Origin of the sequence: Polynucleobacter sp. UB-Piko-W3 (assembly GCF_018881635.1) — a bacterium.
GTDB lineage: Bacteria > Pseudomonadota > Gammaproteobacteria > Burkholderiales > Burkholderiaceae > Polynucleobacter.
Genome location: NZ_JACVPY010000002.1, coordinates 689,953 through 805,295 on the forward strand (window position 1 = coordinate 689,953; position 115,343 = coordinate 805,295).

At 44.3% G+C, this 115,343-nt stretch carries 116 protein-coding genes and 3 tRNA genes (2 of these 119 only partly in view); 30 read left to right on the plus strand and 89 right to left on the minus strand.

The genetic code is table 11. The annotated features are described in order from the left end of the window. From ICN31_RS03815 to ICN31_RS03845, 7 genes are all read right to left on the minus strand, one after another. Positions 1-194 carry the beginning of an SDR family NAD(P)-dependent oxidoreductase gene (locus tag ICN31_RS03815; RefSeq protein WP_216258739.1) on the minus strand. The gene continues 538 nt to the left of window position 1, outside the view, so 194 of the gene's 732 nt are visible here — the first part of the coding sequence; it begins with the start codon at positions 192-194; the stop codon falls past the left edge of the window. A 23-nt stretch (positions 195-217) separates the two neighbouring features. Continuing rightward, complete coding sequence (locus ICN31_RS03820; RefSeq protein ID WP_216258741.1) at positions 218-1,186, minus strand: tripartite tricarboxylate transporter substrate binding protein; 969 nt, start codon at positions 1,184-1,186, stop codon at positions 218-220. 58 nt (positions 1,187-1,244) lie between these two features. Further along, on the minus strand, positions 1,245-2,669 hold the full coding sequence (locus ICN31_RS03825; RefSeq protein WP_216258744.1) for an amidase: 1,425 nt from the start codon (positions 2,667-2,669) through the stop codon (positions 1,245-1,247). A 98-nt stretch (positions 2,670-2,767) separates the two neighbouring features. After that, complete coding sequence (locus ICN31_RS03830) at positions 2,768-3,451, minus strand: haloacid dehalogenase type II (protein WP_216258753.1); 684 nt, start codon at positions 3,449-3,451, stop codon at positions 2,768-2,770. A 53-nt stretch (positions 3,452-3,504) separates the two neighbouring features. After that, positions 3,505-4,857, minus strand: coding sequence for an APC family permease (locus tag ICN31_RS03835; RefSeq protein WP_216258755.1), 1,353 nt, complete (start codon positions 4,855-4,857; stop codon positions 3,505-3,507). Between the two features lie 11 nt (positions 4,858-4,868). Beyond that, positions 4,869-5,711: a methyltransferase domain-containing protein gene (locus ICN31_RS03840; protein WP_216258756.1), complete on the minus strand. Its 843-nt coding sequence runs from the start codon at positions 5,709-5,711 to the stop codon at positions 4,869-4,871. Between the two features lie 214 nt (positions 5,712-5,925). After that, entirely contained in the window at positions 5,926-6,294 is a 369-nt protein-coding gene (locus ICN31_RS03845) for a phosphate-starvation-inducible protein PsiE (protein ID WP_216258757.1), read from the minus strand. Positions 6,295-6,439: 145 nt separating this feature from the next. Between ICN31_RS03845 and ICN31_RS03850 the strand changes: the two genes are divergently transcribed. Beyond that, positions 6,440-6,589, plus strand: a complete 150-nt coding sequence (locus tag ICN31_RS03850; RefSeq protein WP_216258759.1) for a hypothetical protein — start codon at positions 6,440-6,442, stop codon at positions 6,587-6,589. 94 nt (positions 6,590-6,683) lie between these two features. On the opposite strand, the gene ICN31_RS03855 is transcribed toward ICN31_RS03850, so the two are convergent. The 5 genes from ICN31_RS03855 to ICN31_RS03875 form a co-directional block, all read right to left on the minus strand. After that, positions 6,684-7,109, minus strand: a complete 426-nt coding sequence (locus tag ICN31_RS03855; RefSeq protein WP_216258762.1) for a BLUF domain-containing protein — start codon at positions 7,107-7,109, stop codon at positions 6,684-6,686. 223 nt (positions 7,110-7,332) lie between these two features. Then, positions 7,333-7,986, minus strand: coding sequence for a cupin domain-containing protein (locus tag ICN31_RS03860; protein ID WP_216258765.1), 654 nt, complete (start codon positions 7,984-7,986; stop codon positions 7,333-7,335). Positions 7,987-8,002: 16 nt separating this feature from the next. Continuing rightward, complete coding sequence (locus ICN31_RS03865; RefSeq protein ID WP_216258767.1) at positions 8,003-8,497, minus strand: TlpA disulfide reductase family protein; 495 nt, start codon at positions 8,495-8,497, stop codon at positions 8,003-8,005. 101 nt (positions 8,498-8,598) lie between these two features. Further along, positions 8,599-9,222, minus strand: a complete 624-nt coding sequence (locus ICN31_RS03870; RefSeq protein WP_216258768.1) for an SCO family protein — start codon at positions 9,220-9,222, stop codon at positions 8,599-8,601. Then, positions 9,222-10,331 carry an MBL fold metallo-hydrolase gene (locus tag ICN31_RS03875; protein ID WP_216258769.1) on the minus strand — a complete coding sequence of 370 codons (1,110 nt, stop codon included), beginning with the start codon at positions 10,329-10,331 and terminating at the stop codon, positions 9,222-9,224. The genes ICN31_RS03870 and ICN31_RS03875 overlap by 1 nt, the downstream gene beginning before the upstream one ends. A 443-nt stretch (positions 10,332-10,774) precedes the next feature. Here ICN31_RS03875 and ICN31_RS03880 point away from each other — a divergent pair, with 443 nt between their 5' ends. Then, positions 10,775-11,218, plus strand: a complete 444-nt coding sequence (locus ICN31_RS03880; RefSeq protein WP_216258770.1) for a hypothetical protein — start codon at positions 10,775-10,777, stop codon at positions 11,216-11,218. Positions 11,219-11,235: 17 nt separating this feature from the next. Continuing rightward, the gene (locus ICN31_RS03885; RefSeq protein ID WP_216258772.1) at positions 11,236-12,096 is read left to right on the plus strand and encodes a hypothetical protein; all 861 of its coding nucleotides are present in this window, start codon (positions 11,236-11,238) and stop codon (positions 12,094-12,096) included. 3 nt (positions 12,097-12,099) lie between these two features. Here the strand turns inward: ICN31_RS03885 and ICN31_RS03890 are convergent, their stop codons facing one another. After that, positions 12,100-12,519, minus strand: coding sequence for an SET domain-containing protein-lysine N-methyltransferase (locus tag ICN31_RS03890; RefSeq protein WP_216258773.1), 420 nt, complete (start codon positions 12,517-12,519; stop codon positions 12,100-12,102). Positions 12,520-12,964: 445 nt separating this feature from the next. On the opposite strand from ICN31_RS03890, the gene ICN31_RS03895 reads away from it, so the two are divergent. After that, positions 12,965-13,354: a hypothetical protein gene (locus ICN31_RS03895; RefSeq protein WP_216258775.1), complete on the plus strand. Its 390-nt coding sequence runs from the start codon at positions 12,965-12,967 to the stop codon at positions 13,352-13,354. 190 nt (positions 13,355-13,544) lie between these two features. On the opposite strand, the gene ICN31_RS03900 is transcribed toward ICN31_RS03895, so the two are convergent. From ICN31_RS03900 to ICN31_RS03920, 5 genes are all read right to left on the minus strand, one after another. Next, complete coding sequence (locus tag ICN31_RS03900) at positions 13,545-14,843, minus strand: alpha/beta fold hydrolase (protein WP_216258777.1); 1,299 nt, start codon at positions 14,841-14,843, stop codon at positions 13,545-13,547. A gap of 85 nt (positions 14,844-14,928) precedes the next feature. Beyond that, complete coding sequence (locus ICN31_RS03905; protein WP_216258779.1) at positions 14,929-15,249, minus strand: hypothetical protein; 321 nt, start codon at positions 15,247-15,249, stop codon at positions 14,929-14,931. A gap of 38 nt (positions 15,250-15,287) precedes the next feature. Continuing rightward, a complete protein-coding gene (locus ICN31_RS03910; RefSeq protein WP_216258781.1) occupies positions 15,288-15,572 on the minus strand; it encodes a hypothetical protein in 285 nt (94 codons plus the stop codon). A 90-nt stretch (positions 15,573-15,662) separates the two neighbouring features. After that, positions 15,663-16,049 (minus strand): hypothetical protein, encoded by a 387-nt coding sequence (locus tag ICN31_RS03915; RefSeq protein WP_216258783.1) that lies wholly within the window; start codon positions 16,047-16,049, stop codon positions 15,663-15,665. Between the two features lie 114 nt (positions 16,050-16,163). After that, complete coding sequence (locus tag ICN31_RS03920) at positions 16,164-16,697, minus strand: hypothetical protein (protein ID WP_216258784.1); 534 nt, start codon at positions 16,695-16,697, stop codon at positions 16,164-16,166. A gap of 320 nt (positions 16,698-17,017) precedes the next feature. Between ICN31_RS03920 and ICN31_RS03925 the strand changes: the two genes are divergently transcribed. Genes ICN31_RS03925 through ICN31_RS03940 form a run of 4 tightly spaced genes read left to right on the plus strand, consistent with a single transcriptional unit; the run spans position 17,018 to position 21,146 of the window. Then, complete coding sequence (locus ICN31_RS03925) at positions 17,018-18,430, plus strand: circularly permuted type 2 ATP-grasp protein (RefSeq protein ID WP_216258792.1); 1,413 nt, start codon at positions 17,018-17,020, stop codon at positions 18,428-18,430. Positions 18,431-18,443: 13 nt separating this feature from the next. Next, the gene (locus ICN31_RS03930; RefSeq protein ID WP_216258794.1) at positions 18,444-19,403 is read left to right on the plus strand and encodes an alpha-E domain-containing protein; all 960 of its coding nucleotides are present in this window, start codon (positions 18,444-18,446) and stop codon (positions 19,401-19,403) included. Positions 19,404-19,420: 17 nt separating this feature from the next. Continuing rightward, positions 19,421-20,218 carry a transglutaminase family protein gene (locus ICN31_RS03935; RefSeq protein WP_216258796.1) on the plus strand — a complete coding sequence of 266 codons (798 nt, stop codon included), beginning with the start codon at positions 19,421-19,423 and terminating at the stop codon, positions 20,216-20,218. Positions 20,219-20,273: 55 nt separating this feature from the next. Beyond that, complete coding sequence (locus ICN31_RS03940; RefSeq protein WP_216258797.1) at positions 20,274-21,146, plus strand: peptidase; 873 nt, start codon at positions 20,274-20,276, stop codon at positions 21,144-21,146. 69 nt (positions 21,147-21,215) lie between these two features. On the opposite strand, the gene cynS is transcribed toward ICN31_RS03940, so the two are convergent. The 5 genes from cynS to ICN31_RS03965 all read right to left on the minus strand — a co-directional run bounded on the left by cynS (position 21,216) and on the right by ICN31_RS03965 (position 25,472). Further along, complete coding sequence (cynS, locus tag ICN31_RS03945) at positions 21,216-21,659, minus strand: cyanase (RefSeq protein ID WP_215305056.1); 444 nt, start codon at positions 21,657-21,659, stop codon at positions 21,216-21,218. Positions 21,660-21,684: 25 nt separating this feature from the next. Further along, positions 21,685-22,551 carry an ABC transporter ATP-binding protein gene (locus ICN31_RS03950; protein WP_216258798.1) on the minus strand — a complete coding sequence of 289 codons (867 nt, stop codon included), beginning with the start codon at positions 22,549-22,551 and terminating at the stop codon, positions 21,685-21,687. Next, entirely contained in the window at positions 22,541-23,401 is an 861-nt protein-coding gene (gene ntrB, locus ICN31_RS03955; RefSeq protein WP_216258800.1) for a nitrate ABC transporter permease, read from the minus strand. Before ntrB ends, ICN31_RS03950 begins: the two co-directional genes overlap by 11 nt. A gap of 15 nt (positions 23,402-23,416) precedes the next feature. Continuing rightward, the gene (locus ICN31_RS03960; RefSeq protein ID WP_216258802.1) at positions 23,417-24,790 is read right to left on the minus strand and encodes a CmpA/NrtA family ABC transporter substrate-binding protein; all 1,374 of its coding nucleotides are present in this window, start codon (positions 24,788-24,790) and stop codon (positions 23,417-23,419) included. Positions 24,791-24,977: 187 nt separating this feature from the next. Then, the gene (locus ICN31_RS03965) at positions 24,978-25,472 is read right to left on the minus strand and encodes an HPP family protein (RefSeq protein WP_216258804.1); all 495 of its coding nucleotides are present in this window, start codon (positions 25,470-25,472) and stop codon (positions 24,978-24,980) included. A gap of 104 nt (positions 25,473-25,576) precedes the next feature. Here ICN31_RS03965 and ICN31_RS03970 point away from each other — a divergent pair, with 104 nt between their 5' ends. Next, positions 25,577-26,044, plus strand: a complete 468-nt coding sequence (locus ICN31_RS03970; RefSeq protein WP_370624261.1) for a DUF1348 family protein — start codon at positions 25,577-25,579, stop codon at positions 26,042-26,044. Between the two features lie 24 nt (positions 26,045-26,068). Here the strand turns inward: ICN31_RS03970 and ICN31_RS03975 are convergent, their stop codons facing one another. Further along, complete coding sequence (locus tag ICN31_RS03975; RefSeq protein ID WP_370624262.1) at positions 26,069-26,599, minus strand: HPP family protein; 531 nt, start codon at positions 26,597-26,599, stop codon at positions 26,069-26,071. Positions 26,600-27,057: 458 nt separating this feature from the next. On the opposite strand from ICN31_RS03975, the gene ICN31_RS03980 reads away from it, so the two are divergent. Next, the gene (locus ICN31_RS03980) at positions 27,058-28,092 is read left to right on the plus strand and encodes a TRAP transporter substrate-binding protein (protein ID WP_216258808.1); all 1,035 of its coding nucleotides are present in this window, start codon (positions 27,058-27,060) and stop codon (positions 28,090-28,092) included. Positions 28,093-28,350: 258 nt separating this feature from the next. After that, positions 28,351-28,590: a hypothetical protein gene (locus tag ICN31_RS03985; protein WP_216258810.1), complete on the plus strand. Its 240-nt coding sequence runs from the start codon at positions 28,351-28,353 to the stop codon at positions 28,588-28,590. Positions 28,591-28,629: 39 nt separating this feature from the next. Here the strand turns inward: ICN31_RS03985 and ICN31_RS03990 are convergent, their stop codons facing one another. The 5 genes from ICN31_RS03990 to ICN31_RS04010 all read right to left on the minus strand — a co-directional run bounded on the left by ICN31_RS03990 (position 28,630) and on the right by ICN31_RS04010 (position 35,362). Then, positions 28,630-29,685 carry a malate/lactate/ureidoglycolate dehydrogenase gene (locus ICN31_RS03990; protein WP_216258812.1) on the minus strand — a complete coding sequence of 352 codons (1,056 nt, stop codon included), beginning with the start codon at positions 29,683-29,685 and terminating at the stop codon, positions 28,630-28,632. A gap of 354 nt (positions 29,686-30,039) precedes the next feature. Continuing rightward, positions 30,040-31,158: a formylglycine-generating enzyme family protein gene (locus tag ICN31_RS03995; protein WP_216258814.1), complete on the minus strand. Its 1,119-nt coding sequence runs from the start codon at positions 31,156-31,158 to the stop codon at positions 30,040-30,042. Between the two features lie 4 nt (positions 31,159-31,162). Further along, entirely contained in the window at positions 31,163-32,080 is a 918-nt protein-coding gene (locus tag ICN31_RS04000) for a transporter (protein ID WP_216258815.1), read from the minus strand. A gap of 64 nt (positions 32,081-32,144) precedes the next feature. Further along, positions 32,145-33,671 (minus strand): arylsulfatase, encoded by a 1,527-nt coding sequence (locus ICN31_RS04005; protein ID WP_216258817.1) that lies wholly within the window; start codon positions 33,669-33,671, stop codon positions 32,145-32,147. Positions 33,672-34,024: 353 nt separating this feature from the next. Then, on the minus strand, positions 34,025-35,362 hold the full coding sequence (locus ICN31_RS04010) for an NAD(P)/FAD-dependent oxidoreductase (RefSeq protein ID WP_370624263.1): 1,338 nt from the start codon (positions 35,360-35,362) through the stop codon (positions 34,025-34,027). Positions 35,363-36,199: 837 nt separating this feature from the next. Here ICN31_RS04010 and ICN31_RS04015 point away from each other — a divergent pair. Together ICN31_RS04015 and ICN31_RS04020 are read left to right on the plus strand one after the other, a co-directional pair. After that, positions 36,200-36,388: a hypothetical protein gene (locus ICN31_RS04015; RefSeq protein ID WP_216258821.1), complete on the plus strand. Its 189-nt coding sequence runs from the start codon at positions 36,200-36,202 to the stop codon at positions 36,386-36,388. 8 nt (positions 36,389-36,396) lie between these two features. After that, positions 36,397-36,657, plus strand: coding sequence for a hypothetical protein (locus tag ICN31_RS04020; RefSeq protein ID WP_216258823.1), 261 nt, complete (start codon positions 36,397-36,399; stop codon positions 36,655-36,657). 13 nt (positions 36,658-36,670) lie between these two features. On the opposite strand, the gene ICN31_RS04025 is transcribed toward ICN31_RS04020, so the two are convergent. Then, the gene (locus ICN31_RS04025; RefSeq protein ID WP_216258824.1) at positions 36,671-36,952 is read right to left on the minus strand and encodes a hypothetical protein; all 282 of its coding nucleotides are present in this window, start codon (positions 36,950-36,952) and stop codon (positions 36,671-36,673) included. 60 nt (positions 36,953-37,012) lie between these two features. Here ICN31_RS04025 and ICN31_RS04030 point away from each other — a divergent pair, with 60 nt between their 5' ends. Then, positions 37,013-37,516, plus strand: a complete 504-nt coding sequence (locus tag ICN31_RS04030) for a hypothetical protein (protein ID WP_216258826.1) — start codon at positions 37,013-37,015, stop codon at positions 37,514-37,516. Positions 37,517-37,812: 296 nt separating this feature from the next. Here the strand turns inward: ICN31_RS04030 and ICN31_RS04035 are convergent. Both ICN31_RS04035 and ICN31_RS04040 read right to left on the minus strand, forming a co-directional pair. Then, positions 37,813-37,889, minus strand: a tRNA-Arg gene (locus ICN31_RS04035). A gap of 36 nt (positions 37,890-37,925) precedes the next feature. Beyond that, positions 37,926-38,002: transfer RNA gene (locus ICN31_RS04040), tRNA-Pro, on the minus strand. A gap of 60 nt (positions 38,003-38,062) precedes the next feature. On the opposite strand from ICN31_RS04040, the gene ICN31_RS04045 reads away from it, so the two are divergent. Both ICN31_RS04045 and ICN31_RS04050 read left to right on the plus strand, forming a co-directional pair. Then, the gene (locus ICN31_RS04045; protein WP_216258828.1) at positions 38,063-38,431 is read left to right on the plus strand and encodes a hypothetical protein; all 369 of its coding nucleotides are present in this window, start codon (positions 38,063-38,065) and stop codon (positions 38,429-38,431) included. Positions 38,432-38,514: 83 nt separating this feature from the next. Then, positions 38,515-40,611: a TonB-dependent receptor gene (locus ICN31_RS04050; RefSeq protein WP_216258830.1), complete on the plus strand. Its 2,097-nt coding sequence runs from the start codon at positions 38,515-38,517 to the stop codon at positions 40,609-40,611. Here ICN31_RS04050 and ppk2 read toward each other — a convergent pair. Together ppk2 and ICN31_RS04060 are read right to left on the minus strand one after the other, a co-directional pair. Continuing rightward, a complete protein-coding gene (gene ppk2, locus ICN31_RS04055; protein ID WP_216258832.1) occupies positions 40,608-41,513 on the minus strand; it encodes a polyphosphate kinase 2 in 906 nt (301 codons plus the stop codon). The genes ICN31_RS04050 and ppk2 overlap by 4 nt on opposite strands. A gap of 65 nt (positions 41,514-41,578) precedes the next feature. After that, a complete protein-coding gene (locus tag ICN31_RS04060) occupies positions 41,579-42,367 on the minus strand; it encodes a 1-acyl-sn-glycerol-3-phosphate acyltransferase (RefSeq protein ID WP_216258834.1) in 789 nt (262 codons plus the stop codon). Between the two features lie 103 nt (positions 42,368-42,470). Here ICN31_RS04060 and ICN31_RS04065 point away from each other — a divergent pair, with 103 nt between their 5' ends. Genes ICN31_RS04065 through ICN31_RS04080 form a run of 4 tightly spaced genes read left to right on the plus strand, consistent with a single transcriptional unit; the run spans position 42,471 to position 45,704 of the window. Beyond that, positions 42,471-43,280 (plus strand): UDP-2,3-diacylglucosamine diphosphatase, encoded by an 810-nt coding sequence (locus tag ICN31_RS04065; protein WP_370624264.1) that lies wholly within the window; start codon positions 42,471-42,473, stop codon positions 43,278-43,280. After that, positions 43,277-44,305 carry a glycosyltransferase family 1 protein gene (locus ICN31_RS04070; RefSeq protein WP_216258837.1) on the plus strand — a complete coding sequence of 343 codons (1,029 nt, stop codon included), beginning with the start codon at positions 43,277-43,279 and terminating at the stop codon, positions 44,303-44,305. The genes ICN31_RS04065 and ICN31_RS04070 overlap by 4 nt, the downstream gene beginning before the upstream one ends. A gap of 11 nt (positions 44,306-44,316) precedes the next feature. Beyond that, positions 44,317-44,721 carry a diacylglycerol kinase gene (locus ICN31_RS04075; protein ID WP_216258841.1) on the plus strand — a complete coding sequence of 135 codons (405 nt, stop codon included), beginning with the start codon at positions 44,317-44,319 and terminating at the stop codon, positions 44,719-44,721. Between the two features lie 56 nt (positions 44,722-44,777). After that, entirely contained in the window at positions 44,778-45,704 is a 927-nt protein-coding gene (locus ICN31_RS04080; RefSeq protein WP_370624265.1) for a GNAT family N-acetyltransferase, read from the plus strand. 13 nt (positions 45,705-45,717) lie between these two features. On the opposite strand, the gene ICN31_RS04085 is transcribed toward ICN31_RS04080, so the two are convergent. The 4 genes from ICN31_RS04085 to ICN31_RS04095 form a co-directional block, all read right to left on the minus strand. Beyond that, positions 45,718-47,199, minus strand: a complete 1,482-nt coding sequence (locus ICN31_RS04085) for a Ppx/GppA phosphatase family protein (protein WP_216260758.1) — start codon at positions 47,197-47,199, stop codon at positions 45,718-45,720. 179 nt (positions 47,200-47,378) lie between these two features. Beyond that, a complete protein-coding gene (locus ICN31_RS10665; protein ID WP_370624266.1) occupies positions 47,379-47,591 on the minus strand; it encodes a GDCCVxC domain-containing (seleno)protein in 213 nt (70 codons plus the stop codon). A gap of 58 nt (positions 47,592-47,649) precedes the next feature. Beyond that, complete coding sequence (locus tag ICN31_RS04090; RefSeq protein WP_370624267.1) at positions 47,650-49,425, minus strand: alkaline phosphatase; 1,776 nt, start codon at positions 49,423-49,425, stop codon at positions 47,650-47,652. Between the two features lie 105 nt (positions 49,426-49,530). Further along, on the minus strand, positions 49,531-49,707 hold the full coding sequence (locus ICN31_RS04095; protein ID WP_216258843.1) for a hypothetical protein: 177 nt from the start codon (positions 49,705-49,707) through the stop codon (positions 49,531-49,533). Between the two features lie 468 nt (positions 49,708-50,175). On the opposite strand from ICN31_RS04095, the gene ICN31_RS04100 reads away from it, so the two are divergent. Then, the gene (locus tag ICN31_RS04100; protein ID WP_216258845.1) at positions 50,176-50,586 is read left to right on the plus strand and encodes an MgtC/SapB family protein; all 411 of its coding nucleotides are present in this window, start codon (positions 50,176-50,178) and stop codon (positions 50,584-50,586) included. Positions 50,587-50,734: 148 nt separating this feature from the next. Next, positions 50,735-50,932, plus strand: a complete 198-nt coding sequence (locus ICN31_RS04105) for a hypothetical protein (protein WP_216258847.1) — start codon at positions 50,735-50,737, stop codon at positions 50,930-50,932. A gap of 18 nt (positions 50,933-50,950) precedes the next feature. On the opposite strand, the gene phoR is transcribed toward ICN31_RS04105, so the two are convergent. From phoR to ICN31_RS04160, 11 genes are all read right to left on the minus strand, one after another. Then, the gene (gene phoR, locus ICN31_RS04110) at positions 50,951-52,249 is read right to left on the minus strand and encodes a phosphate regulon sensor histidine kinase PhoR (RefSeq protein WP_216258849.1); all 1,299 of its coding nucleotides are present in this window, start codon (positions 52,247-52,249) and stop codon (positions 50,951-50,953) included. Positions 52,250-52,313: 64 nt separating this feature from the next. Further along, on the minus strand, positions 52,314-53,027 hold the full coding sequence (phoB, locus tag ICN31_RS04115; protein WP_216258851.1) for a phosphate regulon transcriptional regulator PhoB: 714 nt from the start codon (positions 53,025-53,027) through the stop codon (positions 52,314-52,316). A 15-nt stretch (positions 53,028-53,042) separates the two neighbouring features. Continuing rightward, on the minus strand, positions 53,043-53,750 hold the full coding sequence (gene phoU / locus ICN31_RS04120) for a phosphate signaling complex protein PhoU (protein ID WP_216258853.1): 708 nt from the start codon (positions 53,748-53,750) through the stop codon (positions 53,043-53,045). Between the two features lie 13 nt (positions 53,751-53,763). After that, entirely contained in the window at positions 53,764-54,612 is an 849-nt protein-coding gene (pstB, locus tag ICN31_RS04125) for a phosphate ABC transporter ATP-binding protein PstB (RefSeq protein WP_370624268.1), read from the minus strand. Beyond that, positions 54,609-55,475 carry a phosphate ABC transporter permease PstA gene (gene pstA / locus ICN31_RS04130; RefSeq protein ID WP_216258854.1) on the minus strand — a complete coding sequence of 289 codons (867 nt, stop codon included), beginning with the start codon at positions 55,473-55,475 and terminating at the stop codon, positions 54,609-54,611. The genes pstB and pstA overlap by 4 nt, the downstream gene beginning before the upstream one ends. After that, positions 55,472-56,458: a phosphate ABC transporter permease subunit PstC gene (pstC, locus tag ICN31_RS04135; RefSeq protein ID WP_216258855.1), complete on the minus strand. Its 987-nt coding sequence runs from the start codon at positions 56,456-56,458 to the stop codon at positions 55,472-55,474. Before pstC ends, pstA begins: the two co-directional genes overlap by 4 nt. Positions 56,459-56,538: 80 nt before the next feature. Further along, the gene (pstS, locus tag ICN31_RS04140; protein ID WP_216258857.1) at positions 56,539-57,561 is read right to left on the minus strand and encodes a phosphate ABC transporter substrate-binding protein PstS; all 1,023 of its coding nucleotides are present in this window, start codon (positions 57,559-57,561) and stop codon (positions 56,539-56,541) included. A gap of 165 nt (positions 57,562-57,726) precedes the next feature. Next, complete coding sequence (gene glmM, locus ICN31_RS04145; protein ID WP_216258859.1) at positions 57,727-59,070, minus strand: phosphoglucosamine mutase; 1,344 nt, start codon at positions 59,068-59,070, stop codon at positions 57,727-57,729. Between the two features lie 43 nt (positions 59,071-59,113). Continuing rightward, entirely contained in the window at positions 59,114-59,953 is an 840-nt protein-coding gene (folP, locus tag ICN31_RS04150) for a dihydropteroate synthase (RefSeq protein WP_216258861.1), read from the minus strand. 40 nt (positions 59,954-59,993) lie between these two features. Beyond that, the gene (ftsH, locus tag ICN31_RS04155) at positions 59,994-61,871 is read right to left on the minus strand and encodes an ATP-dependent zinc metalloprotease FtsH (protein ID WP_216260766.1); all 1,878 of its coding nucleotides are present in this window, start codon (positions 61,869-61,871) and stop codon (positions 59,994-59,996) included. Between the two features lie 180 nt (positions 61,872-62,051). Beyond that, positions 62,052-62,726 (minus strand): RlmE family RNA methyltransferase, encoded by a 675-nt coding sequence (locus ICN31_RS04160; protein ID WP_216258863.1) that lies wholly within the window; start codon positions 62,724-62,726, stop codon positions 62,052-62,054. A 125-nt stretch (positions 62,727-62,851) separates the two neighbouring features. Between ICN31_RS04160 and ICN31_RS04165 the strand changes: the two genes are divergently transcribed. After that, positions 62,852-63,478, plus strand: a complete 627-nt coding sequence (locus ICN31_RS04165; RefSeq protein ID WP_216258865.1) for a YhbY family RNA-binding protein — start codon at positions 62,852-62,854, stop codon at positions 63,476-63,478. A 62-nt stretch (positions 63,479-63,540) separates the two neighbouring features. Here the strand turns inward: ICN31_RS04165 and ICN31_RS04170 are convergent, their stop codons facing one another. From ICN31_RS04170 to gloB, 7 genes are all read right to left on the minus strand, one after another. Next, positions 63,541-64,035 (minus strand): DUF4149 domain-containing protein, encoded by a 495-nt coding sequence (locus tag ICN31_RS04170; RefSeq protein WP_216258868.1) that lies wholly within the window; start codon positions 64,033-64,035, stop codon positions 63,541-63,543. A gap of 21 nt (positions 64,036-64,056) precedes the next feature. Beyond that, on the minus strand, positions 64,057-64,533 hold the full coding sequence (gene greA, locus ICN31_RS04175; protein ID WP_216258870.1) for a transcription elongation factor GreA: 477 nt from the start codon (positions 64,531-64,533) through the stop codon (positions 64,057-64,059). A gap of 58 nt (positions 64,534-64,591) precedes the next feature. After that, positions 64,592-67,855 (minus strand): carbamoyl-phosphate synthase large subunit, encoded by a 3,264-nt coding sequence (gene carB / locus ICN31_RS04180; protein WP_216258872.1) that lies wholly within the window; start codon positions 67,853-67,855, stop codon positions 64,592-64,594. Next, complete coding sequence (gene carA / locus ICN31_RS04185; RefSeq protein ID WP_216260768.1) at positions 67,855-69,039, minus strand: glutamine-hydrolyzing carbamoyl-phosphate synthase small subunit; 1,185 nt, start codon at positions 69,037-69,039, stop codon at positions 67,855-67,857. Before carA ends, carB begins: the two co-directional genes overlap by 1 nt. Before the next feature lie 193 nt (positions 69,040-69,232). Continuing rightward, positions 69,233-71,116, minus strand: coding sequence for a propionate--CoA ligase (locus ICN31_RS04190; protein ID WP_216258874.1), 1,884 nt, complete (start codon positions 71,114-71,116; stop codon positions 69,233-69,235). A 28-nt stretch (positions 71,117-71,144) separates the two neighbouring features. Next, complete coding sequence (locus ICN31_RS04195; protein WP_255530907.1) at positions 71,145-72,557, minus strand: transglycosylase SLT domain-containing protein; 1,413 nt, start codon at positions 72,555-72,557, stop codon at positions 71,145-71,147. Beyond that, complete coding sequence (gloB, locus tag ICN31_RS04200; protein ID WP_216258876.1) at positions 72,539-73,348, minus strand: hydroxyacylglutathione hydrolase; 810 nt, start codon at positions 73,346-73,348, stop codon at positions 72,539-72,541. Before gloB ends, ICN31_RS04195 begins: the two co-directional genes overlap by 19 nt. 36 nt (positions 73,349-73,384) lie before the next feature. Between gloB and ICN31_RS04205 the strand changes: the two genes are divergently transcribed. The 5 genes from ICN31_RS04205 (at position 73,385) to dnaQ (ending at position 79,859) form a co-directional block, all read left to right on the plus strand. Then, positions 73,385-74,167, plus strand: a complete 783-nt coding sequence (locus ICN31_RS04205; protein WP_255530908.1) for a class I SAM-dependent methyltransferase — start codon at positions 73,385-73,387, stop codon at positions 74,165-74,167. Between the two features lie 4 nt (positions 74,168-74,171). Then, complete coding sequence (gene rnhA / locus ICN31_RS04210; RefSeq protein ID WP_216861393.1) at positions 74,172-74,636, plus strand: ribonuclease HI; 465 nt, start codon at positions 74,172-74,174, stop codon at positions 74,634-74,636. A gap of 113 nt (positions 74,637-74,749) precedes the next feature. Further along, a complete protein-coding gene (locus ICN31_RS04215) occupies positions 74,750-76,057 on the plus strand; it encodes an efflux RND transporter periplasmic adaptor subunit (RefSeq protein WP_216258880.1) in 1,308 nt (435 codons plus the stop codon). Beyond that, the gene (locus ICN31_RS04220; protein WP_216258882.1) at positions 76,054-79,152 is read left to right on the plus strand and encodes an efflux RND transporter permease subunit; all 3,099 of its coding nucleotides are present in this window, start codon (positions 76,054-76,056) and stop codon (positions 79,150-79,152) included. Before ICN31_RS04215 ends, ICN31_RS04220 begins: the two co-directional genes overlap by 4 nt. After that, positions 79,152-79,859 carry a DNA polymerase III subunit epsilon gene (gene dnaQ / locus ICN31_RS04225; RefSeq protein WP_216258884.1) on the plus strand — a complete coding sequence of 236 codons (708 nt, stop codon included), beginning with the start codon at positions 79,152-79,154 and terminating at the stop codon, positions 79,857-79,859. Before ICN31_RS04220 ends, dnaQ begins: the two co-directional genes overlap by 1 nt. A 7-nt stretch (positions 79,860-79,866) precedes the next feature. Here the strand turns inward: dnaQ and ICN31_RS04230 are convergent, their stop codons facing one another. The 3 genes from ICN31_RS04230 to ICN31_RS04240 are packed head-to-tail and all read right to left on the minus strand — an operon-like array spanning position 79,867 to position 83,762. Next, positions 79,867-81,927 (minus strand): tetratricopeptide repeat protein, encoded by a 2,061-nt coding sequence (locus ICN31_RS04230; RefSeq protein WP_216258886.1) that lies wholly within the window; start codon positions 81,925-81,927, stop codon positions 79,867-79,869. Positions 81,928-81,951: 24 nt separating this feature from the next. Continuing rightward, a complete protein-coding gene (locus tag ICN31_RS04235) occupies positions 81,952-83,043 on the minus strand; it encodes a tartrate dehydrogenase (RefSeq protein WP_216861394.1) in 1,092 nt (363 codons plus the stop codon). Between the two features lie 56 nt (positions 83,044-83,099). Next, positions 83,100-83,762 carry a SprT family zinc-dependent metalloprotease gene (locus tag ICN31_RS04240; protein WP_216258888.1) on the minus strand — a complete coding sequence of 221 codons (663 nt, stop codon included), beginning with the start codon at positions 83,760-83,762 and terminating at the stop codon, positions 83,100-83,102. A gap of 83 nt (positions 83,763-83,845) precedes the next feature. Between ICN31_RS04240 and ICN31_RS04245 the strand changes: the two genes are divergently transcribed. Then, on the plus strand, positions 83,846-85,156 hold the full coding sequence (locus ICN31_RS04245; RefSeq protein ID WP_216258890.1) for an amidase: 1,311 nt from the start codon (positions 83,846-83,848) through the stop codon (positions 85,154-85,156). Positions 85,157-85,163: 7 nt separating this feature from the next. Here the strand turns inward: ICN31_RS04245 and ICN31_RS04250 are convergent, their stop codons facing one another. Both ICN31_RS04250 and ICN31_RS04255 read right to left on the minus strand, forming a co-directional pair. Continuing rightward, positions 85,164-86,141 (minus strand): tripartite tricarboxylate transporter substrate binding protein, encoded by a 978-nt coding sequence (locus ICN31_RS04250; RefSeq protein ID WP_216260776.1) that lies wholly within the window; start codon positions 86,139-86,141, stop codon positions 85,164-85,166. A 45-nt stretch (positions 86,142-86,186) separates the two neighbouring features. Next, entirely contained in the window at positions 86,187-87,308 is a 1,122-nt protein-coding gene (locus ICN31_RS04255; RefSeq protein WP_216258892.1) for an NADH:flavin oxidoreductase/NADH oxidase, read from the minus strand. Between the two features lie 154 nt (positions 87,309-87,462). Here ICN31_RS04255 and ICN31_RS04260 point away from each other — a divergent pair, with 154 nt between their 5' ends. Beyond that, positions 87,463-88,983: a CoA-acylating methylmalonate-semialdehyde dehydrogenase gene (locus ICN31_RS04260; RefSeq protein WP_216258894.1), complete on the plus strand. Its 1,521-nt coding sequence runs from the start codon at positions 87,463-87,465 to the stop codon at positions 88,981-88,983. A gap of 79 nt (positions 88,984-89,062) precedes the next feature. Here the strand turns inward: ICN31_RS04260 and ICN31_RS04265 are convergent, their stop codons facing one another. From ICN31_RS04265 to ICN31_RS04400, 28 genes are all read right to left on the minus strand, one after another. Further along, on the minus strand, positions 89,063-89,557 hold the full coding sequence (locus tag ICN31_RS04265) for a DUF1178 family protein (protein WP_216258896.1): 495 nt from the start codon (positions 89,555-89,557) through the stop codon (positions 89,063-89,065). 65 nt (positions 89,558-89,622) lie between these two features. After that, the gene (locus ICN31_RS04270; RefSeq protein WP_216258899.1) at positions 89,623-90,222 is read right to left on the minus strand and encodes an NUDIX domain-containing protein; all 600 of its coding nucleotides are present in this window, start codon (positions 90,220-90,222) and stop codon (positions 89,623-89,625) included. 14 nt (positions 90,223-90,236) lie between these two features. Then, positions 90,237-91,736, minus strand: coding sequence for an NADH-quinone oxidoreductase subunit NuoN (nuoN, locus tag ICN31_RS04275; RefSeq protein WP_216258901.1), 1,500 nt, complete (start codon positions 91,734-91,736; stop codon positions 90,237-90,239). 10 nt (positions 91,737-91,746) lie between these two features. Next, positions 91,747-93,213, minus strand: coding sequence for an NADH-quinone oxidoreductase subunit M (locus ICN31_RS04280; RefSeq protein ID WP_216258902.1), 1,467 nt, complete (start codon positions 93,211-93,213; stop codon positions 91,747-91,749). A gap of 9 nt (positions 93,214-93,222) precedes the next feature. Further along, entirely contained in the window at positions 93,223-95,274 is a 2,052-nt protein-coding gene (gene nuoL, locus ICN31_RS04285; protein WP_216258904.1) for an NADH-quinone oxidoreductase subunit L, read from the minus strand. 2 nt (positions 95,275-95,276) lie between these two features. Beyond that, the gene (gene nuoK / locus ICN31_RS04290) at positions 95,277-95,585 is read right to left on the minus strand and encodes an NADH-quinone oxidoreductase subunit NuoK (RefSeq protein ID WP_216258906.1); all 309 of its coding nucleotides are present in this window, start codon (positions 95,583-95,585) and stop codon (positions 95,277-95,279) included. Beyond that, a complete protein-coding gene (locus tag ICN31_RS04295; RefSeq protein ID WP_216258908.1) occupies positions 95,582-96,229 on the minus strand; it encodes an NADH-quinone oxidoreductase subunit J in 648 nt (215 codons plus the stop codon). The genes nuoK and ICN31_RS04295 overlap by 4 nt, the downstream gene beginning before the upstream one ends. 21 nt (positions 96,230-96,250) lie before the next feature. Further along, positions 96,251-96,742, minus strand: coding sequence for an NADH-quinone oxidoreductase subunit NuoI (nuoI, locus tag ICN31_RS04300; protein WP_216258910.1), 492 nt, complete (start codon positions 96,740-96,742; stop codon positions 96,251-96,253). A gap of 11 nt (positions 96,743-96,753) precedes the next feature. Continuing rightward, positions 96,754-97,827, minus strand: coding sequence for an NADH-quinone oxidoreductase subunit NuoH (gene nuoH, locus ICN31_RS04305; RefSeq protein ID WP_216258912.1), 1,074 nt, complete (start codon positions 97,825-97,827; stop codon positions 96,754-96,756). Between the two features lie 8 nt (positions 97,828-97,835). Beyond that, the gene (gene nuoG / locus ICN31_RS04310; RefSeq protein ID WP_216260778.1) at positions 97,836-100,151 is read right to left on the minus strand and encodes an NADH-quinone oxidoreductase subunit NuoG; all 2,316 of its coding nucleotides are present in this window, start codon (positions 100,149-100,151) and stop codon (positions 97,836-97,838) included. Between the two features lie 30 nt (positions 100,152-100,181). Then, on the minus strand, positions 100,182-101,480 hold the full coding sequence (gene nuoF / locus ICN31_RS04315) for an NADH-quinone oxidoreductase subunit NuoF (RefSeq protein ID WP_216258914.1): 1,299 nt from the start codon (positions 101,478-101,480) through the stop codon (positions 100,182-100,184). Next, positions 101,477-101,983: an NADH-quinone oxidoreductase subunit NuoE gene (nuoE, locus tag ICN31_RS04320; protein ID WP_216258917.1), complete on the minus strand. Its 507-nt coding sequence runs from the start codon at positions 101,981-101,983 to the stop codon at positions 101,477-101,479. The genes nuoF and nuoE overlap by 4 nt, the downstream gene beginning before the upstream one ends. A 22-nt stretch (positions 101,984-102,005) precedes the next feature. Continuing rightward, a complete protein-coding gene (locus tag ICN31_RS04325; RefSeq protein ID WP_216258918.1) occupies positions 102,006-103,259 on the minus strand; it encodes an NADH-quinone oxidoreductase subunit D in 1,254 nt (417 codons plus the stop codon). A gap of 3 nt (positions 103,260-103,262) precedes the next feature. After that, entirely contained in the window at positions 103,263-103,862 is a 600-nt protein-coding gene (locus ICN31_RS04330) for an NADH-quinone oxidoreductase subunit C (RefSeq protein ID WP_216258920.1), read from the minus strand. Positions 103,863-103,865: 3 nt separating this feature from the next. Then, positions 103,866-104,348, minus strand: coding sequence for an NADH-quinone oxidoreductase subunit B family protein (locus tag ICN31_RS04335; protein WP_011902891.1), 483 nt, complete (start codon positions 104,346-104,348; stop codon positions 103,866-103,868). Positions 104,349-104,353: 5 nt separating this feature from the next. Further along, the gene (locus ICN31_RS04340) at positions 104,354-104,713 is read right to left on the minus strand and encodes an NADH-quinone oxidoreductase subunit A (RefSeq protein WP_011902892.1); all 360 of its coding nucleotides are present in this window, start codon (positions 104,711-104,713) and stop codon (positions 104,354-104,356) included. A gap of 106 nt (positions 104,714-104,819) precedes the next feature. Then, positions 104,820-104,904: transfer RNA gene (locus ICN31_RS04345), tRNA-Leu, on the minus strand. An 86-nt stretch (positions 104,905-104,990) separates the two neighbouring features. Beyond that, entirely contained in the window at positions 104,991-105,335 is a 345-nt protein-coding gene (gene secG / locus ICN31_RS04350) for a preprotein translocase subunit SecG (RefSeq protein WP_088525104.1), read from the minus strand. A gap of 21 nt (positions 105,336-105,356) precedes the next feature. Beyond that, positions 105,357-106,115, minus strand: a complete 759-nt coding sequence (gene tpiA / locus ICN31_RS04355; protein WP_216258922.1) for a triose-phosphate isomerase — start codon at positions 106,113-106,115, stop codon at positions 105,357-105,359. A 16-nt stretch (positions 106,116-106,131) separates the two neighbouring features. Next, positions 106,132-107,130 (minus strand): NAD(P)H-quinone oxidoreductase, encoded by a 999-nt coding sequence (locus tag ICN31_RS04360; RefSeq protein ID WP_216258924.1) that lies wholly within the window; start codon positions 107,128-107,130, stop codon positions 106,132-106,134. Between the two features lie 32 nt (positions 107,131-107,162). Next, the gene (gene pnp, locus ICN31_RS04365) at positions 107,163-109,319 is read right to left on the minus strand and encodes a polyribonucleotide nucleotidyltransferase (RefSeq protein WP_216258926.1); all 2,157 of its coding nucleotides are present in this window, start codon (positions 109,317-109,319) and stop codon (positions 107,163-107,165) included. A 266-nt stretch (positions 109,320-109,585) separates the two neighbouring features. Next, positions 109,586-109,855 (minus strand): 30S ribosomal protein S15, encoded by a 270-nt coding sequence (gene rpsO, locus ICN31_RS04370; protein WP_068948469.1) that lies wholly within the window; start codon positions 109,853-109,855, stop codon positions 109,586-109,588. Positions 109,856-110,056: 201 nt separating this feature from the next. Then, positions 110,057-111,604 carry a 2-isopropylmalate synthase gene (locus ICN31_RS04375; protein WP_216258928.1) on the minus strand — a complete coding sequence of 516 codons (1,548 nt, stop codon included), beginning with the start codon at positions 111,602-111,604 and terminating at the stop codon, positions 110,057-110,059. A 229-nt stretch (positions 111,605-111,833) separates the two neighbouring features. Beyond that, positions 111,834-112,697, minus strand: a complete 864-nt coding sequence (pssA, locus tag ICN31_RS04380) for a CDP-diacylglycerol--serine O-phosphatidyltransferase (protein ID WP_216258930.1) — start codon at positions 112,695-112,697, stop codon at positions 111,834-111,836. Between the two features lie 26 nt (positions 112,698-112,723). Next, positions 112,724-113,371: a phosphatidylserine decarboxylase gene (locus tag ICN31_RS04385; protein ID WP_216258932.1), complete on the minus strand. Its 648-nt coding sequence runs from the start codon at positions 113,369-113,371 to the stop codon at positions 112,724-112,726. Between the two features lie 42 nt (positions 113,372-113,413). Beyond that, positions 113,414-114,430 carry a ketol-acid reductoisomerase gene (gene ilvC, locus ICN31_RS04390; protein WP_216258933.1) on the minus strand — a complete coding sequence of 339 codons (1,017 nt, stop codon included), beginning with the start codon at positions 114,428-114,430 and terminating at the stop codon, positions 113,414-113,416. A 56-nt stretch (positions 114,431-114,486) separates the two neighbouring features. Continuing rightward, positions 114,487-114,978 (minus strand): acetolactate synthase small subunit, encoded by a 492-nt coding sequence (gene ilvN / locus ICN31_RS04395; RefSeq protein WP_088525914.1) that lies wholly within the window; start codon positions 114,976-114,978, stop codon positions 114,487-114,489. Continuing rightward, positions 114,978-115,343: the 3' end of an acetolactate synthase 3 catalytic subunit gene (locus tag ICN31_RS04400; RefSeq protein WP_216258936.1), read on the minus strand. Its footprint extends 1,422 nt past the window's final position; the window shows 366 of its 1,788 coding nt (coding positions 1,423-1,788); its start codon lies off the right edge, out of view; its stop codon occupies positions 114,978-114,980. The genes ilvN and ICN31_RS04400 overlap by 1 nt, the downstream gene beginning before the upstream one ends.

The following is a 115,343-nucleotide window of genomic DNA, read 5'->3' on the forward strand; positions in this document are numbered from 1 at the left end:
TCTTGGAGGAGAGATTTCACAGCATCGCTGTCAGTGATATCTACCTGATGAAATTCTTCGTCTTTTAACAAGCTGGGTGGCTCTAACTTATCCAAGTTAATCACTCGATAACCATCGTGAGTTAATCGCGTAGCAATGGCCCTGCCAATTCCGCGACTAGCACCAGTAATCAGAACATTCTTTGGGGTACTCATGAGCTAGCCTTCTATCAATACTATTAATCTACTGTAGCGCCAGAAGCCTTCACCACTTTTTCCCATTTCTGGGTTTCATTGGATATCGTTCTTCCAAAATCTTCTGGCGTTCCCGGGATCGGCACGCCACCCAAGTCCGCTAATCGCCTTTGCATTTTAGGATCTGCTAGTAATTGATTCATAGCAGTATTAACCTTTTCAACTGCCTCGCGGGGAGATCCTTTGGGCATCGAAAGACCAAACCAAGCAGTTGCCTCGTATCCAGGTACTGTTTCAGCAATCGTTGGTACATTGGGCAATGAAGGTTCAATCGCAACTGACGTAACTCCCAGCGCCCGAATTCTGCCGTCTTTAATAAAACCAGCAGATGAAGGCAAGTTGTCAAAAATAACCTGCACCTGTCCACCCAGGAGGTCATTTAAGGCAGGGCCCGCTCCCTTATAAGGGATATGGGTCATCTTGCAGCCCGTCATCGATTTAAATAGTTCGCCCGACAAATGGACTGAGGTTCCACTACCAGAAGAAGCCATATTCACTTTAGAAGGATTGCTCTTGCAATACTCAATAAACTCTGCAACGGTCTTCACTGGCATGCCATTGGTAACGACCATCACATTGGGTGTGCGCACAATACCCGCTACCGGAGCTACATCGTTGACAAAGGTAAACGATAAGTTTTTATACAGGGAAGCGTTAATGCCATTGGCCGGATTTGTTAATAACATGGTGTAGCCATCGGGCGGTGATTTAATCACAAACTCTGTACCAATATTATTTCCGCCGCCTGGCTTGTTTTCAACAATGACAGCAACGCCTAATTTTTCGGTTAAGCCTTGCGAAATAATTCTGGCTAGCACATCGGTAGTCCCGCCTGGAGGGTAAGGAACAACCAAACGAATAGGTTTTTCCGGATAAGGTCCTGCGCTAGCAAAACTAGAGAAAAAAGTGAGGCAACCGAACAATAATGCAGCGTATGGTGAAATATGGTGCATGCTTACTCTCCTGTAATTAATGAGCAACTAGTGTAGTTAGAGACTATTTTTAATGGACTTACAAGGGCTTGCATATAGGGGGTTTCCTCTGTGCAAACAGCGTTTTTTGCTCAAAAGCATGGGCTAACTGCAAAATCCCGAAATCATCCCGATGCCGACCCACAATCTGTATCCCTACAGGTAGCCCATTATCAGTAAATCCTGCCGGCACTGAAATCGCAGGGTTTCCAAGAGCGCTAATCAGGTAACACGTCTTTTGCCAGTCAATATAGGTATTCATTTTGACGCCGTTCACTTGCGCTGGGTACTCTTCCTCAATGGAAAAAGGCACCACTTGGGATACTGGCAAGACTAAAAAATCATACTTCTGAAAGAACTCTCGCATGCGGTGATAGAGCTCGGTGCGCTTAGCTTCTGCTCGTGCTAATTGGGGGCCAGTGATGGGTAAGCCCTGCTCGGCATTCCAAATTACCGTATCTTTAATTTGATCACGATGCTCTTTTAATAAAGGTGTAATACGCAACTCTGTTCTCCAGGCACGCCAAAGCATGAAAATTTCATCTGCCTCGGCAATATTGGGCTCATCATTAGTGAGATCACAACCGATCTCCTGAAACACCGCCCGCGATGACTCCACTACTCTAGCTACTTCTGGCTCAACGGGTAAGCCGCCAAGATTTGCACTAAAAGCGACCTTACATCCTTTAAAAGATCTGGCTAGAGGATTTAAAAAGATCTCTCCAGGGGCTTCTAAAGAAATCGGCGAACGATCATCAGGCCCCGACATGGCAGCCATCGCTAAAGCTAAATCTTGAACCGAGCGTGCCATAGGGCCTGAAACACTCATGGTTTGCCAACCTAATGATTCGGGCCATGAAGGAACCCTGCCAACCGAAGGGCGTATTCCAACCAAATTACAAAAGCTCGCTGGATTGCGTAATGAACCACCTAAATCGGTTCCATCAGCCAACGCAATCATGCCGCTGGCTAAAGCGACTGCGCCACCACCTGAAGATCCTCCACAGGTCTTAGTTAAGTCATATGGATTGGGCGTAGAGCCAAAGACGGCATTAAATGTTTGGCTGCCAGCCCCAAACTCGGGTGTATTCGTTTTACCCAGGCTAATGGCGCCTGCTTTCTTTAAGCGTTCAACAGGTAAGGAATCCACATCGGGCACAAAATCTTGATATGCGAGAGATCCAAAAGTAGTTCTCACGCCACGGGTCAAAAATAAATCCTTATGGGCAACTGGAAGTCCATGCAAGATGCCAAGAGATTCATTTGCCGCAATTTTTTGATCTGCAATGACAGCTTCCTCCATTGCAGAATCAGCCGTTAAAGTAACAATCGCATTTAAGGTGGGATTAAGGCGCTCTATTTGGTCTAAATGCGCACGAATGGCCTGGACAACTGAAATCTTTTTTAATCGAATGAGTTTAGCCAACTCAGTAGCAGATGCAAAACACAAATCATCATGTGACATTTGAAGCAATCTCCCTAATTCTTTTTCTTGTTAATGAAGTATATGCGACACCCATTTTGGGGTGTTCAGGGCTGATTTGAAGATGCACCCTATTGCATCTAGATCACTTCCAATACTTTACCAAGCGAAGTGCCTTCATAGTTTGGTTTTTCACCAATCTCTTCAAACGGATGACCAAGGCGATTGACCCAAAACACATCAAATCCATACCATTTGGCCGCCAAAGCATCCCAAGCATTGCTAGATACGAACAGGATCTCTTCTTTTCTAACGGGGAATGCTTTCAATAGCAGCTCATAGGCTTGAGGAGCAGTTTTAAATAAACGTACATCTTCAACCGTAACGACTTTATCAAGATAAGGCTTTAAACCATTGGCCTGCACTACGGTAGCCAGCATCTCTCTGCTACCGTTAGACAAAATTGCCGTAGAGATCCCTTTTTCTTTGATTGTTTTGACAACGATGAGGCTATCTTCGAAACCTGTGAGCTTGGCATATTGATCCATCAATCGCTTCTCATACTCAAGGGTGAGATTTAACCCCATCCGCTTACAAACATAATGCAATGAGCGAATGGTTATTTCCCAAAATGGCAGATAATATTTACTGCCGGCAGGATTGGGGTCGCTCATGGTGACAAGGCGGGTGTATTCAATTTGGCGATCACGCCACATCAAAGAAAATGCTTGGCCGTGACCAGGAAAGAGCTCTTCAGCCAGCTGCCCTATGGAATATACATCGAACAATGTGCCATAGGCATCAAATGCGATTAATTTATACATGCTGACGTCCAGCAAGCATAGAGATATATGGCATTGGGTGTGATAGGTTCAGTTTAATCTTCAAAAGATTTTTTTAGGCGCAAGATCAAAAGTGCTACAAGACCTACTAACATGACATATAGCGAGATCAACACCGCTCCTTTACTATGGGCATAGCTAAAGCTAGAGTAGGCTAAATAAGCAGATGCCATGCAGAAGATCAATGGAGTAATGGGATATAGCGGTACAGAAAATACTCGAGCTCTCTGGTCCCTCGCTCGTAAAATAAACAGGCTAACACCCACCAAGAATAAGAAACTCCAAAATACGGGCGCAGTAAACTCAACCATTGTTTCAAAGCCATCGCTCTGTAAGGCGCCAAAACCAATTAAGGCAAGGCATATAACACCTTGCACCAGAAAAGCAAAACGAGGGGTGCCACGAGAGGACTCCCAATGCGCCATTTTACGAAGGCCATGCCAATCTTCACCCATAGCAAAATTGGTGCGAGCGCCAACAATCATCGTGGCATTAATGCTGGTAAGTGCAGCAACTGCTACAAAAATACCGAGTAACTTTTCTCCGATTGGACCAAAAGCAATGCCAAGTAAATCAGCAGACGCTGCCTTACTATTTGCTAACTGTTTTAAGCCTAGGCCATTAATGAGTGCCATGTTCACTAAAAGATAAATAATCGAGATGATCAGTAGACTGAAGACGATCACTCGTACAATGGTATGTAGGCTTCCTTTTAGTTCTGCTGAAATATAGGCAGACTCGTTCCAACCACCAAAGGTGAGTAGGACAAAAACCATGGCTAGGCCCATCATGCCAAATTCTGGTGTACTAGAAAATATTGGTGGGTTGATGGCGGATGGAATTGGGGCAGTAAAAAGACCAAAGCCCGCAAAAATGATGGCTATCAGACCAGAAACTTCTAAAACCGTTAATGCAGTTTGGATATTGGCTGAGGCCTCAATGCCAACTAAATTAATAATGGTCAAAACAACCACGATGGCAACTGCCCAATAGATATCTGAGTACGGCCCCAAAGAGATCACCTTGCTCATGTAATCACCAAAGACAAAGGCAAGTAATGCAATCGATCCCGTATTAATGACCATCGCTTTAGCCCAGCCGTACAAGAAAGAAATATTCTTGCCATAGGCCCGAGTTAAAAAATGATAGTCACCTCCAGCATGAGGGTAAAGGGTTGCCAATTCAGCATAACAAAGAGCGCCAGCAAGAGAGATGATGGCTCCACCTACCCAAATTGTCAGAGCCCAGCCGACATCACCAGTAATCCCTGCCACTATGGATGGAGTTTTAAAGATGCCAGCACCAATGACGATGCCAACAATAATGGCAATAGCTCCTAGGGGGCTGAGTAAGCGCTGAGGCGAAGCCCCTGAATCATTGACTGACATCCTGTGAAATCTTAAAGACGCTTACCAGTAATCACGTTATCGTTATAAGACCTACTTTTATAAAGACCTTTGAGCTCATTATTATTGACAGACATCATCACAAAATGCGATGTCTTATCACGATCAAGGTAAGTAAAGCTAAGGGTTGCCCCATCTAATTTAGGATTCAAAAGGGGTTGCAATTCATTGCCAACTTGAAGCGTGCCGCCTATTTTTTGATAATGTTGTGACAGTTTTAAAATCGTCTTGCCTGACTCCATTCCTGAAATCACCCATTCTCCAGCTACTTGAGCGGGAACAACCCAATAAAAAGCTTTAGCAGGACTATCAATTTCAACATCTGCCTCCCAATCGCCCATATTAAATGCGTGCGATGTTACACGCGTTCCAGGCTTCATTTTTAATATAGTAGGACGTAAGGCAATATTGAGCTCAGGCAATAAATACATAGTGACCACAGTTGCGTTACTAAAATTTTCTACGAAGATGTCACCGTTAATAATCTTCACGCGATCACCAACACCAGAACGATCGACATTACGCTGAGCTAATTGCGCCATCTCAGGATTAAACTCAATACCAATAGCGCGTGCACCAAAATCTTTCGCAGCTGCAATCGCAATTCTGCCATCGCCAGAGCCAAGGTCGTAGACTAAATCGGTGGAATTGACTTTGGCCGTTTTTAACATGATGGCGAGTAATTCATTATTGGTGGGCACCCAAACCACATCCTTACCCTCTTGACCAACTCGAGGCTGATATTTATCGTCACCACCCTCTAAGATGCTCTGGGCAAATGCATTGAGAGCAAAAAGGGTGCTAAAAATAATGAAACAAAATTTAAAATACTTCATATGATTTCCATAAAAAAGAAATATTAGAATTTTCAATGCCCTACTTAAGGCTTTGAATATTGTTATATTAGCTTAAATACCACCTCATTCGACTCTTGCATGACAAAGGGCTAATTAGTTAGCAGGGGTCAAATCATCTAGCGTGGAAATTTACCAGGTAAAACTACAAAAAAGCCACCCAGAGGTGGCTTTAATGTTTTTTAATTATCCGTACTCACTCATTCTCTTTGATTGAATTCACGCGACTAATAATCCAACAAGCTCCTGCAATCAAGATAATGGCACCACTCTCATAGAGCAACATTGCAGGATTTCCGTCCTTACCCTGAAGGATAATTAATCGACTTAATGCAGTCATTGCAATAAATAAAGGTATGGTTATTGGAATGCGATGGCTAGAATAAAAGGCTGCCAGCATCCCAAGGACCTCTGCATAAATAAACATCAGCAAAAGGTCCTGTAATTCAACACGACGATTGCTAATGAGAGAAAAAACTTCCTGGCCCATTGCTGCAACAGTAAATATCGCAATAATGATTAGAAATAGTTTTTCAACTAAGCCAATGGTATTTTTTACGTTCATATGCTGACCTTTTTTACAATGAGTAGATATCTAGTTATATTAGCTTATATACCCCTTAAATTACACAGGGCCAATTAATCCCTTTATATAAAACCATGCTTTAAAGGACAACTCATGATTAAGATATCCTCTAACAGGAGCATTTATGGATAACTTTGGTCCCATTATCTTGTTTGAAGGGGTGCTGGTCTTCGGAGGAGTTTTGCTATTTGCGTGGTGGCAATTACGCGACCTTCAAGAGGAGCGAGAAAAAGACCAGAAAAAGAAAGAGCAAGACTCACAACAAGATTCTTGAAGCTCAACCCGCGCCTTAGAAGCTTCAATCAGGAATTGGTGGTTATCCAGATTATCGGGTTAACCGAGGCGCCATCCCGATGGAAGTTAGATGCTTAATCCTCATTACCATTAGCTACCGACCGCATGATTCTCAATAATTCAACATCATGGCTTGGAAGACCATCTAGCAATCCTGCCAAGTGGGGTACATCTTTAGCAATTTGATCTCCACCATAAAAACGCAATGCCCAATTGGGGAATAGTCTTTGATCAATTACACCTAATTCAATTCGATGAAGAATCTCATGGCGATAGTCTTTTTGAATATTTTCCCAAAGAAACAGAACATCTTCTCTCCTGCCTTCAAGAATCTGTGAGAAATGGCCGTTCTCATAAAATAAGACGCCTGTAAGCTCGTGATCTTGATTCCACTTATAAGAAACATCAAATAGATGAACTAGACTTGATAGACCCATAGCATGCGTTGCCTTGCTGACATAGCTAAGCTCAACTAATTGATTCGGATCATCTGAACTCACTTTGTCCCCTTGGGTCTTCCAGATGTATATAAGGCACTAAATCCAGTGTGTTCTTTTAGTTGCCAGGCTTATATGGGCAATAACCCTAGCTACACCAGTAAAAACTGCCCGAAGATGGTGTAAATAGCATCTGCAGGCGGTCGAGCGGTATAGATTGGAAATTTATCGGGTAAACCAATATCTCAGCATTACAAATGAGCAATTATCTGTTGCTCCAAATCATTTAATCTAACAAGTGCCCGGTCTTCACAAAAATAGTGCAGCCCTCTTTGCTAAAGGGTTGGTGCTGACTCATATGGGGACTTCTAATCCATGACCCGGCTGGATAGCGGCCATGCTCATCTTCAAATACACCTTCAACCACAAAGATCTCTTCACCACCGTAATGCTTGTGTGGATTGAAATAGGTCTGAGGTGCCCAGCGAACTAGAGTTGAACCACTTCCTTGCTGCATCAGTGGCATTACCGTAAGACCGGGAACCATTCCTTGATGCCAAGGGGCAGCCTTAGTATCAATAATCTCTCGCTCAACTTGATCTGGGCCAAGGTGTCTGAGTTTTACAAATAGAGTGCAGCCAGACTCACTAAATGGCGCATGCGATGAGCCTGGTGGATTCATGATGTAAGTTCCAGCGGGATAGTCGCCAGTCTCATCACTAAAAACCCCATCTAGAACCAAGATCTCCTCACCGAATTCATGTGTATGAGTCTGAAATTGAGATCCAGCTTGATAGCGAACAATTGAGGTTGCTTTTGCTAGCTCATCACCAATACGATCAAGCATGCGTCTTTCTATACCTGGCTCCGGGCTTGGTACCCAAGGTAAGTCATGATGATTCATCACAACCTTCTGACTGTAATCAGCATTGATATTCATTTAATGTCTCTAAACGTCATTTGGCGTATTTGATTAATTCCATATAGTCCTCTTCAAAAACTTCGCCAATCTCTTTATAAATCAACTTGTTTTTAGCATCGAGAATCAATATGACAGGAACCCCACGAATTTTACCGATAGCTTGATTCAGCTCTGGCGTCATCATGGCGGCTGGAAAACTATAGTGATTTTGCCGCATATATTCTTTGGCAATAGCTGGTGTTTTATCAATGGAAATAGTCACAATATTCATTGATCCAGGTGGAATACGCTTAGAGAAGTTTTCTAGATAATTATTTTGGCGCTTACAAAATGGACACCAAGATGCCCATAATTGAATCAGTGTATTTTTTGTATTGTTTTTAGGGATTTCAAAATAGGCGCCATCTAAAGTTTGGACTCTCTCAAATGGCAATGTTTGGCCAATTTCAAGTGCCATTGCTATGCTTGGCATGGTGATGCTATATATAAAAATAAATACAGCAATAAGGGATTTGATTGGCTTTAGCATTTAGGGCACTTAAATAAAAGAGCTTAAAGAGAGAATGGTTCACAACATCATAGTGAAGATTACTTTCATTACACTTTTTTTCTTCATTAGCTGTTTAATTCTTAGCTAGGATTTGCTATGGCCTCTCTGACCATGACCTCCATCCGCTCTGGCGAAGTGCCAGGTGGAAAAAAGGCCAGATACTTGCCAGCGCGATTCATAATATAGATAAAGGCCGTATGATCAATCACATATTGATTACCATTCAGACTAACCTTTTCATAAAAAGTTTTGTATTGGGTTGCAACCTGCTTGGTTTCTTGTTCAGTGCCTCGCAAACCTAAGATCCGTTTATCAAAATGCTGGACATACTTGCCGATTAATTCTGGGGTATCTCGTGCGGGGTCTAAGGTAATAAAAATGGCTTGTACTTGCTCGCTATCTTTACCTAAGCGCTTTAACAAGCTCGCTAGATTACTTAAGTCGGTTGGACAAATATCTGGGCAAAACATATAGCCAAAATAAATGAGTACTATCTTGCCTTTAAATTCGGCTAGGCTGCGTTTTTTGCCAGCTTGGTCGAGCAAGGTAAAAGGTCCGCCCACCTGACCTTTACCAGACATCAACTCACTCATCAGCCGCACAGACTCCGCTCTAGATTGAGCAGTTTGGGCGTAGCCAGCTGGGGTCACCCCCAATAATAATCCACCAGCTAGGGCAAGGCTAGCTGACCAACGCCACTGCATTAACTACCAAATTGAAATTCGGTTCCAGTGGTCGATGTCACTAGGCGATCACTTAAGATGCTGCGCATAGTTGTGACAAAGGCAGGCCCAGAGCAATGCAAAGGAATCACCACATCTGGATTAAATTGTTTCAATGCCTCAACGGTGCTGATGAGGTAATCGTTTGGCGCTGGGAATAAATGAAAGCCACCTAATATCGCATGCACCTTATTAACACCCGAGACATTAATAGCTTGTTGCACCGTATTAACAATCCCCGCATGACCACATGAAGAGATCACGATTAAACCGCGGTCTTTTAAATTAAACGCCGTGCCATGTTCATGGATATGATCATCTTTAACGAACTTACCTTCTGCCTTGGCATTGAGCTCAGGCATATCGCAACCAATACCGTTCTTTTTACTAAACTCCACTAAGGTATTTGGCAGCACTTTTTCAAAGCTATTGCGGCTAATAACCCCGGTAGTGAAAGCCTGACCCTGAATAATTGTCGGTTTTTCGCAATAAACAATCTTCACTTTTAAGGCATCTAACTCACGCCGATCTAGCACACCCCAGTCCGCAAAATGTCCTGGTGCACCGCTAGCGGTTTTACGATTACAAAAATTATCTTCGCCGCCAACGTACAAGGTGAGGTCTGATGGTAACTTACTGCGATTGGCTTTTAAGAATGCAATCAAGCCACCAAAGTGATCAAAGTGGCCATGACTTAAAATCATCGCATCTTGTCGTTCAGGCTTCACATCCATGATTTCCATATTGCCCATCAGAGCTGCTGGGGTATAGCCGTAATCTAGCAGCATGCTCTTTTTATCTTGCCCGATGCGGGACTCTAGTGCCAAAGCTAAGCCCCACTCATTATGTAAGGCCTTGCGATAATCTTTAGTAGAGATAAACGGGGTGCGCTTGATCTTGACCCACTGATTCGTGTCTGGTCTAGGCGAATCATAGCTACTGTCTACTAAGACCTTTATATCTAAAGAATCAATGGTGGGAACTTTTGTAACGGCCTGTGACTCAATTCCAAAACTAGCTAAACCAGAACCCGCCACCAAGGCGGTTGTTCCTAAGATAAATTGACGACGATCTAATTTATGAATATTCATCTGATGCTCCCAAAAAATTGAACTGTGCTCGAAATCATGGGCTCAGTCTAGCTGAGGCTGGTCAAGATATGCAAGATCTAAATAGGACTGATTATGAATAGCCAATATGGTCAAAAGAGCCTAATAAACGAGGTATTTTTATGCAATCTAAAGGCCCAGCTGCGCATTTGGCCTACCCAGCACGATTCGAGTATCCGACTGATGCCTTAGGAGCTTAAGAGTTGTGCGGATAAGCATTGTCAGTCTATCGAAATGACCCTGCTCATTTACTCTCATCTAGTCATTTGCTGGTCCCATGACATGATATTTGGGAGATACACAGCCTATCAATAGAAAATATTGAATCACTCACAAGCTAAAAGCAAATAGATGGTTTTTAGTGATATTGACATATAGTCAGTTTTTCATAAAATACCCTTACCCCCTACTCTTTACTGCAACTAATGCCATTTGATTACTGTTCTGAATGCAAACGTTGCTGCAATGTTGACGCAGGTTACGAGCCTCTTGAAATTACCCTCACTGCTAAAGAAACCAAAGCCTTCAATTCCATTTGTATTCAAACGAGCTGTGAATATTTAGGTAATAAAGGCTGCACTTTGGGCGATAAAAAACCATATAGTTGCAAGATGTACCCTTTAGTTTACAACCCTTCAAGCCAAGAGCTTTTATACGATACTGATTGTCCAATCATGCCGAAATATATCGCTCAACTCAGATCAAAGGACTCCGAAGCTTCCAATCATCTATTGTCCATCCAAAATAGCATTGCATTGCTAACGAAAGTGGATATCGATTTTCTAGATCGTAATTTTGCGGTGGATCAAGAATATTTTGAGATTAAAAAGTTACCTATTCCATCCACTAAATTACGTCATCGTTCATAGCGTTACTGAAAATCATTATGGATGCACTTACTCTCCCTGTTTCTCCTGACACAAGCCAAACAGTCGTCCATGAAGTGGGCTATCAAAGTTGGACCAAAGACAATTTATGGGTTTTAAGTGAGCATGAGAATATTGAGTACTTCACTACGCGCTGGGACGCCCTATGCCCATACATTGAGGTCACAAATGAGATGATCGAAATGGCGCCAAAGCCTTTTGTGGTTTACGCCGTTCCCCCAAAAAGCCAATTTGGCGCACCGATTAAAGACCGCTATGGCTTGGTGAATGCCTTATCGCCAGAATTTTGGGTCGATGAACGGCGCATTAGAAAATTTCGTGAGTTAGATAAGCAATTTAGAAGCTTCAAGGTTACAGAGCGTGTAGTTGATGGCAAAGAAATTACGGCAGAGTATTTATATGAGATTGGCGGCATCCACTTTGAAAACTATTGGATCGCGGAGCAAGAGGTTGAAGGTTTTGTAGACTATGTACGCAATCTACAGGTACTTATTATTCAAGTGATTGCTGATAACGGTGACATAGTGCTGTCTGATGTTTCTATTATTTTACCTAATGAAAATCAACTCTATGGTAGCTTTTGCCAATGGGATCGCAAGTATAAAAACAGATCGCCAGGTATTTATGCTTGTCTACTAGCGACTAGATGGGCCCAAAAAAATGGTCTACAGTTTTATAATTTAGGGCCCGTTGACGAATATGGCTATAAGGATTTATTTATTACTGACTATGAGCCAATATATGCATTGATTGTCTCTGATCTTGATCACCCCATTGTTACTGATCAGACTTCACCAATTAATATTGATTTTGAAAAAGAGCAGATTAATCAGATTTACCGCAACAAATCTGCATTGTAATTTTTAGAAGTAATGCTTTTCGCCGAAAGTATCATCATAGTCAATTAAAAGCTCTTCATCTTTTTTAATCACTCGCAGGGCTTGAAACTGTCCATCTTTATTGAGTCGTAAATTGGGTTTTTTGGAATGATTCAGGTATATGGCCATACTCATGGCGTTCATACCAATTCTAGGGATCATCGTTTTCTTCAGATCATAAAAGCAAAATCTTTGAATTTGCTTTCGCACCGCCAATGGAAGGTGTTTTAGCTCACTTTTAGTAAATTTAATCTCTTTATCATCTAAGCTGCACATTAGGGGATTGATATCCTTTTTAATTACTCTAATGGCAAATACTCCTACCCCATGAGTTTTAGAGCAGCCGAGCCTGCAGAAGACCTCATTTTGTAGATGATCTAATAATTTTTTCTTATTGCTTGTCATTACTCAAATAATAACGCTAATACAAGTAGGTAGATTCTTCAAGGTCTAAATATTTGCCTATTCTCTTGGCAGCTTGAGCCTGTAATTTTGATCTGAAGAAGCAGTAATGGCCGTCACTAGGCTCAATCTGGAACATAGGTCTTTTATCCAGGAAAATGACAGATGATAGGAATTCTGCGTTGACGGCCTTCTCTTCTGAGATGCTTGAGCACGATGCCCCCAATCCTTGGCAAATCATCTTCTAGGGTATTCACCATCACCCAAGACAGCCCTATATTCTTCAAAATAGTAGGACGGATAAATCTGCTTGTTTAGCCTCAAATTACTCAAATAAGCCCTAAATGGTGCCATATCTTCTTCAAATCATTAAAAATCCTATATATACTATTTATGCAGTAATTCCTTGAAACTTGGTTTAGTAGTTTTATTGATAAAAAGGATCAATATGACTTTCAAAATATCTCCCAAGAGTGAATTTCACATTACAGAGCGAATGACCTATCGCAAAGAGAATAAAGAGATCAATTGTGGATTTCTGTGGAAAAGTGGTTCTTTTCTAATTGAAAGTCCTCCTGATTTTCTAGCTGATTATCAGCAGGAAATAGGAATCAGTGTTGGTAACGAAGACTATTCTGAAGTGAGGCTCTCGGATGAGGGGCAAAAGTTAATTTACTTTTCAGAAACAATTCCAGCTGAAGAGCAAAAAATACTGTCCGCAATATTTAATAACAGCAAAACAACGGATGACTTTGATATCGCCTATCACCACAAAGGTTGGCAATTAGCGGATGTAGACATTGTCATGTGGGGAGAGCTAGATATTAGAAGCGAGTAGCCTTACTAAAGCTTAACCGCAGGTAGTCACTAATATAGTCCCCCTTACTTTAAGGAGCGGTAGGGTTTTGAAGATCTGGCCAGTCCAACATGATTCCAACGTGCAACCTATGTCCTAGAAACGCTAGCGACCTAAAGAGGATGCATAAATAAAAACCACCCGAAGGTGGTTTTTCAACTGCTTGCTTCCTTTAATTTTTTGGACAACTATTTGTAGCTGGTTTTCCAGCTACGCGATCCTTAACCCACGTCAGATACATCGGGGCTGATAACCCAGGGGTTGAGAAATGCGTTTGCTCTCCCGGCAACTGAATACGCTCAATGTTGCCACCCATGGCACACATTTGTTTTTGATAAAGTTCGTGCATGATCGGGGGTACCGCAGTATCTTTAGTGCCCCAATAGATCACCACTGGTGCGATCGGCTTAACGGGCATTACACTGCCATCAATTAAAGCTTTTGCCCAGGCCATAGTATTAGCAGGCTTGTCACGCAGGAGTGTTTTGAACTGATTGCCATAGGTGTAATTGAAGGTATCAGCAATCACATGCATGCATTTGTTTAAGAGCACTTGATCGACCACCTTAGAGCCTTGATCCGTGAATAGATCGCTGAGTTTTAGATTGGGATAGGCTGCTTGAGTCCCCCATATCGTCATTGCAAAATGGGAGAAGTTAAATACATTGTCGGAAAATAACTGAATGAGTCCGTTGATAGCTTTATCAGCAGACGCCTGATCTTTAGTGGCAGTTTGGATCATTACCGCAGCATCATCAGGAGCCATAGCAACAAATCCCAGCACCTGTAAATCATCGATTACGGCACCCTTCTTGTTGAGGTAATCTCCTAAGCTAGCAGCAGCAATCGTTGCCCCGCCACCCTGTGACCAACCATAGAAAATGGTGCGTTTGCCGGCCCCAGTATCTTTCATAGAAATTGCCGCGCGCGCTGAATTAATTAAATCGCGACCATTGCTCCCTGCCACTGCATATTGATGCTTGCCACCACCACCTAAGCCTTGATAGTCAGTCGCTACAACAACATAACCTTCTTTAACAAACTCTTCAAGATTTGGAATGCCATAATCCGTCCACGAATTACCACCCACCAAGAAATACTGATTTAGCGGAACTGCTGGATTGGTTACCTGCGAAGGCCCACAATTTTGTGCGGTTCCTGTCGTGCCATGCGCCCATGCAAGAACCGGTCTACCCTCCTTAGGGGCTGTGCCAACCGGAGCAACAACCAAACCCGTTGAAATCGTTGGGCGCTCAGCGATATCTGAAGAGATATATGCAATGCGCCACGCTTGCGCACCTTTGATTGGAGTGCTGATCTTTTCTTGTTTGATGATCTGACCCAATTTGCCTTCAGATGCCATTTTCATGACATCGGCATAAAAAGGCGGCATAGATGGGTTGGCATTAACTGCAGCAAAAGAAAGGCTCAAGGTAGAGCCAACGATTAATGTGGAAAGTAGTTTTATCATATTTAAATCCAAAGAATAGGAAGCATTGAAATGGTTGGGGTAAACCACGCTAAAGTGTCAGGGCCTAATGCTTTCAAAGACTATTTTATGAAGCATTGAGCTTTAATGACCGAATAGACTGAATAAGCTTGTTAAATTGAGCTTTGTCTTGCTCATTAATGGGCAGAGCATTATTGGTTTGAGAGTTGAGTAAATCTTCAGCGTTTTCCAACTCACGAATGAAGTCAATCGCGGCTTGAGCCTTTTGCTTTTCAGTTCCAGGTACTAGCTCATAGATATTGAAATAGAGCGACGCCAAACTCCTATTTTGTAATTCAGGGGTTAACGGAAACTTACTCTTAAATAATCTGTTGAGTGCATCTTTAGCATCGCCCACCGTTTGAGCGCGACGCAAAGCAAATTCCATGTTATCGAGACGATTTTCAATCTCAAACTTATAAACAACTAGTTGCTCACGGTTTTTTGCTGATTATCGTGATTGTGCTGGATTTGCTGAATTAATCCTGCGCCACCAGTAACCACCACAGAAGACAGTAATAAGGTCCCGACCGAGCTATTGAGAAATGCCATCACTTGAGTTCCTAGCTTGGCTTTTTCTTCTTTTACTTCTGCAACAACATCATTTGCTTTTTTAGAAACGGCTGTACTGGCTTCTTCTAGGGTTTTTCTAAACTCATGCCGATGAATCTCTTGGGCTTCAATAAGTTTTTTCTGATCATCTGACAACATCTCTGGATTCCTGTTAAAAAATTGAATACGGGATTAGTTTATCTTGTTGGCGCAGAGTGAAATCTCTAGGGCTTAGGGATGCTCCATTTCCTATTGGCTCTTAGTTACCCTAGCTCTTCCATACTTAAAAAACTTCTTACCAATAAAGTTTACCGCTAAAGAAATAATAGCGGTAACAACCCCAGTCATCATTGCTTCCGTTGTGTAGCTACCAAAGTGCGTTGGATGTATTAATAAGTCTGCAATGAAACACATTCCGCCAGTAATACCTGCAACTACATATTTATTACCAAACCAGCGATAAGTAAACAGCGAAAGGATAAGAACACCAACACCAGTGATAAATCCTGTCTCCACTGCCTTGTGAAGGTGGCCCAAAGTTGCCAACCAAATATTACCCTGCACCATAACTAAAAGGCAGGCAGGCGTTGCTTCGCAAAATGGAGTTAAAAATATCTTAATTTTTTGTCTTAGCATTATTAACTTTCGTCAATAAAATGATCAACGGTATCACGCCCAAGCAATCTGCACAAATAAAACTGCTCGAAAGTGGTTTTAGCGTGTCTTAGTGGTCCGTGGTCTAAATCTGAGTTATCCGTTTGAATACTCCGGATTAAAAGTTTGAAATAAGGCAATTCCAATACAAGCCATGAATAATGCTAATGAAGTGTAATTCATTGTCTTAGCTCGACGAACTAAACAATCATATTTTAGAAAACCTACGATAGCTAATAAAGTCGCAAGAACCGCCAAAAGTGATAGATTAATCAGCAACAAGGTTACAACATTCCAAAATCCTGTTGCTCCTGGCACTAAATCTTGATGAACAATATATTGCTCCTTGCCCGCGCCAAAAACACCTACAAAAAAAGTACCTAGCCAATTAGCCCATAGTGAAATGTATAGAGAGATAGTCGCAATCTTTTTTGAAAAAACCGGCAAAGTTAATTGCGGCCACATCCAAGCAAATGCGAAAAAGACGAGCGCCTGAACAGCGCCAATTAAGTGGGCTTGTAATAAGCCAATTTGGGCAATTGCATAAGGCGAGTAAATGGGGGCCAATAAACCACACATCAACATCAATAAGCCCGATATTAAGAAATATCTATTGAAGTGAAAATTCATTTTTTGCCCCAATTACTAAAGTTGAGTGCTTCAATATTAGTCTAAAGGGTTATTCTTACAAATGAAAAAACCACTCGACGCTGGTTTTAGTGAGCCTTGGCGGTCAGAGGCGGAACAGGCTAGATCTAAAAAATTTTTGAGAGACCTCACGGGTCAGCCGGGCTTTTGGCCTGCCCAGCAAGATTCAAATGTGCGACCTACGCCTTAGAAGCTTTAAAAATGAGGCTTCAACTAATTATTGCACTTAAATAGTGCATTAGAGCACCAAGCTGTTCCCAGCAACTGGGCCCATTGTTTCTAGAGGCGTTAGTTTAGTAACTATGAACTTGCCTTATGACGAAATGCTCGATGCCAATGGTAAAGCACGTCCACACTACCAAATTTTTCATCAATGGTTAATGCAACAAAGCGAAACCTTGATGGGTTTAAAGCGTGCAGAAGCAGATCTTATTTTTAGGCGTGTTGGCATTACCTTTGCTGTTTATGGAGACAACCTGGGTGCAGAAAGAACTATTCCATTTGATCAAGTACCCCGTATCTTTAATGCCAAGGAATGGGAACTTCTAGAAACAGGTTTACGGCAACGCGTTAAAGCACTCAATCGCTTTATCTACGATGTGTACCACGATGAAGACATCATCAGAGCCGGCATTGTTCCTGCAGAGCAAATATTTAACAATGCTCAATATCGCCCAGAGATGCGAAATGTGAGTGTGCCTCGTGATATCTACGCACAAATTGCAGGCATTGATATTGTTAGAGCAGGCGAAGGTGAATTTTATGTTCTAGAAGATAACCTACGCGTTCCTTCTGGTGTGTCTTATATGGTTGAAGACCGCAAGATGATGATGCGCCTTTTTCCGGATCTATTTCAAAAATATCGTGTTGCCCCCGTAGGTCACTACCCAGATCTTCTATTAGAGTGCTTGAAATCGGTCAAACCAGATGATGTTAAAAAGCCGAACGTAGTAGTCCTAACACCAGGCATGTATAACTCTGCATATTTTGAACATAGCTATCTTTCACAGCAGATGGGTGTTGAGTTAGTTGAGGGTAAAGATTTATTTGTAAAGAATGAACAAGTCTTTATGCGCACTACTCAGGGGCCAGAGCGTGTCGATGTGATCTATCGCCGGGTAGATGATGACTTTTTAGATCCACTTTCCTTCCGCTCAGATACTACGCTTGGAGTGGCCGGACTACTCTCCGCCTATCGCGCTGGCAACGTCACCCTAGCCAATGCTATTGGTACTGGTGTGGCCGATGATAAATCGATCTACCCTTATGTTCCAGAGATGATTGAGTTCTATCTGGGCGAGAAACCAATTCTCAATAATGTGCCTACTTATCAATGTCGAAAGACAGATGACTTAGCATATACGCTAGCGAACCTCGATAAACTTGTAGTCAAGCTGACTCATGGTGCTGGTGGCTATGGCATGTTAGTAGGACCAGCATCAACAAAGGCTGAAATTCAAGAATTTAGAGCCCATTTGATTGCTAATCCAGATAGATATATTGCACAACCTACCTTAGCGTTATCTACCTGCCCAACTTTTGTGGAGTCAGGCATTGCACCTCGGCATATTGATCTAAGACCTTTCGTCCTCTCAGGAAAAACCATCAAAATGGTCCCTGGCGGATTAACTAGGGTTGCTCTGAAAGAAGGTTCTTTAGTTGTGAACTCCTCCCAAGGCGGTGGCACCAAAGATACCTGGGTGCTAGAGGAATGAAGGAGGAGCAAGCATGTTAAGTCGCACTGCTGATTGCCTTTATTGGATGGCCCGATACACTGAGCGAGCAGAAAATACTGCTCGTATGCTTGATGTCAATCATCAAACATCACTATTACCTCAACCTGCTCAGTTTCTAGAGCAGAGCTGGAAAAAATTACTGACGATCTCAAAATTAGAAGAAAGTTTTCTTAGTCAATATGATTTGATCAATCGTGAAAATGTATTGGACTTCATGATTTATGAAACTGGCAATCCATCTAGCATTGTTTCTTGTTTATTTGCAGCTCGTGAAAATGCTCGCGTCATCAGAGGCCGAATTACATCTGAGGTATGGGAAACCCAAAATACTACTTGGCTGGAATTACAGCAAATTCTAGAATCAAGGCATCAAGCTGACCCCAGTAGATTACTAGAATGGGTAAAACACCGCTGCCATCTTTTCAGAGGAGTCTTACATGGCACAATGCTAAAAAATGAAGCCTTCTACTTTATTAGAGTAGGCACGCTACTAGAACGTGCCGATAACACGGCCCGTATTCTAGAAAATAAATATGAAGAGCAAGAGACCATTCAAGCATTAGAAGATAGCGCTGATCATAACTTTTTTGATTTTTACCATTGGGCAGCACTACTTCGATCTGTGTCTGCTTTTGAAATTTATCGTCAAATCTATTCAGATCAAGTGACCCCAAAGCAAGTAGCTCAGTTACTGATTTTTAATAAGCAGATGCCACGCTCATTGGTATGCTGTATTAATGAGTTAATCCCATTAATATCTGAGGTCAAGAATCAACAATCCAAAGACATTGAACGTCTATTAGGAAAACTCAAGGCAAGTCTTGATTACTCCGATATTGATGAAGTCTTTGAGCAAGGATTAGAGGAATTTATTGAAACCTTCTTGGAGCGCATTAATCATATTGCTAATGAATTTAGTAGCGCCTACCTTATCCCACTAGCAGCTATCTAAAGCCTTTTAATGAATATATGTATCTGAAGATCCGCCATCAAACCGAATACCGCTATGAAACACCAGTACGGTATTCCATTCAAGAACTTCGCCTAACGCCAAGCACCAATGCAGGCCAGGAGGTCAGTAAATGGAAAATCAATACTCCGATTCAAGCCTCAAATTCAATTGATGCCTTTGGAAATGCTTGCAGCGTCTTTGTTCAAGAAAGCCCTTATACCTCTATGATGATTGAGGCTGAAGGTGAAGTACGGACCCAAGACGCCTATGAGTTCATCGACAACCCAAAGGCTGTATCGCCCTACTATCTTCTGCAGCAAACCAACCTAACCGAGCCAAGCGAAGAAATGCTGGCCTATTTTGCTAGCAAACTTCCCAAGAAGAACTCTATTGATGATGTTCTCAAATTAGCAACTGCCATACAAGAGACCATTCAATACGTGCCAGGGCAAACCAATTTTGCGACTACTGCAGTACAGTCCTTTGTCATGAAATCCGGTGTTTGCCAAGATCATGCCCATGTCATGCTGGGCTTATGTCGGGCATCCCATATTCCGGCTCGTTATGTCAGTGGATATTTCTTTGCCGAAGAGTCACCAAACCTAGCTAGCCATGCTTGGATTGATTTTTGTAGTGATATCGATAAAGGAATCTGGACTAGCATTGATATCACTCACGCATGCCTAGTAGATGCCCGCCATATTCGCTTGGCTATTGGCAAAGATTATTACTCTGCTGCCCCCGTTAAGGGAGTGCGCACAGGTGGCGGTGGTGAAGAGCTCAGCGCTACCATTTCTATACAAAAGTTAGCCTGAACAATCCTCAAATATTTGCGGGATAATTCAAGGGATTAAATCAAAGGATTAAGGTATGACGTATTGTGTTGGGATTTGCTTAAAAGATGGGCTTGTATTTTTATCGGATACCCGCACAAATGCTGGTGTAGATCAAATCGGGACCTTTAGAAAAATGACTTTGTTCCAAAAAGACAAAGATCGTTTTTTTTCACTGATGAGCGCCGGTAACTTGGCTATTACCCAAGCTGTCAAAGAAATACTTCTCCAAGGCCAAATGCTCAACGGTAAAAATCTATGGAATGTGGATAACGCCCATGATGCAGCTGCAGTGGTCGGAGATGCGATTAAGCAAGTTTATGATCGCGACCATAAGGCCTTAGAAAAAGCAGGGATTGATTTTAACTGCAATCTGATCTTTGGCGGACAGGTAAAAGGTGAGCGGCCACGCCTATTCAATATCTACTCTGCTGGAAACTTTATTGAGGCGACGCCAGAGAATTGCTACTTCCAGATTGGTGAAGCCAAATACGGTAAACCGATTCTGGATCGTGTGCTGAATTTTTCAACACCGCTCAATCTGGCTACTAAATGCGCATTGATTTCGATGGACTCAACCTTAAATAGCAACATCTCTGTTGGCTTACCTCTTGATTTATTGGTTTACGAAAAGAACTCACTTAAGGCAAGTAAGCTGGTGACTTTAGATGAATCTAATCCCTATTACAAAATGATCCATCAGGTATGGGGAGAGAAGCTACGGGCAGCATTTAATTCTATTTCCGAACCAAGCTGGAGTGGTGCCAATAAATCTAGCGCAATTTCTGCACCTGCAAAAAAGATGGGCCCAGTAGCAATTCACGGGCAACCATCCAAACTCAGGAAGAAAAAAACTGCTGCACCAACTTTGGCAGCCACCAAGAAAACTACAGTAAAGAAAAAAGTCTAGCCTGTTTGGGTCAATGGAAATAAAAAACCCTTGAGTAAAACAAGGGTTTTTTGTCATTACGATTAGAGATTAGTAAGTCTTATAGGATAAATACTTACCAGAAAGGACTACCTGCACCCGATCTCCCTTAGGATCTGGCTCGCGCTGTATATCCATAGAAAAATCAATTGCACTCATAATTCCATCACCAAACTCTTCATGGATGAGCTCTTTAATGGTGGTGCCATACACACTCACAATCTCATACCAGCGATAGATCAGTGGATCTGTTGGTACAGCAGTTGGCAAAGAACCCTTATACGGAACAATTTGTAACCAAGCCATTTCTTCATCAGTTAGCTCAAACAACTTACCGGCAGCCTCGGCTTGCGCCTTAGTAAAGGTCATTTGTCCAAGGCAACCAGCTGTTACCCACTCCTTTGATTCGCCAATTGCTTTCGCAATATCACTCCACTTCATTCCTTTTCGCACTTTTGCTTCGATGATCTTTTGCGTAACTACAGAACGGTCCATCATTTTTTTCTCCTTGATATTCAATTTATTGAGTAATCGGTGTGTGCAAACCAGGACATACTAATACTGGCTGGTAACCATCTAGCTCTCCAGCAGATCCCTTGATTTGCAAGTCTTTTGAGCGATTTACTAAGAAATCAACTAAGTGATTTCTCATGGGGTAGTACATTGGGTCATGATGCAAATTTGCCCTCTTTCGATTTTTAGGCAAGGTATTGATGACAATTTCTGCAATCCGAGCATTCGGTCCATTACTCATCAACATAATCTTGTCTGATAACAAAATAGCCTCGTCAACATCATGCGTAATCATGAATACCGTTTGTTTGGTCTCGCTACAAATCTTGAGTAATTCATCTTGAATCACCCCGCGAGTCAATGCATCTAAAGCCCCAAACGGCTCATCCAGTAATAGCATTTTTGGCTCAATTGCAAAGGCTCTTGCAATACCAACCCTTTGCTTCATACCGCCAGATAATTCTGATGGCTTTTTATTCTCTGCATTTATTAAGCCAACCATTGCTAAATATTTTTTAGAATGCTCAGTAATTTGAGATTTATTCCAGTCGGGATACTTAGACTTGACGGCAAAAGCAACATTTTGTAGCACTGTCATCCATGGCATTAATGCATGACCTTGGAAAACAACGCCACGATCCAAGCTAGGGCCCTTAATTTCTCGACTGAGCATATAGGCATAGCCATCTGTAGCCTCCTCTAGACCAGCAAGGACATTTAGAATCGTTGTCTTGCCACATCCTGAATGCCCAATGATGCAAACAAACTCGCCGCGTTCGATTTCGAAATTGATGCCTTCAAATACTGGTGGTGAGCCTGCCTTAAATGACTTACTTAAGTTCTCAACTTTCAAAAATGAATTTTCAGTCTGCATAAGAAACAACCTTCTGTAATTTTGCAAAAGCAATGTCGAGCAACATGCCAACCAATCCAATCATGATGATTGCAAAAATAACGCTAGATAAAGATAGGTTATTCCATTCATTCCATAGGAAGTAGCCTATACCAGTACCCCCCACTAACATTTCTGCAGCCACAATCACTAGCCAAGCAATACCCATTGAGATACGCATACCGGTCAAAATAGTAGGTGCTGCTGCTGGCAGAATAACGAGGAAAGCTTTCCGCATTGGTGATACTTCCAAGGTTTTTGTAACATTCAATAATTCTTTGCGAACATTAGCGACCCCAAAGGCGGTATTCAACAACATTGGCCATACAGAGCAAATAAAGATTACAAAGATTCCAGAGATAGAAGAATCCTTAATCGTATACAGCGCTATTGGCATCCAAGCTAACGGTGATATTGGCTTGAGGATTTGTATAAAGGGATTAAATGCTTCATATGCTAAGGGAGACATGCCTATTAGAAATCCGAAAGGAATAGCGACTAACATTGCCAACAAGAAACCGAGACCTACACGAGCCAAAGAATAAGCCAGCTGAATACCTATCCCTTTATCATTTGGCCCATTGTCATAAAAAGGATGTGAGAGTTGCTGATAAAAGGTTTCCCCCATTTTTGCGAGAGTTGGAAAGCCCGACTTTTCAACCGTAGTCCCCGCCCCCTGACCCATGAGCGCCTGATATTCACTCGAGCCTGTTAGTGCTGCAGGGGTCGAAACTACTTTGGGGGCAGTCACAATATGCCAAATACATAAGGCCATCAGCAAAATAACAACTGACAGGATCATTCCTCGGGTTTTAACGGATAACTTATTCATTGATTACCTTCTGATCTAGGCCTTAGTAGTCGGAAAAGATTTCAGATAAGCAGCAGGCTGACTTGGGTCAAATTCCTTACCCATGATCTTGTCTTTTTTGTAACCTGCTTTGGCTAATGGAGGAACGGCAATACCTGTCTCGCCCATATACTTCTTAGCATCAGTGAGTAGGAATACTTTCTCTGAAATATCCTTGTAATTGACATCCCCTTTTACATAGCCCCAGCGTTGCATTTGGGTCAGCATCCAGGTTGCCATGGAGTACCAAGGAATTGGGTTGAAATCAATTCGATCTGGTACATTTTGAATATTTCCAAGTCCATCAGCAAATTTACCGGTCAATACTTGCATCACTACTGTTTCAGGTTGATTTAAATAATTTGCAGGAGAAATCACCTTGGCAATCAATGGCCTGTTTTCAGGATTACGCGCCATGGTTGAGGCATTTAATACCGCACGGTATAGGGCTGCAAAGGTATTAGGATTTTTCTTAATAAAATCTTCGGAGGTTCCAAAAGCGCAGCATGGATGGCCATCCCAAATCTCTTTAGTCAGAATATGAATGAATCCAACCTCGTCATATACAGCACGCTGGTTAAATGGGTCAGGTCCAAGGAAACCGTCAATATTTCCGGCGCGTAAATTCGCGACCATCTCTGGAGGCGGGGTTACTCGGATTTGAATGTCCTTATCTGGATCCAAGCCTGCCTGTGCTACGTAATAGCGTAGCAAGAAATTATGCATAGAATATTCAAATGGAACGGCGAATTTCATACCCTTCCATTTTGATGGATCGCGATTATCTTTATGTTTATTTGCCAGAGTAATCGCTTGACCATTCACGTTTTGAATCGTTGCAACACGCATTTGTGAAGGATCTGATCCCAATCCCATCGACATCGAAATTGGCATTGGTGAGAGGAAATGGGAAGCGTCATGCTCTTTATTGAGCATCTTGTCTCGAATCAAAGCCCAGCCAGCTGTTTTATTTAGGGTTACATTGAGGCCTTGTTTCTTATAAAAGCCTAATGGATCGGCCATGATCAGAGGCGTTGCACAGGTAATAGCAATAAAGCCAATCTTTAAATCTGGTTTTTCAAGGGGGGCTTTATCTTGGGCCATTGCTTGTAAAGCACCAACTGGAAGGAAACCAGACAAGGCACTCATCGCGCCACCAGCACCTACTGCCTTTAAGAATGCACGACGACGACTTTCTTGAGGAAACAAGGCCTTAACAAGACTCGCCTCAACAAAATCAGCACTCATTTGCTCTTCATCAATCTTTGCAGATAAATCAAGCCCATGTTCAGCATCAGATGCATGTCGTCCACAGCTACAGCGACTGCTAAATAAGGGTCTGTCAGGATCAAAGGGGCGATATGAATTCATTGAAATCTCCTAGGCGTTGTTTACTTCAATAAAAAATCTATGCCTCATTTTGAATAGACCCTTAAGAGCTCATCATGATGAAATGCACCAATAAAGCAGTAAAAAATAGCCATTGCACCAAAATAGTGAATGGCTAGTTGAGCAAATCTCTAGGGCGAGCCTAAAAGTAAATATTGAAAGATTTGGACTACGCTTTGAGAAAGCTTCGATTTAAATAGCTTGCTAAGGCTAATATCGAAGAATCAACCAGAACTGGATAAAAAAGAAAATCAACGTTATTGACCCTGGCCATCACAATTACCACAGCAAGAAACAGCGCTGGAGGATGTATGCGGCCTAAGAGATAAAGCCCCAAAATGGTGCTAAGTATTGCAATTGTTAAGCCTAAGAGCGACGCAGAAAATAAATAAACGCAAGCAAATGCGATACAAGAGGCAAACAAATTAGCCTCCAAAATCATCAATGGTGCGTAGAGCTTACTTTTTGGATATAGAAAAATGAGTAATGCACTTACCCCAAAGACCGCGACCACCATGGACTCGTCAGAACTCAAAGTGCCATAGGCCTGATTGAGAAAAACGATTACAAATAAAGTGAGTCCAACACCAAAAGAAATAGACAACACTTTTCTCAAGGGCACGCTTGGTTGCCCAGGAGCCACCCGATCTAAAAAAGAGATCATTTTATGAAGAAGTTTACGTAACATGCGCAAACAGTCTAACTGTTAATGTCATATGAGATACATCATATATTCTTATTTAAAAACTAAATGCTATGGAGATAAAAATGGAGCAAAAATTACCGCTACCTCCCTTCACTATGGAGACAGCTATTCAAAAAATTAGAATGGCCGAAGATGCATGGAATACTCGTGATCCTGAAAAAGTATCTCTGGTTTACACCGAAGATACTATTTGGCGGAATCGCTCTGAATTTCCAAATGGCCGGGAGCAAGTAAAAGAATTTCTACGGCGCAAATGGGCTAAAGAATTAGATTACCGTTTAATTAAAGAACTTTGGGCCTTTACTGATAATAGAATTGCTGTAAGGTTTGCTTATGAATGCCATGATGACTCAGGCAACTGGACGCGAAGCTTTGGAAACGAAAACTGGGAATTTAACGAGAATGGTTTTATGATGCGTCGCTTTGCTAGCATCAATGATTTACCAATTAAAGAGACAGAAAGAAAATTTTTCTGGCCGCTTGGCAGAAGACCAGATGATCATCCAGCTCTGAATAGTTTTGGCTTCTAACTAATGATCCATTGAATACTAAAGTCAATGGTCCCAAATACTCCAGTTGAGAGATGGTGGCGACGGTTGAGTCCAGGATATTGGATATTTTCTTACTCCAAATCCAAGTCGGCTCCATATGAAGGCTACTGCAAAAATAACGCTAACACCTACCATTACAGTTACTCCAAGATGGATAAAGCTTGCATGGGCTTGGATCATAATTAATGGATTTGCTCCAGCAGGAGGGTGCACACATCTCATTATTAGTAAGAGCCCTATTGTGACTACTAGAGCAATGATGTAGACCCAAAAAGCATCTCCAAATAACTGATAAGCCAATATACCCACCAAGCTACTAATCAGATGCGCACCAAACACCGCTCTTGGCTGTGCTGCAGGAGCAGTAGTAAGAGCAAACAAAAAAAGTGTTGTTCCCCCTAAGGAGGCTAGTAGCAGTGGAGAATTAGCTTGTGTAATCCACAAAGCCAAAATAATCGCCACAGAAGATCCAATCAAAACCCAGAGCAAACGCAATATCAAAGTTTTCATCATTTGATGATAGTCATAAAACACCGAGACTCCTAAATAAACAGCGGCTTTATAGTCGTATACATCTTTGAGAGGCCTTAATAAGATGTTTAGATCTGGTATGGCATACACACCGAAATCTGTGTTTCCGAGTGAAATGCGATGGGTCAGCGATGGTGTTGGCAGATGCGGAGTCCGTTAAACCGACATTCCAAGCGTCCTTTCATACAACGGCTGGCATCTAACGGCATTTAAACACCCTTCTGTGATAGGCTAAACATTCCAAAACTTAACATTTTTTAAAGTCAAATAATAGCTGACAGAGTCTCCAGGGAAATTGAAAGAATTTCAGTAGGCGCATCTTTTGTGACCTGAAAAGAAGCTGCAGCTGCAAGTATTCATAATCAACTTGAACATATTCGGTACCACCGAGAGAAGTTTAATTAAATCTCAGTATTACTGGTAGCAACACTAAAAATATCCGAAAGGGTTGGGGCGACATCATGAAAGTAATGAACAATAGAAAACGTCAATTTTTACAATACGGAGCCAGTCTTATAGGAGCCTCAACTATTAGCAGCATTAGTCAACCTGCTTACTCTCAAGGGGCAAAATGGATTGGCTCGCAATACCATAATCAACCTGCAATCAGTCACCAACATTCCTTTTTAGTGGATATGTGGTCTGCTGTCGGTCGAGAAACCAATGGGCAATTACAAATTACAGTTTATGCCCAGAACAATCAAGTTCCTGGTTCGGACCCTCAGGCATTAGATATGCTGCAACGTGGAGATCTCGAGTTCTTCACTCTGATGGGGGGAATTTTAGGAAAGGTAGTACCCATTGCAGAGATCCAAGGCATTCCATTCGCTTTCCAAAATAATGCTCAAGTCTACGCTGCTAATGACGGGTCTCTGGGTGAATATATAGCAAAAGAATGTGCAGCAAAAGGAATCTATCGATTTCAATACGGGCTATTAGAAAATGGATTTAGGCAAATTGGTATGATTGATAAAGCAATCTATACGCCAGCCGACCTATCTGGAATGCGCATTAGAGTTCCTGACGGCGAAATGTTTCGTGATCTATTTAGCTCTCTTGGAGCAACACCTGTCACAGTGAATATTCGCGAGCTCTATGAGTCGATGAAGACTCGCAAGGTCGATGGACAGGAAAATCCTCTCGTAATCACAGAAGTCAATAAGCTGTATGAAGTTAGTAATAATCAATCTATTACAAATCACATGTGGTCTGGATTTAATCTCCTAGCTAATCAGAAATTCTGGAAATCGCTGCCAGGTGATATTCAAGAAATAGTTCTCAAGAATGTCAAAAAATATGTATCTCTACAAAGAACCTATACGAATAATTTAAACAAGCAACTTGAAGTTACCCTTGCTGAGCGCGGTCAAAAATTCAATCAAGCTAATATCCAAAGCTTTAAAAATAAACTAGGCGATGGCTTCTATGGAAGATGGCGAGAGCATTTTGGAAAAACTGGCTGGAACCTACTAGAACAATCCGTTGGAAAGTTATGAGCAAGCTCCAAACTCTAAATAGTGTATCAGCAGCTTTCATCATGCTTTAGCGGATGACTACTCCTTCATCGCGGTCTTGACCGACTCCGGTGCAAATGGAATTGTTCCCACCCTTGGCCAACTGACTACCATAAAATCGGGGATTTTAATGCGATCTCATCGATCGATCGGGCCTTTGGCCTGCCCAGCACGATTCGAACGTGCGAGCAGAGTCTGGATCAGTTGGCGTGAGACTTTCGGTAGATTCGTTAACCTTGAATGGCTACAGATCCTATTCCAATCGCTGGACTTAAAGTGATAACAATAGAACATAACTCGAAAACGTATGAATTTAAGACGCTTAATGAGGCCATGGCATGGGCCAAAGAATTGGGTGAGTTTGTTACTATTAAATTTAACGACTTAGAGATTGCTGGCAAGTTTGGAGCAGATGGCATCACTAGCGGTAAATTCCCAAATGACGAACCCTACACGTGGAAAAAACGTAGAAGACAGTAAACACTTTTATCGGTTTACTCGACAAAATGAAAATTGATCCTAGTCTAAGTTGACCCCAACTTTTTTCCCTGCCTCACAAATATCTTTCCAAGTTTTATCATCAATTTCAAAGCCATCTGCCATACGTATTGCCATCATTTTTCGTTCGGGTTCACCAGCTAGCATAACCGGAATACCAGCCTCGTTAGCTGGGCTTTGATATACCCAATCAATAAATGAGTTTGTCTCCAATTCAAATTGCTCTTTTGAGCTCATGCTAACGGGGTTGATCAAAATCGATAACATCCCATTCCAGATAGCACGTTTTTTTATTTTCGGTGGCTTCCAAGTGCCGCTCCCAGTTAATGCACCCCCCAGCAATTCACAGGCTATAGCCAAACCTGAGCCTTTATGCTCTCCAAAAGGCATTAAAGCTCCAAAATTACCAGCAGCATCTGGCTTTACAACAACGCTTGGATCGGTGGTGGGCAAGCCCTGTTGATCAATTAAAAAACCAGGGCTAACTTGTTTGCCTGCATTAGAGGCAACCCGCATCTTGCCCTGCGCAGAGCGGCTAGTAGCAAAATCCAAAATAAATGGTTCACGATTAGTAATCGGCACGCCAATACAAAATGGATTGGTGCCATGTCTACCTATACCGCCACCCCAAACTGCTACAACTGGAGCAGAAATAACATTCACTAGATGAATTGAAACTAAGCCCTCCGCTGCAGCCATTTCAGCGAAATGCCCAATGCGACCCAAGTGGTGAGCACGCGATAAGGACACAATACAACTACCTAATTTTTTTGCCCTAGAAATCCCTAACTGGATTGCTTCTTCGCCGACAATTTGCCCAAAGCCTTTCTGCCCATCAAGTACTAACATGCTACCTAGATCGCTTGTTACCTTGATGCTTTGATTGGGCTGCAAAGATCCCTCTTGAAATGATTCGATGTAACGCGGGATCATTCCAGCACCATGGGAATCATGACCCTTTAAATTTGACTCAACCAAGTTTGTGCAAACCCGCAAGGCCTCGACCTCAGAGCTACCAGTGGCTCTAATTATTTGAGCAATTTTAGTTTTTAGATCTTCAGCATGAAAGATTGGCATAGTAAGCTGATTTATTGTTTCTCATCCTAGATTATGAATTATTAACGCCCTACCCAAGGTCATCTAAACTCTAGACGAGCTAACCCATAATCAACCTCAATCGAGCCAATGCTCAGCCTAGATTTATATGAACTAATGGTGGTTTGGCCTGCCCAGCACGATTCGAACGTGCGACCTACGCCTTAGAAGCTGTAAAAATGAGGTTAAACAACAGCAGAAACAATGCGTTTAAGGTGTTGGCTTTTGGTGCCCTGTAGGCACAGAGATCTTTGGTTCGGAGTGGAATGCCATGGATCCGACATTGCATCTGCAGGCGGTCGGATGTCTATTTTGTCGGGTAAACCGACAAAAATACTACTTTGAGTCTTTTGCCAATCTAAATCCAAGGTGTGACATTGGGCTATATGGATCTGCGCCACGTCTTGCACTTGGACGATAAGACTGGCAATAATCTTCATTGCATAAAAATGATCCGCCTCGGATCACCCTCTTGGGTGCATTTGCAGGCACACCATAATCATCTGGATCATATGAGCTGCTTGGACCTTGAGGATTATTAGCTACAGCATTACCAAACTCCTTAGCTTGCATCGCAAAATAATCTGAGCGATACCAATCGGCAACCCATTGCCAAGCATTGCCAGTCATATCAAATAGGCCAAAGCCATTTTGTGGAAAGGTTCCTACTGAACTGGTACCGATTGCACCTCCCGCCTTAGGACTTAGGACTGGATTAACTACCGGAAATGCCTGCTTCTTTACATCCCAAATGTTTGCTGGTAACTTTCCTTCTTGCTCTAGTTGATCACCCCATACATAGGTTGCTTGATTCAAACCGCCGCGAGCTGCAAACTCCCACTCTGCTTCAGTAGGTAATCTTTTGCCGGCCCACTTGGCGTATGCCAAAGCATCCTCGTAACTCACTTGAACTACTGGATGATTTCCCTTGCCATCAATATTACTTTTTGGTCCAGATGGATGTCGCCAATTTGCACCAGGCATATAGGCCCACCACTGTGAGTAATCGTTCAGATTCACTTTTTCTTTCGTACCAACAAAAACCATGGCGCCAGCTACAAATACTGAAGCAGGCGGCTTAGGTGTTCCTGGTGGAAGTTGTACACGAATGGTTTCCCAATCTGGGATTTTCTCTGCAGTTGTTTTGTAATTGGTTTCTTTAACGAATTGTGCGAATTGATCATTAGTGACATGAGTGATATCCATCCAAAATCCAGACACCTTCACTTTATGCGTAGGCTTCTCATTGGCCTGTGCTTTTTTATGGTCACTCCCCATTAAGAATTCACCGCCAGGAATCCAGGCCATCCCTTTTGGGCTATTAACGCCATCACCTAGACGAATTTCTGGGATGGATTTCTGAGATTTTGAAAAGTAATTACTCCAGATGAAATAGGAGCCCAAGCCTAAAGCAGCAACGGCAACCACAATCAATACTCGACGCTGTAGATTCATTCTGCTACTTTCCTAACGGGATGCTAATGGTCGAAATCATGGCATACCCTTCAACTCGGTTCTGTGCCCAGAACTCTTTATAAGCACGCAAATTTATATAGGCTTGTTTTTTACCAATATTAAATAGATATCCAATTTGTGGACCAATGGCTGCAACTTGGGATTTGAAGGCCCCCACCCTATTTCCGCTACCAGAGTCCGCAGTGAGTTGATAGTAGCCATATCCCGCAATACCCACCTGCCAATTTTGCGATAGAAATTGTGAAACAGACCAATCCAAGTGAGAATCAATGCCGTTCTTATAGTTGGTTTGATTGTTCATCCAGTTATATGTTGCACCCACTACGCTAGAGAATTCAAGGCCAGTTGTATTGTTTAAATAGGTATAGCCACCACCTGCATCCATTGCAGCATGACCAATACCAATACTAGAAAGACTGGTTGCACTATAGGTACCCACTGGTATATCTCCAGTCACATAGGTCATAAAATTATTATTACCTTTATTCCAAGCCAAACTGGCTAGGGGATATATATCAGTACTTCCTGTCACCGAATTTTCTTTATTAAATTCAGTATTGATATTAGAGACACTTGCAAATGCAGTAGTGGTATTCGATCCGGGACCCCAGCCTACTCCAACATAGGGCTGCCCGCCTAAGATCTTTTCCTCTGCCGAGTATCCCAACTGAAATAAGAAAATAGACTCTCTAGCACTTAACCCAGCATTAACGCTTTGGCCATGTTGAAAGTTTTTTGATTTATCTGCACTACCACTATAGACATAGGGCATCAATACCAATGACCATCCAGGGTTAGAAGGGACTGCTGCCATACTGGCGTATTGACCAGACATCCAAAATGGAACTCCGCCTTCATCTGCCAATACCGATTGTGACGAAAAGAAGCCGAATGAAATCAAAAGAAGTTTAGAAAAAATTCCTAAACTTCTTTTGCAAAGCTGGCTATGCACTCAACATTCCTTCTTAACGCGCATTAAAGTTGGTTAAGTTAGCAGGTGGTGGGTTGGGGAACTTCTTAACCGAGGCAAGATACTCTTGAATTGCTTTGAATGCGTTAACTGAAATTGATTCGTAATTTACTAATTGTAAATCTTCATGCGGATCCATTTCGATGTTGTAAACCTTTGGGTAGTACATTGGAACTGAATTAGCAGCTATGCCGCCAAGCATTTGCTGACCAGTACCCGTTCGATTCATATCCCTAAAATACATTCTCCACTGCTTCCAGCGAACTGCCACTAAATCCGCGCCAATAAAGGACATTAAATGTTCGCGATTACCTATTTTGTTTTTACCAGTGAGCGTATCTAATTGATTGACTCCGTCAATGGCTCGATCTGTTGGTAGCTTAGTGCCTAAGACAGCGGCAAAGGTCGGCATAAAGTCCATGATCGAAAACATGGCATATGAAGAGGTATTTGGGGCGATGCGACCAGGCCAGCGAATAAAGCAAAAAGTACGAACAGCTCCTTCCGTGGCCTCGCCTAGATCCCCTCGAAACGGGCCATTTGATCCCATGTCAGGAGCACCAAGACCCAATCGATCATAAGTCATCATGTACTGTCCGGTACTACCATTATCAGAGGCAAAAACCAAAATAGTATTGTCCTCAATATTCATTTCTTTGAGGGCATCCATGATTTGGCCAACGTGATAATCCCCCTCCATCAATTTGTCACCGTACTGACCAATGCGGGATTTTCCAGCGAACTGCTTTGAAGAAAGATTGGGTGAATGACCCATTGAGAATGGCAGATACAGAAAGAATGGTTTGCCAGCGGCATTCTGCTGCTTCATGAATGCAATAGATTTATCAGTCAATTCATTATCAATCTCTGCTCTGACCTCCATCGTAAATGGCTTTATGCGCTCAAGCGGTCCATTTCCCTTTTGCTGAGTAACCCAAGGCCCCTTTTCATATAAAACCTTATCGGGTACATTTGGATAGGAATGTGTTTGTAAAGCTTGTGCAACGTAGGTGGCAGAATCCCAAGAGACATCCGGCGGTAGACCGTAATACTGATCGAATCCGTGAGCACCGGGCAAACTCTGAGGTGATGCACCTAAATGCCATTTTCCAAAAATTGCGGTGGCGTAACCTGCATCTTTAAACAATTTACCCATTGTGTAGGCTTTGCCCGGTAAAGTACTAGGAGTGCCTGCCTCTGCAACAAGTGACAAACCATTCCGAATGGAGTATTGCCCGGTCATTAATGCAGCACGAGATGGTGTGCATGCTGGCTCTACCAAATACTGGGTCAGCTTCAGCCCACTCTTGGCTAATTCATCAGTGCGTGGCGTAGGAGCACCTCGTAATTCACCGCCACCGTAAGGCCCCATATCACCATAGCCAACGTTATCTGCAAGAATAAAAACAACGTTAGGTTTCTTTTGAGTAGGTGCAGTTTGTGCAATAGATGCAGTTGGAGAGACTAGAGATATTGCTAAACATAAGCTAACAATTGACTGCTTCAATTTACTCAGCTTCATTTAATGCCCCTAAGAATTGATAAATCTTGAGAACTAAGGCGGTAGATTCAGCAAAACGCTAATTCAGCTCAGAGGACTAATGATGAAATTTAACATGAATGGAAGTGGTTTAAACAGCATTTTCTAGTCAAAATTAATAACTCAATTAATATGGTTTACCCTATAAATCCGACTACTTCCAAAGATCAACCTACGCCCTACCTGGCGTTACAAAAGATGGGTGAACTTGGTCAGGATCGGGTCAACTGACCACTATAAAGTTGGGTTTTTTGAGTAGATCCGATCGGCCAGTCGGGCCTTTGGCCTGCCCAGCACGATTCGAACGTGCCATCTACGCCTTAGATGAATTGGCTTTAATGAAGCTTCACAATCGAATCAGTTCTGCGATGAATTAAGCGACTGATTGTGTCGAGTATGACTTTGACCCATCCATGCAAGGCCAGTTGATGTAGTTTGTACAAGCTCAGATACATGATCTTTGCAAAAAAGCCATCGATCATGAGGCTGCCACCAATCAATCCTCCCATCATGCTGCCGACGCTACTAAATTTACCTAATGAAACCAACGAGCCAAAATCGCGGTATCGGTAGGCTTTTAAAGGCTTACCTTGAACAATGTTTTCAATTTGAGCAAATAAATGGGAGGCTTGTTGATGTGCTGCTTGAGCACGTGGAGGAACAATTCCTCCTTTTCCCCCGTTTGCTTCTGGCCAAGGGCAGGCAGCGCAATCGCCCATTGCAAAGATATGGGAATCACGCGTGGTTTGTAGCGTTGGCAACACTACCAATTGATTTGCACGGTTACTTTCTAAGCCCCCAATTTCATGTAAAAAATCAGGCGCCTTCACACCAGCAGCCCAAACAATTAATTCTGCAGGAATCTCGATTCCATCAGCCAGTCGTAACTTATCTAAAAAGACCTCTTCCACCTTTGCGCCAGTAATCACCTCTACCCCAAGATCCGCTAGCAGCGTTTGCGCCGCCGACGATACTCTTTCTGGTAGGGCTGGCAATATTCGTGGCGCAGCCTCGATGAGAATCACCTTCAGATCCTTGTCAGGATTCACGCGATCCATGCCGTATGAAATCACCTGACGCGTTGTGCGATGTAATTCTGCAGCAAGCTCTACACCCGTTGCGCCAGCGCCAATAATGGCCACCTTCAATTGATTTAATGCCAAAGGAGCATGCTGGGACTCAGCTCTAAGGCAGGCATTAATCATGCGCAAATGAAAACGCTTTGCATCGGCTAGCGACTCTAAGCGCTGAGCATACTTTTCTACACCTGGCGTACCAAAATCATTGGTTAAGCTACCAATCGCAATAATCAAGGTGTCATAAGGAATCAATCGTTCTGGCGTTACCGATTGACCCATGTCATCTAAAAATGGTCCAATCCGAATTTCTTTCTTCTCTCGATCAATATCGATCAGCTCACCAATCCGAAAGGCAAAGTGATGCCAATGGGCTTGAGCAATGTAGTCTAATTCTTGATCGGCAAGATCCATAATGCCTGCAGCGACTTCATGGAGTTTAGGCTTCCAGATATGGGTACGATTCTTGTCCACCAAAGTGATACTGATTTTTTGTGACCCAGGGTTTGCAGAACCATAGCGGTTGCCCAACTTAGTGGCAAGCTCCAAGCCCCCAGCACCACCCCCTACTATGACGATCTTGTGAACCTGACTCACGCGCATACCTCAAAACTTTCGAACCTCTATTTAAACACTATCTTTATATCTAAATGGTATGTCCAATATTTTTAAGTTTTTGGCCTGCCCAGCACGATTCGAACGTGCGTCCTACGCCTTAGAAGCTTTAAAAATGAGGCTAAACAACAATAAAAAACAATGGCATTAAGGCGTTGGCTTCTGGTGTGGCATAGGCACGGAGAACCCTGGGGTTGGTTGGAATGGGTTGGATGTCGGGTGGCATTAGCAGGCGGTCGAATGGTCTAGTGTGAAAATAGTTGGTACGCTAGTCGTAATTACTCTTAGTTATTTTCTCTTTATGTGGGTAAAGCAGGGATTTAAATTGCCGAAATGATGAATTCATTGTCTAATCAAACCAAAGGTACTGTTTCTTAGTGGTTTGGTAGACCCTGTTACAGAAGTCTTCTTTAGACTTACCTATTTGTGATACTCGCCTTGAAAGCAATGTCGAACCTCATGGCCAACGGTATCGTTATTTGTCTTTTTAGTAGTGTAAATTTGACAAGTTCTTTTAGTTTTCCCAGACGAGTCCTTTTTGTCATCCCAGAATGAGCATGCATCTATAGGGTATCCAAAACCATTGTTACCCCTCTTTCTGCTTTCAGCTTCGCACGACTTCTGAATATCTTTAACCGTTATCCATTTAATGGTTACCTCATTAACTTGGTTTTTATTGGTGCTATAGAAGCTGTAAGCATCATCCTCAAGAATTGCATGAGCCTTATGGCTAATAAAGCTAAAAAACAGGAGGGTAGCAACACATTTATTCATATGAAAAATATAATAAACTGTATTAAATTTGTATAGGAGAGCCTAATGTGGTTTTGGTCAATGCTGGGTGGTGCTGCAGTTAGTATATTTGGATTGATTGGATGGATATTAGGAATTATTTTTATAGTTTTTATAATTCGTATGGAATTCAAAGAGAATCCTATTATCGCTACGATTGAAGCACTTATTGGCGTTTTTATACTCTTTGTCCTGTGGATAGCAATTTGGGGTTAATGCTTAAGATGAAAAAATTACTACTGGCGGTTACTCTTTTATTTACTTCCAATTTAATACAAGCTCAGACGGACAAAGAAATACTTATGGCTCGTATACAGATGGCCCTAGACGCAACAAAAGCAAAGGATAACGCAACAGCTTGTAAGATTTTGTGGCTCTCCCAGAACAACCCTTATGCACTAAGTAACCCCAAAATTCTTGCCGACATAAAGGAAGCAGGAAGACGAGCCTGTAAAGATGCTGGTATTGATGGGCTACTTTTTTGAGTCTTTCTAAGACTTACTGCCCAAAGATTTTTGTTAAAAGCATGCCAATTCCAATCATTTTGAAAATACCAAACATGGCTGGTAGAAACCAAAAGAAGAATATACAGCCTGCAACAACGCACCAAATTATTGTCATGAGATTTGATGATGAGTCTTCTTCTTTTTTTGTAGATTTTCTTACTCGTTTGGCAGAACTTACTTTTTTATCTGAACTTGCCATTCTTTCGCATGCAGGGCATATGCGCCTCGCATCGCTAATTCGCCTTCCACAGTCTTCACATTTTGCTACGGCCATGATAGTCTCCAATGCGAGTTAAAATTTCTTAAACAGATTAATTCTAATATAAATAATTTTATGAACAAAAATATTATAGGTAGGTGGATGGTTGATGCCTCAATAAATAAAAAGGAGGTATCAGATGGCGATACAACCTTCATCTTTATACGAGGAGTGTCTGTGGATGAATATTTTGCAGATGGAAGTTTCAACTCAGAAGGCAAGCTACGCATGGTAATCAAAAATGATTTTAATTATATAGATGCATTGGTTAATATATTTGAAGCTTCCGAATGGAAAATTATTGACAACACTTGCTTTTCCAAGAGGTTGACCATCAAGACTAATATAGAAAGTCTTTTTGTCGATGAAGAGAAGGTAGATGATAATGATGCAAAGGATGAAATTATCGGCAATCCACTTAAAGACATTTTTAAAATTGGTGAAACTAAAAAAAGTGAAGTTGTGGAGGCATCCGACAGCAGGTTAATTCTTGTAGAAGAATTATCTGATGGCTCTGAATTGGTCGTTCATGGTGTAAAAACAAAAAAACAATTCGCAGGTCTAAAAATAGATATTTAATTTTTGCCCAGCTACAGATTGAATTTGCATCAAGGTATTGCCGTTAATCAAACCACAGGTACTGTTTGCTTTCAGTTTGATAGCTCTACCCAAAACTCTAAATTTCAAAACTTAAGCTAGCGTCAGAAGCACCCTTATAAAGATATTGAAATCTGTAGGTTTTCCCCCTCCCCCATCTGGACAAGAAACTGGACAAGTTTGTGGCCTTTTGGACAAGTTTTCGCTATATTGGACAACAGGTGAGGTTTGTCGTGAACACCTAAATAGTTGAATTGGATAGTTCTAAGGGGGATAGTTGGCCTGCCCAGCACGATTCGAACGTGCGACCTACGCCTTAGAAGGGCGTTGCTCTATCCAGCTGAGCTATGGGCAGTTATATGCTGGGTAAATCTAGAACATTTGGGGAAAGTGGTCGGAGTACAAGGATTCGAACCTTGGACCCCCTGCTCCCAAAGCAGGTGCGCTACCAGGCTGCGCTACACTCCGACGGAACCCGTATTCTACACTGACAGGGCTATTTGGGGCAAATCGGGTAAGATTCGGGGCATGGTTGCCTATTTTCCTAGCAAATATCCGAAACGCTTCTTAGCTGCTTTTTCAGTAGCCTTGCTCGTCTTTTGCCTTCTAGGAACCCACTGGCTTGGCTTTGCCCATAGTATTTCGCATGCCGGTCTATCTGCACAGAGTATTGATCAATGTTCTGCTACCGATTCAGGTGCGGGTATTACTCATAGTTCTGATGCCTGTCATTTATATGATGCTCTGACCCTTGCTGGATTTGTTCCGGCGGGTGTTTCTGATGTTGTTCATCTTCCCGCTTCTGTTTCTGCTCTGATTTCTTCGGTAGATCTGGTTCTTCCTGAATCTTCTACTGCTTCATACCAGTCGCGCGCTCCCCCTACTTTCATTCTGTAATGACTTTAGCGGCCCGGGTACTGCCTGGGCTTTAGATTAAAGCAGCATCTTCTATAGATGCTGATCAGAATGAAAGTTCATCAATGTATTGCAAGCGTAATCTGTTGATTTATAAATCACTGCTGTGTATTCCATTTTCTGGATTGTTGTTTAGTCTATCCAGTGCACAAACACCTAGTCTGGAAATTACTGCCACTGGCTCACAAGAGGCTGCCCAAAGCATCTTGACACCAACCAAGGTGTTACAAGGTGATGAGTTGTTAAATAAACTTGGGTCGACACTGGGTGCAACTCTTGCCAATGAATTAGGTGTATCTGCTACCGGCTATGGAGCCGGATCATCTCGTCCAGTCATTCGTGGTCTTGAGGGATCTCGTGTACAAATTTTGCAAAATGGTCTCTCTGTTGGCGATGTTTCCAATATCTCCCAAGATCATGCCGTTGGTAACAATATGCAAAACGCACACCAAGTAGAAATACTGCGTGGTGCAGCTGCCCTGCTCTATGGATCAGGCTCTAGCGGCGGCCTAGTCAATGTAGTGAATGATCGTATTTTGACTAATCTTCCAGATAGGCCTACTGGTGCAATCAATACCAGTTATGAAACTGTGAATAATGGCCGTGCTGGATCACTTGAGATAGATGGAGGCTTTGGCTCAGTAGCTGTTCATATTGATACTGCAATCAATAATGCTAATAATTACCGTATCCCTGGCAGCTCAACACAATCACAAGGCGAACCCATTGGTGGTTGGACTGTTCCGCCCGAGGGTAATGGCGGCAATAACTACACAGGAAAACTTCCCAATAGCTTTAGCAATCAAAACAATTTGGGCGTTGGCGTTTCTTATATAGGACAAAATGGTTACACCGGTGTATCTGTTGAGCGCTTAAATAATAACTACGGTATTCCGACGCCTGAAGGTGGCTCAATTAATCAGTCACAGAATCGCTATGACTTTCAGCATCAAACCCGTGATCCTTTTGCTGGCTTCTCATCATTTAAATTTAGCGCTGCTAATAGTAATTACAACCATACAGAATTTAATAATGTGGGTGAAGCAGCTGCCCTTTGGAAAAATATTGCTAATGAGGCCCGCTTTGAATTAGCCCATAATCCCCTTCTAGGTTGGAGGGGCACCTTTGGCGCTCAAGTTTCTGCCGCCTCTCTCAATGCAACAGAAGTAGGCACTGGAAGTTATGCAATCGTTCCACCAACTAAGACTAATTCCAATGCGTTATTTTGGATTGAAGAAGGACAATGGAATTCACTTCAGGGTAATTTAGGATTGCGCTATAACAATGTCGCCCAAAATCCCAATACATCGACAGTTTTAGAATCTCAGCCCACTGCTCAAGGAACGCCTACCCCAGGCATTACTTTGCAAAATCGAAGTTTTAATTTGATGTCCTATTCTGCGGGTGGCTTGTGGAGCTTTGTACCAGGCCACGGTATTGGTGTTGCTTATACCGTTTCACAGCGCGCTCCTAGTGCACAAGAGCTCTACTCCTATGGTGCTCATGAATCAACTGCTACTTTTGATATTGGTAACCCTAATCTCACCAAAGAAACCTCTCATAACTTAGAGTTCAACTTACAAAGAAATATTGGTTTGTTGCGCGGCAAAGCAAGTGTTTATGCAAACCGATTCAACAACTATATTTATGGCTTTTACACAGGCAACTCAATTAACAATCCAGGGGTTGATGGCAACGGCTTTAATGTGGTGACCGCACAGCAAGCTGCTGCAACCATCAAAGGCATTGAGGGTGAATTAACCTATAACTGGCGTGAGCAAGGCTTAGGTGGAAGAGTTTTTGGCGATGCTTCACAAGGAAGCTTTGATGCTGGCGGCAATCTACCCTTACAACCTGCACCCAGACTTGGCGCTGAGCTAGCCCATCAACGCAATGGTTGGTTAACGAGCGCTACCTATATCTATAGCTATCAACAAAACCGACTTGCCAGTTGGGAACAAGGTCCAGCCCCAAGTTATAACTTATTAAATGCTGGAATATCTTTTACAGAAAAGATTCGGCAGGTGAATTGGACTGTGTACCTGAATATGAAGAACTTGCTCAATGAGCAGATTCGTTATGCCACTACTCCAATGGCAGTCAGACTGTACGCACCGCAGCCTGGCAGAAGTGTAATGCTGGGACTACGGGGAACGTTTTAATACAGATCTGGGACGTACATCTCTGGCGGTACAGGACCACGTAAGTAATCTGGGTTATGAACTCGTGCAGGCAGTTTAATGGCCGGATGATCTATTTCTTTATAAGGAATTTGGGCCAATAAGTGGCTAATGCAATTTAAGCGAGCTTTTTTCTTATCATTTGCTGCCACAACCCACCAAGGTGCCTCTGGAATGGAGGTACGCTCAAGCATAGTCTCTTTAGCTTTGGTATAGGCCTCCCAAAGACGGCGAGCCTCTAAGTCTATTGGGCTGAGCTTCCACTGTTTTAGGGGATCATGAATACGCATCATAAAGCGGCTGTACTGCTCATCATCTGAAATCGAGAACCAATACTTAATCAGAATAATTCCAGAGCTGATCATCATGCGCTCTAAATCTGGAACGGTTCTGAGAAACTCTTCGTACTCTTTCTTGGTACAAAATCCCATGACCTTTTCAACACCGGCACGGTTATACCAACTGCGATCAAATAAGGCGATCTCGCCACCAGCAGGTAGTTGTGAAATATAGCGCTGAAAATACCACTGTGTTCTTTCACGCTCATTTGGTGCTGGTAAGGCAACGACCTTACAGACTCGCGGATTTAAACGCTGAGTAATACGCTTAATGGCGCCGCCCTTACCTGCCGAATCTCGACCCTCAAATAAGATGGCCACTTTCATTTTATTAGTGACAACCCAATCTTGGAGCTTCACAAGCTCGCCTTGTAGTCTGAATAATTCTTTAAAGTAGACATTGCGTGGTATGGAGGAGCCCTCTTCACCGTCAGCAGTAAGACGACCATCATCAAGCTCCATCTCAAGCTCTTCATCCATGCTATCGAGAATTTCTTCTCGGGCACGTCTGTACCACTCGTCCATCTCTTTATGCTTTGACGTCATTGCTTTATACCCATATATGAACTACCTTTTTAGAGTATATATGTGACATATTTATTACATCCAGACTAATTGCATCGTTTTTCAAGGTGGAGAGCAATTTGCTCTTGGGTGTGGGATGCAAGGGCCTTTCGATCAATTGGTATGCTAGGTGGGTTCTTTGCGGGTGCAAAAAACGTCAATTCCACCCTCAGTCTACGGTTTTTTAATATGCTGGCCATAGACCCGATCAAACCCATATCCCCGATAAACGCAGGAACCTCAGAATGCTCACCTGTATATCGATCAAAATAAGCCAGTGCCAGAGCACATGCCGGGACTTCTGATATCGCTGCAGCCTCAAATAAATTGGGCTTAAAAAACTGCACGCTTTTACCTATGGTCGAAGTGCCTTCAGGAAAAATACAAATGGATTGCGTTTTGAGTATTGATGCCATGTCATCAACAACCTGCCTAGCATGCCTTGTACTATCTCTTTTGATAAATACAGTACCCAATTGCTTTGCCATCCACCCAAAGATTGGCCAGCTCGCCACTTCAGACTTTGCCACAAATCGAATGGGCTTAAACGCATTAATGGCATGAATGTCCATCCAAGATACATGATTTGCGGCAAGCAAATAAGATGATTGTGGGAGTAAATTAGCATGGTTCACAAGCAACTCAACTCCGAAAATTTTCAAGAGACGTTTTGACCATCTTTGAATATGATTATTTTTTGAGTTTGTACTTAAAAAGGGGAATAACAGAAGCAGAGTGATGACACCCCTGCACACATGTAGCCAGACCAGCAGCCAAAGTGCTATGTAAATAAAAAAGGGGGTATTTCTCAGTGAGGCTTGTTTTTTGGTCTTCATAAATACTATCTTGATAGGCCTCATTAAATCATAATGACATAGTCATAAAAGTGTCTTGAAACTGTCATGAAGCTTTCACAGTGTATTGGCTTAATACGGATTCATGATGCACTACAGAGCCATTTGGATTTCTGACGTACACCTGGGAACATCGGGGTGTCAGGCAAACTACCTTCTGGATTTCTTAAAGCATAATGAAGCCGATAAGTTTTATTTAGTCGGCGACATTATCGATGGCTGGAGACTTAAGAAATCATTCTACTGGCCTCAATCTCATAACGATGTAGTTCAAAAACTCCTGCGTAAAGCGCGTAAGGGTTCTGAAGTCATCTATGTGCCTGGTAATCATGATGAAAGTGCCCGGCAATTTTTTGGCCTCTCCTTTGGTGATGTCAAAGTAGTTGAGGAATGTATTCATACCACTTTAGATGGCAGGAAACTTTGGGTTACTCATGGTGACTTATTTGACGGCGTTATGCAATATGCCAAATGGCTTGCCTATGTAGGCGATACGCTCTACTCGTTCATTTTGTATGTCAATCGCTACTTCAATATGTTGCGAGTCAAGATGGGCTTGCAATATTGGTCACTCTCTCAGTATCTAAAGCACCAAGTCAAAAATGCAGTGAGCTATATCGCCGACTTTGAGCACATTATGGCCAGAGAAGCACGTCTGCGCGGTTGCGATGGTGTCGTCTGTGGTCATATTCATAAAGCCGAGATCCGTGAAATTGATGGCCTCCTTTACTGCAATGATGGAGATTGGGTAGAAAGCCTAAGCGCTCTCGTTGAAACCCAAACTGGCGAACTCAAACTGATTTATTGGACTCACATCAAGGGCGAACCAGTAGAAACCCCAGAAATTTCTTTCCAACCTGTTGTTGAATCTTTTCTCAAAGAGGCTGCACTATGAAAATTATGATCATTACAGACGCATGGGACCCACAAGTCAATGGGGTTGTGCGCACCTTAAAACAAACCAGCGCTGAATTAACTAGCATGGGTCATGAAGTTGAAATGATTACACCCAAGGGCTTTAAATCAATTCCTTGCCCCACCTATCCAGATATCGCCCTCTCACTATTCCCAGGCAAAGAAGTAGCGCGTCGCATTAAAGCATTTGCTCCTGATGCCATGCATATTGCTACTGAAGGGCCTTTAGGCTTATCTGCACGCTCCTATGCAGTCAAAAATAATCTCCCCTTCTCTACTGCCTATCACACGCGCTTTCCGGAGTACGTCAAAGCACGTACCGGCATCCCGCTTGCCATTACATATACATTTATTCGTTGGTTTCATGGTCGATCTATGGCCGTGATGGCACCAACGATCGTCGTTAAAGACGATTTAGAAAAGTATGGTTTGAATAATGTCGTACTGTGGTCACGAGGTGTAGACCTAGATATCTTTAAGATGCAAGAATCTAAAACTCTCAATACGGCTCACCCGATCTTTTTATACGTAGGTCGTGTTGCAATTGAAAAGAATATCAATGCCTTTTTGGAAATTGATTTACCAGGCTCAAAATGGGTAGTTGGTGATGGCCCCGCCATGGCAGGAATCAAAGAAAAATATCCTGACATCAACTATCTCGGCGTATTACAACAGCATGAATTAGCGAAGGTATATGCCGCAGCTGATGTATTTGTATTCCCGAGCAAGACAGATACTTTTGGCTTAGTCCTGCTAGAAGCAATGGCTTGCGGTACACCAGTAGCAGCGTATCCCGTCACTGGCCCAATTGATGTGCTGGGAGACTCTCCTGCTGGTGCCATGAATGAGGATTTACGAGAGGCCTGCATTGCCGCATTAAAGATCCCACGAGAAGTCGCACGTGCGCACGCTGAGAAGTTTTCATGGAGAGCGGCTTCGGAACAATTTTTGCATCATCTCAAGCCGGTTCCCTCCACTGAAGTTCACCTAACCGCCCTGGCTTAAGAAGGATACGCTTGAATACTAAATATCACATAGGCCAAAATCCTCATAAAGGAAATCGAGGATTAACCAGAGCTTGGCATGCCGCTAAAAACTCTTGGTGTGGTCTGGTGTACGCCTTTTTAGAAGAAAGTGCTTTTAGACAAGAGCTCTGTCTTTTTGTACTACTAACACCCCTCACTTTCTTTTTGCCAATCGGATATTTGGAAAAGGCACTCTTAATTTCATCTCTGATCATGGTCTTAGTAGTGGAATTACTCAATTCCAGTGTTGAGGCTGCCATTGATCGCATCTCTTTTGAGCATCACGATCTATCTAAAAGAGCGAAGGATTTTGGTTCGGCAGCAGTGATGTTGGCCCTGTTAATAGCCCTTCTGATGTGGTCTGCCGTATGCATACCACTTGTCTTCAAATTGTAATAAACCCCTTCTACGATCACTCATATATTTATTAAGGTAACTCACTAAGGCTCCCTATGTCAGATATTCCAAACCCAATTGCCGCCTTTGAAATTTTTTCTTTCAAGAAAGAGAGAAAGATTTCTAATCCAAAATCTAATCCATTTAAGAAATTGTCTAAGAAGCTCGCTAAAAAGCTCTTTGGTAAAAAATTCGCCACCAAAGCTCGTGCACAATTGGCTACTGCTGAAGTGACACTCACAGTAAGTCCGATTGCTAAATCTAAAAGACCAGCATTTAAGATTGAGTGGGCAAGCTCTTCTAGTGAAATCAAAGAAGCACAACGATTGCGTTACAAGGTTTTTGCTGAAGAAATGGGCGCAAACCTAGCTCAAAATGCTGAAGGTTTAGATGTGGATGAATTTGATGCCTATTGCGATCATCTTTTAATCCGTGATCAAGATACTCTCAAGGTAGTTGGCACCTATCGCGTACTGCCGCCCCACAAAGCTCAAGAAATTGGCCGTTTATATTCCGATTCTGAATTTGATTTATCACGCCTAGATCACCTTCGTCCTAAGCTAGTTGAATTGGGCAGATCCTGCGTGCACCAAGACTATCGTTCCGGGGCAGTCATTATGGCCCTATGGAGTGGCTTAGCCCAATACATGCAAAAGCATGGTTACGAAATCATGCTCGGTTGTGCCAGTATCCCCATGGCTGATGGTGGTCACTTTGCTGCTAGTCTGTATAACTCCCTAGGCAATGATCAAATGGCTCCTGTTGAGTTCCACGCCTTCCCTAGGCTAGCGTTACCATTAGATAAGCTCAATGGCGGACTGGAAGTAGAGGCTCCTCCGTTGATTAAAGGCTATCTGAAGCTGGGAGCGAAGATTTGTAGTGCGCCCGCCTGGGATCCTGATTTCAATACAGCAGACTTGCTGACCATGTTGCGCTTATCAGAAATTAATCCGCGTTACGCAAAGCATTTCTTGGGACTGTAATTTCTTAGCTTATTTATTTCAGACTAAGTTCATAAGAGCGGCCGATTCGATTCCATTCGGCCGCTTCTTTCAGAAGACTAAATTCTGTTAAAGGATGTATTTGAGCCCATTCCTTTGGAATAGTGACTTGGTAGGCGCCTTCCTCCTCAGAAACCTTCACCTTTGGCAAATCTTCATCACTTCTACCACGACAAAGCACTTGGGCTAAGCGGAGACAAAATAACATACGCCAGTCATGAAAACCTGCGTTATTTGCAAGCTTGCCTAATTTACCAGTATGACCAATCAAAAGTGCAGCTAAGCGAGCCTGGTCATTTTTTGAAAAACCAGGCATATCAGCGTTACCAGCAATATAAGCAGAATGCTTATGGTAGCTGTTATGTGAAATCGAAAGGCCAATCTCGTGAAGGCTAGCTGCCCATTGCAATAGCGCAATATTATCCACTCTACTCTCTGTTTTGGGCTTAGATAATTGCTGCAAGAATTCAGAAGCCAGCTTGCTAACGCGCATAGCTTGCTCTCGATCAGCAGAGTAACGCTGTATAAATTGCTCAACCGTAACGTACCGCATGTCGTGATGTTGTGAGCGCCCTAAGAGGTCATAGAGCACTCCGGTACGTAAGGCGGCATCTGTAACTTCCATTTCCTCAATACCCAGCTCATCAAATACTGCCAGCATGATGGCTAAACCCCCTGGCCAAACAGATCTTCTGTCGTCTTTTAATCCTAGCAATTGAACCTGACTAACGTGTTCGTATGTCAGTAGATGTTTTTTCATTGCTCGCAAACCATCACGAGTAATTAAACCGCTATTAGCGTTTACGCGACCCATAGTTAAACCATCGGTATGGCCGTTAAAGTCGTTTGCTGCAATCAGTTCGGCAAGAGCTCTAGCAGTACCAGATGACCCGATAGCTTGCCTCCACCCACTCTTGAGATATGCTCCGGAGATGACTTGGATCTCCCTTCTGGCAGCTAGTTCAGCCTCTTTAAATGCATGAGCATCGATATTGCCCTTAGGGAAAAAGCGCAGGCTGTGTGAAACGCAACCAATATAAAGACTTTCCATTAACTTTGGCTCATAACCCTTGCCGATAATAAATTCAGTCGAACCACCTCCAATATCAACTACTAATCGATTGCCTTGCACTACCTGAACCTCATGCGCAGCACCAATGTAAATTAAGCGTGCTTCCTCAACCCCAGCAATGACTTCAATCGGAAAACCTAGAGATTGCTGAGCATCATGAATAAATTGCTGGGCATTTTTAGCTACTCGCAAGGTATTGGTAGCAACTGCACGAACATTGGATGGATCAAATCCTCGGATGCGCTCTCCAAAACGCCTAACAGAGGCTAAACCACGTTGGTAGGCATCATTCCCTAGGATTTTATTTTCAGTTAAGCCAGCAGCTAAACGAACTGAATCACGCAAAGTATCAATCGGACGGAGTTGAGTACCTGATGGTGTATTGGTAGCCTGAGCAACCAACATCCGAAAACTATTGGATCCCAAATCTACCGCTGCGACTAGTTCGCCCGGGGAGGATACAGAGTCGTCAGAATGAATTTCCAAAATATTCCCTCAAAATACCTGCGCCAATCACATATGTCTATTTTATGAAAAAACCATGACATATTGATGAAAATACACGCTAGTCTAATGGGAAAAGGCTATGTTGCTAAATTTTGTTCTGCGCTAGTGCAGTCAAAGTCTCCAAAGCTGCAGAAAATACAGCAATCGCCGGATTTGGGCTTGAGGATATTGAAACAAGCGCGGCATCGGTACAAGTGCATAGAGGACCCTATTGGGACCACTAGCGTCTCGGCCGCCTGACAATGCGGACAAGTGATAGTAGATTGATGTTTTTCTTCGGAAAAATTCACAGTCCTATATTGAACTAAAGATATTTCAGGAATATGTCAGATCAGAATTAGATACAAACTATTTAGAGCCAAGTCCCAGTGTTTGAACCATGACTTTAAAGACTTCAGTATTGTCCATAAAACCTCTAAATTTTTCTGAACCAGGACCCATTGCATTTAGGACGGCATCATCAGCAGTATGCACACCGACCTCTTGATGAGATGGCAAATTGCCATTCATATGAATGGCATCTTCCTGAAGTTGGATATATTTCGGGTTGGCGACATATTTACCACCCTCGCCTTTTATTGCAGGGACAAAGGTTCCATCTAGCTTAGGGTGTAGCGTCTCATAATGATCCGGGTAATTGCCGTAAAAAAACGCTAGGCGTTTACTGACATCAATTTCGTTCGGGTAGCCTTGAATATCTGCTTTGGGATAGTTAGGAAAGCCTGCAGAAGCATAAACACCCACCTTTTCACGTAAAGGGCCAGGCCTATCATCATGTACTACACCGCTGATAGAGCCACTATGAGTATGGTCAGGCGTAACAATGATGAGAGTATCAGGATGAGTCTTTGCAAAGTCCTTGGCAATTTGCACTGCATTACTCAGCATGATTGTATCAAATGCTGCCCGCTCCCAATCTAAGGGGTGATTGAACTTATCAATCAAAGCAGCCTCAACCATTAAGAAAAAACCGTTAGGATTTCTAGAGAGCACATCAATCGCTGACCGAGTCATTTCTGTTAAGTCAGGCTGGTTTGGATATTGAGAAACAGTATTCTTTTTAAGAAATAAGCGATCTAATGAGCCATCCATATTGTCAGGATGAAATACACCAAATAATTTCTTGGTGTTTTTATTTTCAGCAGCAGCAATCAGCTCTTGCTTGGTAAAGGCTACTTGATAGCCATCGGTTTTAAAGGTCTCAACAAGATTATTCTCATCCTTACGCTTTGATCCCTTACTAGATTGTGGATAGAAATAAGCAGAACCACCACCTAAGATAACCTCTGCCTTGCTAGCTAATAATTGATCTGCAATGTACTGTTTATCAGCACGACGTCTAGTATGGGCCACCATTGCTCCGGGGGTAGCATCTTGTAATTCAGCATCGGAGACTATGCCTACTGACATTTTGGTTTTGCGCTTGAGAAGCTCTGTGATAGTTTCTACTTTGGGATGCGATAAGTTATCGCTAGCGCGGGAAACATAGACCCCCATAGCATTGACTGCCGTTTTATGCCCAGTTGTGTAAGCGCTCATAGAATTAGCAGAGTCTGTAATCAATGAATCAGAACCTGAAGTTCCAATCATGGCGGTGTTTGGCATGTCATCAAACGCTAACCTACCCTGATATTTACCTTCTGTAATTCCCTTTGAAAGTACACGTGCTGCAGTTCTATTCGCAATCGTCATACCATCACCAATAAATAAAATCACGTTCTTTACTCTACGTGGACCACTTGCATAAACTTCCCAAGTCGCCTTCAACTCTTCTTGTGAGGTGCGAGCTACGACCTGATATTTTCCCGCTTTCGTTAGCTGTACATCTCGGTAGAGGATGGAACTACCTTTTCCATTTTCATTGGAGATAAATTCTGATTTGGTAGCAATGATTTTGTTGGCAGGCATCCCATTAACAGTAATAGCCACCTCATTAGGATTGACGACCTGATTGAACTCAACTTTGATATCAAACTTAGCACCCGCCAGAATTTCAGCTTTATCGATTGGATAAATCGCTTGTGCATGCGCAGCGCTAATGAAGGAAATAGCGAAGATGCATATAGAGGTTTTGATAAGGCTGGAAATATTCATGGTGGTAGAAAGTAGATTTTTAAAGGTCACCCTACAATATCTACAATCAAGATGACATTTTCGTGACAGCCTCTTTGCACGTCTACTGTGATTCCCTGCGTCGTATAAAAGTTAATTCAGGTCATCAATTGAGGACTAAATAACCTCATCAAGGCGCAATGAAAACTTTTTATCAACTATAAATTGATTGATATTACGATCTAACAAATAAGCGCTTGCTTGCAGATTGCTTTCTTTTGGCTCTACAGCGCCAGTGTGCTCAACTTCATTACGGAGAACGCCAGATAAGTATTTAGTGAGACTTGTATTCATTCAATGTTCACTTCCCTGTAGATGGCACTAGCCTAAAATATATTTATTTCAGTTTAATTAAGAAAGAGGATCAAAAAAACCCAGCGCAAACTGGGTTTAAAAGGAGGTTAATATAGACACATGTTAGTCAGCAATGGGCTGACATCTAAATATAGTAATGTTTTATTACAAGCTAGTGACCAAGGCTAATCAATTTCAATCAGCTACCAAGGCGATGTCGTGCAAAACGGTTTGCATACGCTAGTCGCGCTTCGTTCCATGCCTGCCATAAATGTAAAATAAATTTTTTCATATTGCATCCTTGTGGTGAAAGATAAATAGAGGTCTCACTGTTTTGCAGCAAGACCCTCGAAACAACAAGATCTATTGTTAATTACGACAATGACACTGTGAAGACATTTTTGTGACTAGATTGTGTTGCTGAGACACACTAAATTCTCTATAACTGCTTTCTTTAGGGGAATCAGCATGATTGATTGGGATCTCTACAGCACTATTGCCTTAAGACTAGTCCTAGCATTAATCGTTGGCGCAGTGCTTGGTCTTAATCGCTGGCTGCACCACAAATCTGCTGGCATCCGCACCCATTCTTTAGTAGCCATTGGTTCGGCAACCGCCGTTATGCTCATCAGTGACTTTGTTCATGATGATGCGCAGTCCGTTAGCCGAGTGCTCCAGGGCTTAATCACTGGTCTTGGATTTTTGGGGGCTGGAGTCATCATTCACCAGCAACGCTCGCAAAAGGTCCATGGGCTCACCACGGCAGCAAGCTTATGGGCCTGCTCCCTGATAGGGGCTGCCTTTGGGGCGGGGCAATTTGCTTTAGGTGGCTTGTCTTTGGCGGCAATTTTGCTGACTCTGGCACTCGGGGCCCTTTAGAACGGCTCTTTGCAAGACTCAATGGCGTAAAAAGAGGGTCTGAAATTTCTGATGAACCAGATTAAATACCCCCTAGGACACTAAAAAAAGGGTGTTTTGTCATATTTCTTTGGTATCGTGAGATTCCCTTATCTGACAAATTAAAGCCATGAGTAAATATCGATACGAAGATGCAGTAAAGCAGCTCCAGGAAAGCGGTGCTATTGGCCTTGTTGACCTTAAAAGCCTCCCTCATGATGATCTTGTAGAGCTTTTGGAAGAAATTAAAGTATGGTGCCTATATGCAGGCGGCAAGACGGAAAAGCTTCCTAAAGAATCCAAAAAAAAGAAAAAGAAAAAGGATTAATTCTGAGGAAGTTTGCGCTTAAGAACTTAAGCGCTCCTTAGGAAAGCGTAGTTTGAAAGTACTACCTTTTCCTGGTGTACTTTCAATTGTTAGCTGGGCTTGATGACGATTAGCAATGTGCTTCACAATTGCTAAACCTAGACCAGTACCACCCGTATCTCGAGAACGACTCCTGTCTATACGATAAAAGCGTTCAGTGAGTCTTGAAAGATGCTCTGATGCAATGCCGGGGCCGGTATCCGTAACAGAAAACTCTCCCTGCCCATCTGCATTAACAATCCATTTCACATGTATGGCTCCAGCTTCTGGTGTGTAGCGGATAGCATTTGATACTAGGTTGCTAAAAGCAGAGAGTATTTCTCGCTCATCGCCTAATAAATTATTTTTATTAAGCACCTCAAAGGTAAAGCTATGGTTCCCATGAGATAGTGCTTCAGCATCATTTTTAAGCAATGCCATGAGTGTTTCAACATTCACTTGATTTGTCGCAGCTGGTAATGAATTAGCCTCCAGATTAGCGAGTGTTAATAAATCCTCAACCAAGCTTTTCATACGCTGGGCTTGCGACATCATCATGTCAAAATATTGTTCCCGCTGATTTTTTTCAAGCTCCAAAGATTGTACGGTTTCCAAGAAGCCCATTAATACAGTGATTGGAGTCCGCATCTCGTGAGAAACATTGGCAACGAAGTCACGACGCATTGCATCTGCCTTTTGAAGATCTGTTACATTTTGTACTAGCAATAAATGTCGCTGATTACCAAACGGAAAGGCCTGTAACATTAAGCTAAGGCTACTATCTGGACCCATTCTTTCAAGTAGTAACGGTTCATCAAAGTTGCGTTTATTTAAGTATTGAATAAATTCAGGGCGGCGTATTAAGAAATTAATTCGCTGCATTACATCACGTTTAAAAATAAGCCCGAAAAATCGCTCAGAAATACTGTTGCACCACTCAATTTGATCGCTTTCATCTAGCATCAAAATACCATTGGGCGATGCTTGAAAAGCTTCGATAAAGCGCTCATGCTGCTGCTCAATATTTCGCATCCTTTGCTTCAGCGTTTTGACTAAGCGTTGCAGTCTGAAAAATACCTCTTCCCAAAAACCACTTGGGAGCGGCATGTTCTCAATGGAATCTGATTGCACATATTTGCCTAGGCGCGCTAGGTTGATATAGGAGTACACGAGTGGTACAGACAAAAGAAAAACGCCAACGACAATGGCGTATTCAGGACCCCAGTTATAAAGGGTAATGAATGCAGCTATTAATGCGAGGCATACAACGAAAGAAAAGCGAGTTAAGGCGGAAATCATATTGCAATCTTAGACGATCTCAAGCATGTACTTGAAATAGTCCATAAAGGCCTTGAGATCAGGCCTAATTATCGCTTGGAGTCTTGGTAATGCGGTAGCCGCTGCCCCTAACCGTCTCGATAAACCGGTCGCAGTCCACTGGGGTTAATGCGGCCCTGAGGCGCTTAATGTGGACGTCAACTGTCCGCTCTTCAATATAAACCTCATTACCCCATACCTTATCGAGTAAATTGGTGCGTGAATGAACGCGTTCTGGGTTGGCCATAAAGAATTGCAGAAGTCTATATTCAGTAGGGCCCAATGAAACAGGCTTAGGATCAGTATTGGGCCATTGCGCTAAGACTCTATGAGAACTAGGATCTAGTTTTAGTGGACCGATTGTAATTGGGCCCGTGTCTTCAAGTGGGGTTTGCCTGCGCAACAACGCCCTCACCCTCGCAATCAGTTCCTTAGGCGAGAAAGGCTTAGTTACATAATCATCCGCACCAGAATCTAAGCCCAACACCTTATCAGACTCCTCGCTTTTCGCGGTAAGCATCAGAATCGGCAAACCTCGAGTCCGATCGTTAGCCCTTAACTCTTTAGCAAATTGCACTCCAGACTTTCCTGGCAACATCCAATCTAGTATTACTAGACTTGGTAACTTATCTTTCATCATCGCAAAAGCAAGATCAGTTTGCATGGCCTTCTCAACTTCATAGCCGGCATGCGTTAAATTAATTGCAATCAACTCTGCAATGGATGGCTCATCTTCAACAATTAGTATACGGTGAGTCATTTTAAAAGCTCTGTTTTAATCTTTATTGGCTTCGCGCACCAAATCTTCATGGGGGATGTGGCGAACATCTGATCCCTTGGCAATGTAGATGACAAACTCAGCAATATTTTTTGCATGGTCACCAATGCGCTCAATTGCCTTGGCAATCGTTAACATATCGAGGCCAGTACTAATGATATGCGGATCTTCCGACATATAAGTAATGAGTTTGCGAACAAATCCACGGAACTCCTCATCAATTTGACGATCTTCAGCAACAACTTCGGCAGCTGCAACAGTATCTAGACGGGCAAAGGCATCCAGGCTACGACGCAATAAATTGATTGCCATTTGACCAGAAAGCCGAATCTCAGCCACATTAATATTGTGTGGAATACCTGTATCTATAAGACGCTTAGTGCGCTTTGCAACACGCTCAGCCTCATCCCCGGCACGCTCTAGATTTGTGATGGCCTTGGATACTGCCATGACTAGACGTAAGTCACGAGCAGCTGGTTGACGCCTTGCAATTAACTCAGTACAGGCTAAATCGATTTGAATTTCAAGGTCATTAACTTGTTTTTCATTCTCAATCACGATATTGCAGGTATCGAGATCCATTTGCGTAAAAGCGCGCATTGCTGTTGAGATCTGCGCCTCAACCAATCCGCCCATTTCTAGCAAACGACTAGAGAGCGAATTTAAATCTGCATCAAATTGTGATGAAAGGTGATTATCTGGCATTTATTGTCTCCAATTAACCGAAGCGGCCGGTAATGTAGTCTTCAGTTTCTTTACGCTTAGGCTTAATAAAAATTTCATCTGTTTTACCATACTCAACCAAACTGCCAAGGTACATATAAGCAGTGTAATCGGATACGCGAGCTGCCTGCTGCATATTATGAGTAACGATTGCAATGGTGTACTCATGCTTAAGCTCATTGATCAACTCTTCAATTTTTCCTGTCGAAATAGGATCTAGTGCTGAAGTAGGTTCATCGAGTAGCATCACCGAAGGTTTTACAGCTACGCTACGAGCAATACAAAGGCGCTGCTGCTGTCCACCAGAGAGTGACAAACCGCTTTGGTTTAATTTATCCTTAGCCTCATTCCACAGTGCTGCTTTGTTCAACGCCCATTCAACACGCTCATCCATTTCAGCACGAGATAGTCTTTCATAAAGGCGCACACCAAAAGCAATGTTTTCGTAGATAGACATTGGGAATGGAGTTGGTTTTTGGAAAACCATGCCAATACGTGAGCGCAGCAAGTTCAAGTCCTGATCCGGCTCAAGAATATTTTGACCATAAAATTTAATTTCACCTTCTGCACGCTGACCAGGATATAAGTCGTACATGCGATTTAAAGTGCGTAATAAGGTAGATTTACCACAGCCAGAAGGTCCAATAAATGCAGTAACCTTACCTTGCTCAATATCAAGATTAATATCTTTCAAGCCCTGGAATGAACCGTAGAAAAAATTAAGATTTCTAACTTCAAGCGCATTGATAGCTGCCTGTTCTGAGTGTTGAATTGTTGAATCCACCTTGCCCCCTTGACTATCAATCTGATTTAAGTCAAACATTGTTTTGATATTACTCATCATGCCTGGACCTTTTCACGGAAAACTACTCGCGCCAAAATATTAAGGCCGAGCACAGCAAATGTAATTAATAAAGCAGCTGCCCAGGCCAAATCCACCCAGTTATCGTAAGGACTCATTGCAAACTGGAAAATGACTACTGGTAAGTTGGCCATTGGTGCATTCATATTAGTAGAGAAGAATTGGTTATTCAATGCTGTAAATAACAACGGCGCTGTTTCACCACTAACGCGAGCTAAGGCTAATAAGATACCGGTGATAACACCGCTTTGAGCAGCGCGTAAGGTAATCATGAAGGCGACTTTCCACTTAGGCGTACCTAATGCATAGGCGGCTTCGCGCAAGCTTCCTGGAACGAGTCGCAACATATTCTCTGTTGTCCTAACGACAACTGGTATCGCAATAAGGGCCAAGGCAATCGTTCCTGCCCAACCGGAGAAGTGCTTTACTTGTGCAACCACAATCGCATAGACAAATAAACCAATCACAATTGATGGGGCAGACAACATGATGTCAGTAACAAAACGAGTTATCGATGCTACCTTACTTCTATCGCCATATTCAGAGAGATACAAGCCGGCAAGTACGCCTATCGGAGTACTAATTAAAGTACAGCTAGCCACAATCATGAGGCTTCCGAGAATCGCATTAGCTAAACCACCACCTTCTGATCCAGGGGCGGGAGTACTGTGCAGAAATACATCTAAATTAATAGATGAAAATCCTTTAATAAATAGGATGCTTAAGATCCATAAAAGGAAAGTCATGCCCAGCACCATAGCCGCAGAAGAGAGCACTAATCCAATTTTATTAGCACGTTTGCGTTTGGCAAAAATTTCTGGGTTAATGTTTGAAAAATTACTCATGTTTTTAAGCCCTGTTTTTTCTCCATATTCATGAGCATCCATTTAGCTATGGCTAACACGATAAATGTGATCATGAAGAGCGCAAGACCAAGCGCAAATAAAGAGGAGTAATGAGGTCCTAACTCAGCCTCACCGAACTCATTTGCCAATGTAGAAGCAATTGAATTACCGGGAGCAAATAAAGATGCGGATAAGCGATGTGCATTTCCAATAACAAATGTAACAGCCATCGTTTCACCAAGCGCCCTACCCAATCCAAGCATGATTCCACCAATCACCCCAGCCTTGGTATAAGGTAGTACAACATTTCTAACTACCTCCCAAGTAGTACAGCCGATACCATAAGCTGATTCCTTGAGAACCGGAGGAACAATCTCGAATACATCGCGCATAACAGAAGCGATGAAAGGCAAAATCATCATAGCCAAAATCAATCCAGCACAAAGAATACCAATTCCATTAAAAGCGCCAGAAAAAAGAATCCCCAGGCCCGGAATTTGTCCTAATGTGCCTGCTAATGCTGGCTGAATATATTCAGCGAAGAGAGGAGCAAAGATAAATAGGCCAAACATGCCGTAAATAATAGATGGCACAGCAGCCAATAGCTCTACAGCCGTACCAAGAGGTCTACGCAATGCATTCGGACATAACTCCGTTAAAAATACAGCAATACCAAAGCTCAGGGGTACTGCAATTAGCAAGGCAATCAGCGATGTTGCTAGAGTCCCATAAATCGCGATGAGACCGCCAAATTCTCCATTGATAATATCCCACTCACTAGTGAAGAAAAAGCCGATACCAAATTTACTCAGGGCTGGCCATGCATTGATAACGAGAGAAATAATAATGCCGAGCAAAGCTAACAGTACGCCAAGCGCGAAAAATTGCGTAATTGCGTAAAATAAAAAATCTTGTACACGCTGTAATTTTGCAATCCTGGTAGCTTGCGGCGTTGGCGCTGAGTGGGACTGAGTGATATCCATATTTGGCTTATTTAAATATTGAAACAGCCCCACAATGTGTGGAGCTGTTTATTTGAGAATGATTAAAAAATAATCAAACCTTATTTAGTTACAACCTTTGTGAATACATTCTTACGAATAAAGTCGGTAGTACTATCAGGCATTGGAACGTAATCCAACTCTATAGCCATATTCTTACCTTCTTTAAATCCAAAATCAAAGAACTTCATTACTTCAGCAGCATTTGCCTTATTATCTGGGTTCTTGTACAAGAGGATGAAAGATGCGCCAGTAATTGGCCATGACTTAGCACCCGCAGCATCAGTAATGAAAGTACCCATACCAGGAATCTTTGCCCAATCAGTACCAGCAGCGGCAGCGGCGAAGGTTAGGTCATCGGGTTGAACAAAATTACCTTCTTTGTTTTTCAAAGCGATATGAGTCATTTTGTTTTTCTTAGCATAAGCATACTCGACATAACCAACAGAGTTCTTAACGCGAGAGACGTTTGCAGCGACACCTTCGTTACCTTTACCACCAACCGATGAAGCGGCTGGCCATTTAACAGCAGCACCTGCACCAACAGCATCTTTCCAGAGGGAGCTAGTTTTTGCTAAGTAGTCAGTAAAAATAGCTGTTGTACCAGAGCCATCGGCACGGTGCACAACGGTAATCGGACCTGAAGGAATCTTTACACCTGGGTTCATTAGAGCAATACGCTTATCACCCCAATCGGAAATAATACCCTGAAAAATATCAGCTAAGGTTGGGCCATCTAATTTAAGTTCGCCTGGCTTAACACCATCCACGTTCATCACAGGCACTACACCACCAATGATTGCTGGAAACTGAACCATGCCATCTTTTTCTAAATCTTCAAATTTGACAGGATTATCAGTAGCACCGAAATCAACTGTTTTTGCCTTGATTTGCTTGATGCCGCCAGATGAACCAATAGATTGGTAATTCAAGTTTGAGCCAGTTTTTGCCTTATAGGCTTCAGCCCATTTTGCATAAATTGGATAAGGAAATGTTGCGCCTGCACCTGTCATGTCAGCAGCAAAAGCAACTGGAGTCAGTGAAATAGCGCTAATTACGAGTGCTTTTTTCAAAAAAGAATTCATGTGATTAGTCCTAGAATAGAAATAACGCAACATTGCGATACATCGACAATACGATTGGACTATGACGTTTTCATGACAGAAAGATCATTAATAATAATAGTCTTTAAATTCAATAACTTATATTGAATTAATCAAGTTAAAAGTAGGGGAAATAGAGACTTGAAATTAAGCTGTCGGAATTAAATCAGCGATACTTTTGGCTGCGCTCATAGCAACCTCGCCATCTTTGGTTTCGATCATCACGCGTAGGAGTGGCTCTGTCCCAGATGCCCGAATGAGTACCCTGCCGATGCTTTTGAGATCAGTCTCTACTTTAGCAATCTGCTGCTGGAGTTTTTCATCAGACTTCCAGTCATAACTGGGTTTGATTTTCACATTCAGCAAAACTTGTGGAAAGATGTTTACTTTTTCGAGTAACTGGGCAAGGCTCTTCTTGTTATGACTCATGGCTGCCAATACTTGAAGTGCAGCAATGGTGCCATCCCCAGTGGAATGTTGATCTAGGCATAACAAGTGGCCAGAGCCCTCCCCGCCGATGATCCAACCTTTTTGCTTGAGCAGCTCTAATACATATCGATCACCTACATTAGCGCGCTCAAACCCGATTTTAAGATCTTTAATGGCATTCTCAACGGCTAAATTGGTCATCAAGGTGCCAACGGCACCACCAATCTTTTGTCCGCGGTCTAACCTGTCTTTGGCAAGAACATAGAGCAGCTCATCGCCATTAAACAATCGTCCGGTGGCATCAACCATTTGCAAGCGATCGGCATCGCCATCAAGCGCAATACCAAGATCTGCATTGACTTCTTTCACTTTGGCAATCAAGGCTGCTGGTGCAGTAGCACCACAACCATCATTAATATTTTTACCATCTGGATTGACGCCAATCGAAATGACTTCTGCACCCAGCTCATGAAATACAGGGGGTGCTGTGTGATAAGCAGCGCCATTGGCACAGTCAACGACTAACTTCAATCCATTGAGATGGAGATCGCCTGGAAATGTGGATTTACAAAATTCAATGTAACGCCCTGCTGCATCGTCTAAACGAAACGCCTTACCAAGTTCTTGCGCGCTCACGCAGCCCATCGGCTTTTCTAGCTCAGCCTCAATCGCCAACTCAAACTCATCGCCCAACTTATCACCATTGGCTGAGAAAAACTTAATGCCGTTATCTTGATAAGGATTGTGTGATGCCGAGATCACGACACCTGCAGATAAACGCAATGCTTTAGTCAGGTAAGCAACGCCAGGAGTTGGCATGGGACCACAGAGCATGACATCCACGCCAGCAGCGGCAAAGCCAGCCTCTAATGCGGCCTCCAATAAATATCCTGAAATACGTGTGTCTTTGCCAATCAAGACTTTGCAACGTTGACCGGCTTTAGCATCTTTGGAGAGTACTTTGCCTGCGGCATACCCTAAGCGGGTCATGAACTCCGGAACAATCGGAAATTGCCCCACTTCACCGCGGATGCCATCAGTGCCAAAGTATTGTTTTTTCATAAGAGTCATTATAAAACTTAGCGTCTTCAGCTCTAAAGCTAGACTAAGTGTTTATAGCCTCCCACAGCTTTAAAGCATCTACCGTCTCGGGTACATCATGGACTCGCACAATTCTGGCGCCACGATCAGCCGCCATGATGGCTGCAGCAATACTAGGGGCTAGGCGCTCATGGGTGTCTTTGCCAGTAATTTTGCCCAGCATCGATTTACGAGAGATGCCCGCCAATACTGAGTAGCCCAATTGGGAGAACTGATCAAAATGGGTGAGCATAGTAAGGTTGTGCTCCAGACTTTTGCCAAAGCCAAAGCCGGGGTCAATCGCGATTCTATTTGCTTCAACCCCTTTTACTTTGAGTAGCTCCGCGCGTTCTTTGAGAAACTGCATTACCTGCGCAAGCACATCGTGATACTCTGGATTAAATTGCATGGTCTGAGGATCACGTTGCATATGCATCAAAATAATTCCGCAATCTTTGCTTTCTAATACTGCATTCACTGCGCTCTCTTGTCTTAGGGCCCAAATGTCATTTACACAGTCTACGCCGGCTCTCAGAGCTTGGCGCATAGTTTCTGCTTTATAAGTATCAATTGAAAGTGGTACACCGCAATCTTTCAGCGCTTCGATGACTGGCAACACACGATCAAGCTCTTCTTGAAGCTCTACCGGCTCTGCACCAGGTCTAGTAGACTCACCACCGATATCAATCAGGTCAACACCACTTTCAATCATGAGCTCTGCTTGAGCAATAGCATCTATTGGTGATTTAAATTTGCCACCATCTGAGAATGAATCCGGAGTGGCATTGAGAATGCCCATAACAACTGGGCGTCTACGTTTGGTGAAGTCAAAAAGAAAACGCCCACAACGCCATGTTGTGGGCATCTCTGAAATGCCTTGCTGGACCATCAAGACAGCTTGTTACTTAAGCTGTCGCTGGGGCACTACCAGCCGCTGGGCCAGGTGCGCCAGCCGAGTTACCAAAAATAGTTGGTGGTGGTGGCAATGGTGCACGCGGAGGACGGCCTTCCATGATGTCGGTGATTTGATCGGCATCAATGGTTTCCCATTCGAGTAAGGCAACGACCATAGCTTCAACTTTATCGCGATTATTTTCGAGAATTGATCTGGCTAAGGCGTATTGACTATCAATTAACGAACGAATCTCGAAGTCCACCTTTTGTTGTGTCAATTCAGAAACCGTCTTGGTACTATTGCGCCCGAAAATACTTTCAGACTCAGTATCCACATAAACCATCGTACCTAAGCTATCGCTCATACCGTAACGCGTCACCATATCACGCGCCATTTTTGTGGCACGCTCAAAGTCATTTGAAGCACCGGTACTTGAGGAGTGCAAGAAGATTTCTTCTGCGGCACGGCCACCAAACAAAATGGCTAAGTCTTCCATCATGCGATCTTTGTACAGATTGACACGATCAAACTCTGGCAACTGCCAAGTCACGCCTAATGCCATACCGCGCGGCATGATGGTGACCTTATGAACTGGGTCTGCCTTAGGCAGGCTCTTGGCTACAACCGCATGGCCAGCCTCGTGATAGGCGGTATTACGGCGCTCTTCTTCACGCATCACAGCAGACTTACGCTCAGGACCCATATAGATCTTGTCTTTAGCGTCTTCAAAGTCTTTCATTTCGACTGAACGCTTACTGCGGCGCGCAGCAAACAAGGCAGCCTCATTTACTAAGTTTGCTAAGTCAGCACCTGAAAAGCCTGGAGTACCGCGTGCTAATACTGCAGCATTGACATCAGGATCAATAGGCACTTTGCGCATATGCACTTGCAAGATCTGCTCACGACCCCGAATATCTGGCAAGCCTACGTGTACTTGACGATCGAAGCGACCTGGGCGTAATAAAGCCTTATCTAGTACATCAGAACGGTTTGTAGCAGCCACCACGATCACGCCGCTATTACTTTCAAAACCATCCATTTCAACGAGCATTTGGTTTAAGGTTTGTTCGCGCTCATCGTTACCACCGCCCATACCAGCACCACGATGACGACCTACCGCATCGATCTCATCAATAAAGATGATGCAAGGTGAATTTTTCTTAGCATTCTCAAACATATCGCGTACGCGAGATGCGCCAACACCCACAAACATTTCTACGAAATCAGAACCGGAGATCGAGAAGAAAGGAACCTTGGCTTCACCTGCAATAGCACGGGCCAAGAGGGTTTTACCTGTACCAGGAGGGCCAACGAGTAAGACGCCATGCGGAATACGACCGCCGAGCTTTTGAAACTTCTGAGGGTCTTTTAAGAAATCAACCAACTCATACACTTCTTCTTTTGCTTCATCGCAACCTGCAACATCAGCAAAAGTAACAGTATTACTATTCTCATCAATGAGACGTGCTTTGGATTTACCAAAGGAAAATGCGCCGCCTTTACCGCCACCTTGCATCTGACGCATCATGAAAAACCAAAAGCCAATAATCAATAGAGTAGGTCCGAGGTAATACAAAGCAGACACCAATAGATTAGGTTCATCTTCTGCCTTACCGGTAACTTGTACACCGAACTTCATTAAGTCGCCAACCATCCAGATGTCGCCTGGAGAGATGATGGAATATTTATTGCCATCAGCAGGCGTGACTTGCAATGTACGACCTTGCACATCAACGCGCTTCACTTTTCCTGCCTTAGCGTCGTCCATGAATTGAGAGTACGTGACTTGAGTTTGGTCCCTAGGCTTATCAAACTGTTTGAAAACAGTAAATAACACCAGACCCACAATGAGCCACACACCGATTTTTTGGAACATATTGCTGTTCATATTGCCGTTCAAAATAATTCCTTTTCTGGATATATCCAGGAAATAAGCACATTGCTTCCTATGTATTTGATTCTACTACCACCCTTTTTCAAGGTCTAATGGCCTATTTATTTCATAAAACCATGTATTAAAGGGGGTTATTAGGGGTGCTCCAGCCTAGAAGTGCTAATTTTTGGGTAATTACTTAGGGGGCTTTAAGTTGCGGCCTAAGAGAAATATCTCTGAAGAACGAGCTCGAGAGGCCTTGGGCTTTCTGGAGGCGACGGTTCTGAAGACCTTTTTAAAGGATTCGACGATCTGACTATAGCCACTTCCGTTAAAGCATTTGATCAATAGCGCCCCTTCGGGCTTGAGGTAGTCCACCGCAAAATCCAAGGCAATTTCAGCCAAAAAGGCCATCCGTGCAGCATCTGCAACGCCCACCCCTGAAAGATTAGGTGCCATATCGGATAGAACCAGATCGACCTTGCCTTCTGCACTCTTGGGCAGAAGTGCCTTCAGAGCATTCAGACCCTCCTCCTCACGGAAGTCGCCTTGAATAAAGCTGACATCGGCAATGTCTTCCATCGGCAAGATATCGATTGCAATGATTTGACCGTCCGGTTTGCCAGACTCAATTTTGGGATTGCTTTTTCCCAGTTCAGTTAAACGATTACGCGCATATTGAGACCAACTCCCTGGTGCACTGCCCAGATCCACAATGGTCATGCCTGCTTGTATGAGGTGATCTTGCTCGTCAATTTCACTGAGCTTGTAAACCGCTCTAGCGCGATAACCCTCTTTCTGAGCCATCTTCACATAGGGATCGGTTAGATGATCCTGCAACCAACTTTTATTAAATTTATTCTTCGCCACAACTTACCCACTTTCGGCTTACATTTTCCTAGTTTTAGCCCCCTAAAGCAAAAGGAATCGATACATAACCTAACAAATTCAGTCTAAACGGGCTATTTAATTATCCGATGCTCTATCATCGAACCATGACTGCACTAACCATCACCCCCGCGCAACGTAAATCCCTCAAAGCTGATGCCCATGACTTAAGTCCGGTTGTCATGATCGGTGGCGGTGGCTTAACTCCTTCAGTCATCAAAGAGGCCAAGCTCGCAATTAGCCATCATGGACTCATTAAGGTCCGTGTATTTGGCGATGATCGTGAAGCTCGCCTTGCTATTTATGAAACGCTCTGCGACAAACTGGATGCTGCTCCAGTGCAGCATATTGGCAAATTGCTGGTGATCTGGAGACCAAAAGATGCTGTTGATGAAGCATTTTCCAATCTTGGCAGATCTTCTAAGCAGACAAAAAAATCCTTACAGGCGCCGCGCACTAAACGCCAGCCTAATCGCGCACCAACTAAATCGGGCGTACGCACCAGCAATTCAGAAAGGTCTGATCGTCGCTCTGCTTCCAATGCAGCGCCATTCGCTCGCGCTGCCGCTGTGAAATCTGCTACACCAAAGAAACGGGTGCTGCGCTCTGAAGCTGCTGAATCGAAGATTGGTTGGTCATCACCAGGCTATCGCAAAGCGGCAGCTGCACCTGCCCCTATCAAGAAACGTAAAGTGCGGATGAGTAGCAATAAGAAAAAATCGCTAGGTTCTTAAAGCTCTGAATGCATCTGAAGAACGCCGCTAGTCGGCGTTTTTTATTGCTGTTTGTTTGCTACTTACTGTGAATGCGTTTTAGTAAGGCGCCATACAAGATAAATGCCTAGTGCACTCTGAATCAGAAATAGGACACTAGAAACGCCATGGAGTGTTCTAAATAACTCAGCTGAAGGAGACAGCATGACTGGCATACCTTCTAACAAGGCCTGATCACGCAAGGTATCAAGCCAGGGGATCAAGATAAATGAAGCAGCTGCCGTGCATACAAGCATGCCTAGGAGAAGCAGGCGAATCACCCTGTATTGATTTAGTCCACGGGTAACTAGGAGATTTGCTAGCACCATTAAAGCAATACAAATAATGATGCTGAGATAGGCTTCAGTCTTAAAGACACTGCCAGCAACCATACCGGCTACTTGACGATCAGTCATGGTGCTAAAAATTACTGGGGCAACCAAATAGCCAACGGCAAGGATGCTACCGACCCAAACACCTGCGATCAAAATAAAAAGTCGTTGAGCTCCAGTATGGTTTGGAGCAGTGTGGTTCTGCACTGGGTTTCTCTGGAAGTAGTATTAGATGTAGCGAACTGCCAGAACCTCAACTTCGCGATTACCGCCTGGGGCTTGAACAGCAACAACATCACCCTCTTCCTTGCCAATCAAGGCGCGGGCAATGGGGGAGCTAATCGAGATTTTGCTTACTGCAATATCGGCCTCATCATCACCCACAATCTGATAAGTGAGCTTGGTACCATCCTCAAGATCTTCGAGATCAACGGTAGCGCCAAATACAACCCGACCAGAAACATCGAGTGTGGCTGGATCAATAATCTGAGCAGCAGATAGTTTGCTCTCAAGCTCCTGAATACGGCCCTCAATAAAGCCTTGCTTTTCTTTAGCGGCATCGTACTCAGCATTCTCAGAAAGATCGCCTTGAGCGCGTGCCTCCGAGATTGAAATGATGACTGCTGGACGCTCAACATGCTTAAGACGATGCAACTCCTCTTTCAGAAGTTCTGCACCGCGTTTAGTAATCGGAATTGTGCTCATACTGCCAACCTAACTTAAATTCTTGCGCAAGATTACGCAAACAAAAGTCGATTTTAGATTAAACGAGCTTTTGATGTAAATCCTGTAGGGAATATACCTCAAGAGACTCTTTATTCCCTTTTTGAGATGCCAGCAAACCATCCATCACCGCACGGGCCGCGCTAATGGTCGTGTAGTAAGTCACTCCATTTGCTTGGGCTGAAGTGCGGATGGATCTAGAGTCAGCAATGGCAGTCCGGGTCTCATCCACGGTCGTAAATACCAAGGAAATTTCACCGTTTTTAATGAAATCCACGATATGAGGACGGCCGTCTTTGACTTTATTGACTACGCGTACTGGCAGACCAGCAGCTTCAATTGCGGCGGCAGTCCCTTTGGTTGCAACCATCGGGAAACCGAGCTGATGCAATAGCTTAGCAACTTCGACCGCCTTAGGCTTATCACTATCTTTGACCGTGAGCAGCACTGTTCCGCTCTTGGGCAGCTTGATACCAGCACCCAATTGTGATTTGAAAAGCGCTTCACCGAAAGTCTTGCCTACGCCCATGACTTCACCAGTCGAGCGCATCTCAGGCCCAAGGATGGGATCAATTCCTGGGAACTTATTGAACGGAAATACCGCTTCTTTGACAGAGAAGTATGGAGGATTGACTTCTGCCTTGATGCCCTGCTGCTCTAGCGTTTGACCAACCATGCAACGCGCAGCAATCTTAGCCAATTGCAGGCCGGTTGCTTTAGAAACAAAAGGTACGGTGCGTGACGCACGTGGATTGACTTCCAGAACATAGATAACATCTTTGCCATCGACATTTTGAATTGCGAACTGAACGTTCATCAAACCAATCACATTTAAGCCTGCCGCCATTGCAGCAGTTTGACGCTTAATCTCTTTGACAGTCTCAGCAGATAAGGAATATGGCGGCAATGAACACGCTGAATCGCCAGAGTGAACGCCGGCCTGCTCGATATGTTCCATCACACCACCAATAAATACTTTGGATCCATCACGAATGCAATCAACATCACACTCAATTGCATCATTAAGGAAGCGATCTAGTAATACTGGAGAATCATGAGAGACCTTCACAGCCTCACGCATATAGCGCTCTAAGTCTCGGCCATCATGAACAATTTCCATAGCGCGGCCACCCAAGACATAAGAAGGACGCACTACTAATGGATAGCCAATTTCTTCAGCCAGAACCAGCGCCTCTTCTTCTGTTCGCGCTGTGCGGTTTGGTGGTTGACGCAAACCCAAGTCTTGCAAGAGTTTTTGGAAACGCTCGCGGTCTTCGGCAGCATCAATCATGTCTGGTGATGTGCCAATAATAGGCACACCATTACGCTCAAGATCTAAAGCAAGCTTCAAGGGAGTTTGACCACCGTACTGCACGATGACACCCTTAGGTTTCTCTTTAGCAACAATTTCCAATACATCTTCAAGAGTCAGTGGTTCAAAGTACAAACGATCAGAGGTATCGTAGTCGGTTGAAACAGTTTCTGGGTTGCAATTCACCATAATGGTTTCATAACCATCATCGCGCATTGCTAAGGCAGCATGAACGCAGCAATAGTCAAACTCAATACCCTGACCAATTCGGTTAGGACCACCGCCCAAAACCATAATCTTATCTTTGGTGCTTGGGTTAGATTCACATTCACCATGCTCTGCTTCATAAGTGGAATAGAGATAAGCTGTATTGGTTGAGAACTCAGCAGCGCAAGTATCAACGCGCTTATAAACCGGCACTACTTTTAAACGATGGCGTGTTGTGCGAACCGTCGTAGCATCGACACCCAATAATTTAGCTAAGCGACGGTCAGAGAAACCCTTCTGCTTTACAGCACGCAGCTCTGCTGCTGTGAGGCTATCAATCTTGCGTTGCTTGAGTTCTGCTTCAATACTGATCAATTCCTCAATTTGCTGAAGGAACCAAGGATCTACTTTGGTTTCAGCATAAATCTCATCTAAGCTCATCCCCATCCGAAAGGCATCAGCCAAATACCAAATACGATCTGGGCCTGGCTCATTGATTTCATTCACAATGTCATCAAGATCAGTAGAGAATTCATCTAGGCCATCTACACCAACCTCAAGGCCCCGTAATGCTTTCTGGAAAGACTCCTGGAAGGTCCGGCCAATCGCCATCACTTCACCAACGGATTTCATCTGGGTTGTTAAGCGAGAATCTGCTTGCGGGAATTTCTCAAAAGCAAAACGTGGAATCTTTGTCACAACATAATCAATGGATGGCTCAAACGATGCTGGGGTCGCACCACCAGTAATATCGTTCTTGAGTTCATCTAGCGTGTAGCCAACGGCCAACTTGGCTGCAATCTTGGCAATCGGAAAGCCGGTTGCTTTCGAAGCCAGCGCAGATGAGCGCGATACCCGCGGATTCATCTCAATGACGATCATGCGGCCGTCTTCTGGGTTAATAGAAAACTGTACGTTTGATCCACCAGTATCAACACCGATTTCCCGCAGAACAGCAATCGATGCATTACGCATGATTTGATACTCTTTATCGGTCAGCGTTTGCGCAGGAGCAACTGTGATCGAATCCCCTGTATGTACGCCCATCGGATCTAAGTTTTCGATTGAGCACACAATGATGCAGTTATCGTTGCGATCCCGCACGACTTCCATCTCAAACTCTTTCCATCCCAAGAGCGATTCTTCAATCAAGAGCTCACGGGTAGGCGATAGATCGAGACCACGTTTGCAGATCTCTTCAAACTCTTCACGGTTATAAGCAATACCACCGCCTGAACCACCCATGGTGAATGAAGGCCGAATCACTACTGGGAATCCAGAGCTATCAGCCTCTCGTTGAATGCGCTGCTGTACTTCAAGCGCCTCTTCCATCGAATGCGCAATACCCGATTTAGCAGAGCCAAGACCAATTTTGGTCATCGCCTCTTTAAATTTCTGACGATCTTCTGCTTTATCGATCGCCTCTGGTGAAGCGCCGATGAGTTCACAACCGTACTTTTGCAATACACCGTGACGATGCAAATCTAATGCGCAGTTCAAGGCAGTTTGTCCGCCCATCGTTGGCAAAATCGCGTCTGGCTTTTCGGTAGCAATAATGCGCTCTACCACTTCCCAAGTAATCGGCTCGATATAAGTTACATCAGCCATCTCTGGGTCAGTCATGATGGTTGCAGGATTACTATTGACCAAAATCACTTTGTAACCTTCGTCACGCAAAGCCTTACAAGCTTGCGCACCCGAATAATCAAATTCACAGGCCTGTCCAATCACAATTGGACCAGCACCGATAATCAGGACGCTCTTAATGTCGCTACGCTTAGGCATTATTTGCCTCCCTTGTTGCTAGCATTCATGAGCTCCACAAAACGATCAAATAAATAGGCAATATCATGAGGTCCAGGCGAGGCTTCAGGATGACCCTGGAAACAGAAAGCTGGCTTATCCTTCCAAGCCAGTCCTTGCAAGGAGCCATCAAACAGTGAAACGTGTGTGACACGAAGGTTGTGAGGCAAAGTATTGGCATCGACTGCAAAGCCATGGTTCTGGGAAGTAATCGCTACGCGACCAGTGTCTAAGTCTTTAACAGGATGGTTAGCACCATGGTGGCCAAACTTCATCTTGAGGGTTTTAGCGCCTGCAGCCAGACCCATAATTTGGTGGCCTAAGCAGATACCAAAAGTAGGAATGCCCTTGGCAATAATTTCTTTGGCTGCAGCAATGGCGTAATCGCAAGGTCCTGGATCTCCGGGGCCGTTAGAGAAAAATACGCCATCTGGATTCATGGCAAGCACTTCAGCTGCGCTCGTTTGTGCTGGAACTACCGTGAGCTCACAAGCACGTTCGATGAGCATGCGCAAAATATTGTGTTTGACACCAAAGTCATAAGCGATGACTTTTTTTGTTGGCTTTTGGGTATTCAGTATTTTGTAAGCAGGTTTGCCTGCTGGACCATGGAGCTCCCATTCGGCTTCATGCCATGGGTAAGATTTTTTAGTGCTCACTACTTTGGCTAAGTCTAAGCCAGACATACCTGGAAAGGCTTTTGCTAGTTCAAGCGCCTTATTACCGAGCGCCTCATAATCATCGCCTAATTTGCCGGCCACAATGGCTCCAGATTGAGCGCCCTTATCACGCAGGATACGGGTTAATTTACGAGTGTCGATGCCAGCAATACCAGGGACACCTGCTTTATTAAGATAACTATCTAAACTTCCTTCTGAACGGAAATTAGATACACGCTTAGGCAAATCTTTAATGACTAGGCCAGCAGCATGAATCTGATCCGACTCTGCATCTTGTGCATTGATACCAACGTTACCAATATGCGGATAAGTGAGGGTCACAATCTGACGGCAATAGCTAGGATCAGTAATGATCTCTTGGTAGCCAGTTAATGCGGTATTGAAAACCACTTCGCCGGTAGTTTCGCCAGGAGCGCCAATGCTAAAACCAGGAAAAAGAGTGCCGTCGGCTAAGGCCAACACGGCGGGAGGAAAAGAAGGAAGCAAGGGTGACAAACCATCTCCAGTCCCTGCTCCATCCGACGCTCAAAACCCCCAAAAAGACCAACCCGAGGCTTGTGTATGCGGGAGGTGAGTGTCTTTAAGCGCTAGGGTAATTTAATTAGTTTCGAACCTTGCAATCATACCAGTTTTGCTCCTAAACCCTTGAATACCCACCCAATTGGCCCTTTGAGAGTAATCAAGCCTTGGCGCTTTGCTCAATGATGGTCTTGATTTGAGCCAAAACAGTTTGGTCTTCCATAGTGCTGATATCACCCGGATCACGACCTTCTGCCACTGCCTGCAGAGCACGGCGCACAATCTTCCCAGAACGAGTCTTAGGCAAGGCCGACACAACATAAACACGTCCAGGTCGTGCAATGGCGCCTAACTGGCTATCAACTGTCTTCATACATTCTTTTTCCAGATTCTCAGCTTTGGAAGAATCTTTTGGAATGACAAATGCAATTGCAGCCTGGCCTTTGAGCTTGTCTTCAATGCCGACGACAGCAACTTCAGAGATATTGGGGTGACTCGAAATACTTTCCTCAATCTCGCGAGTACCAAGGCGGTGTCCCGCAACGTTAATCACGTCATCAGTGCGGCCTAAGATAAAGAAGTAACCATCTTTATCTTTAATCCCCCAATCAAAAGTGGAATAGATCAGCTTACCAGGAATGGTTTCCCAATAAGTGCTAACAAAGCGCTGATCGTCACCCCAAACCGTTTGCATACAACCTGGAGGCAATGGGCCTTCAATGGCGATAACGCCCTTCTGATCTGGTCCCAGCTCGACGGAAGTAGCATCGTCAAGTAGCTTCATGTTGTAACCAAAAGAGGGCACGCCTGGTGAACCAAACTTATGAGGCATGACTTCAATACCGCGCTGAATCGCCAGTATTGGCCAACCGGTTTCTGTTTGCCAATAGTTATCCACAATCGGTTTTTTGATCGCATCATGAATCCAACTTGCAGTAGGCTCATCTAATGGTTCGCCTGCCAAGAATAATGTGCGCAATGATGAGAGATCATGTTTGGTTAAGAATGTCGGATCTTGCTTTTTAAGAACACGAACGGCTGTTGGCGCAGAGAACATTACTGACACTTTGTATTTCGCTACCAGCTCCCACCAAATACCGGCATCAGGTCGCAATGGCGTGCCTTCATACATGATCGTAGCCATGCCATTGAGCAATGGTCCATAGATGATGTAACTGTGACCAACTACCCATCCAATATCGGAAGTGGTGAACATGGTTTCACCAGCCTTGCCACAGAAGATATGATTCATAGAAGACATCAAGGCAACCGCATAACCGCCCGTATCACGTTGCACGCCTTTAGGTTTGCCCGTAGTGCCAGAGGTATAGAGAATGTATGAAGGATGGGTTGCATCTACCCACTCCACGGGCACGATGTCATTCAAATGCTGCGTTCGCTCAGACGCATAGTCCAAATCTCTACCAGCTACGCTAGTGAACTCCAATAGACCGCGATTCACGAGCAAGACTTTTTCAGGCTTATAACTTGCTAAGGTGATGGCTTCGTCCAAAAGTGGTTTGTATGGCACTGCTTTCCCGCCGCGCATTCCTGCTTCTGCAGTCACAATCATTTTGGGCTTCGCATCATCGATTCGAGATGCCAAACTATGTGAAGCAAATCCACCAAACACGACCGAGTGAATAGCGCCAATGCGCGCACAAGCGAGCATTGCAAAGCAAGCTTCCGCAATCATCGGCATATAAATCAAGACCCGATCACCCTTTTGAATCCCGTTGGCTTTGTAAATAGCGGCCATACGATTGACTTCTTCGTAAAGCTCTTGGAAGGTATAGGCCTTTTCTATATTGGTTTCTGTTGAAACAGCAACGAGGGCAATTTGATTGGGCCGCTCTTTTGCGTGACGATCCACTGAGTTGTAACAAAGATTAGTGAGGCCACCTTCAAACCATTTTGCAAATGGAGGTTTGTCGTAATTGAGAACTGTATCGAATGGTTTTTCCCAATGAATTAACTTGGCTTGCTCACCCCAAAATCCGTTTGGATCAGAAATGGAGCGTTCATGATGTGCTTTATAGGACATGGTCAACCTAATCTAAAAGTTTGTGAAATTACTGACTGTTAGCGCCGCCTTTACTGCTGGAGGAAGCTGAGACTGTATTTTTCGCAGATTTTGCAAGTCCTGTCGATGCGGATTTATGCTGAGATGTAGTATTTTTAGGTGAAGAATTGCCCTTAGCCGCAGGCTTGCTAGAAACGCATTTGGCATTTTGGCCGGTCTTAGCTGATTTATCGCACTTTGGCGCTGATGGGGCTGGCTTTACTAGACTTAAGCTAGCATTTTCAGCCATCGCCGTAGAAACATCACCAGCTCGACTACTGGTTTTTGGTATCAGAATAGTGGAGCCAGCTTTGATCCGCATCCCTTTTGGAATGCCGTTGACAGATCTCAAAGTATCGACATCTACCCCTAGAGTTTTACCCACTTGATCAACACTTTCTGTTTTAACAATTTTTACCGCCGTCCAAGTAGATAGTGGCTTGTTATAGCCCTTCAGATTTGCCTGAAAGATTTCAGCATGAGCAAAGGGCAACAAGATCTGCTGATTCGCATTACTTAAGATCACCGGCTTATTAAATGAAGGATTGAGGTTGTGAAATTCTTCTTCAGGGATTTCGGCAAGCTTAATGACAACTGCAACATCAATATCGTTATCAATATCTAACGCCACAAAGTATGGGTGGTTTTCTAACTCAGGCAAAACAATTCCATAGGCCTGTGGATCTAAAACAATTTGGCGATAGGCCATGAGTTTAGGCACGTACTGACGCGTTTCCTTTGGCATCTTCAGGCTCAAATAATCCGTAGGTAAACCGGCTGCCAGATTGCGTTTTTGTGCCTTAGAAATATTGCCAGCGCCCCAGTTATAAGCTGCTAGAGCAAGCTCCCAACTACCGAACTGGTTATAAAGACGCTGAAGGTAATCTAATGCTGCATCGGTAGATTGCAATACGTCGCGACGCTCGTCCCTAAAGACATTTTGCGTCAAGCGAAAATCTTTTCCTGTTGCTGGCATGAACTGCCATAAGCCCATGGCTTTCGCGCTTGACTTGGCATGAGTTACAAAAGCACTTTCAACAAATGGTAGCAATGCAATTTCAGTGGGCATATTGCGGGCATTGACCTCTTGCACGATGTAAAACAAATATCGCGAAGAGCGTGTCATTGAACGATTGACATACTCGGGCCTTGCGCTAAGCCACCTTACTTGCTCAATTTCAATGGGTGTATTCATGGGCTGCATCTGGAAGCCATCCCGAATCCGTATCCATAAATTATCGGAAGGCGCATACACTTTACTAACGGATTGGCTTTTGAGATCAACCCGCGTTGCCTTAGAAGAGTTGGGATTGGTTTTGGTAGGAGTATCAGATGACCAATCACCGGTACTTGCGCAGCCCGATAGAAAAACTACAATGAAAATTGCCGTAATGTGCAATCGCATCAGAATCTGTCTTTCCATGCCCTGACCACTGCTAAGACATGAGCTGGCGTAGGCAGGTCTTTTTCGCCAGAAACTTCTTGAGCTTTCGAGATCACATCTGCTTGATTGCAACGCATAAAGGGGTTGACTTGAAGTTCTTGACCAATAGTCGTTGGCAAGGTCGGTTGATTTTGCGATCTCAATGCTTGTGCTTTTTCTGACCAGGCCACTAAATCCGAATTGTGAGGTTCCACAGCCAATGCAAAACGAATATTGGACAGAGTGTATTCATGGGTGCAATACACCAAGGTATTTTTTGGTAAGGCAGCAAACTTGGCTAATGAGGCAGTCATCTGGGTTGGCGTCCCTTCAAACAGGCGTCCGCATCCTGATGCGAATAGGGTATCGCCACAAAGTAGTATCGGCTGAGCAATACTGGCTTGCACATCGGCGAAATAGGCGATGTGACTCAAAGTATGTCCAGGAACCTCAAACACTTTGAGGCTAATACTGGGATTGGCTATCTCTATTGTGTCACCCTCTTTGGCAATGATAGTGCGACCTGGAATATCGGTTCCGACTGGTCCATAGACTGGCGTAGTGGCACCAAAACTGCGGAGCAAATTCAGGATCCCGCCGGTATGGTCGGCATGGTGGTGGGTAACTAAGATTCCCTTCAGAGCTAGGTCGTTTTGCAATAGATAATCCTCTACCGGGGCAGAATCCCCTGGATCGACCACTAAAGCTGACTTTCCATCATGGATACACCAGATGTAATTGTCATCAAAGGCCGGGATAGGCCAAACTTGCAATAAAGTATTCTTATCCATAGACCGATGATACCAACCCCGCCCATCCCCTCTCAGATGCCTGCACCCCCATGGAGTACCTGGGAGAAGTGGCTTCAATCCCCACCGGGACGCTATGTGCTCGCTTGGGAGCAAAAGTGCTTTGATCAAATCGTCGCAGATGTCTTTGGGTTTCATGCGGTTCAAATTGGTTTGCCGCAAATCAATACCTTGCTTGAGAACCGCATGCCCTTACAAGCTCTTTTGATGCATTCCAATGACAGTCGTGAATATGCTGCCCGCTTTAATTGGCACCTGATCGAAGGCAATACATCTGAGTTGCCATTTGCCGATGAAAGTCTCGATTTAGTGGCGCTTCCCCACGTGCTTGAATTTGCGACGGATCCTCACCAAATTTTGCGCGAGGTAGATCGTGTTTTACGCCCCGAAGGACGCCTTATTATTTCCGGATTTAATCCAGCCAGTCTTTGGGGTGCCCGTCAGTATCTCAGTAGATTAATTGGCAACCCCTACTTGCCGCGTGATGGTCAGTTTATTAGCCTCATTCGTATCAAGGATTGGCTTCAGTTGCTCAACTTTTCCTTAGATCGTGGCCATTTTGGCTGCTATAAATTACCCTTGCAAGGCAAGTCCTCTATGGAACGCATGGATTTCTTGGAGCCGATGGGCAATCGTTGGTGGCCTATCTTTGGCGCAGTATTCTTAGTTTCGGCAATTAAACGTCATCAAGGTATCAGGCTGATCGGGCGCGTAGCACCAGCACGCATCCCCGCAATGCCGCAACTGACTCCTGCAGCAGAACGCAATCAACTTCAAGAAGTTCAAGAGACGGTAAATTAGAGCGATGTCCCATACTAAATCTGCATCACATATTCCTCACATCGTGATCTATACCGATGGTGCTTGCAAAGGCAATCCTGGTCCAGGTGGTTGGGGCGCAGTATTGCGCTCAGGTGGTCATGAAAAACACATTCATGGTGGTGAAAAACTCACAACCAATAATCGCATGGAAATTAGCGCCGTCATTTTTGCCTTGCGCTCGCTGAAGAAAAGAAGCACTGTTGAGCTCTGGACAGATTCTCAATATGTCCAAAAAGGGGTAACTGAATGGCTTGAGGGCTGGAAGAAACGAGGCTGGAAGACTGCCAGCAAGGATCCGGTTAAAAATGCCGATCTTTGGCAAGAATTAGATGCCCTTCTGCCCGATCATGCCATCTCATGGCATTGGGTCAGGGGCCATAACGGCCATCCCGGCAATGAACTGGCTGACGAGCTTGCAAATAAGGGGGTCGAAGAGTTTTTGCCCTGAAGCTCTTAATCCCCTCCACAAGCACGATTGAGGCAGTCTTATGAGAGAATGGGCGTGACTTAAAAGCCCCTAAAACAGTATTAAAGACTTATAAAACCAAGAAAAACGAGACTGTGTCAAAAATAGAATCTTCTCTCGATCGATTGTTTGCCAAATTGGTGCATTTCAAAGACATGGGTAAGGCGCGCCTGTGCGCCCTGTGGCAAAAACTATCACCCTACCTTGGGCAACTCAAGAAAATAGATTACCCAACAACGAAAGCTTTTGTGATTCGCTTTAAGTGGCGAATATTGCTGGTACTAATTGTTCTTTACGCTGGCTCTAAGACTTACGATTATTACTTCCCTGCAAGCAAAAAAGCTGGGGGCCCTCAAGTTATTACAAGTCTAGTGGTAGAGAAAAAAGATATCCCTCTCGTGATTGAAGCTACTGGTACGACCGTTTCTAATAGCATTGTTGATATCCGTCCGATGGTGACAAACACCGTTAGTAAAATTCATATTAAGGATGGTGAAGAAGTTAAAGAAGGACAGCTTCTCTTTACCCTAGATGACCGAAATGACAAAGCCAATTATGAAAAACTCAAAGCTTTGGCTGACGATGCTCAAAAACAATATTTACGCGCTAAAGAATTAGTAGAGAAAAACTTTATATCCAAGGCGGGCTTAGAGACATCGCTGGCTAATGCCAAGTCAGCACAAGCTGCCGCACGCTCTGCCGAGGTACAACTCTCCTTCGACTCCATTCGCTCACCGATTAACGGCAGAGCAGGAATCGTTAACGTCTTCCCTGGCTCTCTAGTGCAAGCAAGTAATGTCGTAACAACTGCAACTAGCTCTACTGCCACCTCGAGCGTAGGTTCGATGGTCACCATCACGCAACTCAACCCGATTAATGTTCAATTTGTGATTCCAGAAAAGGACATTCCTATCATCCTAGAAAATAGGAAGAGTGATGTGCCTTTGACTGTAAAAGTGACTATTGGCAATACCGGAAAAAATACTTATGAGGGTCAAGTTTTGGTGATCGACAATCAAGTAGATCCTCTGATTGCCGCGGTTCGTGTGAAAGCACAAATTCCGAACGATAAGTTAGAAGTGCTTCCTGGGCAATTTGCACGCGTCTCACTCAATGCCAACACCTTAAAAGATGTCATTTCTGTTCCTACTCAGGCAATTGTCATTGGTCCGGCTGGACGTCTAGTATATGTTGTTGATAAGGATGATAAGGTCACCGCAAAGCAAGTAAAGGTAAGCTATGAATACCTCGGTACCTCTGTCATTACTGGAATTAACGCGGGCGATCGCATTGTGGTTGAAGGTAAGCAGAATTTGCGTACTGGTAGCAAAGTGCGCGAAGCAAAATCTTCTAAATCAGAGAAGCCCCCCGCTGATAAAACGTCTAGCGCTGAGCCAAAATGACGCTTTCTGAGCTATGTATTAGACGTCCCGTAATGACGGTATTGCTGTCTATTGCAACTGTCATAGCTGGAAGTGTTGCGTATTTTAAGATTCCAGTAGCCGCCCTTCCTAGTTTCAATACACCAGTGATTTCTGTATCGGCCAGCTTACCTGGCGCCTCACCTGAAATCATGGCCTCGGCTGTTGCGCTACCGCTTGAAAAAGAATTTTCAACGATTGATGGCATCAAAGTCATCAGCTCCACCAATTCACTTGGTTCTACGAGCGTTACTCTTGAATTTACAAGCGATCGTGATATTGATAAAGCGGCCGTAGATGTTCAAGCAGCCCTCTTACGAGCGCAACGCCGCTTACCAATTGAAATGACGGTGCCTCCTTCATATCGAAAGATTAATCCTGCCGATACACCCGTATTAATTGTGCGCATGAGCTCTCCGTCAATCAGTCTCTCTGAAATGAATGCTTATGCTGAGAACCTGATGTCCCCAAACTTATCCACTATTTCTGGGGTTTCACAAGTAGCAGTTTACGGAGCAAAGCGTTATGCAGTCAGAGTGAGTGTGAGGCCAGATGCTTTAGGTAATCGCAATATCACCATGGATGAGGTAGCGGCTGCCGTTAACAAAGCCAACACCAATAGCCCGGTTGGAACCCTTGATGGCCCCCGCCAACTGATCACTATCTATGCCAATCCACAACTAGTGTCAGCCGAAGAATTTGGCAATCTAATCGTTGCCCAGCGCAATGGATACCCAATTTATCTCAAGGATGTCGCAGATGTGCAAGAGAGCTTTGAGGACGTAAAGACTTTTGCTTCAGCAAAAGGTGAGCGCTCAATTGCGATTGCCGTACTACGCCAACCAAATGCAAATACTGTAGAGGTTGTGGACTCCATTAAAAAACTGTTGCCTTCTCTCAAAGCGCAAATGCCGGAATCTATTCAGCTAACGCTGATTAATGACCGTTCGCTTTCGATTATTGAATCGATTCATGATGTCAATCTGACATTACTTCTCACCATTGCACTCGTTGTCTTAGTGATCTTCCTCTTTCTAAAGCATATATCTGCAACGATCATTCCATCCATTAGCTTACCGATTTCTCTGATTGGCGCATTCTTTGTTTTCTACTTTTTAGGCTACAGCCTCAATAACATTTCCTTGCTGGGCATCACTCTTGCTGTTGGCTTGGTGGTAGATGATGCAATCGTAGTGCTAGAGAACATCATGCGCTATGTTGAAGAAGGCATGGACCCCTTAAAAGCCGCTTTAAAAGGTAGTAAGGAAGTTGGCTTTACGATCATCTCAATCTCCATATCCTTGGTGGCAGTATTTATTCCACTATTTTTTATGTCAGGCCCCATTGGTCTTCTCTTTAGAGAATTTGCCGTTGTGGTAACTCTCTCTATATTGGTCTCAGCGGTTGTCTCATTAACAGTGGTACCAATGTTATGCAGCCGCTTTTTGCCTAAACCCGGTGAGCATCCAAAAGAATATGAAATCACAAAGCAGTTCGATCGAGCATATGAATGGACTTTAAAAAAATATATTCATTTTTTAGACTTAGCCTTAGCAAACAGAAGGAGAGTGTTGTTTGGGGCATTAGCCAGCTTTGTCATCACGATTGCCCTCTTTGTTTACAGTCCAAAGGGGTTCTTTCCAGAAGAAGATATTGGTCAGTTACGCGTAACTGTAGAGGCTGCTGAAGATACTTCCTTTAGCGCGATGATGGCTTTGCAAGATCAAGCTGCGAAAGTAGTGGATAGCGATCCCAACGTTGCGACCTCAATCTCGATTCTTGGTGGTGGCCAAAGTTCAGGCCGTAATACAGGAAGATTCTTCATCATTCTGAAGCCCAAGGATGAGCGCCAAAAAATGAGCAAGGTGATGGAGGGTCTTAGATCTAAGTTCAAAGAAATTCCTGGTATTCAGGTCTACATGAGCCCGGTACAAAACTTACAGCTAGGCGGTCGCAGTAGTAAAAGCCGTTATCAATTTACCCTGCAGAGTGTTGGCTTTGAAGGCGTCAATGAATGGGCTGAGAAATTGTTGCAAAAAATGCGTGCTGATCCCATTTTTAAGGATGTCACTAGTGATTCGCAATTAAAAGGCTTGAACGTCAAGATTGAAATTGATCGGGAAAAAGCTGCCAGCGCGGGAGTCTCCATCGCTGATATTCGTACTGCCCTCTACTCTTCCTTTGGTGAGAGGCAGGTATCTACCATCTATACCCCTGTCAATACCTATTATGTGATTTTGGAAACAACAGAGAATGATCGTCAATTCGAAACAGACTTGAACAAGGTCTTCGTTCGCGGCAGAGCGACAGATAAATTGATTCCGCTGTCTAGCCTAGCGAGCTTTGTCAGAACTGTAGGCCCTACAGCAGTAAACCACCAAGGACAGATCCCAGCGGTAACGATTTCTTTTAACCTCGCTCCAGATGTTTTCTTGGGTGATGCAACTAAAGCAATAGATGGCTTTGTTAAGGCGGTTGATTTACCACCTTCTATCATCACGAGCTATGGTGGTGATGCGGCCGTATTTAAAGATAATCAATCGGGTCAGGTCATTTTGCTATTGGCTGCACTCGGCGTGATTTATATCTTGCTTGGCGTTCTATATGAGAGCTATATCCACCCCCTTACGATTTTGGCTGGCCTGCCCTCTGCAGCGATTGGTGCAATTTTGTCCTTACGCATCTTCGGATTTGAGCTAACCGTTGTTGCTTCGATCGGCATCCTGCTACTCATTGGTATTGTGAAGAAAAATGCAATTTTGATGATCGACTTTGCGCTAGATGCGCAGCGTAATCAAGGCATGACGCCCGAAAAAGCGATTCGCGAAGCGTGTATCTTGCGCTTTCGCCCCATCATGATGACTACGATTGCCGCTTTGATGGGCGCACTACCGATTGCCCTTGGCTTGGGTGCTGGCGCAGAGTTACGGCAGCCTCTGGGTATCAGTGTCGCTGGCGGTCTGATCTTCTCTCAGTTTGTTACCTTGATTATTACTCCCGTGATTTATCTCTATTTGGATAAATACGCGGGCAATGGTCCAATGGAAATTCCACCGTCAGTGCTTGAAGGAACCTAATGCGTCAAGTTATTCTCGATACCGAAACTACTGGATTAAATCCAGCTACTGGTGATCGCATCATTGAAATTGGTTGCGTTGAAATGTTTGATCGCCGCTTAACTGAGCGCACCTTCCATTACTACGTTAATCCAGAGCGCGATATCGATGCTGGCGCTTTTGCTGTCCATGGCCTATCTCGCGAGTTTCTCTCTGATAAACCAGTGTTTGGCAATATTGTTGAGCAGCTCATCGAGTTTGTAGATGGCGCTGAAATCGTCATTCATAACGCGGCCTTCGACTTAGGCTTCTTAGATAATGAATTCGCCCTCTTAAAGCGCCCGCCATTTCGTAATCTAGCTGCGAAGATCACGGATACCTTACTTGATGCGCGCCAGATGTTCCCTGGCAAGCGTAACTCCTTGGATGCACTCTGTGAACGCTTTTCGATTAGCAACCAACATCGAACCTTGCACGGAGCACTTTTGGATGCCCAGCTCTTAGCTGAGGTATATGTTGCAATGACCCGAGGTCAAGAAGATCTCTCCATTGATTTGATCGATTACACCGTTGGTGCAGATGCATCTGGACATACCAAAGCCTTGCCGACTGACTTAAAGGCGCTGGTTGCAAGTGATGATGACATTGCACAACATGAAAAGATTCTTGCAGACATTGCGAAAGCAAGTAAAAAGGACTCTGTATGGAGCCCTTTAAATGCCGCCTAAAACTAGACTACTCTAGAAAGCTGGCATAAAGACTTTCTAAATCTTTTACATATTGCCTTGTATTAAATAGTGGGGTTGTTAAACGATTGGCCTCTTGTTTATTTCGCAGCGCACTTAGTAATTGGGCGTTAGATGCAAGTTCCATTGCCTTTGCATAGTATTCATCATCAGTATTGACAATTAACTCGGGCATACCCAAAGCGGAGAGTTGGCTAGCAGCAACTCTGCCAGCAAAAGTTTCACCAATTTGCGTTAGCACAGGTACGCCAGCCCACAATGCATCAGCAGCAGTAGTATGCGCGTTGAAATATGGTGTATCCAAAAAGAGATTTGCTAACCGAAGTCGACTTAAATGGTCCACTCTTGCTGATTCACGTTTCGCAAATATTATCCGAGTTGAATCAATATGATATTTTTGGGCGCTGGCAAGTAAATTTTTCATGGCTGACTGCGAAGGCATTGATAGCCATAAAACACTATTTTCAACGTTTTGAAGTAATTTCATCCATGTGCTAAAAATGTTTTGGGTAATCTTATAGGCATTATTAAAGCTAGCAAATATAAAACCTTCTTCAGGCAGGCCTTGGCTCTTGCGTGCCGGGATTGAACCAAAATTCTCTCGGGCTATTAAAGTATCGGCCGGGAAAAAAGAATGAGGCATGTAAGCAATTTTTTCCGAAAAATGACTGTGATAGTGGGAGGGTATTGCCACCTGATCAGCAATCAAATAGTCGTAGAAATTAGCCCCTGTCGTACCTGCATACCCCAAATAATTCACTTGCAATGCAGCCATTCTTCTTGCAAATAATCCAGTTCTTGCTCCAGCTGTATGGCCGTTTAGATCGATCGCTATATCAAGATCATGTTCGCTCACAAGCTTACAGACCTCATCATCATGTTTTCCAAACAAATCGAGCGAATGGTCAAATGAACTCACCAGACTATTTTCAAGCTCGTCATTCGATTTTTTACTTAAAAAATATCCAAATATTTCAAATCGTGAGCGGTCGTGAAGGCGTAAAAGATTTTCCATCAAGATGCCAACAGGGTGATCCTTCAAATCTGACGAAAAATATCCGATTCTAATTCTTCGACTAGCGTGCTTTTTCTTTTCTAAACTCTGAAAATTAGATAAATTTTCATATGGGGTGTGCTCACGAATATAAATTTCTGCTGACTTTCTTTGAAGAGCTAAGTCAGCTGGAGTTTGAAGCAACATAAATGGTGGGCACGCTGGTTTGTTTTCTGCTACAGCCCTTAAAACCTCAGTAATTAATCGGTCATTACTATCCCAACTACAATTAATTGCCAATGAATTCATCAGCTGCCCCATTAAAAAAGGGATATCAGGTTTTAACTCGTAAGCCCTAGAGTAGTGCTCCAAAGCTGACTCACCCTGCTTTAACTCATTGAGAGAATTACCTTTATTAAACCAAGCCTCTGCATAATGAACATTACAACTTAGCGCTTGGTCATGGGCTTTACAAGCATCGTCAAATCGACCTAAATCAAAAAATGCATTTCCATAGTTTGTCCAGGCTTCTGCATAAGAGGGGTTTAACTGCAATGCCCTCTCATAGGAGGCAATTGCTTCTAATGGATAGCCTTGTTCAGCCTGCAAATTTCCGCGATTTGACCAAGCCAAAAAGTAATTTGGATCAAGCGAAATCGCTTTTTCATAAGCGGCCTTAGATTGATCATATTGACGGAGTTTTGCATACGAAGTCCCCATATCAGTAAGTACCTGAGGCTTATTCGGAGTAAGGCGATTTAGCTTTTCAAAAGTCTGAACTGCATCACCATAGAACTCTGCTTGGTGCTGCGCCTTTGCTAAATTAGTCAGGAGTTCTGAGTTCTTAGAATCAAGTTTGGCTGCTTTCGCAAATGGCTCTATAGATTCTTCTGCGCGACCTTGCATTGCTAAGCAAAGACCTTGCACTTGCAACGCCAATATGTCTTTCGAATTGACACGCAAAATAGAGCGCGCTATACGTTCAGCAGATTCAAGGCGCTGATTTTGAAACTCCAGCATCATCTGCTGGATCAGGGGCGCATAAGCAGGAGTCATAAAACGCCCTTAGTTACATTCGCCTTAGATTGCAGCAGCAATCGCCTTACCCAAGTCATCCGTTTTAGCATTCCCGCCTACGTCCGGAGTCAGAGGTGCATGACCGGGGCCGGCCAAGAGAACTTTTTCAATGGCATTAAAAATAGCTTTGCCTGCTTCTGGATAGCCAAGATGATCCAACATCATTGCTCCACTCCAGATTTGACCAATCGGATTAGCAATCATCTTGCCAAAGATGTCTGGGGCAGAACCGTGAACCGGCTCAAATAGGGATGGGAACTTACCTTCAGGATTAATACTTCCAGAAGGAGCTACTGCGATCGTACCGGTACAGGCAGGACCCAAGTCAGACAGAATATCTCCGAATAAGTTGCTAGCAACCACGACATCAAATCGATCGGGATTCATAACAAAGTGAGCAGCCAGAATATCGATGTGATATTTGTCAGTGCGCACATCGGTAAATTTCTTGGACATTGCCTCTACACGCTCATCCCAATAAGGCATGGTAATCGCAATACCGTTAGATTTAGTAGCAGAAGTTAAGTGCTTCTTCGGGCGGCTTTGAGCCAGATCATAGGCATACTTCAAAATACGATCAACGCCCTGTCGTGTAAATACCGATTCCTGAATCACAAACTCACGGTCAGTATCGGGGAACATCTTCCCGCCAACACTAGAATACTCACCTTCCGTGTTCTCGCGCACTACAAAGAAGTCGATGTCACCTGGCTTGCGATTAGCCAAAGGACAAGGAATGCCGGGTAATAGGCGAACTGGGCGTAGATTCACGTATTGATCAAAACCACGACGGAACTGAATTAAGCTGCCCCACAAAGAAACGTGGTCTGGCAGAATGTCAGGCATACCAACGGCACCAAAAAAGATAGCGTCGTATTTCATGAGGGTATCGAACCAGTCATCTGGCATCATCTTGCCGTGCTTGAGATAGTAATCACAGCTTGCAAAATCAAAATGGTCGAACTGCATCCCAATACCAAATTTACGATTAGCAGCCTCTAAGGCTCGGATACCTTCAGGCATTACTTCCTTGCCAATGCCATCACCAGGAATCACGGCGATTTTTGGGTTCTTAAAGATTTTCTTTGCGTTCATGTTCTTGTCTTAAATAATGAATAATTGTGTTCAATGCAATCTGGTGAATATAGATACTAGCTGATAGCCCGACGGATTTGATCTGGGGCAGCCTTGCCGCCCTTAGTAACAGAATCACTATCGTAATCGCTGGTATTTTCGATGGTCTCTGGAGCATCCTCCTGCATCCGGATATTATCCTTTGGACAGATTGGCGCTCCATAACTAGCCCATTTTTTAAGCAAAGTGACCTCATAGCCACATTGACCGCATTTAGCCTTACTGCGGCTGGCATTACTAGGTCTTGGTGGAGGGAAAACAATGGCCTGATGTGGATATGGGCCAAGTTCCTGGCTAATCATCACCAGTTTCACCATCAGCTCTTCTGTGGCATGGGCCATCCTAGCTGGCCCTTCTAGACCAACCGTTTGGGCAATGCCCTTAAAGTCCTCTCCATGGCCGCTAAAACAGTCGTCTACGGCATGGCATAACTCATGCACTAAGGTGTCTAGCAGTTGGACTGGATCATCAATTTTGGGTGAGATAAAGATTTCATTAACACCTCCCCCAGAGCGTTCCCTTGGCCAGCATTGGCCCATGGTGGTTCTGGGGCTACTAGAGGCCGCAAATCCACAAGAGACTCGAACTGGAGGAATGGCATAGCCTGCCTTAGAAAATACTGGCTCAAGATGTCTAACCGCGTCTTGGAGCCATGTTTCACGTACTGAATGTTGCTTCATCGATCTACTTACTTTGCGCTAATGGGGTGAGTTTTAAAAACGGTAAATTGCGATCATACGCCACCGAACGTAAAATAGCGTCTATGAAAGATCTAGAAAGCCTCAGCGCCTCCCAGGCTGTAAAAGCCCTGTCTAAACGAGAGATTAAAGCAAGCGATTTACTCCTGTCCTGCTTAGATCGCATCGGCCAAAGAGAAAGCGCCGTAAGGGCCTGGGTCAGTCTTGGCAAGGAAAATGCTCTAGCTAGAGCAAAGCAACTTGATAAGGGCGCTATTCAGGGTCTATTGCACGGTCTGCCCATTGGGGTTAAAGACTTATTTGATACCTATGACCTACCTACGGCATATGGGTCCTCTATCTATCAAAACAACTACCCTCGCGCAGATGCTGTTTCAATTGCACTCATGCGTCAAGCTGGCGGCATCATCCTCGGAAAAACGGTCACCACAGAATTTGCCACCTTCAAAGGCGGCGTCACAACTAATCCCCATAACAGCAAACATACCCCTGGCGGATCCTCTAGCGGCTCAGCAGCAGCAGTTGCAGACTTCATGGTGCCCTTAGCAACCGGTAGCCAAACAGCTGGTTCCATTATTCGGCCTGCATCCTATTGTGGTGTAGTGGGCTTTAAGCCAAGCCTTGGAAAAATTAGTATCGCTGGTGTCAAAAGCCTCTCGATTTCGCTAGATACTTTGGGTTGCTTTGGCCGTAGCGTAGAAGATGTTGCACTTGGTATAGCCGCAATGAGCGGCGATCATAGGCTCGCTACTGTAAAGGATCTTCATAACAAGCCCCGCATTGGGATTTGTAAAACCGCTAATTGGTCACACGCTCAAAAAGAGACTTCTACGGCACTAGCAGTTGCAAGGCATGCCGCTGAATCGATTTGCAAAGGAACGGTTGTTGATCAAAAACTTGCAAAAGCATGCAATGGTCTGACTCAAGCCCAAACTAATATCATGCTCTCTGAGATGTCTCGTAGCCTCCTTTTTGAGCGCACGCATTTTCCTAAAAAAATTAATCCACTGATTAGCAAGCTATTAAACGATGGTGCTCTTATTAGCTATGAGCAATATGCCAAAGATGTATTGATGGTTGAGCGCGCCAAAGCTTCAGTCGCAGATCTTTTCAATAATGAGATTGATATTCTGATTGCCCCAAGTGCCACTGGTGAAGCTCCATTAATCAAAGATGGTACGGGTGATCCCATTTTTTGCAGAGACTGGAGCATGCTAGGCCTACCCTGCATCAATCTTAATGTTGCTACTGGACCTCATGGCTTACCAGTCGGCGTACAACTCATTGCAGGCCCCGGCAAAGATCAATTTTTACTTAGTGCTGCTAGAGCATTTGCACTAGCCTTACCTGATCCCGTTTTGCGAGATCAGGCTTAAAGCATATTTAATCGAGAGTGATGTTGGCAGACTTGATTGCCTTATTCCAATATGGGAGCTCTTTCTTAACCAAGGCTTCAGTTGCAGCAGGCGTTAAGTAGCGCACTTCTACGCCAGCAGCATCAGCGCGCTCTTTCACTTCAGGCAATGCCAAGCTCCTTTTAACAGAGTCTGTCAGCTTAGCAACTACTGGCGCTGGCGTTCCTGCAGGCGCAAACAAGCCTACCCAAGATTCCAGCTGGAATGAAGGTAACCCAGCCTCAGCAGTAGTAGGAACATTGGGCATTCCTGGATGGCGATTCTTACCAGTAACTGCCAAGCCTTTGAGCTTGCCACTTTGTACATGCTGCATCAATGATGGCGGAGTGCTGATGAAGACCTGTACTTGCCCAGCAAGAACGTCCTGAATGGCAGGGCCAGATCCCTTATAAGGCACGTGGACCATTTCAACGCCAGTAGATTGCTTAAACATTTCAGTACCGATATGGGAGACTGAACCATTGCCTTGTGAAGCGTAATTTAACTTACCAGGATTGGCTTTTGCATAGGCAATAAATTCTTTTAAGTTGTTCACCGGTACTGAAGGATGTACTGCAATCACATTAGTAGAAATAGTTAACAGCGCAATTGGTGAAAAATCTTTTACGGGATCCCAAGCAAGCTTATCCATCAAAGCAGGATTACCTACGTGATAGCCAGAATACGAAATTAACAATGTGTATCCATCTGGCTTGGCATTTGCTACAAATTGATAGGCAATGTTTCCACTGGCCCCAGGTTTGTTGTCCACAATCACCGTTTGACCAATGACTCTTGTAAGTGGCTCACTTAAAAGGCGCGCAGAAGTATCCACCAAGCCTCCTGGTGGATTGGGCACGACTAAAGTAATAGCGCGTTCTGGAAAGGCTTGTGCGTTAGCAAGCTGGGCAACTGCAGTAAAAGCCAGGGTGGCTAATAATTTTTGGGCTATGTGGAATCTTGTCATCATGGTCTCCTGTTCTTCAATACTCATTTATTAATTTCTAGTAGTTTATCGCTGCCCTACTTTAACGCTTCCAAAAACAGCTTGAGCCTCTCTGGGTAAACAACGCCAATAGCGCTCGTTCGCAGTGACTGTGCCGCCCAAGGCAGCAGCAGCCTCCCATCCCCAACGGGGTTTGTACAAAAAGGCTCTAGCCAAGGCAATCAAGTCTGCATCACCATCTTGCAAGATCGCTTCGGCTTCATGTGGATCCGTAATTAAACCCACTGTCATTGTTGGTAGCCCAGATTGTTCTTTAACAATCTTAGCAAATGGCACTTGATATCGTGGTCCAAGAGCGATCTTTTGCTTCGGAGAAATTCCGCCGGAAGAGATGTGTACAAAGTTACAACCTAATGGCTTTAATTGTTTTGCAAAATCAGCGGTCTCCTGTGGAGTCCAACCACCCTCAATCCAATCGCTTGCAGAAATCCGAATACCCAGGACACCTGAATAAGCAGCTCTGACTGCCGCAAACAACTCTAATGGAAAACGAATCCGGTTTTCAAATGAGCCGCCGTACTCGTCTTGACGCTGATTAGCAATTGGAGATAAAAACTGATGCAGCAGATAGCCGTGAGCACCGTGTAATTCAATACCATCTACCCCAATACGGTCAGCGCGCTTTGCAGCAATCACAAAATCATCAATCAATTGTTTGAGCTCTGCTTTTGAAAGCTCGTGCGGTAGCCGCTCACCTTCAAGCTGAGAAATAGCTGAAGGAGCAAGCATTTCCCAGCCGCCTTGGTCCGCTGACAAAAGTTGTCCGCCATCCCAAGGGGTAGCGCTCGATGCTTTACGTCCAGCATGTGCTAGCTGAATAAATACCGCAGTAGCTGGTGCTAATTTACGAGCACGGCCTAATTTGTCTTTCAGGGCAGCTTCTGTGCGGTCATCCCACAGACCCAAGCAAGCGGGAGTAATGCGACCTTCTGCAGTCACGCCAGTAGCCTCGATGATGAATAAGGCCGCCCCACTATTGAGTAAATTACCCCAGTGCATCAAATGCCAGTCAGTTGCCTCGCCATGACTTGCAGAGTATTGGCACATTGGCGCAACTACAATGCGGTTAGCTAATTCCAATGGCCCTCGGGGTGAATTGAGGGTGTAGCTGGAGAACAAAAGACTCATGGGATGCCTTAAAAAGCTGAAAAATAGTCCAAAAATTACAGAAGTAACTCTAAAGCGATAGAATACTCAAAAAGCAGAAGAAACGAGAAACCAAGCCCTGCAGCCCTAGCTTAGCTGGCTTCAATTACCCAAAAACCTATTAATAAACGAGACTATGAACGCACCCCAAGCCTTTGATTCAAAAGACGATATTGGCCACTATATTGGCGGCAAACTGGTGAACCCTAAGGAGGGTCGCTTTGCTGATGTGTATAACCCTGCTAAGGGCGCTGTAGCCCGCCGCGTGGCATTAGCCAATCGTAAGGAAGTCGACGCTGCTGTAGCGGTTGCGCAAACCGCTTTTGAGAGCTGGGGTCAAACCAGTCCATTACGCCGTGCGCGCATATTGTTTAAGTATCTGGAGCTGCTCAATGCCAACCGTGATGCCCTAGCAGCGATCATTACTGCCGAACACGGCAAGGTATTTACTGATGCCCAAGGTGAAGTGACTCGGGGTATTGAAATTTTAGAATTTGCTACCGGCATCCCTGAATTACTCAAAGGTGATTACACCGAACAGGTTTCTACCGATATTGATAACTGGATCATGCGTCAACCTTTGGGTGTAGTGGCTGGCATAACGCCATTCAACTTCCCTGTCATGGTTCCGATGTGGATGTTCCCTGTGGCGATTGCTTGCGGTAATACTTTTATTCTCAAACCTAGTCCAACCGATCCATCTGCTGCTTTATTGATGGCAAAGCTCCTAAAAGAAGCAGGCCTTCCTGATGGTGTATTTAACGTAGTCCAGGGTGATAAAGAAGCTGTAGATGCCCTAATTGAGAATCCAGACGTTAAAGCAGTAAGCTTCGTTGGCTCCACCCCAATCGCCAATTACATTTATGAGCGTTGTGCTCATTTTGGTAAACGGTCACAAGCTTTAGGTGGCGCTAAGAACCACATGGTCATCATGCCTGATGCGGATATTGATAAGGCGATTGATGCGCTGATTGGTGCTGCATATGGCTCTGCTGGTGAACGTTGTATGGCGATTTCAGTAGCAGTATTGGTTGGTGATGTTGCTGACAGAATCATGCCAAAACTCATTGAGCGCACCAAAACTTTGAAGGTCAAGAATGGCATGGAGCTTGATGCGGAAATGGGCCCTATCGTTACTAAGGCTGCCTTAGAGCGCATTACAGGCTATATTGAAAACGGCGTTGCTTCAGGTGCCAAACTATTAGTGGATGGTCGTGGCTTAAAAGTTCCTGGCTGTGAAAATGGCTTCTTCATTGGTGGCACGCTCTTTGATAACGTCAAACCCGATATGAAGATTTACCTCGAAGAAATCTTTGGCCCAGTGCTGTCTTGCTTACGAGTAGCGAACTTTACTGATGCACTCAATTTGGTTAACTCCTGCGAGTTTGGCAATGGTGTTGCTTGCTTCACCAGTGATGGCAATATCGCCCGTGAATTTGCTCGCCGCGTACAAGTTGGCATGGTTGGCATTAACGTACCTATTCCGGTGCCGATGGCTTGGCATGGTTTCGGGGGCTGGAAAAAGTCAATCTTTGGCGATATGAATGCTTATGGCAAAGAAGGTGTTCGTTTCTATACCAAGCAAAAGAGCGTCATGCAGCGTTGGCCTGAAAGTATTGCTAAGGGTGCAGAGTTTGTGATGCCGACCTCGAAATAAAGCGGTAGAGGCGGTACAAATAAAAATAGCGATCTACGGATCGCTATTTTTTTACTCTCAGTCTCTATCTAGAAACTCACTACTGCAGTGTGTTTTTAAATGCAGGCATCATTGGCATTGCCAACACATCGATACCCTCTTCCCTCAAAGACTCTGCTTCATCTAATGTCGTCTGACCCCGAATGCTACGTTCAGGAGATTCCTTATAGTGAATCTTTCTGGCTTCCTCAGCAAAAGAATTACCAACATCTTCGGATCGACCCATCAGTTCACGCATGCCGTTTAAAAAGGCTGCCTGCACTTGAGCTTCTAAATGGGAGTGATCTGGCCTTGTCAAAGCAACAACATCACCACTTAAATGACCCGTATCTGCTTTAGATACTGCTAATTCTGAAGATGCAGTAGATGAAGATTTAGCAATATGAGGGGCAGAAGGCATGCGAGCAATACTGGTGCTGTCACATACAGGACAGGCGAGCATTCCCTGATCTTGCTGGGCAAGGCAATCCTCTTCAGAGGCAAACCATCCCTCAAAGCGATGATCTAGGGGGCAAGCGAGGTTATAAACTTTCATAAAACCTATTTGGGGGCAAAAGTACTAAATTCAATAGCCCTATTTTAAGCGGGTTTGCTATATGCCTATTTAATTGGCTCTGGACTCACTAAACCGCGGCGGTAGCGGTCTAACCAGTAGGCCGAGATCGTAGTTTTAACATCCGTAATCTCGCCATCCTCTACCCAAGCAATGAGTTGCTCTAGGGGTGCTGCAAAGACATCTAAAAACTCTTCTTCATCTAGATGACTTGCGCCAGGCACAAGACCCTCGGCTAAATAGATATCAATGAACTCTGTTGAATACGAAATGACTGGATGGATGCGGCGAATATAACTCCACTTTTTTGCGGTGTAGCCAGTCTCTTCAGCAAGCTCACGTTGCGCACACAGTAGCGGGCTTTCATTGGGATCCAATTTACCTGCAGGAATTTCAATACAAGCCTTGGCAATGGGATATCGATATTGACGCTCCAAGAGTACCCTACCATCATCTAGTACAGCCACAATCGCAACAGCTCCAGGGTGAGTTAAATACTCTCGCACTGCTTGTTGACCATCGGGTAATGAAACTGTATCCCGTTTCATCTTCAAAAAAATGCCCTCATAGATGTCTTCCCCAGTAATGCGCTCCTCGCACAAATGTTGGTCACCACTGGGTAAATCTTTGAATGATTTTTCGGTCATCTCTACCTAAAAATTTAGGAGCCCAATAAGGTACGGCGCATGGCGTCTAGACAAAGGCTCATTAAGCCTGCAGGAATAATGCCCAGTGCTAAGACCAAAATACTATTTAAGCCCAGAATGCCCTTAGCAAATCCAGAACCACTAATGGTAGTCTCATGCACCGGTTGATCAAAATACATGACCTTCACTACACGCAAGTAATAGAATGCGCCGATCAAGGATGCCATCACGGCGACGATGGCCAAGAAGGTATGCTCGCCATCTACTAAAGCTTCCAGTACGCCCAATTTAGCTGCAAAGCCCACTGTTGGAGGGATACCAGCCAAGGAGAACATCATCACCAGTCCAATAAAAGCAAACCAAGGATGTTTTTGATTCAAACCCTTGAGATCATCTAAGGTCTCACAGTCATGCCCCTTGCGAGACAGAACCATGAGTAAGCCAAAGGTACCCAAGGTTGTTAATACATAGGTAATAACATAAAACATGGATGCGCTAAATGCATGATCATCAAAAACAGACAACATACCTAGGAGTACGAAACCCATTTGCGCAATCGCAGAGTACGCCAACATGCGTTTCAAATTGGTTTGTGCAATTGCCGTGACGTTCCCGACAACCAAGGACAGGACTGCCAAGATCACCAGCATTGGCTGCCAATCGCCCAAGAGCGGTAACAAGGTATTTACTAACAGTCGGAATAACAAGGCAAATGCAGCAAGCTTAGGTGCTGCCGCAATCATCAGTGTCACTGCAGTTGGCGCACCTTGATACACATCCGGCACCCACATGTGGAAAGGCACTACACCTAACTTAAATGCCATACCAGCAACAATGAACACTAAGCCAAAAGCCATCACCAAATGATTTACACGGGGATCGGCAACTACTTTAAAGATTTCAATGAGGTCTAATGAACCTGTCACGCCGTAAAGCATCGACATGCCATATAGCAAGAAGCCGGAAGCCAAAGCACCTAAGATGAAATACTTAATTGCGGCCTCGACACTCTTCTCGTTGTTATGGCGCATTGCTACTAGTGCGTAAGTTGGTAAAGCCATTAACTCCAGGCCGAGATACAGCGTTAATAAATTTGCACCAGAAATCAAGACAAATTGCCCAAGCAAGGCAAGCAAGGCTAAAACAATAAAGTCTGGACGAAATAAGGCGCGATCTGTGAGGTATTGCTTGGAGTAAATCAAGCTAACTAAGACAGCGCCACATGAACAGGCTTTGAGTAAGTTAGAAAAAGGATCTGATTGATATAAGCCATTCATTGCTAAAAGCGCTGGATCTCCCATGCGGCCAATGAATGCCAAAATTAGATAAACCAAGAGAATGATCGTAAAGAAGTAGACAAAACCAACTCCACGGGGAGTATGAAAGATATCCTGCTCTACACCTGGAGTGGATACCACTCTCTCAGGCACATAAACGCTAGCGAGCAATAGCAAACAGGCTACAACGAGCAGAACAAGTTCAGGCAGGATAGCGTAGAGGTCGAATGCTTGCATTTGCTTTTACTCAGAGTTTGCTCACAGCAACATGCTGTAGCAGATTAATCACGGCAGGATGAATGATGTCTGTAAATGGTTTTGGGTAAACACCCATACCGATTACACAGATGGACAATACGGCCATCAAGAAATATTCACGAGCATTAAGGTCTTTGAGCTCTTCTACATGCGCATTAGTAATGGCGCCAAAAAATACGCGCTTCACCATCCACAAGGAATATGCAGCTCCCAGAATTAAGGCGGTTGAAGCCAAAATACCAATCACAAAGTCATAATCCACTGCTGCGAGAATCACCATGAACTCACCAACAAATCCTGAGGTTGCTGGGAGACCACAGTTTGCCATTGCCATCAATACTGCAAAAGCAGTAAACGCAGGCATGCGATGTACTACCCCACCGTAATCAGCAATCTGACGGGTATGCATACGGTCATAGAGCACGCCAATAGAAAGGAACATTGCACCAGCCACAAAGCCATGAGAGATCATTTGCACAATGCCGCCCTCGATACCCAATGGACTAAAGAGAAAGAAGCCGAGCGTTACAAAGCCCATATGAGCGACAGATGAATACGCCACAAGCTTTTTCATATCCTTTTGAACCAGAGCGACTGCACCAACATAAATGACAGCAACTAATGAAAGGAAAATGATGAATGGGCCAAAGTATTGGCTAGCGTCTGGTGCGATCGGCAATGAGAAGCGCAAGAAACCATAGGCACCGAGTTTCAACATAATGGCTGCCAACACGACAGAACCACCAGTGGGCGCTTCTACGTGCACATCGGGTAACCAAGTGTGTAATGGCCACATGGGTACCTTCACAGCAAATGCCATGAAGAATGCAAAGAACAACAAAATTTGCTCGACGATATCCAGGCGTGCATGTTGCCAAACCAAAATATCAAAGCTATTGGTCACGTTGTAGAGATACAGCATGGCAACTAAAGTGAGCAAGGAGCCAAGCAAGGTGTACAAGAAGAATTTGAATGCCGCATAAATGCGGTTATGCCCACCCCAGACACCAATGATGATGTACATCGGAATTAAGGTAGCCTCGAAGAAGACATAGAACAATAAGGCGTCAAGTGCACAAAAAACGCCAATCATTAATCCTGAAAGGATCATGAAGGAGGCCATGTATTGCGATACTTTGGTATCAATCACTTCCCAGGCTGCTATCACCACAATAATATTGATGAAGGCTGTAAGCACAATGAACCAAACGGAGATGCCATCAATACCAAGGTAATAGTTAATGTCGTAGCGCGGAATCCAACTCAATTTCTCAACAAATTGCATCCCAGGATTGGCAATATCAAACTGAATAATGAGAGGAAGAGTGGCAATGAAACCAAGGGTAGCACCAATTAGCGCTAACCAGCGAACGCCAGCGGATGGCTTCTCAGACCCAAATATCAAAATAATGAGTCCAAAAACAATCGGGGTCCAGATGGCGTAAGAAAGAATCATAATGGCGGCCTAGCGAACAAAAGGCAGATAAGCATATAAAACCCAAGCTAGTAATGCCGCTAAGCCTGCAATCATTGCAAAAGCATAGTGGTAAAGATAGCCGGATTGCAGATGGCGAATAACACCGGCAAAGCGCCCTACTGTATACGCGCTCCCATTCACAAAGAAACCATCAATCACTTTCTGGTCGCCGCGATGCCACAGGAAGCCGCCAATCCAAATCAGCCCCTTAGCAAAGACTGCTTGGTTTAAATCATCAAGATAGTATTTGTTATCGAGCAATTTTTTGATAGGTGCTAATGCTTGTGCAACCTTGGCAGGTAACTGAGGAGCCCAAAGATAACCAATCGCTGCCGTTAGTACACCAAGCACCACCAAGAGCAATATGGGTGATGTGAATGCATGAATCGCCATTGCTACCGGACCATGGAACTCGTCTTCGAGCTCTTTCATGATTGGGTGACGAAGAACATCAATAAAAATGGAGTCACCAAAGTAGGTACCAAATAAGAGTGGTGTAATCGTATAGAAACCAATAATGACTGATGGAATCGCCAAGAGGATTAATGGCAAAGTCACCACCAATGCAGACTCATGCGGCTTTTCGCCCGGGGCTAAACCATGATGCGCATGATCACCGCCTTGCTCTGCATGATCATCATGCGCATGTGAATCAGCATGGCCCCAGCGCGCTTTGCCATGAAATACCCAGAAATAGAGGCGGAATGAATATAAAGCTGTTACAAAGACGCTGGCCATCACAGCAAAGTAAGCAAAGCCTGAACCAGGAATATGGCTGGCAGCAACAGCTTCAATAATAGAATCTTTGGAATAAAAGCCAGAGAAGAATGGTGTACCGATCAAGGCTAAATTACCAAGCAACATCATGAGGCAAGTAACTGGCATGTATTTCCAGAGGCCACCCATCTTGCGCATATCTTGCTCGTGGTGCATACCAAGAATCACGCTACCTGCTGCAAGGAACAATAAGGCCTTAAAGAATGCATGGGTCATTAAATGAAAGATTGCTACTGGATAAGCAGAAACACCCAGTGCTACAGTCATATAACCCAATTGAGATAAGGTGGAATAAGCCACTACGCGCTTGATGTCGTTTTGCACGATTCCCAAAAAGCCCATGAATAGTGTAGTGATTGAGCCAATCACCAAGATGAAGCTCAAGGCCGCATCCGAAAGCTCAAACAATGGTGACATGCGAGACACCATAAAGATACCTGCCGTAACCATCGTTGCTGCATGAATCAATGCAGAAATTGGGGTTGGGCCTTCCATGGAGTCTGGCAACCAAACATGCAATGGAAATTGCGCTGATTTACCCATCGCACCAATGAATAAACAGATACAAGCCACCGTCAATAAATTCCAGCTAGTGCCAGGCAATGTTTGTGCTGCCAAGGCAGTGTTCTGAGAAAAAATAACGTCGTATTGCATTGAGCCAGTACTAGCTAGTATCAAGCCAATACCGAGAATGAAACCAAAGTCACCAACTCGGTTTACCAAGAAGGCTTTCATATTGGCAAACACTGCGGACTGGCGCTCGTAATAGAAACCAATCAAGAGATAGGAAACGACACCCACCGCCTCCCATCCGAAAAAGAGTTGCAAGAGGTTATTACTCATCACCAACATCAACATGGCAAAAGTAAATAAAGAAATATAGGAGAAGAAACGGTTATAGCCCTCTTCGCCCCGCATATAGCCAATGGTGTAAATGTGAACCATGAGCGATACAAAGGTCACTACGCACATCATGGTGGCTGTTAATGGATCAATTAAGAATCCAATATCTAAATTAAGCTCACCCAATTCCATCCAGCGGTATACAGTGCCATTAAAGTAGAAGCCATCCATCACCTGAACTAACACGTTGCAGGACAGGGCAAATGCAATAGCTACACCCAAGATGGTGACAAATTGGCATGCGCCATGACCAATACGATTACCGCCCAATTTAGTGCCAAAGAAGCCCGCAATCATCGAGCCAATCAATGGCGCAAGAGGAATTGCGCAAAGAACAGGAATGTTTAAGGTCAATTGCATGACTAGCCTTTTAGGTGGTCAAGATCATCGGCATTAATGGTGTCAACCTTACGGAAGAGCACAACCAAGATTGCCAAACCGATAGCTGCTTCCGCAGCTGCCACAGTCAAAATAAAGAATACAAATACTTGGCCCGCCATATCGCTCAAGTAATGAGAGAAGGCAATAAAGTTCATGTTTACAGAAAGCAGCATCAACTCAATTGCCATTAGAAGAACGATGACATTCTTGCGATTTAAGAAGATCCCAATCACGCTAGTTGCAAACAAAATAGCACCAAGCACTAAGTAGTGAGCGAGAGTGATATTCATTTCTTCTCTCCTTTGGTATCTTGCTTTGCGCCCATATCTGAATCCATCTTGACTACACGCATACGGTCTGCTGCAACAACATTGACTTGCTCATGGATATTTTGCGACTTAGAGTCTTTGCGGTTACGCAAGGTTAAGGCAACCGCAGCAATAATCGCCACTAATAGAATGACACCAGCGACTTCAAAGGCATAAACATAGTCTACGAAAATTAATCTACCTAAGGCTAAAGTATTGTTCGCGGAAATCTCTTCTGGCATTGGTTGTACAGGAGCATTTGTACCAATAAAACTGCGAATGATCACAATGGATAGCTCTAGAACAATCACAGCACCCATCAAGAAAGCAACCGGCAGGTATTTTCTGAAGTCGCGACGCAAATGCTCTAAATCGAGATCCAACATCATCACTACGAAAATAAACAGAACCATCACAGCGCCAACATAAACTAGAATCAGTGCCAAACTCAGAAACTCGGCCTTGAGCAACATCCATAGGCCTGAAGCGCAGAAGAAGGCAAGCACCAAAAAGAGCGCAGCATGAACTGGATTACGTGCTGTGATCACGCGAACCGCAGCAATGACTAGCAAGCCTGCAAATCCATAGAAGAAGACAGCAAATAATGTGGATGGATCAAATGTCATAGTGATGTGTGCTCTATCCGATTAGCGATAAGGTGCATCAGCTGCACGGCTGGCGGCGATATCTTTTTCATATTTATCACCTACTGCCAATAGCATATCTTTAGTGAAGTACAGATCTCCCCGCTTATCACCAAAGTATTCAAAGATATTGGTTTCGACAATAGCGTCAACCGGACATGCTTCTTCGCAGAAACCGCAGAAGATACATTTGGTTAAATCAATGTCATAACGGCTAGTACGACGTGTTCCATCTTCACGCTCAGCCGTTTCAATAGTGATGGCATATGCAGGACAAACAGCTTCACACAACTTACAGCCAATGCAACGCTCTTCTCCGCTTTCATAACGACGCAGAGCATGCAGGCCGCGGAAACGGGGTGACAATGGCGTCTTCTCTTCTGGGTATTGCACAGTAATTTTTGGCTTAAAGAGATAACGACCGGTAATAGACATACCAGTCAAGATGTCTTTGAGCATCAAACTATCGAGAAATTGGGAAATTTTCTTAAGCATAATTGATCGACTTATTTCCAAATATTCCATGGGGATACCACCCATGCGCCAACGACAACCACCCAGAATACTGAGATGGGAATGAAGATCTTCCAGCCCAATCGCATGATTTGGTCATAGCGATAGCGCGGCAAAGTAGCCCTCAACCAAATAACGCAAGACAAGAGGAAGAAGGTCTTGGCGAATAACCAGAAGAAACCGGGTATATCTCGCAAGATTGGGAAATCTACAATCGGCAACCAGCCACCCAAGAACATAATGGAAGCTACTGCAGCAATCAGAATCATATTGGCGTATTCGGCCAAGAAGAACATGGCAAATGACATACCGGAGTACTCCACCATATGTCCTGCAACAATCTCTGATTCCCCTTCTACCACATCGAATGGGTGACGATTTGTCTCTGCTACTCCTGAGATAAAGTAAATCAGGAACATCGGCAGTAATGGCAACCAGTTCCAAGATAAGAAGTTCAATCCCATGTCAGCAAAAAAGCCTTGCTCTTGAGAAGCAACAATTGTGCTCAAGTTCAATGAGCCTGAAGTCAATAGCACCGTAACCAAGGCAAAGCCCATAGCAATCTCATACGAGATCATCTGCGCTGATGCACGCATAGCACCCAAGAATGGATATTTAGAGTTAGAAGACCAACCGGCCAGAATCACACCATAAACACTGATTGATGAAATCGCCATGATGTAGAGCAGACCGGCATTGATATCTGCCAGCACCATTTTGGCTTGGAATGGAATAACCGCCCATGCTGCAAAGGCAGGCATGATGACCATGATAGGTGCAATAAAGAATAAAACCTTAGATGACTGAGCCGGAGAAATAATCTCCTTCATCAGTAATTTCAATGCATCTGCGATAGGCTGTAGTAAGCCTAATGGCCCAACACGATTTGGCCCCAGGCGTATATGCATCCAGCCAATAAGCTTTCTTTCCCAGAGGGTTAGATAAGCCACACAAGCAAACATCGGCAATACGATGATGACAATACGAACTAATGCCCAAACAAGCGGCCAGAAAGAACCAAAGATGGCCTCGCCTTGAGTGGTAATGAGGTTCAAGAAATGATCCATTTCTGACCTTACGCCTTAGCAACCGTAATTGGGCCATTCATAGACCCTAACTTCGCACTAGCCATAGTCCCTGCAGAAATCCTCACGGCACCTGGTGCTAGATTGACTTCCAGTAGTGCAGGCATATCTACAGACTGACCACCTTGAGAAACGCGCACTGCATCACCCTCTTTGAGACCAAGCTCTGTGAATAGCTTTTGATTTAAACCAGCCTGATTGCCTCGTTTGGCATCACGCGTTAATTGCAAAGCTGATGAGCGACGCACGATTGGGTCGCCAGCATAAATATTGACGTCGGCAATTCGCTCAAGACCACTGGTTGGAGTTGTACTTCCATGGGTAATAGCGTTACTTGTTGCCTTATTGCTTAGGCGAGTGCAATAACTTTCATCAAGAGCTTCACCCAGTACTTCTTCTGGCAAGTTGAACAAGAAACCATCAAGATTCAAGAGGCTACCGAGTGCACGTAGCACTTTCCAGGCTGGGCGGGAATCGCCTAATGGCTTAACTGAAGGTTGAATAGTCTGCGCGCTACCTTCTGCATTCACAAAGGTGCCAACCGTTTCAGTAAAAGTGGAGATTGGCAGAATAACATCAGCAACTTCAAGTAAATCAGCGCTCTTATAGGCACTCAATGCAATGACCGTATTAGCTTTTGCTAGGGCTGTACGTGCTTGCGCAGGATTGGGTAAGTCTGCATCTGGCTCGATATTCATCAGCAGCACAGCCTTACGATCACCAGAAAGAATCGATTCAACACCTGCGCCATTAGCATTGACCAATGCAGCACCAACAGCATTGCCACCCACCGGCAAGAAACCTAAGGTAGCGCCAGTTTGCTCTGCAATAAATTGAGCCAATACATGCAAGTCAGATGCATGAGGATGTGCAATAGCTGCGGAACCTATGAGTACCGCATTTGTAGAGCCAGACATTAAACTATCAGCAATCTTCTGTGCTGCTGGAGAGACCGGTAAATTGGCTATTCCTGTAGGAGCAGTAAGCGCTTTTGCTTTTGCAACTGCTAAAGCAACTTCACTCAAGCTATTAAGCCATGCACTAGGTGCAGCAGTAATAGGAGTATTTGGAATAAGCCAATCATCGCCACCAGCATCAATCCGCATCACTTGTAACCCGCGCTTTGAAGCTGTACGAATACGCGCTGCAATAATCGGTTGATCCTTGCGTAAGAAGCTGCCAATAATTAAGGCACGGTCTAGCTCACTCAATTTAGCAATTGGCATACCTAGCCATGGTGCACTAGCAGCAGCCTTCACATCTGTTTGGCGCAGACGGGTTTCGACTTGATGAGAGCCTAAGCCACGGACCATCTTTTGCAAGAGATGCAATTCTTCGACACTAGAGATTGGATGGGCTAAGGCAGCAATTGATTCTGGACCATTTTCAGCCGCAATAGTCTTCAGTGAGTGAGCCACATAATCAAGCGCTGACTGCCAATCAGTTTCAAGCCATTGGCCGCCCTGCTTCACCATGGGCGTAGTCACACGATCTACACTATTTAATCCTTCATAGGAAAAGCGATCACGGTCGCTAATCCAGCATTCATTAATCGCTTCATTTTCTAAAGCCACCACACGCATGACTTTGTTATCTTTAGTTTGTACGGTGGTATTTGCACCTAAGCTATCGTGGGGACTTACAGAGCGCTTACGGCCTAATTCCCAAGTACGCGCTGCATAACGAAACGGTTTGCTAGTCAATGCGCCAACAGGGCATATATCAATCATATTTCCAGAAAGCTCGGAATCCACTGTTTGACCTACAAAGGTAGTAATTTCAGAATGCTCGCCACGATTGATCATGCCCAATTCCATCACGCCAGCAACTTCTTGTCCGAAACGAACGCAACGGGTGCAATGAATACAACGGCTCATCTCTTGCATCGAGATCAATGGGCCCACATTCTTATGAAAGACAACACGCTTCTCTTCGTCATAGCGTGAATTTGACTTGCCATAACCAACAGCTAAGTCTTGTAACTGACACTCACCACCTTGGTCGCAAATTGGGCAATCCAATGGGTGATTAATCAACAAGAATTCCATTACAGAGCGCTGCGCCTCCACTGCTTTCGCAGAATGGGTGAACACCTTCATCCCTGGAGTTACTGGTGTAGCGCAAGCAGGCAATGGTTTTGGAGCCTTCTCTACCTCGACTAGGCACATACGACAGTTAGCAGCGATAGATAATTTTTTGTGATAGCAGAAGTGAGGGACGTAGGTGCCCAGCTTATTCGCGGCGTGCATCACCATCGAACCTTGCGGAACTTCTACCGTCTTGCCATCTAATTCGATTTCTACCATACTCACTTGAAGATATCCCGGCTCAATAGCTTATAAAGGTTGTGCAGAATCTAAGCAGCGCTTATGTTCTACGTGATACGTAAATTCATCCATGTAATGCTTTAACATGCCACGCACTGGCATTGCAGCAGCGTCACCCAAAGCGCAAATCGTACGTCCCTGAATATTGGCCGCTACATCATTTAGTAAATCTAAATCTTCAGGTCGTCCTTGACCATGTTCAATACGATGCACAATGCGCCACAACCAGCCTGTACCTTCACGACATGGTGTGCACTGACCGCAAGATTCTTCGTGATAGAAGTAAGACAAGCGCTCTAAGGCACGCACCATGCAACGGGTTTCATTCATCACAATCACTGCGCCAGATCCCAACATGGAACCAGCTTTAGCGATGCTGTCGTAATCCATCGTCAGATCCATCATTTGTGCACCAGGAATAACAGGAGCTGAAGATCCCCCAGGAATCACTGCTTTCAAGGTTTTACCATCGCGCATACCGCCAGCAAGTCTTAACAAATCAGCAAACGGCGTGCCTAATGGAACCTCATAATTGCCTGGATAAACTACGTCACCGGATACGGAGAAAATTTTGGTACCACCATTATTGGGTTTACCCAGATCCAAATAAGCTTGACCACCGATTGCCAAGATAAAAGGTACAGCCGCAAATGTTTCCGTATTGTTAATGGTGGTGGGTTTGCCGTACAAACCAAAGCTAGCGGGAAATGGTGGTTTAAAGCGAGGCTGACCTTTTTTACCCTCAAGAGATTCCAGTAAGGCAGTTTCTTCGCCACAGATATAAGCACCCCACCCTGGCGTAGCATGCAACTGAAAGGAGAAATCACTTCCCAGGATCTTGTCGCCCAAGTAACCTGCAGCTCGCGCTTCATCCAAAGCCTCTTCAAAGCGTGAATACACTTCCCAGATCTCACCGTGAATATAGTTATACCCAACCGTAATGCCCATGGTGTATGCACCAATAATCATGCCTTCGATCAACGCATGTGGGTTGTAACGCATGATGTCGCGGTCTTTAAAAGTTCCAGGCTCACCTTCGTCACTATTACAAACTAAATATTTTTGTCCTGGAAACTGACGTGGCATAAAGCTCCACTTCAAGCCCGTTGGGAAACCTGCGCCACCTCGACCACGCAATGATGAAGCCTTTAATTCTGTAACGATGGCATCTGGTGCAACCTTGTCATTTAACAAGCGGCGCAACTGCTGGTAGCCACCACGACTCTCGTAATCTTTTAAACGCCAGTTATTACCGTTTAATCCTGCGAGGATTAAAGGTTTGATGTGACGGTCGTGCAAGCTGGTCATGCTGCTTTCCCTTCGGCACGAAGTTCATTTAAGAGCGAGTCAATTTTTTCTTTGCTCATAAAGCTGCACATGCGCTTGTCATTCACGAGCATGACTGGTGAATCGCCACAGGCACCCATACATTCACCCTCTTTAAGAGTAAAAGTGCCACAGGGGGTGGTTTCATTAAATCCGATACCCAGAGTATCTTTAAGATGATTTGCTGCTGTTTGACCATGGGTTAATTGGCAAGGTAAATTAGTGCAGATGACTAATTTGTATTTACCAATCGGCTTGGTGTTGTACATATTGTAAAAAGTAGCCACCTCATCTACTGCAATCATTGGCATCTCAAGGATTTGCGCAACAGTAGCGATCACTTCTGATGATACCCATCCTACTTCAGTTTGAGCGGCAATCAAAGCAGCCATCACAGCAGATTGTTTTTGCTCTGGAGGATATTTAGCAACATTACGGGCAATATCTGCCAGCGTTTTATCGGATAGTTGAAGAGTGCTTGTCATTAATAATCCTTGGCTCGCTAAATTAGCGGTCAATCTCCCCAAACACAATATCCTGCGTACCAATAATGGTTACCGCATCAGCCAACATGTGACCACGCGACATTTCATCCATGGCTGAAAGATGAACAAATCCTGGCGCACGAATTTTTAGGCGATATGGTTTATTAGCACCATCAGAAATCAAGTAGATACCAAACTCACCTTTTGGATGTTCAACAGCAGAATAAGCTTCGCCATTAGGAACATGAATGCCTTCAGTAAAGAGCTTGAAGTGGTGAATCAATTCTTCCATATTGGTTTTCATATCCACACGCTTTGGTGGAGAAACTTTATGGTTATCGCTCATGACAGGACCTGGGTTTGCTTTGAGCCAGGCAATACACTGTTTAATAATACGATTGGATTGGCGCATTTCTTCCATGCGAACCAAATAACGATCATAGGAGTCACCATTGACACCTACCGGAATATCAAAGTCGAGACGGTCATAGACTTCATATGGCTGCTTCTTACGCAAATCCCACTCAATACCAGAGCCGCGCAACATCGGGCCAGTAAAGCCAAGTTGTAATGCTCGCTCAGGTGTCACGATACCAATATTGACGAGGCGCTGTTTCCAGATACGGTTATCGGTTAAGAGATTGCAGTACTCATCTACGTGGGCATCAAAGCCATTAGAAAACTGCTCAATAAAGTCAAGCAATGAACCACTACGATTCTCATTCAAGCGTTTTACTGCCGATGGGCTCCGAACCTTCGATTTACTATACTGCGCCATTTGGTCTGGCAAATCACGATATACGCCGCCTGGACGATAGTAAGCAGCATGCATACGAGCACCGGATACTGCTTCATACATATCAAAGATGTCTTCACGATCGCGGAAAGCATACAAGAACACAGCCATCGCACCAACGTCAAGACCATGACAGCCAATCCAGAGTAAGTGATTGAGTAAACGCGTTAGCTCGTCATACATCACGCGAATATATTGTGCTCGTTCAGGAACTTCCACTTGCAACAACTTCTCAATGGCCATGACATAGGCGTGTTCATTGGACATCATGGAAACGTAATCCAAGCGATCCATATAGGGCACGTTTTGAATCCAAGTACGTGTCTCGGCTAATTTCTCTGTCGCGCGATGCAATAAGCCAATATGCGGATCAGCACGCTGAATTACTTCACCATCTAGCTCAAGCACTAGGCGCAATACACCGTGAGCCGCAGGATGCTGAGGCCCAAAGTTCAGTGTGTAATTCTTAATTTTCGCCATGACTTAAGCCGGGCCTCCATACTGCTCTTCGCGAACGATGCGGGGAGTAATCTCACGTGCCTCAATGGTGACAGGCTGATAGACAACGCGCTTTAACTCTGGGTCATAACGCATTTCTACATTGCCACTGATAGGAAAATCTTTTCTAAATGGATGACCAATAAAGCCATAGTCAGTCAAGATGCGACGCAAGTCATCATGACCTTCAAACAAGATGCCGAAGAGATCAAACGCTTCACGCTCAAACCAATTAGCAGAGTTCCATACTGGAGTGATTGAAGCCACTAATGGATAGCTATCGTCAGGGGCAAACACTCTGAGGCGTAAACGCCAGTTGTGCTCTATTGATAATAGATGACTGACAACGCCAAAACGTTGACCGCTCCAGCTACCATCGCCAAAGTCTTGATAGTCAACACCACATAAATCAATCAACTGTTCAAATGCGAGTGATGGCTCATCACGTAATAGCATGACAGATTCTAAATAGGTATCGGCGTTCACCACTAAAGTCACCTCGCCCAACGCCACCTCAATCGACAGCGCACGCTTACCCAGAACTTTTTCTAGGTTGGCAGCCAATTGAACTAAACGATCTGACATGGCTTATGCCTTCCGCGCAATCGTGCTGGTGCGAGCAATCTTCGATTGCAACTGAATAATTCCGTAAATCAGCGCTTCGGCAGTTGGAGGGCAACCCGGGACATAAATATCAACTGGCACGATGCGATCGCAACCGCGCACTACTGAATAGGAGTTATGGTAATAACCGCCACCATTGGCACAAGATCCCATAGAAATGACCCAGCGCGGTTCTGGCATTTGGTCGTAGACCTTTCGTAATGCAGGAGCCATCTTGTTACACAAGGTGCCTGCAACAATCATCAAATCAGATTGACGTGGGGATGGACGAAATACCACGCCAAAACGATCTAAGTCATAACGCGATGCGCCGGCATGCATCATCTCCACCGCGCAGCAAGCTAGACCAAAAGTCATTGGCCATAAAGAACCATTGCGAGTCCAGTTAATCAACTGATCCGCAGTGGTAGTAACAAATCCTTCTTTGAGAACGCCTTCTAGTGCCATATCGATCACTCCCAGTCGAGAGCGCCCTTTTTCCAGATATACACAAATCCCACAATGAACTCCAAAAGGAAGATCACCATAGAGGCGTAGCCAAACCAACCAATATCACGCAAAGCAACACCCCATGGAAATAGGAATGCAGTTTCAAGATCAAAAAGAATAAACAGAATGGCAATGAGGTAATAGCGCACGTCGAACTTCATACGCGCATCTTCAAAGGCTTCAAAACCACACTCATATGGTGAGAGTTTTTCAGCGTCAGGCTTCGAAGGGGCCAGAATTTTACCGAGGAACATGGGGACTAATCCCACCCCAATACCTACGAGGATAAAAAGTAGAACAGGAAAGTAATTAGCGAGATTCAAAATGGTCCTGATTCGTTCGTCTGGTAATACTTAAAACAGCAAATTATTCATTTATTCACTTCTTACAGCCTTGATTTAGAGCAAAAACTCGATAAATTCTTCATTTTGGTGCCGACGGCGAGACTCGAACTCGCACAGCCTAAGCCACTACCCCCTCAAGATAGCGTGTCTACCAATTTCACCACGTCGGCATCTTGCAAAACCTATCAATTCTACTGCATTGCAACACTTCACTACCCTTATTTAGGGCTAGATAAATCTGTAAAACCCTACAGTTTTACTTAGGAACTGCAGGCTTAGTTGGGTCCTGTACTGGTGCCACTGGTGCTGCCGGCGCCACAACTGGTGCAACTGTTCCAGAGAGAACTCCAGGAGCAACTTCTTTCTTATTACCAAGCCAAGTAATGCCTAAAGTACAAATAAAGAAAATTGCTGCAAAAACAGCTGTTGTATGGGATAAAAAATTAGCAGAGCCGCTAGCACCGAACAAGCTGCCCGACGAGCCTGAACCAAAAGCAGCACCCATATCTGCTCCCTTACCTTGCTGTAATAGCACAAGCAGAATCACAGCCAATGCTGAAATTACTTGAAATACGATTAATAAAGTCTTAAGCCATTCCACAATTCATCTCCAAATAAAAATCTACGCCTTACAGATAGCCAGAAAATCTTGGGGATTTAAAGAAGCGCCCCCAACCAATCCGCCATCAATATCAGGCATTGCAAACAACTCAACGGCATTATCCGGTTTGATACTGCCGCCATACAAAATTCCAATATGAGAGGCAACGTCCTCATCAAATTCCGCCAATTGCAGACGAATCGCACGATGCATATCCTGAGCAACTTCGGCACTAGCAACCTTACCGGTGCCAATTGCCCAAACGGGTTCATAAGCAATTAAGCAATCTGCTAAACGATCCTGAAGCACAGTCAACTGTTTTGCAACCTGCCCGCGAACAACCTCTACCGCTCTACCTGAATTTCTTTCATCAGCAGTCTCCCCAACACATATCACTGGAGTCATACCACTATCTAATACTTGCAAGGCCTTGCCTGCTACAAGCTCGTCAGCCTCATGGTGAGTTTCACGACGCTCAGAGTGACCAACAATCACGTAACTACAATCCATTTCTTTCAAAGCAGATGCAGCCACCTCACCGGTGTATGCGCCAGACTCAAAGGCTGAGACATCTTGCGCACCAAGACTTAAAAATGCCAAAGAATATTCTTTAATTAATGCTGCGCATTGCGCCAAATAGGGAAATGGTGGGCAAACAGCAAACTTGCGGCCAGATGGCATGCCACTTTCCATGCCACGTGCAACGGTCTTGATCCAATCTTGATTACTAGCAAGATTGCCATTCATTTTCCAGTTGCCGATGATGATGAGTGGTCGCATTTTTAACTAACAGCTTCTAGACCGTCAAAACAATCTTGCCAACATGCTCTGATGACTCCATCAAGCTATGAGCATCTGCTGCCTGATCGAGCGTAAAGGTTTTGTAAATGACAGGCTTTAATTGACCAGCATTTAACAAAGGCCAAATATTGTCATACAGCTGCTTTGTAATCTGCTTCTTAAAGGAGACTGGACGAGGACGTAATGTTGAACCGGTGATAGTTAAGCGACGGCGCAAAATTTGGTTAGTGCTAACCTCTGCCTTTGATCCACCCTGAATTGCAATGATCACAATGCGGCCATCATCAGCCAAACAATCGATTTCACGCTGCACATAAGCGCCGGTCACCATATCGAGAATGACATTGACACCTTTACCATCGGTCGCCTTCTTAACCTCTTCTACAAAGTCTTGCGTTTTATAGTTCACGGCTAAATCAGCGCCCAACTTCATGCATGCCGCGCACTTTTCATCCGTGCCCGCAGTCACAAATACTTTATGACCTAAAGCCTTGGCAATCAGAATGGCAGTAACCCCAATACCGCTAGAGCCACCTTGGACTAATAGGGTTTCGCCCTCTGCGAGTTGGCCACGCATGAAGACATTGCTCCATACGGTGTAGAAAGTTTCTGGTAAGGCTGCAGCCTCTTGATCAGTAAAGCCTTTTGGGTAAGGCAAGCACTGAGCAATCGGTGCGGTGCAAAGCTCAGCATAACCACCACCCTGCACTAAAGCGCAAACCTTATCGCCAAGTTTGAGGCCAAAGAGATTATCTGCGTGCGCTAAGTCTCCGCCAACAATCTCTCCAGCAACCTCAAGACCAGGAATATCAGATGCGCCCGCAGGTACAGGATAAAAACCTTTACGCTGCAGAACATCTGGTCGGTTAATGCCGGCAGCAATCACCTTAATCAAAATCTCGCCAGTGCCAGCACTAGGAATAGCTGGATCCGGACGAGTGGCTGGCACCAACATTTCTGGTGCGCCAAATTCTTTGATTTCCATTACGCGCATAAGAGCTTCTCGCAGTAGTAGATGTAAATGACTTACGCTGTTTCGTCAGCAGATGGAGCCGCTTCAGCAGCGCCAGCTAGGGGAGCAATTGAGCCACCCTCTTCTGCCATTGCAGCTTTCAGTGATAAACGCAAACGACCACGCTCATCAGCAGCTAGCAACTTCACGCGCACAACTTGACCTTCTTGCAAATAATCTTTGACTTCTTTAACGCGCTCGTTAGAGATTTCAGAGATATGCAATAAGCCATCTTTACCTGGAAGAATATTGACCAAAGCGCCGAACTCGAGCAACTTCACTACTGGGCCTTCATAGATCTTGCCTACTTCAGCTTCTGCAGTAATGCCCTCGATACGTGCTTTTGCTTCTGCCATGCCTTCAGCGCTAGTAGATGCAATGGTTACTGTGCCGTCATCTTTAATGTCGATGCTGCAACCAGTTTCTTTGGTCAAAGCTTGGATAGTTGCGCCACCCTTACCAATCACTTCACGAATCTTGTCTGGATGAATCTTGAATGAAACCATGCGTGGAGCATGTGCTGACAGTTCTGTGCGAACTGAGCCCATCGCTTCTTGCATTTTGCTCAAGATGTGCAAACGGCCTTCTTTAGCTTGCGCTAAAGCCACTTGCATAATTTCTTTAGTAATGCCTTGAACCTTAATATCCATCTGCAGTGCAGTAATACCATTTGCAGTACCTGCTACTTTGAAGTCCATATCGCCTAAGTGATCTTCATCACCCAAGATATCGGTCAACACAGCAAAACGATTACCATCAAGAATCAAGCCCATGGCAACGCCAGCAACGTGCGCTTTTACTGGAACACCAGCATCCATCATTGCAAGGCAACCGCCGCAAACGGAAGCCATTGAAGAGGAGCCGTTGGATTCGGTGATCTCTGAAACCACACGAATGCTGTATGCAAAATCTTCTGCACTTGGCAATACCGGAATCAATGCGCGTTTAGCCAAACGGCCGTGACCAATTTCACGACGCTTAGGACTACCTACACGACCAGTTTCGCCAGTAGCAAACGGAGGCATGTTGTAGTGGAACATGAAACGATCGCGGTATTCACCTTCGAGCGCATCAATGATTTGCTCATCGCGTGCAGTGCCTAATGTAGCCACTACCAATGCTTGAGTTTCGCCACGAGTAAATAAAGCAGAACCGTGGGTACGTGGCAATACGCCATTACGAATTTCAATTGGACGAACGGTGCGAGTATCACGACCATCAATGCGTGGCTCACCATTCAAAATCTGGCTACGAACAATCTTTGCCTCAATTTCAAACATGATGTCGCTGACTGCAACAGCGTCAACGTCACCCTCTTCGGCTAACTTGGCTAAAACAGTTTTAGAGATTTCTTTAAGCTTGTCTGAACGAGCACCCTTTTGACGAATCTGATAAGCCTCACGTAATGGCGCTTCAGCTAATGATGTGACCTTAGTAATAAATGGCTCATCCTTAGGAGCAGCAGTCCAATCCCACTCTGGCTTACCAGCTTCACGAACTAATTCGTTAATGGCGTTGATCGCAGTTTGCATTTGGTCGTGACCATATACGACTGCACCTAACATCACCTCTTCAGAAAGTTGGTTTGCTTCTGACTCCACCATCAATACAGCGGCTTGAGTACCAGCTACGATCAAATCGAGTTCGCTAGTTGCTTGTTCTGTACGGGTTGGGTTTAACAGGTACTGACCATTGGCATAACCCACGCGAGCTGCGCCGACTGGGCCAGCAAAAGGAATACCAGAAATAGCCAAGGCTGCAGAAGCAGCAATCAAAGCAGGAATATCAGCAGGAACATCTGGGTTGATAGACAGCACATGCACTACCACTTGAACTTCGTTCAAAAAACCTTCTGGAAACAATGGGCGCAATGGACGATCAATCAAACGGGAGATCAATGTCTCACCTTCTGATGGGCGGCCTTCACGGCGGAAGAAGCCACCAGGGATCTTGCCTGCTGCGTAGGTCTTTTCTAAATAATCAACCGTCAAAGGGAAAAAGGATTGGCCTGGCTTCGCAGACTTAGAGGCAACTACAGTACCCATTACTACAGTGTCATCCACGTTAACGATGACGGCACCACCAGATTGGCGAGCGATCTCACCTGTTTCCATGGTTACTTGATGGTTGCCCCACTGAAAACTCTTTACTGCTTTTTTAAACATAGTCATTCTGATCTTCTCCAAATTGTTCACGCAAAACTCACATGAGCATTGCGCTTGTCGTGGGATAAAGCAGTGTCACGACAACACTGGAGCGATTCATGATCAAAAGGGATGCCATTCCAATGAGACTCTGCGGGCATTCAGAAACTCATTGGAATGACACGATCCCCTACACAAATGATCGAAAAGCGCCCAAAAAACATGCCATCTGCTTAAGACTGGTTCTGTTAAGAAACAACCCTAAGAAAGATGGCATTGCATACCGATAAAAATTACTTACGCAGACCTAATTTGTCGATGAGTGCGCGGTAGCGATCCAAATCTTTGCCCTTGAGGTAATCCAAGAGGCGACGGCGACGTGAAACCATCTTCAACAAGCCACGACGGCTGTGATGATCTTTAGCGTTAGCCTTGAAATGGGGGGTTAATTCATTGATGCGGGCTGTTAGCAATGAAACTTGAACTTCAGGGCTACCCGTATCATTTGCGCTGCGCGCGTTCTCTTTGACGATTTCTGCCGTCTTAATATCAGCAACTGCCATTTTTAATACTCCTTACTTGCGAACACTTGAGCTTTCACCCAATTTGTGTCGTGCGCCATTAACAAAAATTAACAAAAAAGCTTTATAAATCAAAGCCCTCGAATTGTAGCAGATCCAAGCATCTGAGTAATATAGGAATAAAACCCACTTTATAGACGGCTTTTTGAAAATTATCTATATTAATCAATGACTTATATTGGTTTATGGGGTCATTTGAGCATTTAATTTGGCCTGACTGGGATCATGCAACTTATTTAAGGCTGCTAAATAAGCCTTAGCAGAGGCAGCAATAATGTCTGGGTCTGTACCAACACCATTCACAATGCGTCCACCTTTAGCCAAACGGACTGTTACCTCACCCTGAGATTGGGTGCCAGAGGTAATCGCATTGACTGAATAGAGCAATTGTTCTGCCCCGCTCTGAGCGATTCCTTCAATGGCATTTAAGCTGGCATCCACTGGCCCATTGCCTTCAGCCTCTGAACTCACCTCTTTATCACCCATGCGGAACGTAACGCGTGACTTAGGGCGCTCACCTGTTTCAGAATGCTGGCTCAAAGAGATAAAGTGATAATGTTCACCCTCTTCTGCAGCTGCAGAATCAGACATGATGGCGATGATGTCTTCATCAAAAATCTCGGACTTTTGATCGGCTAAGGCTTTGAAACGAGCGAATGCTTCGTTGAGCTCCTTTTCAGCCTCAATCGTAATGCCCAATTCTTGTAAGCGTTGCTTAAAAGCATTACGACCCGATAACTTGCCCAAGACAATCTTATTGGTAGACCAGCCCACATCTTCTGCGCGCATAATTTCATAGGTCTCACGATTCTTCAAAATACCATCCTGGTGAATGCCAGAGGCGTGGGCAAAAGCATTGGCACCTACTACCGCTTTATTAGGCTGCACTACAAAGCCTGTAATTTGAGAAACCAATTTAGACGCCGGAACAATTTGACTTGCATCAATGCCGCACACCATATCAAAATAATCCTTACGGGTTCGCAAGGACATCACAATCTCCTCTAAGGCTGTATTACCAGCACGCTCACCTAAGCCATTGATGGTGCACTCGATCTGACGAGCTCCACCTATTTTTACGCCTGCCAACGAATTGGCAACCGCCATACCTAAATCATTGTGGCAATGCACTGACCAGATTGCTTTATCCGAATTAGGAACGCGAGTACGTAAGGTCTTGATGAACTCACCATACAACTCTGGAGTGGCATAACCTACCGTATCCGGAATGTTAATGGTGGTAGCACCCTCATTAATAACACCTTCAACAACTCTGCACAAGAAATCCACCTCTGAGCGATAACCATCTTCTGCGGAGAACTCAATATCATCAGCCAAATTTCGGGCAAAGCGAATGGAGCGCTTCGATTGCTCCAAGACCTCTTCGGGGGACATGCGCAATTTGACTGCCATATGCAATGGGCTAGTTGCCAAGAATGCATGAATACGTTTGGCTTTGGCAGCTTTCAAGGCGTCAGACGCACGCGTAATATCTTTTTCATTGGCTCTTGCCAATGAACAGACGATGGAGTCTTTAATGGCTGCAGCTACTGCAGAAATAGCCTGAAAGTCACCTTCGGAGCTAGCAGCAAATCCTGCCTCAATCACATCGACCTTAAGACGCTCTAATTGACGGGCAATTCGAACCTTTTCATCCTTGGTCATTGAAGCGCCAGGGGATTGCTCACCATCGCGTAAGGTGGTGTCAAAAATGATTACTTTATCGCTCATCACTACTCTCCAGTTTGGAATACTCTAATAATAATTAGTCAATTTGAATCTGAAAAACAAAAACCCCAGCAATTAGCTGGGGCTGGTATGTGGTGGTTAATGAATTATTTTGATCTCATCAACTCAGGCCTTACCCGCCCCAAGCTTTAGGCTTAGTGCTAGCAGAAGGAGACCTGTTAAAGGTGAGAAATTGATCAACATGCAATCAATATACCCGAAAATTCTAGAATTAGCTAAAACGCCTACCGCTGAAGTGCTCCCAGGCCCAAATCACATAGCCAGAGATCGAATACACGACAAAAACTCCGAATAAGGTCAAGGGCGGATTAGAGGAGATGAGTACGAAGGTCAAAATCATCAAGACCATCACGCCAAATGGCACACGGTAGCGGACATCTAAGGCTTTGCCACTATAAAAACGAGCATTAGAGACCATGGTTAAGCCAGCATAAACTGCAATGAAGAAGGTAACCCAAGGAATAGCGGTATCGCGCACTGGGATCTTGTTGTCATCCGCTAGCCATATAAACCCAGCCATTAAGGAGCCAGCCGCCGGACTTGGCAAGCCTTGGAAGAATTTCTTATCAACTACTCCAGTATTCACATTGAAACGTGCCAAGCGCAAAGCAGCGCCAGCACAATAAGTAAATGCTGCTAACCAGCCCCATTTACCCAAATCTTTTAAAGCCCACTCATAAGCCACGAGAGCTGGTGCTACACCAAATGACACCATATCGGCTAGTGAGTCATATTGCTCACCAAAAGCACTTTGGGTATTGGTCATACGAGCCACTCGGCCATCCATGCCATCTAATACCAAAGAGGCAAAGATCGCAATCGCAGCAACTTCAAACTGATGGTTCATCGCATTCACGATCGCAAAGAAACCACAAAACAAGGCCGCAGTAGTGAATGCATTCGGAAGTAAATAAATTCCCTTGCTACGCAAGCGAGGTTTTGGAGGATGCAGTTCTTCTACTTCGTAATCAACACCCTCACCTACTTCATTCGCCCAGTCATTTAGCGAGCGATCTGAGCGGGAGTGGTTTAGTCGACTACGATCGATGCGTCCACGACGGCGAAATGTTGGCAAAATAGTCCTAGTAAAGAGAGATCGAATTAATCTAGACCTGGCAAACGAGCCAAAGCCGTATTGGTAGCAAACACTTTATCGCCAACGCTGACTAAAGGCTGCGCAGTGAGTGGCAAATAAACATCAACCCGTGAACCAAAACGAATGAAGCCATAGCGCTCCCCCGCCTTCAAGCGATCGCCCACATGGATGTAGCAAAGAATTCGGCGCGCAATTAAACCAGCCACCTGAACCAAGGTCACTATCTGACCATTGGCATCAATCACGACAGCGTTTCGCTCATTCTCAGTAGAGGCCTTATCCAGATCCGCATTCACAAACTTGCCAGGAAAATACTGAACCTCTTTTACTAAACCATTTACAGCACTACGATTGGAGTGAACATTAAATACATTCATGAAAACGCTAATCTTGAGTGCTTCACGCCCAGCATAAGGATCATTGGTTTTTTCTACTACGACAATCCGACCATCGGCTGGAGATAGCACTAAGTCACGACCGATTGCAGGAATACGCTGTGGATCGCGGAAAAACTGCAGAACAAAGATAAAGATAATCCAAAGTGGCCATGACCATCCAATCCCACCTAGAAAGTGGACTAATAAAGTCACGGCCCCCACTAGGGCTAAATACGGCCAACCTTCTTTTGCAATAATGGGATGTGGATACATCATCTTTGTTCTAAGCCTTTTCTTGAGCTACGATTATTGGGATGCTTAGTTCTTAGTTTGGTCTACTAACTTGTTCTTAGCAATCCAAGGCATCATCGCACGCAACTTAGCGCCAACGATTTCAATTTCATGCTCAGCATTCAAGCGACGACGAGACATCAAGGTTGGGGCACCTGCTTTGTTTTCCAAGATAAAGCTCTTTGCATACTCACCAGTCTGAATATCTTTTAAGCACTGACGCATTGCATTCTTGGTTTCTGCAGTCACAATACGCGGACCTGTCACATACTCACCATACTCAGCGTTATTAGAGATGGAGTAGTTCATGTTTGCGATACCGCCTTCGTAGATCAAGTCAACGATTAATTTAAGCTCATGCAAGCACTCGAAGTAAGCCATTTCTGGGGCATAACCAGCTTCAACCAATACTTCAAAGCCCGTTTTAATAAGATCAACTGCGCCACCACAAAGAACAGCCTGTTCACCGAACAAGTCGGTTTCAGTTTCCTCACGGAAGTTAGTTTCAATGATGCCGGCACGACCGCCACCGTTAGCTGTTGCATAGGACAGGGCAACATCACGTGCAGAGCCAGATTTATCTTGATAGACAGCGATCAAATGAGGAACGCCACCGCCCTGTGAGTAGGTGCCACGAACAGTATGGCCAGGAGCCTTAGGAGCAATCATGATCACATCGAGATCAGCGCGTGGCTGAACTTGACCGTAGTGAACGTTAAAGCCATGGGCAAAAGCGAGTGCAGCACCCTGCTTAATATTGCCATGCACTTCTTTGGCGTACACATCACCAATTTGCTCATCAGGTAATAGCATCATGACAATATCAGCATCCTTCACCGCTTCAGCAACTTCTTTTACTGTCAAACCAGCATTAGCTGCTTTATTCCAAGATGCGCCACCTTTGCGCAAGCCAACAGTCACGTTAACGCCAGAGTCTTTAAGGTTTAATGCGTGTGCGTGGCCTTGTGAACCATAACCAATGATGGTGACTTTTTTACCCTTAACGAGGGATAAATCGGCGTCTTTGTCGTAAAAAACTTTCATGCTATTTCCTTGTGTTGAAAAATATCGGTGTATTACTTAGTACATCAGTTAAAAAATTAAACCTTGAGAATGCGCTCACCACGTCCGATACCAGAACCGCCTGAGCGAACTGTTTCTAGAATTGATGCACGATCGATCGAATCAATGAAGGCATCTAACTTAGCGCCATCACCTGTTAATTCAATGGTGTAGCTCTTATCTGTCACATCAATAATGCGGCCACGGAAAATATCGGTTGTGCGCTTAAGCTCTTCGCGCTCTTTACCAACAGCTCGAACCTTAATCATCATGAGCTCACGCTCGATATGAGGGCCTTCACTTAGATCAAATACCTTCACTACTTCAACTAAGCGATTTAAATGCTTGGTAATTTGCTCGATCACATCATCAGACCCGAAGGTGACGATTGTCATGCGGGACAAAGAAGAGTCTTCAGTAGGCGCGACACTTAAAGCTTCAATGTTGTAACCACGAGCTGAGAACAGGCCCACTACTCGTGATAAAGCTCCTGGTTCATTCTCAATCAGAATGGAAATAATGTGTCGCATTAAAGATCCTCACTACCCAAGAGCATTTCAGTAATACCCTTACCCGCTTGAACCATCGGCCAAACGTTTTCTTCTGGGTCAGTTTGGAAGTCCATAAACACAGTACGATCTTTCAATCTGATGGCTTCCTTGAGGGCGCCCTCCACATCTGATTTCTTCTCAATCAGCATACCAACGTGACCATAGGCTTCAGCCAACTTCACGAAGTCTGGCAAAGAATCCATGTATGAGCTGGAATAGCGCTTGTTATAGGTAAGCTCCTGCCATTGACGAACCATACCTAGGTAACGGTTATTCAATGAAACAATCTTCACTGGTGTGTCATATTGCTTACAAGTAGAAAGCTCTTGAATACACATCTGAAT

Coding starts and splice junctions, on each gene's coding strand:
- ICN31_RS03820 (WP_216258741.1), bottom strand. CDS start 1,186: ATGCACCATATTTCACCATACGCTGCATTATTGTTCGGTTGCCTCACT.
- ICN31_RS03825 (WP_216258744.1), bottom strand. CDS start 2,669: ATGTCACATGATGATTTGTGTTTTGCATCTGCTACTGAGTTGGCTAAA.
- ICN31_RS03830 (WP_216258753.1), bottom strand. CDS start 3,451: ATGTATAAATTAATCGCATTTGATGCCTATGGCACATTGTTCGATGTA.
- ICN31_RS03835 (WP_216258755.1), bottom strand. CDS start 4,857: ATGTCAGTCAATGATTCAGGGGCTTCGCCTCAGCGCTTACTCAGCCCC.
- ICN31_RS03840 (WP_216258756.1), bottom strand. CDS start 5,711: ATGAAGTATTTTAAATTTTGTTTCATTATTTTTAGCACCCTTTTTGCT.
- ICN31_RS03845 (WP_216258757.1), bottom strand. CDS start 6,294: ATGAACGTAAAAAATACCATTGGCTTAGTTGAAAAACTATTTCTAATC.
- ICN31_RS03850 (WP_216258759.1), top strand. CDS start 6,440: ATGGATAACTTTGGTCCCATTATCTTGTTTGAAGGGGTGCTGGTCTTC.
- ICN31_RS03860 (WP_216258765.1), bottom strand. CDS start 7,986: ATGAATATCAATGCTGATTACAGTCAGAAGGTTGTGATGAATCATCAT.
- ICN31_RS03865 (WP_216258767.1), bottom strand. CDS start 8,497: ATGCTAAAGCCAATCAAATCCCTTATTGCTGTATTTATTTTTATATAT.
- ICN31_RS03870 (WP_216258768.1), bottom strand. CDS start 9,222: ATGCAGTGGCGTTGGTCAGCTAGCCTTGCCCTAGCTGGTGGATTATTA.
- ICN31_RS03875 (WP_216258769.1), bottom strand. CDS start 10,331: ATGAATATTCATAAATTAGATCGTCGTCAATTTATCTTAGGAACAACC.
- ICN31_RS03880 (WP_216258770.1), top strand. CDS start 10,775: ATGCCATTTGATTACTGTTCTGAATGCAAACGTTGCTGCAATGTTGAC.
- ICN31_RS03885 (WP_216258772.1), top strand. CDS start 11,236: ATGGATGCACTTACTCTCCCTGTTTCTCCTGACACAAGCCAAACAGTC.
- ICN31_RS03890 (WP_216258773.1), bottom strand. CDS start 12,519: ATGACAAGCAATAAGAAAAAATTATTAGATCATCTACAAAATGAGGTC.
- ICN31_RS03895 (WP_216258775.1), top strand. CDS start 12,965: ATGACTTTCAAAATATCTCCCAAGAGTGAATTTCACATTACAGAGCGA.
- ICN31_RS03900 (WP_216258777.1), bottom strand. CDS start 14,843: ATGATAAAACTACTTTCCACATTAATCGTTGGCTCTACCTTGAGCCTT.
- ICN31_RS03905 (WP_216258779.1), bottom strand. CDS start 15,249: ATGGAATTTGCTTTGCGTCGCGCTCAAACGGTGGGCGATGCTAAAGAT.
- ICN31_RS03910 (WP_216258781.1), bottom strand. CDS start 15,572: ATGTTGTCAGATGATCAGAAAAAACTTATTGAAGCCCAAGAGATTCAT.
- ICN31_RS03915 (WP_216258783.1), bottom strand. CDS start 16,049: ATGCTAAGACAAAAAATTAAGATATTTTTAACTCCATTTTGCGAAGCA.
- ICN31_RS03920 (WP_216258784.1), bottom strand. CDS start 16,697: ATGAATTTTCACTTCAATAGATATTTCTTAATATCGGGCTTATTGATG.
- ICN31_RS03925 (WP_216258792.1), top strand. CDS start 17,018: ATGAACTTGCCTTATGACGAAATGCTCGATGCCAATGGTAAAGCACGT.
- ICN31_RS03930 (WP_216258794.1), top strand. CDS start 18,444: ATGTTAAGTCGCACTGCTGATTGCCTTTATTGGATGGCCCGATACACT.
- ICN31_RS03935 (WP_216258796.1), top strand. CDS start 19,421: ATGTATCTGAAGATCCGCCATCAAACCGAATACCGCTATGAAACACCA.
- ICN31_RS03940 (WP_216258797.1), top strand. CDS start 20,274: ATGACGTATTGTGTTGGGATTTGCTTAAAAGATGGGCTTGTATTTTTA.
- cynS (WP_215305056.1), bottom strand. CDS start 21,659: ATGGACCGTTCTGTAGTTACGCAAAAGATCATCGAAGCAAAAGTGCGA.
- ICN31_RS03950 (WP_216258798.1), bottom strand. CDS start 22,551: ATGCAGACTGAAAATTCATTTTTGAAAGTTGAGAACTTAAGTAAGTCA.
- ntrB (WP_216258800.1), bottom strand. CDS start 23,401: ATGAATAAGTTATCCGTTAAAACCCGAGGAATGATCCTGTCAGTTGTT.
- ICN31_RS03960 (WP_216258802.1), bottom strand. CDS start 24,790: ATGAATTCATATCGCCCCTTTGATCCTGACAGACCCTTATTTAGCAGT.
- ICN31_RS03965 (WP_216258804.1), bottom strand. CDS start 25,472: ATGATCTCTTTTTTAGATCGGGTGGCTCCTGGGCAACCAAGCGTGCCC.
- ICN31_RS03970 (WP_370624261.1), top strand. CDS start 25,577: ATGGAGCAAAAATTACCGCTACCTCCCTTCACTATGGAGACAGCTATT.
- ICN31_RS03980 (WP_216258808.1), top strand. CDS start 27,058: ATGAAAGTAATGAACAATAGAAAACGTCAATTTTTACAATACGGAGCC.
- ICN31_RS03985 (WP_216258810.1), top strand. CDS start 28,351: ATGGCTACAGATCCTATTCCAATCGCTGGACTTAAAGTGATAACAATA.
- ICN31_RS03990 (WP_216258812.1), bottom strand. CDS start 29,685: ATGCCAATCTTTCATGCTGAAGATCTAAAAACTAAAATTGCTCAAATA.
- ICN31_RS03995 (WP_216258814.1), bottom strand. CDS start 31,158: ATGAATCTACAGCGTCGAGTATTGATTGTGGTTGCCGTTGCTGCTTTA.
- ICN31_RS04005 (WP_216258817.1), bottom strand. CDS start 33,671: ATGAAGCTGAGTAAATTGAAGCAGTCAATTGTTAGCTTATGTTTAGCA.
- ICN31_RS04015 (WP_216258821.1), top strand. CDS start 36,200: ATGTGGTTTTGGTCAATGCTGGGTGGTGCTGCAGTTAGTATATTTGGA.
- ICN31_RS04020 (WP_216258823.1), top strand. CDS start 36,397: ATGAAAAAATTACTACTGGCGGTTACTCTTTTATTTACTTCCAATTTA.
- ICN31_RS04025 (WP_216258824.1), bottom strand. CDS start 36,952: ATGGCCGTAGCAAAATGTGAAGACTGTGGAAGGCGAATTAGCGATGCG.
- ICN31_RS04030 (WP_216258826.1), top strand. CDS start 37,013: ATGAACAAAAATATTATAGGTAGGTGGATGGTTGATGCCTCAATAAAT.
- ICN31_RS04045 (WP_216258828.1), top strand. CDS start 38,063: ATGGTTGCCTATTTTCCTAGCAAATATCCGAAACGCTTCTTAGCTGCT.
- ICN31_RS04050 (WP_216258830.1), top strand. CDS start 38,515: ATGTATTGCAAGCGTAATCTGTTGATTTATAAATCACTGCTGTGTATT.
- ppk2 (WP_216258832.1), bottom strand. CDS start 41,513: ATGACGTCAAAGCATAAAGAGATGGACGAGTGGTACAGACGTGCCCGA.
- ICN31_RS04060 (WP_216258834.1), bottom strand. CDS start 42,367: ATGAAGACCAAAAAACAAGCCTCACTGAGAAATACCCCCTTTTTTATT.
- ICN31_RS04065 (WP_370624264.1), top strand. CDS start 42,471: ATGATGCACTACAGAGCCATTTGGATTTCTGACGTACACCTGGGAACA.
- ICN31_RS04070 (WP_216258837.1), top strand. CDS start 43,277: ATGAAAATTATGATCATTACAGACGCATGGGACCCACAAGTCAATGGG.
- ICN31_RS04080 (WP_370624265.1), top strand. CDS start 44,778: ATGTCAGATATTCCAAACCCAATTGCCGCCTTTGAAATTTTTTCTTTC.
- ICN31_RS04085 (WP_216260758.1), bottom strand. CDS start 47,199: ATGTTGGTTGCTCAGGCTACCAATACACCATCAGGTACTCAACTCCGT.
- ICN31_RS04095 (WP_216258843.1), bottom strand. CDS start 49,707: ATGAATACAAGTCTCACTAAATACTTATCTGGCGTTCTCCGTAATGAA.
- ICN31_RS04100 (WP_216258845.1), top strand. CDS start 50,176: ATGATTGATTGGGATCTCTACAGCACTATTGCCTTAAGACTAGTCCTA.
- ICN31_RS04105 (WP_216258847.1), top strand. CDS start 50,735: ATGAGTAAATATCGATACGAAGATGCAGTAAAGCAGCTCCAGGAAAGC.
- phoR (WP_216258849.1), bottom strand. CDS start 52,249: ATGATTTCCGCCTTAACTCGCTTTTCTTTCGTTGTATGCCTCGCATTA.
- phoB (WP_216258851.1), bottom strand. CDS start 53,027: ATGACTCACCGTATACTAATTGTTGAAGATGAGCCATCCATTGCAGAG.
- phoU (WP_216258853.1), bottom strand. CDS start 53,750: ATGCCAGATAATCACCTTTCATCACAATTTGATGCAGATTTAAATTCG.
- pstB (WP_370624268.1), bottom strand. CDS start 54,612: ATGATGAGTAATATCAAAACAATGTTTGACTTAAATCAGATTGATAGT.
- pstA (WP_216258854.1), bottom strand. CDS start 55,475: ATGAGTAATTTTTCAAACATTAACCCAGAAATTTTTGCCAAACGCAAA.
- pstC (WP_216258855.1), bottom strand. CDS start 56,458: ATGGATATCACTCAGTCCCACTCAGCGCCAACGCCGCAAGCTACCAGG.
- pstS (WP_216258857.1), bottom strand. CDS start 57,561: ATGAATTCTTTTTTGAAAAAAGCACTCGTAATTAGCGCTATTTCACTG.
- glmM (WP_216258859.1), bottom strand. CDS start 59,070: ATGAAAAAACAATACTTTGGCACTGATGGCATCCGCGGTGAAGTGGGG.
- folP (WP_216258861.1), bottom strand. CDS start 59,953: ATGCCCACAACATGGCGTTGTGGGCGTTTTCTTTTTGACTTCACCAAA.
- ftsH (WP_216260766.1), bottom strand. CDS start 61,871: ATGAACAGCAATATGTTCCAAAAAATCGGTGTGTGGCTCATTGTGGGT.
- ICN31_RS04165 (WP_216258865.1), top strand. CDS start 62,852: ATGACTGCACTAACCATCACCCCCGCGCAACGTAAATCCCTCAAAGCT.
- greA (WP_216258870.1), bottom strand. CDS start 64,533: ATGAGCACAATTCCGATTACTAAACGCGGTGCAGAACTTCTGAAAGAG.
- carB (WP_216258872.1), bottom strand. CDS start 67,855: ATGCCTAAGCGTAGCGACATTAAGAGCGTCCTGATTATCGGTGCTGGT.
- ICN31_RS04190 (WP_216258874.1), bottom strand. CDS start 71,116: ATGTCCTATAAAGCACATCATGAACGCTCCATTTCTGATCCAAACGGA.
- ICN31_RS04195 (WP_255530907.1), bottom strand. CDS start 72,557: ATGGAAAGACAGATTCTGATGCGATTGCACATTACGGCAATTTTCATT.
- gloB (WP_216258876.1), bottom strand. CDS start 73,348: ATGGATAAGAATACTTTATTGCAAGTTTGGCCTATCCCGGCCTTTGAT.
- ICN31_RS04205 (WP_255530908.1), top strand. CDS start 73,385: ATGCCTGCACCCCCATGGAGTACCTGGGAGAAGTGGCTTCAATCCCCA.
- rnhA (WP_216861393.1), top strand. CDS start 74,172: ATGTCCCATACTAAATCTGCATCACATATTCCTCACATCGTGATCTAT.
- ICN31_RS04220 (WP_216258882.1), top strand. CDS start 76,054: ATGACGCTTTCTGAGCTATGTATTAGACGTCCCGTAATGACGGTATTG.
- dnaQ (WP_216258884.1), top strand. CDS start 79,152: ATGCGTCAAGTTATTCTCGATACCGAAACTACTGGATTAAATCCAGCT.
- ICN31_RS04230 (WP_216258886.1), bottom strand. CDS start 81,927: ATGACTCCTGCTTATGCGCCCCTGATCCAGCAGATGATGCTGGAGTTT.
- ICN31_RS04235 (WP_216861394.1), bottom strand. CDS start 83,043: ATGAACGCAAAGAAAATCTTTAAGAACCCAAAAATCGCCGTGATTCCT.
- ICN31_RS04240 (WP_216258888.1), bottom strand. CDS start 83,762: ATGAAGCAACATTCAGTACGTGAAACATGGCTCCAAGACGCGGTTAGA.
- ICN31_RS04245 (WP_216258890.1), top strand. CDS start 83,846: ATGAAAGATCTAGAAAGCCTCAGCGCCTCCCAGGCTGTAAAAGCCCTG.
- ICN31_RS04250 (WP_216260776.1), bottom strand. CDS start 86,141: ATGACAAGATTCCACATAGCCCAAAAATTATTAGCCACCCTGGCTTTT.
- ICN31_RS04255 (WP_216258892.1), bottom strand. CDS start 87,308: ATGAGTCTTTTGTTCTCCAGCTACACCCTCAATTCACCCCGAGGGCCA.
- ICN31_RS04260 (WP_216258894.1), top strand. CDS start 87,463: ATGAACGCACCCCAAGCCTTTGATTCAAAAGACGATATTGGCCACTAT.
- ICN31_RS04265 (WP_216258896.1), bottom strand. CDS start 89,557: ATGAAAGTTTATAACCTCGCTTGCCCCCTAGATCATCGCTTTGAGGGA.
- ICN31_RS04270 (WP_216258899.1), bottom strand. CDS start 90,222: ATGACCGAAAAATCATTCAAAGATTTACCCAGTGGTGACCAACATTTG.
- nuoN (WP_216258901.1), bottom strand. CDS start 91,736: ATGCAAGCATTCGACCTCTACGCTATCCTGCCTGAACTTGTTCTGCTC.
- ICN31_RS04280 (WP_216258902.1), bottom strand. CDS start 93,213: ATGATTCTTTCTTACGCCATCTGGACCCCGATTGTTTTTGGACTCATT.
- nuoL (WP_216258904.1), bottom strand. CDS start 95,274: ATGCAATTGACCTTAAACATTCCTGTTCTTTGCGCAATTCCTCTTGCG.
- nuoK (WP_216258906.1), bottom strand. CDS start 95,585: ATGAATATCACTCTCGCTCACTACTTAGTGCTTGGTGCTATTTTGTTT.
- ICN31_RS04295 (WP_216258908.1), bottom strand. CDS start 96,229: ATGACATTTGATCCATCCACATTATTTGCTGTCTTCTTCTATGGATTT.
- nuoI (WP_216258910.1), bottom strand. CDS start 96,742: ATGCTTAAGAAAATTTCCCAATTTCTCGATAGTTTGATGCTCAAAGAC.
- nuoH (WP_216258912.1), bottom strand. CDS start 97,827: ATGGATCATTTCTTGAACCTCATTACCACTCAAGGCGAGGCCATCTTT.
- nuoG (WP_216260778.1), bottom strand. CDS start 100,151: ATGGTAGAAATCGAATTAGATGGCAAGACGGTAGAAGTTCCGCAAGGT.
- nuoF (WP_216258914.1), bottom strand. CDS start 101,480: ATGACCAGCTTGCACGACCGTCACATCAAACCTTTAATCCTCGCAGGA.
- nuoE (WP_216258917.1), bottom strand. CDS start 101,983: ATGACAAGCACTCTTCAACTATCCGATAAAACGCTGGCAGATATTGCC.
- ICN31_RS04325 (WP_216258918.1), bottom strand. CDS start 103,259: ATGGCGAAAATTAAGAATTACACACTGAACTTTGGGCCTCAGCATCCT.
- ICN31_RS04330 (WP_216258920.1), bottom strand. CDS start 103,862: ATGTCAGATCGTTTAGTTCAATTGGCTGCCAACCTAGAAAAAGTTCTG.
- ICN31_RS04335 (WP_011902891.1), bottom strand. CDS start 104,348: ATGGCACTAGAAGGCGTTCTCAAAGAAGGATTTGTTACTACCACTGCG.
- tpiA (WP_216258922.1), bottom strand. CDS start 106,115: ATGCGACCACTCATCATCATCGGCAACTGGAAAATGAATGGCAATCTT.
- ICN31_RS04360 (WP_216258924.1), bottom strand. CDS start 107,130: ATGCGCGTAATGGAAATCAAAGAATTTGGCGCACCAGAAATGTTGGTG.
- pnp (WP_216258926.1), bottom strand. CDS start 109,319: ATGACTATGTTTAAAAAAGCAGTAAAGAGTTTTCAGTGGGGCAACCAT.
- rpsO (WP_068948469.1), bottom strand. CDS start 109,855: ATGGCAGTTGCTGATATTAAGACGGCAGAAATCGTCAAAGAGAACGCG.
- ICN31_RS04375 (WP_216258928.1), bottom strand. CDS start 111,604: ATGAGCGATAAAGTAATCATTTTTGACACCACCTTACGCGATGGTGAG.
- ICN31_RS04385 (WP_216258932.1), bottom strand. CDS start 113,371: ATGATGTATCCACATCCCATTATTGCAAAAGAAGGTTGGCCGTATTTA.
- ilvC (WP_216258933.1), bottom strand. CDS start 114,430: ATGAAAGTTTTTTACGACAAAGACGCCGATTTATCCCTCGTTAAGGGT.
- ilvN (WP_088525914.1), bottom strand. CDS start 114,978: ATGCGACACATTATTTCCATTCTGATTGAGAATGAACCAGGAGCTTTA.